Origin of the sequence: Modestobacter sp. NPDC049651, from assembly GCF_040659695.1 — a bacterium.
Taxonomy (GTDB): domain Bacteria; phylum Actinomycetota; class Actinomycetes; order Mycobacteriales; family Geodermatophilaceae; genus Modestobacter.
In genome coordinates this window covers 1-106,561 of the sequence record NZ_JBFAOG010000015.1, presented here as the reverse complement: position 1 = coordinate 106,561, position 106,561 = coordinate 1, and the positions used below count along the sequence as shown (strand labels likewise).

Below are 106,561 nucleotides of genomic sequence, written 5' to 3'. Positions count from 1 at the left end.
GCCCCGCCCCCCGCGCGCCCCCCGCCCGCCCCGCGCCCCCGCCCCCCGGCCCGCTTCCCCCCCTCTCTTGGTGTCGTTGGTCCCCCCCCCCCCCCCCCCCCCCCCCCCCACTCCACACCTCAGCGCTCGCGGCCGCGGGGCTTGAGCGGCAGCGCCGGGAGGGCGGGCGCGGGGATGCGCTCGTCCTCGAGCCCGACGACGGCGCCGAACCGGTCGCCGTCCTGCCACGCGGCGGCGTAGTCGGCGATCTCCTCACCGGACCGGCCGACGAAGTTCCACCACATCACGATCCGCTCCTCGAACGGCTCGCCGCCGAGCAGCATCAGCCTCGCCGGCGACTCGGTGCGCACCCGCACGGTGCGGCGGGCCGAGCCCAGGTAGAGCATCGCGCCGACGTCCAGCGGGGCCCCCTCGACGTCGGCGGTGCCGCCCACCGACAGCAGGGCGTGCTCGAACCCCGGCTCCAGCGGCAGCTCGACGTCCGCACCGGCGGCCAGCGCCAGGTCGACGCCGACCAGCGGGCTGTGCGCGGTGCCCGGCGAGGTGGCCCCGCCGAACGAGCCCATCACCACGGTGGCGGTCAGCCCGTCGGAGGTGAACCCGGGCAGCGTGCGGTGGTGCTCGAACGCCGGGGCCGTGTCCCGGACGGCGTCGGGCAGCGCCACCCACAGCTGCGCCCCGTGCAGGAACCGCGGGTGCACGGCCGGGGACTGCTCGGCGTGCGCGATGGCGTGCCCGGCGGTCATCAGCGCCAGCTCGCCGGGGTGGACGACCACGTCGCTGCCGAGTGAGTCGCGGTGGTGCACCTCGCCGTCCAGCAGCCAGGACACCGTCTGCAGGGGCAGGACCTGCATCCCGGCGCTGCCGGCGACGTCGTCGGGACCGTAGTGGTCGACGAACGCCCAGGCGCCCACCAGCCGCCGGCCGAGGGTGGGCAGCAGCCGGCGCACCGGCGTCCCCTCGCCGAGCAGCACCTCCTTGCCCGGCAGCAGGTCCAGCGCCGGCCGGGCCGAGGCGGCGGCGAGCCCACCGAGCTCGTGCGCGGCGGGCCGGGGCTCGAGGTTGCTCATGCACCCATCCTGCTCGCCGCGCGTCGTGGCGTACACGCCGGACCGCTCTTGCACGATCGCGTTCCGTAACCCACGATGTGAGCGCTCTCACGATGCGCTTGGCGCTCGTGCGAGGGCTCTCCCACCCGGTCGCCACCGGGCGGGCCCGACTCGACGAGGAGTTGCATGTCCCTCCCCCTCCGCCGGCGCACCGTCGCGCTGGCCGCCTGCGCCGCCGCGGTGCTCGGACCGGTCGCGCTGGCAGCCCCCGCCTCCGCCGCTCCGGCCGGTGCCCCGGTCCAGACGCCCACCCTGGCCCCCGGCACGCACTTCTTCACCCCGCCCCCGGACGAGGGTGGCGTCCGCCAGGTCCTCGACCTCAGCCACCAGCGCCGGTTCGCCGACGCCGCCGCGGTCGGCAAGGAACTCGCCACCCCGCAGGCCGTCTGGTTCACCGACGGCACCCCCCAGCAGCTCCAGGCCGACGTCCGGAAGACCGTGCTGGAGGCCAAGGCGTTCCGCGCCGTGCCGACGCTGGTCGTGTACAACGCCCCCGGCCGCGACTGCGCCCAGTACTCCGCCGGTGGCGCCGCCAGCTCGGCTGCTTACCAGGCCTGGGTCGACGGCTTCGCCCGCGGCCTGGTCGGCAACCAGCAGGTCGTGGTGGTCGTCGAGCCCGACGGCCTGGCCAACCTGCCCAGCGACTGCGGCCCGGCCTACACCAGCGACCCGGCGAACCCGACCGACGCGCAGCGGATCGCCGAGATCAGGTACGCCGGCGAGGCGATCGAGAAGGCCAACCGCAACGCGCTGGTCTACCTCGACGCCGGGCACAGCGGCTGGCACAGCGTCGCGGACACCACCGCGCGGCTGGACGCGGCGGGTGTGGCCGAGTTCGCCGGGTTCTCGCTCGACGTGTCCAACTACCAGTGGACGCAGAACCTGTCCCAGTACGGCACGTGGGTGTCGAACTGCCTGGCCCTGCACCCGGACGCCGAGACGACGACCCCCACCGACTGCGGCGACCAGTACTACAGCGGTGGCCCGGGGAACTGGGGCGCCGGCGCCCTGGACCCGGCCCAGAAGTGGAGCGACGGCGCCACCGCGGCCGGGGCCGACACGGCGTTCGTCAACGCCCGCTACGCCGACGAGCTGACGGCGGCCGGCGCCACCCCGACGGCCAGGTTCGTGCTGGACACCAGCCGCAACGGCCAGGGCCCGTGGGCGCCCGCCGCCGGCGTCACGTACCCGGACCCGCAGACCTGGTGCAACCCGCCGGGCCGGGGCCTGGGCCCGAACCCGCAGGCCCGGCCGAACGCCGCGTTCCCGCAGCTGGACGCCTACCTGTGGATCAAGACGCCCGGCCAGTCCGACGGCCAGTGCAACCGCGGCATCGCGGGCAGCACCACCGACCCGGAGTGGGGCGGCATCACCGACCCGGCGGCGGGCGCCTGGTTCCCGCAGCAGGCGCTCGAGCTGGCGCAGCTGGCGAACCCGAGGGGCTGAGCCCCGGCGCCGGCCGCACCCGACCCGGGGTGCCGCACCGAGCTGGTGCGGCACCCCGGTGTCGTTCCTGGGTCACCGGCTCGTCTCGCGCCACCGCCGGGCGGCCGCGTCGGCGAGCAGCAGGAAGGCCTGGGCCTCGGGGGAGTGCCCGGGCCGGTCGTAGGTGGGTGCGGCGCTCGCGCCGGTCACCCGGCCGAGCCCGTCGACGAACCCGGTGACCGTCGTCAGCAGGTCCGCGCCGACCTCGCCGTAGCGGGCCGGCAGCCAGCCCAGGGCGGCCCCGGTCAGCGCGGCCCAGGCGAGCATCGCGCCCACGGTGGTGTCGGCGGGGGAGCGCGGGTCGTCGAGGACGTCGCCGAACCGGCCGTCCGGACGGCGCAGCGCGAGGCAGGCGTCCAGCAGCGCCCGCACCTCCGCGGCGACCGGGGACCGCTGCGCCGCCGGCAGGTGCGGCACCGCACGGGCGAGGCCCGCGGCCACCCAGCCGTTGCCGGTGCCCCAGTGCCGCGGGTCGGCCGGCGCACCGCGGTCGTCGTCCCAGCGGGCGGCCCACAGCCCGGCGGCGTCGTCGCGCAGCCGGCGCCGGTGCCCGGTCAGCTGGGCCAGCGCGGCGTCCGGCTGCCCGGCCGCGGCCAGCGCCGGCACCGCCATGAAGACGGTGTCGGCCCACACCTGCGGCGTGCCGACCAGGTGGAACAGCGTGCCGTCGGCGGCCCGGGGCGCACCGTGCAGCAGCCAGCGCAGCTGCCGGTCGGCGGCGTCGCCCGGGGGCAGGAACGCCAGCAGCGCCGCGCCGTTCACCGCGCACGCCGGGTCGAGCTCGGCCAGCCGGCCGTCGGGCAGCTGCCGGGCGACCGCGTCGTCGACCAGCGCCCGCAGCAGCCCGGTCTCCCCGGCGTCGGCCAGCACGGCGGCGAGCAGGGCCTGGTCCCAGGAGTGCCGCTGGGTCACGAGCAGGCAGCCGAGCGCGCGCCGGCGGGTGCCGTCGTCGAGCACCACGTCGTCGAGCACCACGTCGTCGAGCACCACGTCGTCGAGCACCACGTCGTCGAGCACGGCATTGTCGGGCACGGCGTCGTCGGGCACGGCGGCCTCCCTGAACGGCTCGAGCCCTGACCCGGGGTGCGGGTCAGGGCTCGAGCGGGTGGTCAGTACGCGATCTCGCGGCCGTCCTTGAAGATCCGGCCGGTGACCTCGAACGGCTCGCGCACCAGCGCCAGCGCGCCCGCGGCGCCGTCGTCGGGCACGCCCGGGGCCTCCTCGCCGCCGAGATCGGTGCGCAGCCAGCCCGGGTCCAGGGCGTTGACCGCGACCTCCCCGGCCAGCTGGGCGGCCTGCATCTGCACCAGGCCGTTGAGCGCCCACTTGCTCACCCGGTAGCTGCCGATGCCGGCGTCCCGGATCAGCTCGGTGGTGCCCGCGCCGGAGCTGACGTGCACCACCCGCGGCTCGGTGCCGGCCCGCAGCGCCGGCAGCAGCGCCAGCACCAGCCGGTGCGGGACGACGGTATTGACCAGCAGGCTCTCCTCGAGCGTGCCGGCCGGCTCGTCCTCGAACCGGGCGTCGCGGGCGAGCATCACGCCGGCGTTGGACAGCAGCACGTCGAGCGCGCCCCAGCGCTGCGCGACCGCCTCGGCCAGCAGCTTCGGGGTGTCCGGGTCGGTCAGCTCGGCCACCACGGGGGTGAACGAGCCCGGCGCCCCCCGCAGCTCGTCGGCCAGCGAGGTGAGCAGCTCCGCGGCCCGCGCGGTGCCGATCACCTCGGCGCCCTCGGCCACCAGGGCCCGGGCGGTCGCCCGCCCGACGCCGCGGGACGCGCCGGTCAGCAGCACCCGGCGGCCGGTGAGCCCGCCGGGTGCGGCCGCCGCCGTCACTGCTGCGCCTGCCGGCGGATCACGTCGGCGTAGGCGCGGGCGCTGTCCTTGGGCGTGCGGACCTGGGTCTCGTAGTCGACGTGCACGATGCCGAACCGCTGCTCGTAGCCGAACGCCCACTCGAAGTTGTCCAGCAGCGACCACGCGAAGTAGCCGCGCAGCTCGGCGCCCTGCTCGATGGCGTCCAGGCCCGCCTGCAGGTGGGTGAGCAGGTAGTCGACGCGCTCGGGGTCGTGCACCTCGCCGTCCGCGGACACCTCGTCGGCCCAGGCCGAGCCGTTCTCGGTGATGACGACGGGGGTGCCCGGGTACTCGTCGTGCAGCCGCAGCAGCAGGTCGGTCATCCCCTCCGGGGCCAGGCCCCAGCCCATCGTGGTGACCGGACCCTCGGGGAGGAGCTGCTCGACGTCGTCGCAGCCGATGAACGGGTTGCCCGCGTCGTGGCCGCTGCTGCCCCCGCGCACGGTGTGCGCGAAGTAGTAGTTGACGCCCAGCCAGTCGATCGGGGCGGAGATGACCTCCAGGTCGCCCTCCTGCACCGGCAGCGGCGCGCCGGCCCGGGCCAGGTCCTCGGCGACGTCGGCCGGGTACTCACCGCGCAGCACCGGGTCCAGGAACAGGCGGTTCTGCTGGCCGTCGACCCGCCGGGCGGCGTCGACGTCCTCGGCGGAGCCGGTGGCCGGGGCGATCGGCGCCAGGTTCAGCGTGATGCCCAGGTCGGTGAGGCCCTTGTCCCGCATCACCCGGGTGCCCAGGCCGTGCGCGAGCAGCAGGTGGTGGACGGCGGCCGAGGCCTCCGCGGCGTCGGTGTGCCCCGGCGCGTGGTGGCCGGCCTTGTAGGACAGCAGCGAGCTGCACCACGGCTCGTTGAGCGTCGACCAGTGCTGCACGCGGTCGCCGAGCGCGTCGGCGACGACCGCGGTGTAGTCGGCGAACCGGTACGCGGTGTCCCGGTCGGCCCAGCCGCCCGCATCCTGCAGCGCCTGCGGCAGGTCCCAGTGGTACAGCGTCAGCCAGGGGGCGATGCCGGCCTCGAGCAGCTCGTCGACCAGCCGCCGGTAGAAGTCCACGCCGCGCTGCTCCACGGCGCCCCGGCCGTCGGGCACGATCCGCGGCCACGCGACGGAGAACCGGTAGGCCTGCAGGCCCAGGTCCTTCATCAGGGCCACGTCGTCGCGGTAGCGGGTGTAGTGCTCGACGGCCACGTCGCCGGTGTCGCCGTTCAGCGTCTTGCCGGGGGTGTGGCTGAAGGTGTCCCAGATCGAGGGGCCGCGGCCGTCGGCGGTGGCGGCGCCCTCGATCTGGTAGGCGGCGGTCGCGGCGCCGAGGACGAAGCCGGGCGGGAAGACGAGCCCGGTGGCGGCGTCCGAGCGCACGTCGGTGGTGGTCATGGGTGTGGTGCTCCTCAGGGTGTGCGACCGGCCGGGCGGTGCCGGCCGGGTGGATCGGGGTCTCGGGGCGGAGGGCCCCCCTCAGTCGACGCGCCGCTGCGTCGCCGGGTCGAAGACGTGCAGACCACCCTCCCGTACCCGCAAGTGAAGCGTCTGCCCCTCCGTCGGGGTGGATCGGGGCCCGGTGCGGACGACGACGTCGGAGGGGTGGAGCACGTCCTCGGTGGTCCCGCCGGCGAGCTTCGTGTACAGGTAGGCGTCCGCGCCCAGCTGCTCCACGACGCCGACGGTGACCGGGACGCCGTCGCCGGGGCCGACGAGCTCGACCGCCTCGGGGCGGAACCCGACGGTGACCGTGCCGCTGCTCGCGGACGCCGCGGCGAGCTGCGCGCGCGGCACCGGCAGCACCGCCCCGCCGAGCCGGACGCCGCCGTCGACGACCGGGCCGGTGACCAGGTTCATCGCCGGCGAGCCGATGAAGCCGGCGACGAACGCGTTGGCCGGCCGCTCGTAGAGGGTGCCGGGGGTGTCGCACTGCTGCAGCACGCCGTCCTTGAGCACCGCGACGCGGTCGCCCATCGTCATCGCCTCGACCTGGTCGTGGGTGACGTAGACGGTGGTGACGCCGAGCCGCCGCTGCAGCGAGGCGATCTGGGTGCGGGTCTGCACCCGCAGCTTCGCGTCGAGGTTGGACAGCGGCTCGTCCATCAGGAACACCTGCGGTTCCCGCACGATCGCCCGGCCCATCGCGACCCGCTGGCGCTGCCCACCGGACAGCGCCTTGGGCCGGCGGTCGAGGTAGTCGCCGAGGTCGAGGATCCGGGCGGCGTCCTCCACCCGCCGGCGGCGCTCCTCCTTGCCGACGCCGGCGAGCTTGAGCGCGAACGCCATGTTCTCCGCGACGCTCATGTGCGGGTAGAGCGCGTAGTTCTGGAACACCATCGCGATGTCCCGCTCCTTGGGCTGCGCCTCGCTGACGTCGCGGCCGCCGATGAGGATCTTCCCCTCGTCGATCTCCTCGAGCCCGGCGAGCATCCGCAGGGACGTCGACTTGCCGCAGCCCGACGGTCCGACGAGCACCAGGAACTCGCCGTCGGCGATGTCGAGCTGCAGGGCGTCGACCGCGGGCCGGTCGGCCTTCGGGTAGACCCGGGTGGCGTGGTCGAAGGTGACGGTGGCCATGGCTCAGGCGCCTCTCTGACGGAAGGGACGGACGGACGCGCGGGTCATCCCTTCACCGCGCCCTGCATGATGCCGCCGACGATCTGCTTGCCCAGGATCGTGAAGACGACGAGGACGGGCAGCGTGCCCAGCAGCGTGCCGGCCATGATCACGCCCTGCTGCGGGACGTAACCCGAGCCGAGGCCGGCCAGCGCCACCTGGACGGTGGGGTTCGCCGTGGTCAGCGCGATGATCGGCCAGAAGAACTCGTTCCAGGCGGTCAGGAACGTGAGCATCGCCAGCACCGCCATCGCCGGCCGGGCGACCGGGACGACGATCGACCAGAAGATCCGGAAGGTCGACGCGCCGTCGACCCGGCCGGCCTCGAGCAGCTCGTCGGGCAGCGACTGGACGAGGTACTGGCGCATGAAGAAGACGCCGAACGCGCTGACCAGGGTGGGCAGGATGACCGCCTGCAGCTGGTTCACCCACTGCAGCTCGGCGATCATCATGAACAGCGGGATCACCGCCAGCTGGGTGGGCACCATCATCGTGCCGATCACCAGGGACAGCAGCAGCCCCTTGCCGCGGAACTGCAGCTTGGCGAAGGCGAAGCCGGCGAGCGTGCAGAAGAACACGGTGCCGACGGTGATGGCGCCGGACACCAGCACCGAGTTGAGGATCGCCTTGCCGATCGGCGCCTGCTCCAGCGCGAGCCGGAAGTTGGTGAACAGGCTGGCGTCGGGCAGGAAGGGCGGCGGGGTGGCCGCGATCTCGCTGTTGGTGTGCGAGCCGGCGACGACCGTCCAGTACAGCGGGAAGACCGCGACCAGGGCCGTCAGCGTGAGCAGCACGTAGGTGACCGGGCCGGCCGTGGTGTTCTTGCCGCCGGCGCCCTTGCGCCGGCGGCCGCTGCCGTCGTCGCTCGGGGTGCTGAGGGGGGCGTTGTCGGCGCCCGGGAGGGCGAGGGTCGCCATGTCGGGCTCCTACCGGTTGCCCCGGGCGCGGAGCCGGCCGATCACGGCGTAGGCCCCCACGACCAGGAGGATGATCATGAACATCGCCCAGGCGGTCGTCGCGGCCTGGCCGATGTGGAAGTTGCTCCAGCCCTGCTGGTACATCAGCAGGCCGAGCGTCTGGTACTGCCCCGAGGAGCCACCGCTGGTGGTGCCGTTGCCGGCGAACAGCAGCGGCTCACCGAACAGCTGCACGGCACCGATGGTCGAGACGACGACGGTGAACAGGATCGTGGGGCGCAGCGACGGGATGGTGACGTGGACGAACTGCTGCCACTTGCTCGCGCCGTCGATCTCCGCGGCCTCGTAGAGCTCGCCGGGGATGGACTGCATCGCGGCCAGGTAGATCAGCGCGTTGTAGCCGGTCCACCGCCAGGTGACGATCGAGGCGATGGCGACCTGGCTGCTGAGGGTGCCGGCCTCCCAGTCGATCCGGTCCAGGCCGACCGCCTCGAGGGCGGTGTTGATCAGGCCGTAGTCGCGGCCGAAGAGCTGCGCGAACACGAGGGTGGCCGCCGCGATGCTGGTGGCGTAGGGCATCAGCATCACGGTGCGGAAGAAGGTCCGGCCGCGGAGCTTGTAGTTGAGCAGGTGCGCCAGCCCCAGGGCCATGCACAGCTGGGGCACCGTGGAGAGGACGCCGATCGTGAGGGTGTTGCGCGCGGCGTTCCAGAAGAACTCGCTCTGCAGCAGGTTGCGGTAGTTCTCCAGCCCGACCCAGGTGCCGCCGTTGATGTTCGACAGGCTGGTCTTGTGCAAGCTGATCCAGGCCGTGTACAGGAACGGGTAGAGGCTGAAGGCGCCGAAGACGAGGAAGAACGGGGCGACGTAGGCGTAGCCCCAGCGGTTGCGGGTGAGCCGGGTGCGGCGCCGCCTGGGGGCGGCGGCCGTCACCGGCGGCGGTGCGGCGATGAGCGCCTCGCGCGGGGCGTCGCTCGCGATGGTCATGGCGGGACCTCGGGGATCTCGGGGGCGGTGGGCCGGGGTGCCCCGGGGGCCGCAGCGGGCCGGGGCATCGGGTCGGGGCGAACGCGTCGGCCGGGGCCGGGCTGGTCGCCGGCCGGTGCAGGTGCCCGGGAGCGGGAGGCGCTCCCGGGCACCGCGTCCGGGGGGAGGCCGGCCCGGGAGCGGGCCGGCCTCCGGGGCGTCAGCCGCCGATCGCCTGCTGGGCCGCCTTGAGCGCGTTCTGGAAGCCCTTGTCCGGAGCCGTGCCCTTCGACGCGATGTCGGTGAGCGCGGTGGTGAACGCCTCCTGGATCTGGGTGTCGTACGGGCCGATCGGGGTGCGCCGGATCTTCGCCGCGGACTCACCGAAGACCTGGCCGGTGGGGGCGCTGCTGAAGTACTCGTTCACCGCGTCCTTGACCTGCGGGTCGTCGGCGGCCTTCGGGCTGGACGGGAAGTGCGCCGTCTCGGTGAACAGCTTGATCTGCTGCTCCGGGGCGGTCAGCCACTCGGCCAGGTCCTTGGCGGCCGCCACGTGCTTGCCGTTCTTCGGGACGCCGAGGAACGAGCCGCCCCAGTTGCTGGCGCTCTGGCCGGAACCGGGCAGCGGGGCGATGTCCCACTTGCCGGCCCCGGCGTCACCCATCTGCGACTTGATGTAGCCGAGCATCCAGGCGGGGCAGGAGATCGTGGCGAACGCGCCGTTGGAGAAGGCCGCGTTCCACTCGTCGCCGAACTGCGACAGGTTGGCGGTCAGGCCCTCCTGCGCGGCCTTGCTGGCGTTGCCCCAGGCGGTCTTCACCCCGTCGCTCTGCTCGAGCGCGGGCTCGCCCTTCTTGTCGTTGTAGGCCATGTCGCCCTGGTAGACCGACGAGGAGAAGATGCTCGCCGGGCTGTCGACGAAGGCGGCGTTGGTCTTGGTCCTGTACTGGCGCGCGGTGTCCAGGTAGGCGTCCCAGGTCGGCCAGAGCTTCGCGACCTCGGCCCGGTCGGTGGGCAGCCCGGCCTGCTGGAAGAGGTCCTTGCGGTAGCACATCGCCTGCGGGCCGGCGTCCGTGCCGAGGCCGACGGTGACGCCGTCCTCGTTCGAGGCCTGGCCCCACTTCCAGTCGTAGAAGTTGCCCTTGAGCTCGTCGGCGTTGTCCTCCTTGCTCCAGTCGACGAACGCGTCGGCGTGGTTGGTGACGACGTCGGCGATGAAGCCGATCTCGAGCGCCTGGACGTCGTCGAGCCCTGAGCCTGCGGCCAGCCGGGTCTGCAGCGACTTGTAGTACGCCGCCGACTGCGCCACGTTGTTCTGCTTGATCGTGACGTTGGGGTGGAGCTTCATGTACTCGTCGTAGAGACCGGCGTTGTCGAAGTCCATCGTCCCGAAGGTGCCGACCGTCAGCGTGACCTTGGCGTCGGGATCGGCCGCGGCGGAACCGCCGCCGCTGTCGTCCGACCCGCCGCAGCCCGCCGTCAGCAGGGCCACGGCGAGGGCCGCGCCGACGGCCGCCGTCGTCCGCGACCGGGTCCGGGCGCGCGTGTGCAGAAGCATCTGACCTCCTCGTCATCCGCCGGCACCCGCCTGCTCGACCTCGTCGTCGGCGGGGTGTGAGAACGCTCTCACGGCGTGCCGCAGAGAGTGGCGTGGGCCACAGCCGGCTGTCAAGTAACGGTCAGGTAACGCAGAAGGGCTGTGCGAGAGCGCTCCCACACGGCATCATGGCGGCAGCCACCCCCGAGCACAGGAGCCCGATGACCGAGACCGGCACGCGGCCGTCGTCACCGACGCTGGACGAGGTGGCCGTGCGGGCGGGGGTCTCGCGCGCCACCGTCAGCAGGGTCATCAACGACTCCCCGCGGGTCAGCCCCGAGGCCCGGGAGGCGGTGCTGTCGGCCGTCGCCCAGCTCCGCTACGTGCCGAACCGGATGGCCCGCAGCCTGGTGACCCGGCGCACCGACACGGTCGCCCTGGTGCTCTCCGAGCCCGACACCCGGCTGTTCTCCGACCCGTTCTTCGCCCGCATCGTCCGCGGGCTGTCCGCCTCGCTGGCGCAGACCGACATCAACCTCGTCCTGCTGACCGCCGGCGACGCCGGGGAGCAGGAGAAGGTCGGGCGGTTCGTGCGCCAGGGCCACGTCGACGGCGTCATCCTGATGTCGCTGCACAGCGACGACCTGCTGCCCGACGTGCTGGCCGAGGCCGGGGTGCCGCTGGTGCTGTGCGGCCGCCCGCTCGACGACCGGCCGGTCAGCTACGTCGACGCCGACAACCTCGGTGGCGCCCGGATGGCCACCGAGCACCTGCTCGGGCTCGGTCGCCGCCGCGTCGTCACCATCGCCGGGCGCGCCGACATGGTCGCCGGGCGCGACCGGCTGACCGGCTGGCGGGAGGTGCTCACCGGCGCGGGTCTGGAGGCCGGTGCCGAGCTGGTGGCCGAGGGGGACTTCACCGAGGCCGGCGGGGCCCGGGCGATGGAGCAGCTGCTCGCGCGGGTGCCCGACCTCGACGCGGTGTTCGCCGCGTCGGACCCCATGGCCGTGGGTGCGCTGCGGGTGCTGCGGGCCGCGGGGCGCCGGGTGCCCGAGGACGTCGCCGTCGTGGGCTTCGACGACGCGGACGTCGCGCAGACCTGCGACCCGCCGCTGACCACCGTGGCCCAGCCGCTGGCCGACATGACCCAGGAGATGACCGAGCTGCTGCTCCGCCAGGTCGACCAGACCACCGAGACGGTGGAGCGCCGGGTCTGCCCCACGCACCTGGTCCGCCGGGGCACCGCCTAGCCGTCTGACCTGCGGTTCCCACCTCGTGGGCGCCGATCCCGGCTCGAAACGCGCCGGACACACGCCGGCTCTAGGTTCGTCGCATGGCGGACCTGTTCGACGGCTACCCGCTCGGCCGGCAGTGGGACGAGATGTTCGCTGCCCCGGGCGAGGCGCGGCCGCCGTACACCGGGTTGTTCGGCTCGCTGCAGCCGATGTCGGGCGAGGAGCTCGCGGCCCGCGCCGACGTGCTCAGCCAGACCTACCGCGACGCCGGGGTGACCTTCGCGCACGCCGGTGAGGAGCAGCCGTTCCCGCTGGACATCGTGCCGCGGGTGATCGGCGCCGACGAGTGGTCGGTCATCGAGCGCGGCGTGGCCCAGCGGGTGCACGCGCTGGAGGCCTTCCTGGCCGACGTCTACGGCGCCGGGCAGGTGTTCGCCGACGGGGTGGTGCCGCGCAGCGTGGTCACCACCAGCGCGCACTTCCACCGGGCCGCGCACGGGGTGGTGCCGCCCAACGGCGTCCGGGTGCACGTCTCGGGCATCGACCTGGTGCGCGACGAGGCCGGCGACTTCCGGGTGCTCGAGGACAACCTGCGCTCGCCGTCCGGGGTCAGCTACGTGATCACCAACCGGGCGGCGATGAGCCAGGTGCTGCCTGAGCTGTTCGCCGACCACCGGGTCCAGCCGGTGAGCGACTACCCGAGCCGGCTGCTGGCCGCGCTCAAGGCCTCCGCCCCGGCGGGCGTCAGCGACCCGACGGTCGTGCTGCTCACCCCCGGCGTCTACAACTCGGCGTACTTCGAGCACGCGCTGCTCGCCCGGCAGATGGGCGTCGAGCTGGTCGAGGGCCGCGACCTGGTGTGCAGCGGTGGTCAGGTCAGCATGCGGACGACGGACGGCCAGCAGCGCGTCGACGTCATCTACCGCCGCATCGACGACGAGTTCCTCGACCCGGTGCACTTCCGGTCGGACTCGGTGATCGGCTGCGCCGGCGTGCTCAACGCCGCCCGTGCCGGCCGGGTCACGATCGCCAACGCGGTCGGCAACGGCGTCGCCGACGACAAGCTGCTCTACACCTGGGTGCCCGACCTGATCCGGTACTACCTCGCGGAGGAGCCGGTGCTGCAGAACGCCGAGACGCACCGGCTGGACGAGCCGGGCACCGTGGAGTGGGTGCTCGCCCACCTCGACGAGCTGGTGCTCAAGCCGGTCGACGGCTCCGGTGGCAAGGGGATCGTCATCGGCCCGCGCGCCGACGAGCGGACGCTCACCGAGCTCGCCGGGAAGGTCCGCGCCGCGCCGCGGGACTGGATCGCGCAGAAGCCGATCGGGCTGTCGACGTCGCCGACGCTGATCAACGGCCGCATCGCGCCGCGGCACGTCGACCTGCGGCCGTTCGCGGTCAACGACGGCTCCGACGTGTGGGTGCTGCCCGGCGGGCTGACCCGGGTCGCGCTGCCCGAGGGGGAGCTGGTGGTCAACTCCAGCCAGGGCGGCGGCTCCAAGGACACCTGGGTGATCACCCCGCCCCGGCCGGCCGCCGACGCCGAGCCCGCGCCCGACGTCACCCGGATCGAGTTCACCACCGCCGACCTGCCCGCCGAGGCCCCGGTGCAGGACCCCGGCCCGCCCAACGACGCGGCGCTCGCCCAGAGCCAGCAGCAGCAGCAAGCGGGTGCTCCGTGCTGAGCCGGATCGCGGAGTCGCTGTTCTGGATCGGGCGGTACGTCGAGCGCGCCGACGACACCGCCCGGATCCTCGACGTGCACACCCAGCGGCTGGTCGAGGACCCGTGGATCGACGAGCGCCGGGCCTGCGCGAACCTGCTGGCGCTGATGGGCATGCCCTGCCTGGACAGCGAGGCCGACACCGAGCGGGTGCTGGCCACGCTGGCGTTCGACCGCAGCAGCCCCAGCTCGATCGTCGGCGCGCTGTCGGCGGCCCGGGAGAACGCACGGGGCGCCCGCGAGGTGCTGTCGGCGGAGATCTGGGAGTCGCTCAACGTCACCCACAACGCGCTGCCGCAGCAGCGCACGATGGCCCGCCGGTACGGACCGCACTCGCTGTTCCGGTTCGTCCGCGAGCGGTCGGCGATGGTCTTCGGGCTGGCCGACGCCACGATGAGCCGCGACGAGAGCTGGCTGTTCCTCATCCTCGGCCGCTCGCTGGAGCGGGTGGACATGACCTCGCGGATGCTGTCGACCCGGGTGCTGGCGGGGGAGTCCGCGCCGTCCTGGACGCTGGTGCTCCGCTCCACCGGCGCCTACGAGCCCTACCTGCGCACCTACCGGGGCGCGGTGAACTCCAGCCGGGCCGCGGAGTTCCTGCTGCTGGACCGGCTGTTCCCGCGGTCGGTGTTCGCCGCGCTCGAGCAGGCCGAGGGGTGCCTGGCGGAGCTCGAGCGGGCGAACGTCCGCGAGGGGCACCGGATCGGCGTCGCCGGCGAGGCGCACCGCATCGTCGGGCGGGCCCGCACGATGCTGGAGTTCATGCAGACCGACGAGATCCTGGCCAAGCTGCCCGCGCGGCTCGACGAGCTGCAGCGCACCTGCTCGGCGGCCAGCGAGGCGGTCACCGACCGGTTCTTCACCGAGCAGGCGCCCCAGGTGTGGGCGTCCGAGAGCGTGGTGTGACCCGGTGCCCCAGTCGCAGACCCAGGTCCAGCTGACGCCCGCCCAGACCGCGCACCGCGACCGCTGGCGGCTGCAGGTCGTGCACCGCAGCGCCTTCCGCTACGGCGGCCCGGTGCGCTCGTCGTACAACGAGGCGCGGATGACGCCGGAGAACAGCTCCCGGCAGACGACGCTGCGCTCGCGGGTGGAGATCGAGCCGGCCGCGGCCGTGCTCGCCTACCGCGACTACTGGGGGTCGACGGTCACCGCGTTCGACCTGCAGAGCCCGCACACCGAGCTGGTGGTCACCGCGACCTCGGTGGTCGAGGCCGGCCCCGAGCAGCCCGCGGCCGACCCGGTCGGCTGGGCGGAGCTCGCCGGCCGCCCGGTGCTCGACCGGTTCGGCGAGCTGCTCACCGCGACCCGGCTCACCGCGCTGGACGACGCGGTGGTGGCCGAGGCCCGCGCGCTGGTCGCCGGCGCCGACCCGCGCGAGGCCGGGCACCGGGTGTGCCGGTTCGTGCACGAGCGGATGGAGTACCTGTCCGGCTCGACCACGGTGACGACGAACGCGATGGAGGCGTGGACCGCGGGCCGCGGCGTCTGCCAGGACATCTCGCACGTGTCGGTCGGGCTGCTGCGGGCGCTCGGCCTGCCCGCCCGGTACGTCTCCGGCTACCTGCACCCGCGGCCCGACGCGGCGATCGGGCAGACGGTCACCGGGGAGAGCCACGCCTGGGTGGAGTGGTGGGACGGCGCCTGGTCCGGCCACGACCCGACCAACGCGATCGGGATCGGCCCGCGGCACGTCACGCTCGGCCGCGGCCGCGACTACAAGGACGTCACCCCGCTCAAGGGGATCTTCTCCGGCCCGAGGAGCGAGGGGTCCACGGTCACCGTCGAGGTGACCCGGCTCGCCTAGTCGTCGCTACGCCTGGTCCGGCAGCAGGTTGCGGGCCGGGACGCCGGCCGCCTCGGCGGCGGGCGTCATCGGCGGCAGGTGCGCGGTGCGGGCCGGCACCCGCCCCCGCCACCACTCCGGCTGGCGGGTGAGCCAGGCGTCGCCGAGGTCGGTGAGCCGGCCGTCGCTGTGCAGCCACCCGCCGCCGGTCGTGCCCTGCACCGCGCCGGCCATCAGCAGGAGCTTGGTGGCCACCCGGTGCCGGCGGTGCGCCGGCGCCACGTAGACCTGCTCGACCAGCCCGCTGGACCGGGACCAGCGGACGGCACCGGACTGCGCACCCCACTCGACGCCCAGCGCCGGGACCGCGGCGGGCCCCACGACCGCGCCGTCGTCGAGGTCGGCGGTGGAGAACACCACCAGGTCGACCCGGTCGCCGTCCTGCAGGGGCGTCAGCACCGCCCACAGGTGCGGCGCCCCGGCCGTGACGTCCTGGCTCGTCACCACCCGGGACGGCGCGGCGCCCCAGGCGGGGGCGTGCGCCTCGAACTGCCAGCCGGCCGGCCGCGCGGGCGGCCCCGGCAGCTCGAGCACGGTGCCGTCGGGGAAGGCGTCGCCGGCGACCCCGACCAGGACCGCCGTGCCGTCCGGGCCGCGGTGGCGGGCGCACCAGAAGCCCGCCACCGCGGCTGGGGTGCCGGCCGTGCTCACGCCGCGCGGCGCCGGCGGACCCGCAGGAGGGCGCCGCCACCGGCGAGCACGAGCCCGCCGCCGACCGCGGCCACCGGGACGACGTCCGCGCCGGTGTAGGCCAGGCTGCGGGTGCTGCCGTCGGCGGTGGTCACGGTGAAGGCCGCCTGCGCGGTGACCCCGCTGGTCAGGCCGGTGAGCACGACCTCGTGGCTGCCCAGCTCCAGGCCGGCCGGCACGGTGAAGGTGAACGTGGCGACGCCGTTCGCGTCGGCCTCAACGGTGCCCAGGTCGACCGGGGTCGAGTGGAGCACGCCGTGCACCTGCTCGTGCGGCTGGAAGCCCGACAGCGAGATCGTCTGCGCCTTGCCGGCCACGACGGACGCCTTGCCGGCGCCCAGCGGAACGGCCGCCGCGGTCGGCGACGCCGGCGCGGGGGCGGACGTGGTGGGCGCGGCCGGGGTGGGCGCGGGAGCGGGCGTGGGTGCCGGCGTGGTGGGCGGCGGGGTGAGGACCGGGCCGGTCGCGCCGCCGACCTCCAGCGGGACCACCGCGTCGCGCTGGGCGAGGGTCGTGGCGGCAGCCACGGTCAGCGTCCGCGGCGCGGGGTCGAAGGCGGTGCCGCCCGGGCCGGAGGTCTGCACGACGGTGTAGTCGCCGGGCAGGTAGGTGCCCGGGAAGGGCGCCTTCCCCTGCGCGTCGGTGGTCGCGGTGACCGTGCGGTCGCCGTTGCTGCAGTCGCCCGCGCCGACCGGGACGGTGCACAGCGTGAACCCGGCGCCGCTCAGCGACCCGGTGCCGCTCAGCGCGACGCCCAGGGTGCGGTAGCCCCCGTGCACGGTCAGCGCGACCGTCGAGCTCGCCGTCCCGGCGGGCCCGCTGGCACCGGTCACGAGAGCGCCCGGAGCGACGAGGGCCCGGCCCGCGGGGACGCCGATGACCTGCAGGGTGACCGTCGCGTCGGCCGGCAGCGCCGCGAAGGCGCCCATCGGGGTGCTGGCCGTCGGCAGCGGCCAGCCGGCGTCGGGGAGGCACCCGAACATGGTCACGGCGCAGGTGCCGGCCTGGTCCCCGGACGCGGTGTGCGCGGTGACGCGCACGGTGACGCCGTCCGTGCTGACCGAGGCGCCGGCCGGGACGCCGTCGGCGGCCGTCACGGACAGCCCCAGCTTCCCGGTGCCGAAGTAGCCGCCCGACGCGGCGGCGGTGGTCGGCGACGTGGCGGCGTCGAGGGGCGTCGTCGGGGTCAGCTGCCCCGGTGCCGGCGTGAGCAGGGGCGGCGGTGCGGGGGTCGTCGTGGTCGGGCCCGCTGCCCCGGTCGGCGTCGGGTCCGGCGTCCCGTCCTCCACGGCCAGCGCCGCGGGGGCGAGCGCCCCGGCCGTCGCCAGCAGGCCGAGCGTGAGGGCGGCGGTGGAGACGGTGGGCCTGCCGAGGCCGGTCATCGTGGAGCGCGTCATCTCGAGACCCATTCGTGGAGATCCGCCGACGATCGGCGTGATTCGGTGCAGACAGTGACGTCGATGTCAGCTGCGAAGTCGCTGGTACTCAGCGTGTCGTGCCGAACGGAACGAGAAGGTCCACCTTCCGGGACGGCTGGGGCGGATGTGACGGGTGGGGCGCCGGGACGGTCAGTCGGGGGTGGGCACCAGCAGGCGGGCCGGGACGCCGACAGCGGCGGCCGGTGGGGTCATCGGGCGCACCCGCGCGGTGCGCTCGGCGACCCGGGCGCGCCGCCAGCCGGCGCCGGCGGCGTCCACCCAGGCCTGGCCGAGGTCGGTCCGCCGGCCGTCGCCGTGCAGCGCGGGCCAGCCCTGGCCGACCCGCACGCCGGCCGCGGTCAGCAGCAGCACGCCCGCGACGCCCCGGCGGCGGGCGGTCGGTGCCACGTACACCTGCTCGACCAGCCCGGTCGCCGGCCGCCAGCGCACCGCGGCCACCTGGTTCGACCAGGCCAGGCCCAGTGCGGCGAAGGCCGCGGGGTCCAGCACGTCCCCGTGCGCGCGGCCGGGTACCGAGAACGCGACCAGGTCGACCACGCCGGACGCGCCGGCGGGCAGCAGGACGGTCCACAGCAGCGGGACGTCCGGCGCCACCCGCCGGGCGACGACCACCCGGTGCGGAGGGCGGCCGGGTCCGGGTCCCGAGGCCTCGAGCAGCCAGCGGGCCGGCCGGGCGGGCGGCCCGGGGAGGTCGACCACCGCCGCGTCGGGGAAGTCGTCGCCGGAGACGCCGACGAGGACCTGCCCGCCCGGCGTCCGGTGCCGCGCGTACCAGATCGCGGCGTCGCCGGTGGGCCGTGCGGAGGTCACGCGTCGAGCTCGCGCCGCCGGCGGCGCAGCCAGAGCAGCAGCACGGCGAAGAGCGCGACCAGGCCGCCGAAGGCGTAGACCAGGCCGGGGTCGCCGAGGAGCCCGGCGGGTCCCTCGGCGGCGACCGGCCGCACCCGGGTGCCGGCGTCGTCACCTCCGGCGGCAGGTGCCGCGGCGACCGGCGACGGGGTGCCGGCCGTGGTCGCACCGGCGGCCGAGGTCGCACCGGCGGGCGAGGTGGCACCGGCAGGCGTGCCGGCCGTCCCGCCGGACCGCGGCGTCGACGCGCCGCCCGCAGCCGCCCGGGCGGGCGCGGGCGAGCCGGTCGCCGGGGCGGTGGACGGCGCGGGCGTGGCAGCGCCGGTGGGCGGTACCGGCGCCGTCGCGGCGGGCACGACGGCTCCCACCGGGACGGCCGGGCTGCCCCCGGTCGCCGGAGCCGGGGCGGACGCCGGCGGGCCGGCGGGGGGAGCGGAGGCGGTGCTGGCCGGCTCGACGTTGTGCGGGTCGCCGGTCGGCCAGTTGGTGAAGGCCACGCCCTGCAGTGCGCCCGGGGTGCCGTCGGACTCCGCGGGCGCCGCGACCACGGACACGGTCGCCGATCGCAGGGCGTGCGGCGGCAGGTCGTAGCCCGCGGGCGCGGTGAGCTGGGTGACCCGGTAGCGGTGCCCGTCCACCACGGTCACCGGTCCCTGGACGGTCATCGAGCCCGTCTCCTCCGGCTCGCCCCAGATCGGGAAGTGCACCTCGTGGTCGGCGGTGCAGGTGCCCCAGTCGTCGGTGGTGCAGATGCCGGCGGAGGAGCCGTCCGCCAGGTCGGTGACCTCGAACCGGGCGCCGGTCAGCTCGGGGTCCGCACCGTCGGGGGCCGGGACGCGCAGCCCGACGTCGAGCCCCGGGCCCTTCCCCATGCCGTAGTCGACGGCCGCGACGGCCTGCTCGCCGGTGCCGGGGACCGCGTACCGGGTGAACGCCTCCGGGAACCAGGCGTCCTGCCCGGTGCCGTCGTCGGCGGTGGCCGGGCTGCGGGGGCCGTCGTCGGCGGCGGACGCCGCCGGGACGGTGGCCCCACCGGCGGCCACCACCCCCAGGGCGACCACCGCGGTGCGGGGCGCGGTGCGCCGGGGGCGCGTGGGGCGGGAGCGGACGGACATCGCGGCCTCTTCGTCAACAGACGCCCGCAACCGGGCGTGATCGCCGCAGATGATGGGGTCCGCCCGGCCGCGGCCGGGCCGCCGACACGCACGCTGGGACGCTGGGGGAGGATGGGGCGCGATGGAACTCGCGAGTCGCCGATGAGCGCCCCGGTGAACCTGGTCAACCTCGAGCGGGTGTCCAAGGCGCACGGCACCACCGTCATCCTCGACGACGTCTCGCTCGGCATCGCCGCCGGCGAGCGGATCGGCGTCGTCGGGCGCAACGGCGGCGGGAAGTCGACGCTGCTGCGGGTGCTCACCGGCGCCGACGAGCCCGACTCCGGCCGGGTCACCCGCCGCGGCGACCTGGCGATGGGCGTGCTGGACCAGTCGGGCACGCTGCCGCCGGGCACCACGGTGCGCGACGTCGTCCTGCCCGCCTCGCGGTTCGCCCACGAGCACGAGTGGGCCGCCGACGCGGGAGTCCGCTCGGTGCTCACCGGCCTGGAGCTGGACCGGCTCGGGCTGGACTCGCCGGTCGCGCCGATGTCCGGCGGCGAGCGGCGCCGCGTCGCGCTGGCCGCGCAGCTGATCCGGCCGCTGGACCTGCTGGTGCTCGACGAGCCCACCAACCACCTCGACGTCGAGGGCGTCGCGTGGCTGGCCGGGTACGTGAAGGCGCGCACCGGCGGGCTGATCGTCGTCACCCACGACCGCTGGTTCCTCGACGAGGTCTCCACCACCACGTGGGAGGTCGCCGACGGCTCGGTGCACGCCTACGAGGGCGGCTACTCCGCGTACACGCTGGCGCGCGCCGAGCGCGCGCGGATCGCGAACGTCACCGAGGAGCGCCGGCTCAACCTGGTGCGCAAGGAGCTGGCCTGGCTGCGCCGTGGCCCGCCGGCCCGCACCAGCAAGCCCAAGTTCCGGATCGAGGCCGCGCAGGCGCTGATCGCCGACGAGCCCCCGGCCCGGGACACGATGGCGCTGGCCGGCTTCGCCGCCCGCCGGCTGGGCAAGACGGTCTACGACGTCGAGGACGTCACCTTCACCGTCAGCGGACGGGGCCCGGTCGACGACGCCGACGACCCGGCCGGTCCCGCCGACCCGTCGCTGACCGGTGAGCGGACGCTGTTCCGCGACCTCACCTGGCACGTCGGCCCGGGCGACCGGATCGGCATCGTCGGGGTCAACGGCGCGGGCAAGACGTCGCTGCTGAAGATGCTGGTCGGGGAGACCCCGCCGGACTCCGGCCGGATCGTGGTGGGGCAGACGGTGTCGGCGGCGTACCTGTCGCAGCACGTCACCGAGCTGGACTCGAAGCAGCGGGTGCTCGAGGCGGTGCAGGACGTCGCCCGCATCGCCCGGATCGGCAACCAGGAGATCTCGGCGTCCACGCTGGCCGAGCGCTTCGGCTTCGCCGCCAACCGCCAGTGGACGCCGGTCGGTGACCTGTCCGGCGGTGAGCGGCGGCGGCTGCAGCTGCTCCGGCTGCTGATGGGCGAGCCGAACGTGCTGATCCTCGACGAGCCGACCAACGACCTGGACATCGACACCCTCACCGCCCTGGAGGACCTGCTCGACGGGTTCGCCGGCACCGTGCTGGTGGTCAGCCACGACCGCTACTTCGTCGACCGGGTGTGCGACTCGGTGGTCGCGCTCATGGGCGACGGGTCGCTCGCCGCGCTGCCCGGCGGGGTGGAGGAGTACCTGGCCCGGCGGGCCGCCGGCGAGGCCGCGCTGCCCGGCGCCGGTGCGGTCGCGGCGCCCGGTTCCCCGGCGGCCCCCGCGGCGGCCGGCCCGAGCGCGGCGGAGGTGCGTGCGGCGCGCAAGGAGGTCTCGCGGCTGGAGCGGCGGATGCTGAAGCTCGACGCCGACGAGAAGCAGCTGCACGAGCAGCTGGCCGAGGCCGCGGCCGACTACACGAAGGCCGCCGAGCTCGACGCCCGGCTGCGCGCGGTGCAGGCGGAGAAGGAGCAGGTCGAGTCCGAGTGGCTCGAGGCGGCGGAGGTCGCCGAGGGCTGACGCCACGGTGCCCTGCCCACCGAGGGGTGGGCAGGGCACCGGCGTCCGGCGGGCAGGGGGTCAGGCTCCCCGGCGGGCGCGGCCGATCATCACCAGCCCGACGACGGCCGCCGGGACGGCGCCGAGCAGGGCGAACGCGGCGTGCGGCAGCGGTGCGAACGAGATCGCCGCGGACAGCCCGAGGGCGGCGACGGCGGGGGCGAGCAGCCACCAGCCGGTGACGCCGGCCCGGGCGAGGCCCGCGTAGCCGACCAGCGGACCCAGCAGCCCGAAGAGCGTCACCGTGCCCACGACCGCCATGCCGGCCGAGCCCTGCACCGCGCCGAACAGGTCGACGGCGTCCGCCAGCGGCAGCTCCCGGCCGATCGCGCCGGTCCAGAAGTCGCTCAGCACCAGCCCCGAGACGGTGACCAGGCCCAGCGCCGTGAGCAGCGTGCCGACGACCGTGGTGAGCCGGCCGCGGGCGCCGCGCAGCAGGACGGGGACGGCCAGCCAGGCCAGCGCGGTGAGCAGGTTGCCGTAGTGCAGCAGCAGCGCCGACAGCGCCGTCCGGCCCTCGTCGCGGGCCAGCGAGACGATGTAGTCGGCGTCCGCCATGGAGTCCTGCGGCGGGGAGGTGGCCATGCCGGCCACGTACAGCAGCTGGCCGGCGATCAGCGCGCCGCCGGCGATCGGCAACAGCAGCGACGCGGTGCTGCGGGCGGGGCGGGGATCGGTCGTCGGGTCAGGGACGAGCACGTCGGTGGTCATGGCGGCAACGCTAGGAACGGGCGGCTGACCTGGGCGTCCGTCGTGGCGCACCGACCTGGGTCCGCCGTGCGGGGGAGCCCGGGTCCGGTGCGGGTCCGTCGCGGGAGGGATGCCCGGCCGGTGCTGCGGCCCCTACCGTGCTCCGCATGCCCCGGTGGTCCGCCCCGCAGCTCGCCCGCCGCCTGTCCTGGCCGGCCGTCGGGGCGCTGCTGGGGACCATGTCGCTGCTCGAGTGGGTGATCGAGGGCGTCTCCCGCTACCAGGCGGCCATCGCGCTGCCCGGCGCCGTCATCGGCCTGCTGCTGGCCGCGTGCCCCCGGTGGCCCGCGGCCACCGCGCTGGTGGGCTCGCTGACCGTGCTCGGCAACCTGCTGGCCGGCGCGCCCGGCCCCGGCGGTGCGCAGCTGATCGGGATGGGGCTGCTGATCGGCCACGCGGTCGCCGTGCTGCCCCCGCGCCGCGGGCCGGCCGTCGCGGCGGCCGCCGCCGGGACGGCCACCGTGATCGGCGCGACGTTCGCGCCGTCGCCCTGGGAGTCGGTGTTCTACCTGCTCGTCTTCGGTGCGGCGAGCGGGGTGGGCGCGCTGGTGGCCCAGTCCCGCCGGCGGGCGCAGGAGCTGCAGGTGCTCGCCGCCCGGCTCGCCGAGCAGCAGGAGGCCGTCGCCGCCGCGGCGACCACGGCGGAGCGGGCCCGCATCGCCCGCGAGGTGCACGACTCGGTCGCCCACGCGGTGAGCGTGATGGTGCTGCAGATGGGCGGCCTGCGCCGGCTGCTGCCCGACCACCCCGAGGCGCAGGAGGTGCTCCGCGGCCTGGAGCGGCTGGGCCGCGACTCGGTCGACGAGATGCGCCGGGTGGTCGGCATCCTGCGCGAGCAGCCGGACGGCGAGCCCGCCCCGCTGCCGTCGCTGTCCCGGCTGGACGCCGTGCTCGGCGAGCTGCGCGCCGGCGGGATGCCGCTGGAGCTGGTGGTCACCGGGACGCCGGTCGTGCTGCCGCAGCTGCTGGACGTGTCCGCGGTGCGGGTGGTGCAGGAGGCGCTGTCCAACGTGGTCCGGCACGCCGGGGCGGCGGCCACCACCGTCGCGGTCGCCTACGGCCCGGGCCAGGTGGCGGTGACGGTGACCGACGACGGGCGGCCGCGGGTGAGCGTGTCCCCGTCGGCAGGTCCGGGCGGGCACGGCCAGCTGCACATGCGCGAGCGGGTGGCGGTGGTCGGCGGGCGGCTCGAGGTGGGGCCGGTCCGGGGCGGCGGCTACCGGGTGCGCGCGGTGTTCCCGCTGCCGGCCGGCGACCGGGTGCGGGCCGTGGAGGTGGCCTCGTGACCATCCGGGAGGTGCTGGTCGACGACCAGGCGATGGTGCGCACCGGGCTGCGGATGGTGCTCGCCGCCGAGCCCGACATCGAGGTGGTGGGGGAGGCCGCGGACGGGGCCGAGGGCGTGCGCGTGGTCACCGACCGCCGTCCGGACGTCGTCCTGCTCGACGTCCGCATGCCCGGGATGGACGGGCTGGAGGCGGCCCGCCGGGTCCTCGGCGCCGGGCTGCCGACGCGCGTGGTGGTGCTCACGACCTTCGACGAGGACGAGTACGTCGCCGCCGCCCTGCGGGCCGGGGTGAGCGGGTTCCTGCTGAAGGTCGCCCCGCCGGAGGACCTGGTGGCGGCGGTGCGGACGGTCGCGGCCGGGCAGGGCCTGCTGGACCCCGCGGTCACGCTGCGGGTGATCGAGCAGTTCGCCGCCGCCCCGGTTCCGGACCCGGGGCGGGCGGCCGCCCTGGCCGGGCTGACCGAGCGCGAGACCGACGTGCTGGCCCTGGTCGCGGCGGGGCTGTCGAACGCGGAGATCGCCGGCCGGCTGTACCTGGGGGAGGCCACCGTGAAGACCCACGTCAGCCGGGTGCTGCTCAAGCTCGGGCTGCGCGACCGGGTGCAGGCGGTGGCGTTCGCCTACGAGAGCGGGCTGGTCACCCCGGGAGGTCGCTGACCGCGCCGCCGACCCGGGCGGCGCGCTCGTCGTGGTGGATGCGCTGCTGGTAGGCGAGCAGGTCGGCCAGCTGCACCCGGCGGTGCCGGCGCGGCTGGTCGAACGGGATCACCCCGGAGTCCAGCAGCCGGACCAGCGTCGGCCGGCTGACCCCGAGCAGGTCGGCCGCCTCCTGGGTGGACAGCGTCGGCTCGTGGCAGGCGAGCGTCACCGGCCGGCCCTCCGCCAGCGCCGCCGCCGCCAGCCGCAGCACCTCGCCCAGCGGCTCCGGCAGGTCCGCGGGCAGCCCGCCCTCCCCGGCGGCCAGCGCCCGCAGCCGGGCGGCGTCGGCGGGGTCCGCCGGCGGGTGCACCGTGTGCTCTCCCGTGAGACCGTTCGGCATGCGCTGATGGTAGGCGCATCGGCCGCAAATCGAACAAATCGAAAATCCCGGGTAGAGTGGCACCACCGCCACGCCGCCCCGTCGATCCCCGGGAGACCCGTGACCGCACTGCTGCTCCTCCACCTGCTGGCCGCCGTCCTGGCGCCACTCCTCGTGCGGTGGTGGGGCAGGGCTGCGTTCGGCGTGCTGGCGCTCGTCCCGGCAGCGGCGTTCGCCTGGCTGGTCGGCCGGCTGGGCACCGTCACCGGCGGGGGCGAGGTGCGGGAGACCACCTCCTGGGTGCCCTCGCTCGACCTCACCCTCAGCTTCCGGCTGGACGCGCTCTCCCTCACGCTCGCCGCGCTGGTCACCGGCGTGGGCGCGCTGGTGCTGCTCTACTGCACCCGGTACGTCGAGCCCGGCGCCGAGGGCACCGGCCGGCTGGCCGGCAACCTCACCGGGTTCGCCGGCGCGATGCTCGGCCTGGTCGTGGCCGACGACCTGCTCCTGCTCTACGTGTTCTGGGAGCTCACCACCGTGCTGAGCTTCCTGCTCATCGGCGGGAACGGCAGCCGGCTCGCCGCCCGCCGGGCCGCCAGCCAGGCGCTGGTGCTCACCACCTCCGGCGGGCTGGCCATGTTCGCCGGGCTGCTGCTGCTCGGCAACGCCAGCGGCACCTGGCTGCTGTCGGAGCTGGTGGCCGACCCCGGCACCGGCCCCGCCGTCACCGCAGGCACGCTGCTGGTGCTCGCCGGCGCGGTGACCAAGTCCGCGCTCGTGCCGTTCCACTTCTGGCTGCCGGCCGCGATGGAGGCGCCCACGCCGGTCAGCGCCTACCTGCACGCCGCCGCCATGGTGAAGGCCGGCGTCTACCTGGTCGCCCGGCTGGCCCCCGGCCTGTCCGACGTGCCCGGCTGGCGGCCGCTGCTGCTCGGGCTGGGGCTGGCCACCATGCTCGTCGGCGGCTGGCGCGCCCTGCGGCAGACCGACCTCAAGCTGCTGCTGGCCTTCGGCACGGTCAGCCAGCTGGGCTTCCTGCTGGTGCTCGTCGGCGCGGGCAGCCGGGAGCTGGCCGCCGCGGGCCTGGCGATGACCGTGGCGCACGCGCTGTTCAAGTCCACCCTGTTCCTCAGCGTCGGGGTCGTCGACCACGCCACCGGCACCCGCGACCTCCGGCGGCTCTCCGGCCTCGGCCGGCAGCTGCCGGTGCTCGCCACCGCGGCCACCCTGGCCGCCGCGTCGATGGCCGGCCTGCCGCCGCTGCTGGGGTTCGTCGGCAAGGAGGCGGCGTTCACCGCGCTGTGGGAGGGCGGCCTGCCCGACCGCACCGCGGCCGCCCTGGAGCTCGCCGGGCTGGTGCTCGGCTCGGTGCTCACCGCGGCCTACAGCGCCCGGTTCCTGTGGGGGGCGTTCGCCCGCAAGCCCGGCGTCGAGCCGGTCGCCGACCTGCACCGCCCCGGCCCGCTGCTCCTCACCGCGCCGGTGCTGCTGGCGCTCACCGGGCTGGCCGCCGGGCCGCTCAGCCCGCAGCTGGACGAGCTGGTCACCCGGTACGCCGACACCCTGCCGCTGCGCGCCCCCGAGGCCGAGCACCTGGGGCTGTGGCACGGCTGGCAGCCGGCGCTGGCGCTGTCGGCGGTCAGCCTGCTCGGCGGCCTGGCGCTGTTCGCCGTCCGGGGGCCGTTCGGCCGGCTGCAGCAGCGGCTGGCCGTCGGGTCGTCGGCCGACGAGGGCTACTGGAACGTCGTCCAGGGGCTGGACCGGCTGGCCGTCGCGGTCACCGGGACCACCCAGCGCGGGTCGCTGCCGGCCTACCTCGGCACCATCCTCGTCGTCGTGCTCGCGCTGCCGGGCACCGTGCTGCTCACCCGCGCGCCCTGGCCCGACGAGTGGCGGGCCTGGGACACCCCGGTCCAGGCGCTGGTCGGCGCGGTCGTGGTCATCGCCGCGGTGCTCGCGCTGCGGATCCGGCAGCGGCTGTCGGCGGTGCTCGTCGTCGGCGTCACCGGCTACGGTGTCGCCGTCCTGTTCGCGCTGCAGGGGGCGCCGGACCTCGCGCTCACCCAGTTCCTGGTCGAGACGCTCACCCTGGTCACCTTCGTGCTGGTGCTGCGCAAGCTGCCCAAGGACATCGCCGAGCGGCACCGCCCCCGCGAGCGCGCCGCCCGCGGGGTGATCGCGGTGGCCGTCGGCGCGCTGATGGGCGCGGTCGGCGCGGTGGCCCTCGCCGCGCGGACGGCGACCCCCGTCTCCACCGGCTTCCCGGCCGAGGCCTACCGCTACGGCGGCGGGCAGAACGTCGTCAACGTGACCCTGGTCGACATCCGCGCCTGGGACACCATCGGCGAGATCTCCCTGCTGGTCGTCGCCGCCACCGGCGTGGCCAGCCTGGTCTTCCTCCGCCGCCGTCCCGGCGGGGTCGAGCGGGCCGACGCCGGCCGGCTGGCCGGCAGCGCGGCCCGCCGCGGCCGCCGGGCGCCGCGGCGGCGCTGGCTCAGCGCCAGCGCCACGCTGGACCCGCTGCGCCGGTCGGTGGTGCTCGAGGTGATCACCCGGCTGCTGTTCCACCCGATCCTGGTGTTCTCGGTGTTCCTGCTGTTCAGCGGGCACAACGAGCCCGGCGGCGGGTTCGCCGGCGGGCTGGTGGCCGGCCTCGCGCTGGTGCTGCGCTACCTCGCCGGCGGCCGGTACGAGCTCGGGGAGGCGGCCCGCGTCGACCCCGGCCTGCTGCTGGGTGCCGGGCTGCTGATCGCCGGCGGCACCGGGGTGGCCGGGCTGCTGGCCGGCGGCGACGTCCTGCAGTCGGCGATCTGGCGGGGCACGTTCCCGGTGCTGGGCGAGGTGAAGCTGGTGACCTCGCTGTTCTTCGACGTCGGCGTCTACCTCATCGTCGTCGGCCTGGTGCTCGACGTGCTGCGCAGCCTCGGCGCCGAGCTGGACCGCCAGGAGGAGCAGGACGCCGCCGACGGCGACGACGACACCGGCGACGAGACCGACCACGACACCGACGACGACACCGACCACGACGACCGCACGGACGACGACGCGACCGCGCCCGCGGAGGTGAGCGCCCGATGACCCCCACGATCGTGCTGCCGGTGCTGATCGGCGGGCTCTACGCCGCCGGCGTCTACCTGCTGCTGGACCGCAGCCTCACCCGGGTGCTGCTCGGGTTCCTGCTGCTGGGCAACGCCACCAACCTGCTGCTGCTGTCGACCGGCGGCGCCCGCGGCCTGGCCCCGATCCTCGGCTACGCCGAGCCCGACGAGATGAGCGACCCGCTGCCGCAGGCCCTGATCCTCACCGCCATCGTCATCACCTTCGGGATCACCGCGTTCGTGCTGGCGATGATCCACCGCTCGTGGCGGCTGTCCCGGCAGGAGAACGTGGGCACCGACGAGGAGGACCGCCGGGTCGCCGCCCGGTCGGGCACCGACGCCGACGAGCTCGACCCCGACGACCTCGCGCCGGAGGACCGGCCGGCCGGGCACGCCGACGGCCTCCGCGGGGAACCGCAGGCGCCGTCCGACGACGTCGAGCTGCCGCGGGCGGGGCTGCGGTGACCGGGGTCCTCGCCCCGCTGCCGGTCCTGCTCCCGCTGCTCGGCGCCGCGGGCACGCTGCTGGTCGGCCGGCACCCGGCCGTCCAGCGGGCGCTGTCGGTGACGGTGATCGTGGCGGTGCTCGGCGTCTCCGTCGCGCTGCTGGTGCGCGCCGACGACCTGGGCGCCACCGCGGTGTCGGTCGGCGGCTGGCCGGTGCCGCTGGGCGTGGTGCTCGTCGTCGACCGGCTGTCCGCGCTGATGCTGGTGGTCGCCTCGGCCGTCGCGCTCGGCGTGCTGCTGTTCGCCGTGGGGCAGGGCTCGGCCGATGGCTCCGAGCGGACGCCGCTGTCGGTGTTCCACCCGACCTTCCTGGTGCTGGTCGCGGGGGTGAGCAACGCCTTCCTGGCCGGCGACCTGTTCAACCTCTACGTCGGCTTCGAGATCCTGCTCATGGCCAGCTACGTGCTGCTCACCCTGGGCGGCACGGCACCGCGCATCCGCGGCGGCATCACCTACGTGGTGGTCAGCCTGACCAGCTCGCTGGTGTTCCTCGCCGGCATCGGGCTGGTCTACGCGGCCACCGGCACGGTGAACATGGCGCAGCTCGCCGTCCGGCTGGGGGAGCTGCCCGAGGGCACCCAGCTGCTGCTGCAGTCGGTGCTGCTGATCGCGTTCTGCATCAAGGCCGCGGTGTTCCCGCTGTCGGCCTGGCTGCCCGACAGCTACCCGACCGCGCCCGCCCCGGTCACCGCGGTGTTCGCCGGGCTGCTCACCAAGGTCGGCGTGTACGCGATCATCCGCACCCAGACGCTGCTGTTCCCCGGCGGCGCGCTGGACGGCGTGCTCATGTGGGCCGCGCTGGCCACGATGCTCATCGGCATCCTCGGCGCGGTCGCGCAGACCGACATCCGCCGGATCCTCTCGTTCACCCTGGTCAGCCACATCGGCTACATGGTCTTCGGCATCTCGCTGGGGACGACGGCCGGGCTGGCCGGTGCGATCTTCTACGTGGCCCACCACATCGCCATCCAGACGACGCTGTTCCTGGTCGCGGGGCTCGTCGAGCGGCAGGGCGGGTCGACCGCCGTCGACCGGCTGGGCGGCCTGGCCAAGGCGTCGCCCGTGCTGGCGGTGCTGTACTTCGTGCCGGCGATGAACCTGGCCGGCATCCCGCCGTTCTCCGGGTTCATCGGCAAGCTCGGGCTGCTGCGGGCCGGCGTCGAGGTCGGCACCGGCCCGGCGCTGGTGCTGGTGGCCGGCGGCGTGGTCACCAGCCTGCTCACCCTCCTCGCGGTCAGCCGGGTGTGGACCCGCGCCTTCTGGCGGCCCCGCTCCCAGGAGCCCGGGGCCGACACCGCGGACGCCGCGGCCGCCGACGCGGGCCCCGACGGGCCGGAGCCGGCCACCGTGCCCGCCGGGCGTGCGGCCGACGACGGGCCCACGGCCCGGCAGGCGGCGCGCAGCGCGGCGTGGGCCAGGCACACCGAGGTGGCCACCGCCGCGCACCCCGGCGCCGAGGCCGCCGAGGAGAGCGCGACCGGCACCGGCGGCCGGCCGCTGCCCCGGGTCATGGTGGCCACGACCGGGGCGATGGTCGCGCTCACCGTGGCGCTGACCGGCATCGCGGGGCCCCTCTACGGGCTGGCCACCCGGGCCGCGGCCGACCTGCAGGAGCGCACCTCCTACCTGGACGCCGTCCTCGGCGACGGGGAGCGGTCGTGAGCGCGGGCGCGCGGGCCCGGGCGGCACTGCCGCGGATCGCCTGGCCGGTGGCCATCTGGATGCTGCTGTGGGGCACCTGGTCGTGGGCCAACCTGCTGTCGGGGCTGCTGGTGGCGCTGCTGGTGATGACCGTGCTGCCGCTGCCGCCGGTGGTCGGGGGCACCCGCGTGCGGCCGCTGGCGGCGCAGCGCTTCCTCGGCCACTTCGTCACCGACCTGGTGGGCTCCGCCGCGCAGGTCGCGTGGGTGGCGGTGCGCCCGGGCGGCCCGCCGCGCGGGGCGATCCTGCGGGTGCGGCTGCGCACTGACTCCGACCTGCTGCAGACCATGGTCGCCGAGGCGACGGCGCTGGTGCCGGGCTCGCTGGTGATCGACCTGGACCGGGAGCGCTCGACGCTGTGGGTCCACCTGCTGCACGTGCGCGACGAGGACGACCTGGCCCGGCAGCGGGCCGCGGTGCTGACCACGGAGGAGCGGCTGGTGGACGCGTTCGGATCGGCCGAGGACCGGGCCGCGCTGCGGACCGAGGGGAGCCGGGCATGACCGTCGTGGGGGTGCTGGCCTACGCGATGCTGGGCGGGGGAGCGCTGCTGGCGCTGGTCCGGCTCGCGCTGGGGCCGTCGCTGCTGGACCGGGTGGTCGCGACCGACACGCTGCTGGTGGTCGTCGCGGCCGGCCTGGCGGTGCACGCGGCGTTGGCCGAGGACCCGACGGTGGTGCCGGTGCTCGTGGTGGTGTCGCTGCTGGCGTTCGTCGGCTCGGTGTCGGTGGCGCGGTACATCGGCGGCATGCCGGCCCGGCCGGACACCGTCGAGGAGGCGGGCCGGTGAGCACGGTCGCCGACGTCGTCGCCGCCGTCTTCCTGCTGGCCGGCGCGCTGCTGTGCCTGACGGCGGGGCTGGGCCTGGTGCGCTTCCCCGACGTGCTGTCGCGGATGCACGCGGGCACGAAGCCGCAGGTGCTCGGCGTGCTGCTGATCATGGTCGGTGGCGCGCTGCGGCTGCAGGGCTGGTCGAACACCTGGATGCTGCTGCTGGTCGCGGTCTTCCAGCTGCTCACCGCGCCGGTGAGCGCGCACATGGTCAGCCGGGTGGCGCACCGCCGCCGGCACGTGCGCCGCGACCTGCTGCTGGTCGACGAGGTGGGCACCGCCGACGAGCAGCCGGGCGAGGGGACGTCGGGCGACGCCCCGGCCCGCGGGTGAGGCAGAGCCGGCCCGCGGGTGAGGCAGGGCCGGCCCGCCGCACGGCGGGCCGGCCCCTCGCTCAGCCGCGCTCGGCGCGGTTGACCGCGGAGACGATCGCCCGCAGCGAGGCGGTGAGGATGTTCTCGTCGATCCCGACGCCCCACAGCACCCGCTCGCCCACGGCGCACTCGACGTAGGACGCCGCCCGGGCGTCGCCGCCGGCGGACAGCGCGTGCTCGGCGTAGTCCAGCACCCGGACGTCGACGTCCACCTGGCCCAGCGCGTCGACGAACGCCGCGATCGGGCCGTTGCCGCGGCCCTCGACGGTCACGGGTGCGCCGCGGTCGACCAGCTCGACCCTGATCTGGTCCGAGCCCCCGCCGGAGGCGTTGTGCTCGTGGCCGGTGAGCGCGAAGCGGCCCCACGGCGCGGCCGGGTCGGGCAGGTACTCGTTGGAGAACGCCGTCCACATCTGCGCGGCGGTGACCTCGCCGCCCTCGTCGTCGGTGTGCCGCTGGACGACCGCGCTGAACTCGATCTGCAGCCGCCGCGGCAGGTCCAGCTGGTTCTCGGTCTTCATGATGTAGGCGACGCCGCCCTTGCCGGACTGGCTGTTCACCCGGATCACGGCCTCGTAGCTGCGGCCGACGTCCTTGGGGTCGATCGGCAGGTAGGGCACGGCCCACGGGATCTCGTCGACGGTCTTCCCGGCGGCCGCGGCGTCGGCCTGCAGCGCCTTGAAGCCCTTGTTGATCGCGTCCTGGTGCGAGCCGGAGAAGGCGGTGTAGACCAGGTCGCCGCCGTAGGGGTGCCGCTCGTGCACGCCCAGCTGGTTGCAGTACTCGACGGTGCGGCGGATCTCGTCGATGTCGGAGAAGTCGATCTGCGGGTCGATGCCCTGGCTGAACAGGTTCAGGCCCAGGGTGACCAGGTCGACGTTGCCGGTGCGCTCGCCGTTGCCGAACAGGCAGCCCTCGATGCGGTCCGCGCCGGCGCGGTAGCCCAGCTCGGCGGCGGCGACGGCGGTACCGCGGTCGTTGTGCGGGTGCAGGCTGAGGACGACGGCGTCCCGGCGGGCCAGGTTCCGGTGCATCCACTCGATCTGGTCGGCGTAGACGGTCGGCTCGGCCATCTCGACGGTCGCCGGCAGGTTCAGGATCGTCGGCCGGTCGACGGTCGGCTCCCACACCTCGGTGACGGCGTTGCACACCTCGACGGCGAACTCCAGCTCGGTGCCGGTGAACGACTCGGGGGAGTACTCGAACCGGATGTCGGTCCCGGGCATCTGCTCGGCCATCTTGCGGACCAGCCGGGCGCCGTGGACGGCGATGTCGACGATGCCGGCGCGGTCGGAGCCGAACACCACCCGGCGCTGCAGCGTGGACGTCGAGTTGTACAGGTGGACGATCGCCTGCTTCGCCCCGCGCAGCGACTCGAAGGTGCGCTCGATCAGCTCGTCGCGCGACTGGGTCAGCACCTGGATGGTGACGTCGTCGGGGACCAGGTCGTCCTCGATCAGCTGGCGGACGAAGTCGTAGTCGGTCTGGCTGGCCGCCGGGAAGCCGACCTCGATCTCCTTGTAGCCCATCCGCACGAGCAGCTCGAACATGCGGCGCTTGCGCTCGGGGGTCATCGGGTCGATCAGCGCCTGGTTGCCGTCGCGCAGGTCGACCGCGCACCAGCGGGGGGCGACGGTGGTGACCCGCTCCGGCCACGTGCGGTCGGGCAGCGGGACCGGCGTGAAGGGGGCGTACTTGCCGATCGGCATCCCGGAGGGACGCTGCGGGTGGCGGGCGTGCGGGTGGTTCTCGCTCATGGGGAGGCTCTCCTGGGGCGGGCTGCCGTGCGCGGGCTGCACACAGCTCCGGTGTCGGTCAGCGGGCGCCGGGGACGCGCACGGCCACGGCAGGTCACCGCGGCGAGGGAGCCGACCTAGGAGAGGGCCTCGCCGCGGCTGATAAGCAGGAGGCTGCCGCGCACGCCGCCACCGTAGCAGCGGGACCCGCCGGGAGCAGCCCGGCCGGGCGCGTCGTCCCACGTCGTGGACGCCCGCCGGCGAGCCGCCGCGCGGCCGGCGCGTCAGAAGCCCCCGCTCCGCCGCAGCCGCAGCGGACGGCCGTCGGGGTCGTCGAACAGCCGGTAGACGGGCACGGCCCACAGCCGGGTGGCGGCCGACAGCGCCTCGGGCCGGTGCGGCCGGAGACGCCCCGGGGGGCGCGGCCCGACCTGCCCGCCGTCGTACCAGGCCTGCAGCGCCGCAGCCGACGCCTCGACGGCCGCGACGAAGTCGTCGGGGTCGAGCAGGTCGGCGTCCTCGGAGCCGTCGGGAGCCCGGTCCAGGTGCTCACGGGCCAGCTGCAGGCGCAGGTCACGGGCGAGCACCCGGGCGCCGTCGCCGTGCCCGGCCGGGTCGCGCGGCTCGCGTTCGTCGAGGGTGGTGTCCAGGACGGCGCTGGACAGCTCGCTGTCGTGGGTCCAGGACCGCCGGTTGAAGTTGTCGCTGCCCACGCTGACCCAGACGTCGTCGACCACGCAGACCTTGGCGTGCACGTAGACCGGCGTCCCCTCGTGGTTCTCCGGGTCGAACACGTGCACCCGCCCCGGGCCGGCGCGGTGCACGGTGTCCAGGGCCTGCTGGCGCCCCACGTACTGCGGCCGCTCGGAGACCGCGCCCTCCTGGTCGGGCACCCGCGGGACGACCACGACCAGGTGCAGTCCGGGGTGCTCCTGCAGCGCCGTGGCGAACAGGTCGGCCACCTCCTTCGACCACAGGTACTGGTCCTCGAGGTAGACCAGCCGGCGCGCGCGGCGGATCGCCTTGGAGTACCCGCGGGCCACCGACCGCTCGCCCTGCCGGGCGAAGTCGTAGGCCGGCGTCACCTTCGGGTAGGTGCGCAGCGTCTGCACCGTGTGCGGCCCGCACTCCGGTGGCGACGGCGGCTGCGCGGGCAGCGGGGTGGGGTCCATGTGCGACTTCCCGCGCAGGGCGAGCCACTTGTCGTGCACCCAGGCGACCGGGTTCTCCGAGTCGGGGCTGGTGGGGTCGTCCCAGCGCTCGCGGAACACGGTGTCCAGCACACCCACGGCCGGTCCGCGCAGCTGCAGCTGGACGTCGTGCCACGGCGGGGTCCTCCCGTAGGCCGAGGACATCGACTGCGGCTGCGGGTCGCCCCGGTGCCCGGCGTCGTCGCGGCGGGAGTGGCACAGGTCGATGCCGCCGGCGAAGGCGACGTCGTCCTCGGGCCGGCCGACGTGCCGCAGGACGACGAACTTCTGGTGGTGGCTGCCCATGCGGCGCACCCGCTCGTCCAGGACGACGACCCCGCCGGCCTCCTCGACCGCCTCGTCGAGGGAGGCGTTCTCCTCCTTGCTGAAGCTGAGCCCGTCCCAGTGCGACCGCCAGACGAGCCCGCGCACGACCACCCCGCGGCGGGCGGCGTCGGCGAACAGCTCGCCCACGGTCGGGCCGCCGTCCCGCAGCCGCTCGTCGGGGTCGCCGCGCCAGTCGGTGAAGAACAGGTGGTCGCCCGCCTGGAGACCCTGCACCGCCGTCACCAGCCGGTCGAAGTAGACCGCGCCGTGCACCAGCGGCTCGACCTGGTTGCCGGCCGTCCAGGCGGGGATCACGGTGTCCGGGTTGTCGCGCTCGGCGCCGGTGAGCAGCCAGTCCTCGGGGTCGGTCACGCCGTGATCCAACCGTGCCGGCGGCACCGGCGGGGCATCGGTCGCGCCGGGAACCGGGACGGGGCGTCCCACTGGGTGAGCCCGGGGGGCGGCGTGCGCGGGAGCCGCGCGGTCCCGCCGGTAACCTTGGCCCGTGGCCTTGATCGTGCAGAAGTACGGGGGTTCCTCCGTCGCGAACGCCGAGCGCGTCAAGCGCGTCGCCGAGCGGATCGTCGAGGCGAAGAAGAACGGCGACGACGTCGTGGTCGTGGTCTCCGCCATGGGCGACACCACCGACGAGCTGCTCGACCAGGCCCAGCAGATCACCGACGACCCGCCCGGCCGCGAGCTCGACATGCTGCTCACCGCCGGCGAGCGCATCTCGATGGCGCTGCTGGCGATCGCCATCTCCACGCACGGCTACGAGGCGCGGTCGTTCACCGGCTCGCAGGCCGGCGTGATCACCACGTCCAGCCACGGCAAGGCGCGGATCATCGACGTCACCCCGGGCCGGCTGCGCAGCGCGCTCGACGACGGCTCGATCGTCATCGTCGCCGGCTTCCAGGGCGTCAGCCAGGACACCAAGGACATCACCACGCTCGGCCGCGGCGGCTCCGACACCACCGCCGTCGCCGTCGCCGCGGCGCTCGACGCCGACGTCTGCGAGATCTACACCGACGTGGACGGCGTCTTCACCGCCGACCCGCGGATCGTGCCGAACGCCAAGCGGCTGGAGACGGTCACCTACGAGGAGATGCTCGAGCTGGCCGCGTCCGGCGCGAAGGTGCTCATGCTCCGCTGCGTCGAGTACGCCCGCCGCGAGGGCATCCCGGTGCACGTCCGCAGCTCCTACTCACAGCTCCCCGGCACGATCGTGGCCGGCTCGATGGAGGACCTCCCCGTGGAACAGGCGATCATCACCGGCGTCGCGCACGACCGCAGCGAGGGCAAGATCACCGTCTACGGGGTGCCCGACCGGCCGGGTGAGGCCGCGCAGCTCTTCCGCGTGCTCGCCGACGCCGAGATCAACATCGACATGATCGTGCAGAACGTCTCGGCCGAGCACAGCAAGCTCGCCGACATCTCGTTCACCCTGCCCAAGAGCGACGGCCCGACCGCGCTGGAGGCCCTCGAGCGGGTCAAGCACACCGTCGGCTACACCGACGTCAGCTTCGACCAGCACATCGGCAAGGTCTCGCTGGTCGGCGCTGGCATGCGCTCGCACCCGGGGGTCTCGGCCAAGTTCTTCGGCGCGCTCGCCGACGCCGGCGTCAACCTCGAGCTGATCAGCACCTCGGAGATCCGCATCTCCGTGGTCTGCCGCGACACCGACGTCGACCTCGCCGTCCGCGCGGTGCACGACGCGTTCGACCTCGGGTCCGACCAGGCCGAGGCAGTGGTCTACGGAGGTACCGGACGATGAGCCGCCCGCTGCACCTGGGCATCGTCGGCGCGACCGGTCAGGTCGGCGTCGCGATGCGGTCCATCCTGGCCGAGCGCGACTTCCCGCTCGCCTCGATCCGGTTCTTCGCCTCCGCGCGGTCCGCGGGCACCCGGCTGCCCTGGGGCGACGGCGAGGTCGTCGTCGAGGACGCCGCCACCGCCGACCCGACCGGGCTGGACGTCGCGCTGTTCTCCGCCGGCGCGACGACGTCGCGGGCCCAGGCCCCGCGCTTCGCGGCGGCCGGCGTCACGGTGATCGACAACAGCTCGGCGTTCCGCCGGGACCCGGCGATCCCGCTGGTCTGCAGCGAGGTGAACCCCGGCGACATCGCGCTGGCCGCCGAGGGCCGGATCATCGCCAACCCGAACTGCACCACGATGGCCGCGATGCCGGTGCTGAAGCCGCTGCACGACGAGGCCGTGCTGGTCCGGATCGTCGCGAGCACCTACCAGGCGGTCTCCGGCTCCGGTGTCGCCGGCGTGCGCGAGCTGCACGGGCAGGCGCTGGCCGTCGTGGAGAAGGCCGACGAGCTGGCCTACGACGGGTCGGCGGTGACCTACCCGGCGCCGGACGTCTACGTCGCACCGATCGCCTTCAACGTGCTGCCGATGGCCGGCTCGGTCGTCGACGACGGCAGCTTCGAGACCGACGAGGAGCAGAAGCTCCGCAACGAGAGCCGCAAGATCCTCGGCATCCCCGACCTGCGGGTCTCGGGCACCTGCGTGCGCGTGCCGGTGTTCACCGGTCACTCGCTGTCGCTGAACGTCGAGTTCGCCGAGCCGCTGTCGGTCGCGCGGGCCACGGAGCTGCTGTCGCACGCGCCCGGCGTGCAGCTGGCCGACGTCCCCACCCCGCTGCAGGCGGCCGGCAAGGACCCCTCCTACGTGGGCCGGATCCGGCAGGACGGCGACCGCGGGCTCGCGCTGTTCGTCTCCAACGACAACCTGCGCAAGGGGGCCGCCCTCAACACGGTGCAGATCGCGGAGCTGCTGGCGGCCGCCGCCGGCTGAGCCGCGGCCACGATGACGGGGTGACACGGGCGGAGCAGCGGCCACGGGCCGGGCGGGTCGCCGTCCGGCTGGCGGCGGTCGCCGCCGTCGCGGCGCTCGGCCTGTGCTGCGTGCTCGTCGTGGCCGTCCGGCCGTGGCACCACTGGTTCGACCTGAGGGTGTACCGCGAGTCGATCCGCTGGTGGCTGGACGGGCACCCGCTCTACGCCTTCCCCGGCGTGCACGGGCGGTACGGCTTCACCTACCCGCCCTTCGCCGCCGTGGTGCTGATGCCGCTGGCGCTGGTCGGCCGGCGGACGGCGGAGGCGCTGCAGCTGGGCCTGAGCGCGGCGGTCGTGCTGGTCGCCGTCGTCGCCCTGGTGCGGCCGGTGGCGCGGCGGGCCGGGTGGACGCCGTGGTCGGCCGTGGCGCTCGCCGTCCCGGTGGCCGTGGTGGCCAGCCCCGTGCGGGACACGCTGAGCTGGGGCCAGGTCAACCTGTACGTGCTGGGCCTGGTGCTGCTCGACCTCGCTGCGCTGCGGGCGGGCCGGCGCTGGGCCGGCGTCGGCATCGGCCTCGCGGCGGCGGTGAAGCTCACCCCCGCGCTGTTCGTGCTCCACCTCGTGGTCACCCGGCGCTGGCGGGCGGCCGCGGTCGCGACCGGGACGGCCGCGGCGGCGACGCTGCTGGGCGCCGTGGTGGCCCCGCACGCGTCGGCCGACTACTGGTCGTCGGTGCTCTGGGACACCTCGCGGGTCGGGCGGACGGCCAACCCGGCCAACCAGTCGGTGCTCGGCGTCCTGGCCCGCTGGGCCGCCCCCGAGCAGCCGAGCCGGGTGCTGTGGGCGCTGCTCGCGCTGCTGGTGCTGGCGGTGGCGCTCACCCGGGCCGCCCGCGCGGGCAGGCAGGGCGACGACCTGGTGGGGCTCACCCTCACCGGGCTCGCGGCCTCCCTGGTCAGCCCGATCAGCTGGCTGCACCACCTGGTGTGGGTGGTGCCGGCCGGGATCGTCCTGCTGGACCTCGCCGCCGGCACCCCGGCGGCGACCGGGCCCCGTGCGCGGCCCCGGACCACCCGGCTCGCCGCCGGCGTCGGGCTCGCCGTGCTGGTGGCCGTCTACTGGCCCGGCCTGGTCACCGTGGTGAGCGCGCACTGCGGGGAGACGGTGTGCGGCACCCTGCCCGGTGCCCTCGGGCAGAACTCCTACGCCCTGACCGTGCTCGCGCTGGTCCTGCTGCTGCCGGCCCGCGCCCTGGGCCCGGACCGGCAGCCGCCGCGGTCAGGGGGCGACGTGCCGCAGCGCGAACGACAGCGCGACCTCGACCTGCCGGATCGTCTCCTCGACCACGAGTGAGCCGTGGCCGGCGTCGAACCGGTACACCTCGTGCGGCTTGCCCAGCCGGCCCAGCTCGCCCAGGTAGTTGTCGATCTGCCGGATGGGGCAGCGCGGGTCGTTGGCGCCGGCCACCACCAGCACCGGCGCGGCCACCGCGTCGACGTAGGTGATCGGCGAGGAGCGCACGTACACGTCGCGGACCTCCTCGGGCGACCCGCCGAACAGCGCCCGGTCGTAGGCCCGCAGGCCCTCCATCTCGTCCTCGTAGGCGGCCAGGTAGTCGGCCACCGGCACCTCGGCGATGCCGGCTGCCCAGCGCTCGGGCTGAGTGCCCAGCCCCAGCAGCGTCAGGAACCCGCCCCACGAGCCGCCGGACAGGATCGCGCGGGCCGGGTCGACGACCCCCTCGGCCACCAGCGCGTCGTACACCGCGCCGACGTCCTCGAGCTCGGTGAGCCCGGGACGGCCGGTGAGCGCGTCCCGCCACTCGCTGCCGTAGCCGGTCGAGCCGCGGTAGTTCACGTGCACCACCGCGTAGCCGGCGTCCACGTAGGCAGCGCGGCGGGCGCGGTAGGAGTCGTCGTCCAGCGACTCGGGGCCGCCGTGCACCAGGAAGGCGGTCGGATGAGGCCCCTCCCCGGCCGGGCGGACCAGCAGCGCGTGCACGTCGCCGCCCGGGCCGGGCACCCAGCGGTCCTCGACCGGGTAGCCGGCCGGCGGCTCCGCGCCGGGGGCGGCGAGCACGACCGGGCCGTCGGCCCGGCGGATCACCGGCGGCCGCTCGGACGACGACCACGCCAGCTCCACCGTGCCGTCCGGCCGGGCCGTGGCGCCGCGGACGACGCCCGCCGGGGTCTCCACCTGCTCCAGCGCGCCGGTGGCCAGGTCGTAGCGGTACAGCTCGCTGCGGGCGGCGTGGTCGTGGCCGACCAGCAGCGCGGAGCCGTCGGGGTACCAGCCGGCGGTGACGTCGCCGGGCAGGTCCAGCCGCAGCTCGGTCTCGGTGCCGGCCTCGGCGTCCCAGATCAGCAGCTCCTCGCGGCCGCGGCGCTCGTGGCCGACCAGCAGCCGGGCGTCGCCGGCGACGGGGGAGAACTCCAGGGCGTGCAGCCCGCGGCCCTCGCCGTCCCACTTGTCCGCGACCAGCGACAGGTCGGCGGTGCGCAGCACCCGCAGCGCCGGGTAGCGGGGGTCGCCGTGCTCGGAGTGCGAGTAGACGAGCAGGGCGTCGTCGCGGCTGAGCGCGTCGACGGAGGCGGGCTCGGGGCTGGTGTAGAAGACCTGTGGGGTGCCGCCGCGCGGGGCGATCCACAGCTCGCTGCCGTCGTCGGTCGACCGGCCGACCAGCACGACGGTGCGCCCGATCTCCAGGCCGCCGGGGTAGGCCGGGCCCACCTCGGGGACGGCGACCTCGTCGGGGCCGCCGGCGAAGGGCTGGGTCATCCACACGCCGAACTCGTCGCCGTCGGTGTCGGCGAACCACCAGATGGTCTCGCCGTCCGGGCTGACGGTGGCCGCGAGCGTGCCGTTGGGCCGGTCGGTGACCTGGCGGTGGGTGTCGGTGGACCGGTCCCAGGCGTACTGCTCGACCACGCCGCTGGCGTCGGAGGCGTAGACGCTGCGGTGCGGCGCGTCCTCGGCCCAGTCGGGGAGGCTGATCCGCGGGGCCCGGAAGCGGGCCTGCCAGCGCTCGGTGACGTCGGCGGGGAGGGCGGTCTGCTCAGCGGTCACGCGCTCCATCTTCCCCGGGGATGCCCGCACCCACGACAGAGGCCCCACACGACAGAGGCCCTGGACGCTTCCGCGTCCAGGGCCTCTGGTGGAACTGGTCGGGGTGACAGGATTTGAACCTGCGGCCTCGTCGTCCCGAACGACGCGCGCTACCAAGCTGCGCCACACCCCGAGGTGCCTGGGCAACTGTACTTCATGCGCTTCGGCCCCCTTGCAGGGGCCCGGCTCCGAGCCTGCGAGGGGACGGGGGGCAAGGGGGTCCTTCAGCAGGCGGGTCGGGCGGTGAGGGTCAGCAGGGTCGCCTCCGGGGGGCAGGCGAACCGGGCCGGGGCGTACGGGCTGGTGCCCAGACCTGCGGAGACGTGCAGCCAGGTGCCGTTCGGGGCGGCCGGCGACGGTTCCGCCCAGCGGTGCAGCCAGCGCACCCGGTCGCGGTCGATGCCGCAGTTGGTGACGAGCGCGCCGTAGAACGGCACCCGCAGCTGCCCGCCGTGGGTGTGCCCGCACAGCAGCAGGTCGTAGCCGTCGGCGGCGAACCGGTCGAGCACCCGGGGCTCGGGGGAGTGGGCCAGCCCGATCCGCAGGTCGGCGGTGGCGTCGGCGGGCCCGGCCACCAGGTCGTACCGGTCGCGCTGCAGGTGCGAGTCGTCGACGCCGGCGAAGGAGATCCGACGGCCGGCGACGGTGAGCTCACCGGCCGCGTTGGTGAGGTCCAGCCAGCCGCGGCCGGTCATCCCGTCCCGCAGGTCCGCCCAGGGCAGCTCGTCGCCGTGCACCCGCTTGTGGTCGCGCTTGAAGTACTTCAGCGGGTTCTTCGGCCGCGGCGCGAAGTAGTCGTTGCTGGCCAGGCAGAACACGCCGGGGCGGTCCAGCAGCGGGTCCAGCGCGCGCAGCGTGCCGGGAACGGCGTCCATGCCGGCCAGGTTGTCGCCGGTGTCGACGACGAGGTCGGGCTCCAGCCCGGCCAGCCGGGCCACCCAGTCCTGCTTGCGCCGCTGGTCGGCGGTCATGTGCAGGTCGGACAGGTGCAGCACGGTCAGCGGCGCCTGGCCGGGCGGGAGGACGGGCACCTCGAACCGCCGGAGGGTGAAGTGGTTCCGCTCGTACAGGCTCGCGTAGGCGACGGTGGCCGCCCCGCTCGCCAGCAGGGCCGTCGGGACGGCGGTGGTCGCGCGCACCCGCCGAGCCTAGGTGCCGCGGGGGAACTCGGTCGTCCGGGACGGACCAGCAGTGGGAAACTGACGATCATGCCCGAGTTGAAGGACCGTCTCCGCGCCGACCTGACCACCGCCATGAAGGCCCGCGACGAGCTGCGCACCGCCACGCTGCGCATGGTGCTGTCCGCGGTGAGCGCGGAGGAGGTGTCGGGCAAGGAGGCCCGCGAGCTGTCCGACGACGAGGTCGAGGGCGTGCTGCGGCGCGAGGCGAAGAAGCGCCGGGAGGCCGCCGAGGCGTACGCCGGGGCCGGCCGCGCCGAGCAGGCCGAGCGGGAGAAGGCCGAGGGCGAGGTCGTCGCCGGCTACCTGCCCGCCCAGCTCGAGGACGCCGACCTCGCCGCGCTGGTCGCCGACGTGATCACCCGCACCGGCGCGAGCGGGATGAAGGACATGGGCAAGGTGATGGGCGCCGCGAACAAGGAGGTCGCCGGCCGGGCCGAGGGTGGCCGGGTCGCCGCCGAGGTGCGCCGCCAGCTCGGCTGACGCGTCCCAGCAACGACGAACGGCCCCGGCTGCTGCTGCAGCCGGGGCCGTTCCGTGTCGTGCGGTCGGGCTAGGGGTTGCCCTGGTTCTGGCCCGCGTTCGGGTCGGCCGGGGGGTTGGCCTGGCCCCCGGTGTCGGGCGCCGGGGCCTCGGTGGTGCCCTGCGCCGGCGGGTTGTCCCCGCCGCCGTTGGTGCCACCGCCGTTGTTGCCACCGCCGTTGTTGCCACCGCCGCCGTTGCCGCCCCGGGAGCGATCGCCGTCCGACGACGACGGCGGGGCCGGCCGCGAGCCGACCCACTTCGGGTCGGCCGGCGGGAACTCGGCGGTCTGCTGGGCCGACAGGATCGGCAGCATCGCGTCGTGCCAGATCGTGGCCGGCTTGTTGCCGCCGAAGCCGCCGACGCTGTCGGTGCCCAGCGGCCGGAAGACCATGACGGTGCCGGTGTACTCCGGGGTGGAGCCGACGAAGGTCACCGAGTCGTTGTTGTTGACCGTCCCGGTCTTGCCGGCGATCTGGTGGCCCGGGATGAAGGCGCGCTCGGCGGTCTGGAGCGGGTAGCTCGGCTCGACGTCCTTGCGCATCATCTGGTTGAGCGTGTTGGCGATGCCGGGCTCGATGACCTGCTGGCAGTCGTCGCCCTTGACCACCGGCTGGCCGTCGTCGCGGGTGAGCGGCTTGCCGTCCGGCGTGGTGATCGACACGACCGGGGTCGGGGCGCACTTGACGCCGCTGGCCGCGATCGTGGAGTAGGCCGAGGCGAGGTCCAGCGGGCTCACCGGCTCGGGGCTGTAGGGGAACGAGCCGAGGTTGCCGTCGATCCAGTAGTCGGCCGACTTCTGGTTGGGCGCGTCGAAGCTCATGCCCAGCCGCTGGGCCATCTCCACCGCCGGGCGCACGCTGCCGAGCTCGTCCTCCAGCGCCAGGAAGTAGGTGTTGGAGGACATGTAGAGCGCCTGCTCCATGGTCAGCGTGTTCGGGTAGCTGGTGCCCACGTTCGACACGCCGTAGGGGACCCGGCGGCCCTTGTCGTAGGTCTTGTAGATCCGCGACACGTACCGGTCGGGGGTGGTCAGCGTGAAGTTGGCGGTCTTGCCCGACTCCAGCGCCGCGGCGGCGACGAACATCTTGAACGTCGAACCCGAGCCCTTGCTGGGCGTGACGGCGAAGTTCACCGACTCGCAGCCGGCGTTCGGGTCGTCGCAGCCGTAGCGGCGGTTGACGCTCATCGCGAGCACGTGCCCGGTGCCCGGCTCGACGACGTCGTAGGCACCGATCAGCGGGTTGTCCAGGCCGACCGTGTTGAGCACGGCCTGGTCACCGGCCGTCTGCATGTCCGGGCGCAGGGTCGTCTGGATGACGTAGCCGCCGTTGGCGATGTCCTTGGTGGACAGCTTCAGGGTGTTCTGCAGGTAGCCGTAGAGGTAGTCGCAGAAGAACCCGCCGACGCTGGCGTTCGCGCAGCCGTTGGGCGGGTTGCCGCCGGCCGCGGTCTCCACCGGCTGCGCCTTGAGCTCGGCCAGCTGCTCGTCGCTCATCGGCTCGTCGCCGTTGGCGCCGCCGCCGTGGCCGAGCGTGTGCATCCGGTTGAGCACCTGGTTGCGCCGGGTCTGCGCGGCCTCGGGGTGCTCGAGCGGGTTGTCGTTGGTGGGGCTCTGCACCAGCCCGGCCAGCATCGCGGCCTGCGGGAGGCTCAGGTCCGCGGCGCGCACGCTGAAGTACTTCTGCGCCGCGGCCTCGACGCCGTAGGCGCCGCCGCCGAAGTACGCCATGTTCAGGTAGCGGGTGAGGATCTCGTCCTTGGAGTACTTCTTCTCCAGCGCCAGGGCGTACCGGGCCTCGCGCAGCTTGCGGCCGACCGTGTCGTCGGTGGCGGCCAGCCGGCCCTCGGCGTCGTCGGCCGACTGCAGCAGGGTCTGCTTGACCAGCTGCTGGGTGATCGTCGAGCCGCCCTCCTGGACGCCGCCGGCGGCCAGGTTCTTCGCCAGCGCGCGGGCCGTGCCCTCGACGTCCACGCCGTTGTGCTCGTAGAAGCGCGAGTCCTCGATGTCGACCTGCGCCTGCTTCATCACCGGTGCGATCTGGTCGGAGGTGACCAGGGTGCGGTTGTTCTCGTAGAACTCGGTGATCACCGAGCCGTCGGCGGCCTTCACGATCGTGTTGCCCGCCGGCATCTTGTCGGTCAGCTCATCGGGGATCTTGTTGACGATGTCCGCGGAGTTGCGGACGACGACGCCGGTGCCCCCCACGAACGGGAGGAACAGGGCGGCCACCAGCAGGCCGGCGACCACGAGACTCGCGGCCAGCTTGGCGAGGGTGACGATCTTGGAGGGCGACGACTCGGACATCGCCCGCCAAGGTACCGGGCCGGCGGGGTCCCGCGCCGGGCCTCGGGACGGCGACGCGCGGGCGACCTCCGCGACCTCAGCCGGCGCGCTGGCGCGGCGGCAGGACCCGGCTGCGCGGCGTCGTCCCGTCGTCCTCGTCGCCCAGCAGCGCCGCGCCCATCTCCTGCAGGCCCGCCAGGTCGTGGACGTCGCCGGCGGCCGCGGGCACCGTGCGCACCGGGACCTCGGGGTGGGCGCTGGTGAACCGGTCGGCCAGCCGCTGCTCCCGGGTGGCCTGGGCCATCCGCTCGGCGTGCACCCGCAGCGCCCCGGCGGCGAGCCCGGCGCCGTCGCCGTCGGCCTCGGTGACCGCCTCCGCGGCGGCCTCTGCCCGGGTCGCCGACAGCACCGTGGTCGCCGGTGGGTGGGTGCGGTTGAGCACCAGCCCGGCCAGCGGCATGCCCTCCGCGGAGAGCCGGTCGACGAAGTAGGAGGCCTCGCGCAGCGCGTCGGGCTCGGGGGCGGCGACCACCACGAACGACGTCCCCGGCTGGCGGAGCAGCTCGTAGGTGGCCGTCGCCCGCTCGCGGAACCCGCCGAACATGCTGTCCAGCGCAGTGATGAAGGTCGAGATGTCGGCCAGCAGCTGCCCGCCGAGGACCTTGCTGATGATGCGGCTGAAGATCATGAACCCCGCACCCACCAGCTTGACCCCGGCGCGGCCGCCGGCCCGGGCGGGCGCGGTGAGCAGCCGGATCATCGTGCCGTCGAGGAACCGGGAGAGCCGGTTGGGGGCGTCGAGGAAGTCCAGCGCCGACCGCGACGGCGGGGTGTCGACGATGATCAGGTCCCAGCGGTCGGTGGCCCGCAGCTGGCCCAGCTTCTCCATCGCCATGTACTCCTGCGTGCCGGCGAAGGAGGAGGACAGCGCCTGGTAGAAGGGGTTGGCGAAGATCGCCTCCGCCCGCTCGGGCGTCGAGTGCGCGGCGACGACGTCGTCGAACGTCCGCTTCATGTCCAGCATCATGGCGCTGAGCTGCCCGGACGCCCCCGGCGTCGCGACCTGGCGCGGCTCGTTGTCCAGCTCGGTGAGGCCCAGCGACTGGGCCAGCCGGCGGGCCGGGTCGATGGTCAGGACGACGACGTCCCGGCCGGCCTCGGCGGCGGCCACCGCGAGCGCGGCCGACGTCGTGGTCTTGCCGACCCCGCCCGATCCGCAGCACACGATGATCCGGGTGCCGCGGTCGGCGACCAGCGCCCGCAGGTCCATCGCCGGGGCGCTCACGCCGCCACCTCGTCGGTCAGGTGCCCGCCGAGCCGGTCGGCCAGCTCGTACAGGGTGCCCAGGTCGATCGGCCCCACCTGCAGCGGCAGCTCGACGACGGGCCGGCCCAGCGCCTCGACGTCCCCGCGCAGCGCGTCCTGCGCGACCCAGCGCTGCGCGTGCTCGACCGCCTCGGCGGCCAGCCCGTCGGCGACCACGGCGTCCCCGCGCAGCCCCGCCGCGGTGAGCGCCGGCAGCAGGTCGGCCCCGGTCAGCCCGCCCGCGGCGACCTTCCCGAGGTCCTCCTCCGGCAGCAGCGGCTCGGCGGCCATGTTCACCACGACCGAGCCGACCGGCAGCTTCGCCGCGGTGAGCTCACCGATCGCGTCCGCGGTCTCCTGCACCGGCATGTCCTCCAGCAGCGTGACCAGGTGGACGGCGGTCTGCGGCGACCGGAACACGGCCATCACCCCGTCGCTCTGCGTCTTGATCGGGCCGGACCGGGCCAGCCCCGCGACCTCGTTGGTGACGTTGAGGAAGCGGGTGATCCGGCCGGTCGGCGGGGCGTCGACGACGACCGCGTCGTAGACCGGCCGGCCGTCCTTGCCGCGGCGGGTGACCGCCTCCTTGATCTTCCCGGTGAGCAGCACATCGCGCAGGCCCGGGGCGATGGCGGTGGCGAAGTCGACCGCGCCCATCTTGCGCAGCGCCCGGCCGGCCCGCTTGAGGTTGTAGAACATGTCGAGGTACTCGAGGAAGGCCGCCTCGACGTCGATGGCCAGCGCTTTCACCTCGCCACCGCCGCGGGCGACGGCGACCCGGCGCTCGTCGTAGGGCAGCGGCGCGGTGTCGAACAGCTGGGCGATGCCCTGCCGTCCCTCGGTCTCGACGAGCAGCACGCGGCCGCCGTCCGCGGCCAGGGCGAGGGCGAGCGCGGCGGCGACCGTCGTCTTCCCCGTACCGCCCTTCCCGGTCACGATGTGGCACCGCACGGGGGAGGGCACTGGGCTCACCCCGCCCAGCCTACGAGTCAAAGGACCCCCCTGCCCCCCAGCGCTCGCAAGCTCGCGCCGGGCCCCTGCAGCGGGGCCGTTCCATCATGTCGCCAGCGCGGCTGCGCTAGCGTCGCGCCCATGAGCGAACCGGCCCGCCGCACCTGGGAGTACGCGACCATCCCGCTGCTGACCCACAACACCAAGGCGATCCTGGACTCCTGGGGCGTCGACGGGTGGGAGCTGGTCACCGTCGTGCCCGGCCCCGGTGGCGGCGAGCAGCTGGTGGCGTACCTGAAGCGGCCCACCAACTGATGACCGAGACCGCCCCGAGCTGGTCCGCCCGCCTCGCCGAGCTGGGCGTCCGGCTGCCCCCGGTGGCCGCGCCGGTCGCCGCGTACGTGCCGGCCATCCGCACCGGCAACCTGGTCTTCACCTCCGGGCAGCTGCCCTTCGTCGACGGCGGGCTGCGCCGCACCGGCAAGGTCGGCGGCGCGGTCGACATCGAGGACGCCGCCGCCGACGCCAAGGTCTGCGCGCTCAACGCCCTCGCCGCTGTCGACGACCTGGTCGGGCTGGACGCGATCGCCCGCGTCGTCCGGGTGGTCGGCTACGTGGCCAGCGCCGAGGGCTTCAGCGGCCAGCCGCGCGTGGTCAACGGGGCCAGCGAGTTCCTCGGCCGGGTCTTCGGGGCCGCCGGGCAGCACGCCCGCAGCGCCGTCGGCGTCGCCGAGCTGCCGATGAACGCCCCCGTCGAGGTCGAGCTCACCGTCGAGCTGAGGTGAGCACCCCGGCCCCGGTCCCGGTCCGCGCGGCAGCCACGGTGCTGCTGCTGCGGGACGGCGCCGCGGGCCTGGAGGTGCACCTGCTGCGCCGTACCAGGGGGATGCCCTTCGCCGGCGGGATGACCGCCTACCCCGGGGGCGGGGTCGACGAGCGCGACGGGGACACCGACGTCGCCTGGGTCGGGCCCCCGCCGGGGGAGTGGGCGCGGGCGTTCGGCTGCGACGACCGGCAGGCGCGCGAGCTGGTCTGCGCCGCCGTCCGGGAGACGTTCGAGGAGGCCGGCGTGCTGCTGGCCGGCCCGGACGCGGGCTCCGTCGTCCCGGACGTCACCGGCGACGAGTGGGAGGCGCAGCGCCGGGCGCTGCTGGCCCGCGAGCTCTCCCTCGCCGAGCTGCTCGCCGGTCGCGGGCTGGCGCTGCGGGCGGACCTGCTGCGGCCGTTCGCGCACTGGATCACCCCGCCCGGCGAGCGGCGGCGCTACGACACGAAGTTCTTCGCCGCCCTGCTGCCCACCGGGCAGGAGGCCCGTGACGTGTCGGGGGAGGCCGACGAGGCGGTCTGGACGACGCCCGCCGCCGCGCTGCAGGAGCACGCCGCCGGCACCCGGCCGATGCTGCCGCCGACGATCCACACCCTCGGCCAGCTGGCCCGGTTCCCCGATGCGGCGACCGCGCTGGCCGGCTCCCCGCCGGACCCGCTGCAGGCGATCATGCCCGAGTTCGTCGACGAGCCCGACGGCCGCTTCGCCGTCCTCCCCGACGGCACGAGGATCCGGATGGTCACGCCGCTCGCGCGGTGAGCGCTGGACGCCAGAGGCCCGGAACTCACCGAGTTCCGGGCCTCTGGCGTCCGTGCGTCAGCGCGCGCGGCGGCGCAGGCGCTCCTCGTCGAGGACGACGACCGACTTGCCCTGCAGCTGGATCCAGCCGCGGTGCACGAAGTCGGCCAGCGCCTTGTTCACCGTCTCGCGGGAGGCGCCGACCAGCTGGGCCAGCTCCTCCTGGGTGAGGTCGTGCTTGACCCGCAGGCCGTCGGTCTCCCGGCTGCCGAACCGGTCGGCCATCTGCAGCAGCGCCTTGGCCACCCGGCCGGGGACGTCGGTGAAGATGAGGTCGGCGACCGAGTCGTTGGTGCGCCGCAGCCGGCGCGCGAGCACCTGCAGCAGCCGCTCGCCCACCTCGGGGTGCGCCTCGATCCACGGCCGCAGCATCGCCTGCGGCATCTTGGCCAGCCGGACGTCGGTGACCGCGGTGGCGGTGGCCGTCCGCGGGCCCGGGTCGAAGACCGACAGCTCGCCGAACTGGTCCGAGGGACCCATCACGGCCAGCACGTTCTCGCGGCCGTCCGGGGCGCGGCGGGAGAGCTTGATCTTGCCGGAGAGGACGACGTAGAGGCTGTCACCAGACTCGCCCTCGTTGAAGACCACCCGGCCGCGGGGCAGCGTCACCGTCTCCAGGCCGCTGGCCACGGGCTCGACGGACTCCTCCGACAGCCCCTGGAAGAGACCGGACTGGGCAAGGACCTCGTCCACGTGCACCTCTCGAACGTCCTCGCGGGTGCGATGGCGACCCGCGTTCGCCAAGGAGTCTAGGGCCTGTGGCTCGTCTCACCACTGCGGAACGTCACCGGGGTGCCCACTCTGAGTGGGAGGGTGCGGAGGAGGTCACCTGACCGGGGGACGGTAGGTCTGGATCCGGGCGGTGTCGGCGGGGTCGTCGGAGCCGTAGCCACCCGGGAAGCCGGCCCCCTGACCCGCCGCGGGGCGGCCGGGACGCACGTCGTCGGCGGGGTCGACGGCCGGGTAGTGGGTGCCGGTGGACAGCACGGCCTGCTGGCCGGCGCGACCGCGGCTGCGCCGGCGGCGCCACCGGGCCATCGCCCGGCGGATGCCGGAGTGGGCGAGCGTCGACACCTCGCCGGGGCTGGCGGAGCCGAGGAACTCCTCGACCTCCCGCTGGGACGCCGGACGCCGCAGCGGCTCCTCGACCCGTTCCATGACGAGCAGGAAGGCGATGAGCAGCGGCGGGAACAGGATGACGATGAGGGCGACCACGAGCACCTCCTCGGCGGCGCCTTCCGGGCGGGGAGGCCCGGGTGGAGAGGCGACGTCGTCGTGCGGTCGGGGGCCCGCCCAGCGGTTGCTGAGCACGCGCACCGCGATCGAGTATGCCGGTCGCGCCCGGCCGGTGCCGCGCAGGTGGGTCCCCGGCGTGCTGCGTTCCTCGTCGCGGCGCCGCTGTCGGACCCCCGGCCTAGGCTCGCGGACGTGTCCCGGCCCGTCGCCTCCCCCGTGCCCGAAGCGGCCGCTGCGCCCCCCGAGTACGTCGTCCCGGTGCCGCCGCGGCGCCCCGGCCGGGTCGCCCGGCTCGGCGTCTCCCCGTTCGACCCCGACGAGACACCGCTGGGCCGCACCCGCCGGGCGCGCCGGACCAACCGCGAGCTGGCGCTGATCCACCCCGACGCGCACTGCGAGCTCGACTTCACCACGCCGCTGGAGCTGCTGGTCGCCACCGTGCTCTCGGCGCAGACCACCGACAAGACGGTCAACAAGGTGACGCCGACGCTGTTCGCCCGCTACCCCGACGCGCACGCCTACGCCGGCGCCGACCGCGACGAGCTCGAGACGATCCTCAAGCCCACCGGCTTCTTCCGCGCCAAGGCCAACTCCGTGATCGGGCTGGGCCAGGCGCTGGTCGAGCGGTTCGACGGTGAGGTGCCGGCCCGGCTGGAGGAGCTGGTCACCCTGCCGGGGGTCGGCCGCAAGACGGCGAACGTCGTCCTGGGGAACGCCTTCGGGGTGCCCGGGCTCACCGTCGACACCCACTTCGGCCGGCTGGTGCGCCGGTTCGGGTGGACGGCGGAGGAGGACCCGGTGAAGGTCGAGGCCGAGATCACCGAGCTGATCCCCAAGAAGGAGTGGACGATCTTCTCCCACCGGGTGATCTTCCACGGCCGCCGCGTCTGCCACGCCAAGAAGCCCGCGTGCGGCGCCTGCGGGCTGGCGTCGCTGTGCCCCTCCTACGGCATCGGCCCGATCGACCCGGAGGCCGCCGCGAAGCTGGTGAAGTCCCCGGCCGCCTCGGACACCCTGTGAGCCGCCGGCTGCTCGCCGCCCTGGGCGCCGGCCTGGTGCTGCTGGCCGGGTGCACCCCGGGCGGCGGGGCCGGCCCGGACGAGGCCGCGAGCTCGTCGTCCGCGTCCAGCCTGGGCTCGGCCGACACCGACCTGCTGCCCTGCCCGGAGCAGACCGGCACCCCGGCCGCCGACACCGACCTGCCGAAGGCGCAGCTGCCCTGCTTCAACGGCGGCACCCTCGACCTGGCGAAGGCGCCCGGGGTGCCGATGGTCGTCAACTTCTGGGCCAGCTGGTGCGGCCCCTGCCGCGAGGAGCTGCCGGAGATGCAGCAGCTCGCCGACGCGGCGGGCGACCGGGTGCGCGTGGTCGGCGTGGTGAGCAAGGACGGCGTCTCGCAGTCGTCGTCCTTCGTGTCCGACGCCGGCACCACCTTCCCCAGTGCGTTCGACGGCGAGGGCGACCTGCTGGCGCACTTCGGGGTGAAGGGCCTGCCCAACACGCTGTTCATCACCGCCGACGGGAAGCTGGCGTACACCAAGATCGGCAAGGTGGCATCGCTGGCCGACCTGGAGGCGCTGGTCGACGAGCACCTCGGCGTGCAGCTGTGACCGTCCCGGCCGGGCCGCTGGTCCCGCAGGCGGAGCTCGCCGGCCTGCCGGAGCACGTCCAGCGGCTCGTCGCGGCTGCCGGGGACCTGCCGCTGCGCCACCGCCGGGCCCAGGCCACCGGCACCGCCCGCCGCTCCGCCGTCCTCATCCTGTTCGGCGAGGCGCCGCACGGGCCGGACCTGCTGCTGATCCAGAAGTCCGCGCACCTGCGCAGCCACGCCGGGCAGCCGGCGTTCCCCGGCGGCGGGGTCGAGCCGGACGACGACTACCCGGTCGGCACGGCGCTGCGCGAGGCCCACGAGGAGGTCGGCGTCGACCCGGCCGCGGTGCGGGTGCTCGCCACGCTGCCCGAGCTGTTCCTCGGGCCGTCGGACAACCTGGTCGTACCCGTCGTCGGCTGGTGGGACGACCCGCGCGACATCGTCACCGGCGACCCGCGGGAGGTCGCCCGGGTGGCCCGGGTGCCGCTGGCCGACCTCGCCGACCCGGCCAACCGGTTCCGGGCGCGGCACCCGCTGGGCTACGTCGGGCCGGCGTTCGGGGTCGCCGGGATGGTCGTGTGGGGGTTCACCGCGGGGCTGCTCGACGCCGTCCTCACCGCGGCGGGGCTGGCCCGGCCGTGGGACCAGGGCGACGTCCGCCCGCTGCCGGACCCGCCGGCCGTCGTCGACCCGCCGGACGACGTCGACGGTGCTGCCGACGTCGATCCGACCGACGACCCGGTCGCCGACCGCGCCGCGCCGACCGTGGCCGACGACGGCGGGCGCCCAGCCGGGACGCGTACCTTTCCCGGACGATGAGCGAGCGACGGGCACCCGGGGTCGAGCGACGGCGCGTGCGGGCGGCGGTGCCGGCTGCGCTGCTGGTCGGCGCGGTCCTGCTGACGGGCTGCTCGAACCGCGACCCGGTGCTGCCGGAGGCCACCCGCACCGCCGGTGGGGACGTCGGGACGGTGACGACCGACGCGGCCGGTGTGCAGTCGATCACGCTGACCACCGGCGACGACTACGTCTTCACCCCCGACCACTTCACGGTCCGGCCGGGCGAGGTCCAGCTCACGGTGCGCAACACCGCGAAGCAGATGACGCACAACTTCGCCTGGACCGAGGGCGCGGGGCCGGCGGCGATCACCGAGCAGATCCCGGTGCTCGCGCCCGGGCAGAGCCAGACGATCACCTTCACCGTGACGACGCCCGGCGACTACCCCTTCGAGTGCAGCTTCCACGTCGCCCTGGGTCAGGTCGGCACCATGACCGTGAGCGGGTGACGGGGTGTCGCTGGTCGACATCGCCCTGATCCTGCTGGCGCTGCTGTTCGCGTTCTCCGGTTTCCGGCAGGGCCTCATCGTCTCCGCCACGTCGTTCGTGGGGTTCTTCGGCGGGGCCGTGGCCGGGGCGCAGCTGTCCGGGCCGATCTCGGAGGACCTCGCGGACTCCTCGGTCACCCGGGTGTTCGTCGCGCTGGTCGTCGTCCTGGCCGGGGCGCTGCTCGGGCAGCTCGTCGCCGGGTTCGTCGGCCGCGCGCTGCGCACCCGGATCACCTGGGAGCCGGCGAAGACCGTCGACTCGATCGCCGGTGCGGTGGTCTCGGCGGTCGCCGTCCTGCTGGTCGCCTGGATGGTCGCCACCCCGCTGGCCAGCTCGCCGTTCCCGGAGGTCGCCTCCCAGGTGCAGCGCTCCGCGCTGGTGCAGGCGGTCGACCAGACCCTGCCCGGGCAGGTGCGCACGCTCTACGACTCGCTGCGTGAGGCCATCGAGCGGCCCGGGCTGCCCGACGTGCTCGACCCGCTTACGCCGACCGAGGCCAAGGACGTCCCGGCGCCTGACCAGGCGCTGGTCGACAGCCCGGTGGTCCAGCGGGTCGAGGGCTCGGTGGTGCAGATCCGCGGGATCGCCAACTCCTGCTCCCGGCAGATCGACGGCTCCGGCTTCGTCTTCGCGCCGCAGCGGGTGATGACCAACGCGCACGTGCTGGCCGGGGTCAGCCAGCCGAAGGTCACCGCGGAGGGCAAGCAGTACACCGGCACCCCGGTCTACGTGGACGAGGAGACCGACGTCGCGGTGCTCGCGGTGCCCGGGCTGCCGCAGGTGCCGCTCGCGTTCGCCGCCGAGACCGTCGACACCGGCGCCGACGCGATCGTCATGGGCTACCCGGGCGGTGGCGGGCTGTACGTCGGCGCGGCGCGGGTGCGCGACCGCGGCGACATCCGCGGCCCCGACTTCCGCTCGGCGAAGACCGTCACCCGGGACGTCTACGCGCTCTACGGGCAGGTGCGGGCCGGCAACTCCGGCGGGCCGCTGCTCGCCTCGGACGGCACGGTGCTCGGCGTGGTCTTCGCCTCCGCGGTCGCCGACCCCGACACCGGCTACGCGCTCACCGACGCGGCCGTGCGCGAGGCGATCGAGCAGGGCCGGACGGCGACCGCCCAGGTCGACACCGGCCCCTGCGAGTAGCTCAGCGGGCCCACCCGGCGATCGCGGCGGTGACGTCGGCGGCGGCCTCCTCGTGGGGGAAGTGGCCGACGCCGGGGAGCTCGCGCCACTCGTAGGAGCCGGCGACGTAGCGGTCCGAGCCCAGGGCGGTGCGGGGGAGCACCGCGGGGTCCAGGGCGCCGTGCAGCTGCAGGGTGGGTGCGGTCACCGGCGCGGCCATCCGGCGGGCGAACCGCAGCCCGTCGGGGCGCAGCTGGGAGCGGCCGGCCCAGCGGAGGTACTCCATCGAGCCGTACGCGGCCTGCGGGATGCGCGCCGCCGACCGGTAGCGCGGCACCGCCTCGGCGAAGTCGGTGGTCTGCACCCAGCCGGGCCCGGCCCAGCGGCGCATCAGCTCGGCCACCGGGTCGTCGTCGGCGCGGGTGAGCCGGCGCTCGGGCAGCCGGGGCAGCTGGGCACGCAGCATCCAGCTCATCGCCCGGCGCTGGGCGGGATCGCCCAGGCCGGCGCGCAGCCGGCGGGGGTGGGCGCTGGAGACGACGACGAGCCTGCGCACCGTGCGCGGGTGCAGCGCGGCCATCGTCCAGGCCACCAGCCCGCCCCAGTCGTGGCCGACGACGACGGCCTCGGTCTCGCCGAGCGCGCGGACGACGGCTGCGGCGTCCGCGGCCGCGGTGGGCAGGTCGTAGCCGCGGGGCGGCTTGTCGCTGCCGCCGTACCCGCGCAGGTCGGGGGCGACGGCGCGCAGCCCGGCCGCGGCGAGGCCGGGCAGCTGGGCGCGCCAGGCCCACCAGAACTCGGGGAAGCCGTGCAGCAGCAGGACCAACGGACCGTCCCCGGCCTCGGCGGCGTGCAGCCGGACGCCGTTGGCGGAGACGTCGCGGTGGGTCCAGGGCCCGGGCAGCAGGACGCTGGTCGCGTCGGGCGGCTCGGGGCTCTCGTCCGGGTGTACGGGGACCCCCGGGTCAGCCGAGCCGGGCGTGCGGGTCGGCCCGCTCGACGTGCCCGTTGCGGACCGTCGGCAGGTCGTGCTCGCGCCGGCCGGGGGCCTGGCGGCGCATCACGTCGGGCAGGTCGTGCAGCGTCTCGATGGTCTTCTCCGGCTTCTCGATCCGCTTGAAGAAGCGGTAGCCGATCAGGCCGGCGACGGCCGCGATGAGCACGAGCAGGCCGGTGACGATGAGGAAGGCGGCCCAGCGGGGGAGCCACTCGGCGAGCAGCTCGGCGAGGAAGAAGAAGAAGAAGAACCCGGCGAACGCGAGCAGCACGCCGGCCGCGGCGAACGCCGCCGCGCCCACGCCACCGCGCTTGACCGAGGTGCCGACCTCCGCCTTGGCCAGCTCGATCTCACCGCGGATCAGCGTGGACAGGTCGGCGGTCGCGCTCTTGACGAGGTTCCCGACCGAGGTCCGGTCCGACCCCGCGGTCTCGACGAGCGGGTGCACCGGCGCACTGTGGGCCATGGGGGCTCCTCCCAGGTCGGCGCCGGTCGGGGGTCCGACGGCGTCACGGTCTTCGGTCATGATCGTGCCGCATGACCGGCCCGGTCGCCGGTCCGGGTCACCCCGCGGGGGCAGCGGTCAGCTGATGTCGCAGCCGCAGGGGCAGTCGTCGACGTGCAGGTGCGGGCGGTGCCACGGGTCGCCGGCCGGCAGGTCGGCGAGCAGCAGCGGGTCGCAGCCCGCCGGGCAGGTGCAGTCGAACTCGAGCGGGTCCGGTGGCTCGGGGAGGCCCAGCCGGGCGCGCTCGACCCGCTGGGCCCGGGCCCGCTCGGTCGCCCGTTCCCGGGCCTCCGCTGCCCGTGCCCGGGCGGCCGCCACGCGGGCGCGGGTCCGCTCACGAGGCGCGTCGCCCGGCTGCGGCTGCTGGTGGTCGCCGGGCGTGCCGGTCGCCCTGCGCCACCGGTCGCGCAGGTGGCGGGACCGGTCGAACGTGTACCAGGGCTGCTCCCGGTCGTACCGCTGGTCGCCGTGCCACCAGTCGACGTCGCCGTACCGGACGTCGAGGTGGGCCGGGAACCGCCGCCCCGCCCCGTCGCGCACGGCATCGTCGCGCATGCCGGCCACCACCTGCCCGTCGGCGTCGACCAGCCCCAGCCGCAGCCCCGCCAACCCGGCCGCCCGGGCGAGGACCGTGGCCGGGAGGTCCCGAGCGCCGGTTTCCGCGCGGGCGATGGCGCTCCGGCTCAGCCCGAGGGCGTCAGCCAGCTGTCGTTGCGACAGGTCGGCGGCCCGCCGGATCCTGCGGAGCAGAGGTGCTAGAACCGAGGGCGCCTGGTGGTCCGGGGCGTCCCGCGCCCCCTCGTCCTCCGGTTGCACGTGGTCGATCGTGTCGCGCGTGCCCCGCCGATGGGGACCGTCCGCGGAATCTGTGGACGAGGGGGCCGTGGCAGGGGTGTTGTCAGCGCGCTAGTGCTCTGCTGCCAGGGGGGCAGCAGAGCACTAGCGCGCGAAGGTGGACCCCTACCCCGGCCGGCCCGGCCTGCGGCGCCGCCGCCCGGGGCAGGCGGGTGGAGCGGCTCAGTCCTCGCTGGCGGAGGAGGGCAGCTTCGCGCTGATCAGCTCCATCACCGACGAGTCGGTGAGCGTGGTGACGTCGCCCAGCTCGCGGTTCTCGGCGACGTCCCGCAGCAGGCGGCGCATGATCTTGCCGGAGCGGGTCTTCGGCAGCTCGGCGACGACCATGATCTGCCGCGGCGACGCGATCGGGCCGATCTCCTTGCGCACGTGCAGCCGCAGCTCCTTGACGAGGTCCTCGCCGGAGTCGACGGCGTCCCCGCGCAGGATCACGAACGCGACGATGCCCTGCCCGGTGGTCGGGTCGGTCGCGCCCACCACCGCCGCCTCGGCCACGGTCGGGTGGCTGACCAGCGCCGACTCCACCTCGGTGGTCGAGATCCGGTGACCCGACACGTTCATCACGTCGTCGACCCGGCCGAGCAGCCAGATGTCGCCGTCCTCGTCGAGCTTGGCGCCGTCGCCGGCGAAGTAGACGCCCTGGCCGTACCGCGACCAGTAGGTGTCCTTGTACCGCTCGTCGTCGCCCCAGATCGTGCGCAGCATCGCCGGCCACGGCTCGGTGAGCACCAGGTAGCCGGTGGCGCCGGGCTCGATCGACTTGCCCTCCTCGTCGACCACCGAGGCGGCGATCCCCGGGAAGGGCCGCTGCGCGGAGCCGGCCTTGAGCGTGGTGACGCCCGGCAGCGGCGTGATCATGTGGCCGCCGGTCTCGGTCTGCCACCAGGTGTCCACGATCGGGCATCGGCCGCCGCCGATGTTCTTGTGGTACCAGAGCCACGCCTCGGGGTTGATCGGCTCACCGACCGAGCCCAGCACCCGCAGCGACGACAGGTCGGAGCCGGCCGGGACGTCCTCGCCCCACTTCATGAAGGTGCGGATCGTCGTCGGCGCGGTGTACAGGACGGTGACCCCGTACTCCTGGACGATCTCCCACCACCGGCCGCGGTGCGGCGTCTCCGGGGTGCCCTCGTACATGACCGAGGTGGCCCGGTTGGCCAGCGGGCCGTAGACGATGTAGCTGTGGCCGGTGACCCAGCCGACGTCGGCCGCCGTCCACACGATGTCGGTGTCGGGCTTGAGGTCGAACGTCGCCCAGTGCGTGTACGCGACCTGGGTCAGGTAGCCGCCCGAGGTGTGCAGGATGCCCTTCGGCTTCGCGGTCGTCCCGGACGTGTACATGATGTAGAGCGGGTGCTCGGCGTCGAACGCCTGCGCCTCGTGCTCCGGCGACTGCCGCGCCACCAGGTCGTGCCACCAGACGTCGCGGCCCTCGGTCCACTCGACGTCCTGCTCCGTCCGCTTGACCACCAGCACGCTGCGGACGCCGTCGACCTTCTGCAGCGCCTCGTCGACGTTCGGCTTCAGCGCGCTGGGCGCGCCGCGGCGGTAGCCGCCGTCGGCGGTGACGACGACCTTCGCGTCGGCGTCGGTGATCCGGCTGGCCAGCGCGTCGGGGGAGAAGCCGCCGAAGACGACCATGTGGACGGCGCCGATGCGGGCGCACGCCAGCATCGTCACCACCGTCTCCGGGATCATCGGCATGTAGACGGCCACCCGGTCACCGGCCTGCACGCCGAGCTCGGTGAGCGCGTTGGCGGCGCGGCAGACGTCGTCCTTGAGCTGGGCGTAGGTGATCGTGCGGGTGTCGCCCGGCTCGCCGATCCAGTGGTAGGCGACCTGCTCGCCGTGGCCGGCGTCGACGTGCCGGTCGACGCAGTTCACCGCCACGTTGAGCTTCCCGCCGACGAACCACTTCGCGAACGGCGGGTTGCTCCAGTCGAGCGCCTGCGACCAGGGCTCGGCCCAGTCGAGCCGGCGGGCGGCCTCCTCCCAGAAGCCCACCCGGTCGGCCGCCGCGCGCTCGTAGACGTCCGGCCCCACGTTCGCCTGGGCGGCGAGCTCGGCCGGCGGGGGGAACCCGCCCTCGGGCAGCTGGCTGGACAGGCCACCGGCGTCGGCCTGCTGGGTCTCGCTCATGCGCCACCTCCGGTATCGCGCGCGCCGCCGTCGGGATCGCGGCGCTGGACTCTCCTGCACAACCTATGGCCCCGCTCACGTCCCCGTCGCCCCGCGGGTCACCGGAGCGGGGCGCGCAGCAGCCGGCGGGTGGGCAGCTCGGTGGTCAGGAACGCGACCGCCGCGACGGTGAGCGCGGTGACCGGCAGCACCCACACCGGCCCGGCCGGCCACGGCCGGTCCTGGAACCCGATGCCCAGCAGCACCAGCGGGACGACGGCCAACGCCAGCCCGGCGGCCAGCGCGGCCGCGGTCATCAGCCCCGCCTCGCGCCGGACCATCGACCGGACCTGCCGCGGCGTGCTGCCGGTGAGCCGCAGCGTCGCCAGCTCACCGCGCCGGGCCAGGGTCGCCGCGACGAGCTGGTTGGCGATGCCCAGTAGCAGGTAGCCCAGCAGCACCGACACCGCGGCCAGGTTCACCCACACCTCCGGCGCGACGCCGCCGGTGCCCGGGGCGGGGGAGCCGGCCGGGCCGACGGCGAGCCCGGGGCGGTCCGCGGCGAGCGCGGCCAGCCCGTCCCGCGCCCGGTCGCTGCCGTCGGTGCGCACCAGCACCTGCTGGGCCAGCGGCGCGACGTGCCCGGCGGCCAGGTCGGGGGAGAGGACGACGCCGCCGAAGCCCAGCGTGCGGTCGTAGACGGCGACCACCCGCGCCTGCACCGGGGTGCCGTCGCCCAGCCGCAGCCGCACGGACGACCCGACGTCCGCCGACCGCGAGCGGGCCACGTCGCTGCCCACCGCGATCGCCGCGCCGCGGAGGTCGGCCAGCCGCCCGGCGCTGACGTCGAGGTCGACCACCTCCGCGGCGCCCGGGGTCAGCACCAGCGCGGACTCCGGCTCGACGGTCTCGGTGCCGAACTCGCGGTGCGTCCAGACGACCGCGGTGGAGCCGACCGGTTCGGCCGCGGTGACCCCGGGGACGGCGCGGACGGCGGGCAGCACGTCGCCCGGGACCCCGCCCAGCGCGTCGGCGGTGACCGCGGTGTCGGCGCGGGTGCCCGCGCGGACCTCGTCGGCGGTCGCGCCGATCACCGTCGTCTGGGCGAACGTGTAGGTGAGCACGAAGACGACGCCCATGGCGAGCGTGCTGACCGCGGCGGCGAACCGCAGCGCGTAGCCGTGCACGTTCGACACGGCCAGCCAGGTCGGCGCCGACGCGTGCCCCGGCACCCGGCGCAGCAGCCGGCCGGTGAGCGGCGGCAGCAGCCCGGGGCCGGCGAGGGTCAGCCCGATCGCGGCGACGATCCCGGCCAGCGACGTCGACGCCGCGCCCAGCTCGTCGCGCTGCAGCACCGGCAGCGCGCCGATCGGCAGCGCGGCGACCAGCAGGGCCAGGCCGGTGGACACGCGCACCCGGGACGGCGTCCGGGCGCCGGTGACCGACTCGCCCACGGCGGTGGTCGCCGGCAGCCGGGAGGTCCGCCAGGCCGCGCCGCGGGCGGCCACCTGCACCACCGCGAGCAGCAGCAGGGCGGTGGCCAGCGCGGGCAGCGGGGACAGGTGCAGCGGCAGACCCTCGGGCAGCAGGCCGATGTGCACCAGCAGCCGGCGGAACTGCCCGGCCAGCAGGTGGCCCAGCGCGATGCCCGGCACGAGCGCGACCGCGGAGACCAGGATGGCCTGGCCGGCGGCCAGCCCGCGGATCTGCCGCGGGGTGGCTCCGACGGCGCGCAGCAGGGCCAGGTCGCGGCGCTGCCCGGCGATCGACACCGACAGCGCGCCGGCCACGATGAACCCGACGACCAGCAGCACCGTCCCGCCGAGCGAGCCGGCGATCAGCAGCAGCATCGAGCCGGCGCCCGCCACGGCGGGGACGGCGGCGGCGCCGCGGTCCGCACCGGTGACGACGTCCGCCTCGTCGCCGAGCCGCTCCCGCACCGCGTCGGCCACCGACTCCGTGGCGCCCGGCGAGACGCGCAGGCCGACCAGGTCGACGGTGCCCGCCCGCGGTCCGGCGTCCCGGCCGGCGAGCTCGCGGGCGGTCGGGTCGGCGAACAGCACGCCGGTGCCGGCCGGGCCGACCACCGCCGACACCCGGTACTCCCCGCTGCGGCCGGCGGCGACGACCTGCACCCGGTCACCGGGGCGCACCCCGGCGGCCGTCGCCAGGTCCCGGTCCAGGGCCACCTCGCCGGCGCCGGTGGGGGCCACGCCGTCGACGGTGCGGCCGCTGGCCAGCCCGGACGACGCCCAGCCGTGCCCGGCGGTGGCGGCGTCCGTGCCGGTGGCCACCGGGCCGCGGGGGCCGACGACGGCGGCCGGGAAGCTCACGTCGGCGACGGCCGCGGTCACCCCCGGGACGCCGGCGAGCTCGTCGGCCAGCCCGGCCGGCAGCGTGCCCCGCTCGGGCAGCGCGACGTCCATGTCCTCGACGACGGGCACGCGCTGCACAGGGGTGACGACGACGTCGGCGCCGGCCAGCCGCCCGGCAGGCAGGTGCGACACCAGCCCCGTCTCGGCGAGCACCCCGGTGCCGGTGACCAGCGCAGCGCCGCCGAGCACGGCGAACGCGACGGCCAGCAGCCCGGCGATGCGGTACCGCGCGGTCTGCCGGGCGAGCCGCAGCATCCCGCCCATGTCAGCGCCGTCCCAGCGCGACGAGCCGCTCGGCGAGGGCCGCGGCGGTGGGCCGGTGCACGGTGTCGACGACCCGGCCGTCGGCCATCACCAGCGCGCGGTGCGCGCGGGCCGCGGCGGCGGGGTCGTGGGTCACCATGACCACCGTCTGCCCGAGCTCACCGACCAGGTCGGCCAGCAGGTCGAGCACCTCCTGCGCGGTGCGCAGGTCGAGCGCCCCGGTGGGCTCGTCGGCGAAGACGACCGCCGGCCGGGACACCAGCGCGCGGGCGATGGCCGCCCGCTGCTGCTGCCCGCCGGACAGCTCCGACGGCCGGTGCCCGAGCCGGTCGCCCAGCCCCACCCGGTCGACCAGGGTGCGCACCCAGGCGGGGTCGGCGGTCCGGCCGGCCAGCCGCAGCGGCAGGGTGATGTTGTCGGCGACGGTGAGCGCGGGCACCAGGTTGTAGGCCTGGAAGACGAAGCCGATGCGCTCGCGGCGCAGCTGCGTGCGGCGCGTCTCGTCGAGCCGGGAGATCTCCTGGCCGCCGACGACGACCTGCCCCTCGGTGGGGGTGTCGAGGCCGGCCGCGCAGTGCATCAGCGTGCTCTTGCCGGACCCGGACGGGCCCATCACGGCCAGGAACTCCCCGGCCGGCACGGTCAGCGAGACGCCGTCCAGCGCGCGCACGCCGCCGGGGTGCACCTTGGTGACCCCCGTCAGCGTGATCGCCGGCTCCGGCGGGGTCGAGGGACGTGCCACCAGGGGCACGGGGGCGGTGCTCACCGGCGGCGCAGGTGGCCGGCGACCAGCAGCACGACGCACACGCCGCACAGCAGGCTCAGGCCCAGGTGGACGGCGGTCGGCACCGACGCCACGGAGGCGACGCTGTTGCCGACGGCGCCTGCCACGAGCAGCAGCCAGACGCCGGTGCGCCAGGTGCGGCCGGGCGGCGGCGGTGCCTCGGGCGAGCGGTCGGTGCGGTCCTCGGACAGCGGGCGGGCGGTGGTCACGGCGGGCTCCTCGGGGGGAGGGGATCGGTCGTGGTCCACTCTGCGAACGCCGAGGTCAGCCGCCCATCCCCGCAGCTGGCCAGTCGTGGTGGTGCAGGCTGTACCCCTCCGCCGGACCGCTGTCCCCGGCGGCCCGCGACCTCTAGCGTCGGCAGCCGAGGAGGTGCGCGTGCAGATCGAGCGACCGCCGGCGCGGCGCGCCCGCCCGGCGCCGACCCGGGTGCTGGGCCGGGCGCTGCAGGCGATCGAGCAGCTGGCCGGTGGGCTGGGCACCGCGGCGCTGGCGCTGCTGGTGCTGCTGTGGACCGCGGTCGCCGGGCTGCTCTGCGCCGTCGGCGTCGGGCTGGCGCTGCTGCCCGGTGCGCTGCAGTCGGTGCGCTGGACCGCTGACCGCGAGCGCACCCGGCTGGGGCGCTGGGGCGAGCCGGTGGTGGTCAGCGGTCCGCTGCCGGCCGGTCTGCGGGCCGCGCTCGCCGACCCGGCGCTGCGGGCCGAGCTGCGCTGGCTGCCCGCGCACGCCACGGCCGGGCTGGTGCTCGGGCTGCTCGGCGTGGTGCTGCCGATCTACGCCGTGCAGTACCTGACCTACCCGCTGTGGTGGCAGGCGCTGCCCGAGGGCGACGCCAGCCCGTCGCCGGGGCTGTGGGCCGTCGACGGCTGGACCGACGCGATCGCGGTCATGCTGCTCGGCCTCGGCTGGGCGGTGATCACCCTCGGCGCCACGCCGGTGCTGGCCCGCTGGCAGGGCCGGCTCGGACGCCGTCTGCTGGCCCCGCCGCCGGGCACCGACCTCACCCTGCGGGTGGCGGAGCTGACCGCGACCCGGGCCGCGGCGCTGGACGCGCACGTCACCGAGCTGCGCCGGATCGAGCGGGCGCTGCACGACGGCACCCAGAACCGGCTGGTGGCGGTGTCCGTGCTGCTCGGCGCCGCCCGGCGCACCCTCGAGCGCGACCCGGCGGCGGCCGACGAGGTGCTGGAGCGGGCGCAGTCCGCAGCCGAGCAGGCGCTGGCCGAGCTGCGCGCCGTGGCCCGCGGCATCCTGCCCCCGGCGCTGGCCGACCGCGGGCTGGCCGGCGCGCTGGCCGGGCTCGCGGCCGGCAGCCCGGTGCCCTGCCGGGTCGACGTCGTGGCGCCGGTGCGCTGCGCGGCGTCGGTGGAGGCGACCGCCTGGTTCGTCGTCGCCGAGGCGCTGACCAACGTGGCCCGGCACAGCGGCGCGACCGCGGCCTCGGTGACCGTGCGCCAGGCCGGTGGCCGGCTGACCGTCGAGGTCGCCGACGACGGGCACGGCGGGGCCGACGAGACCGCGGGCTCGGGGATCTCCGGGATCCGCCGCCGGGTCGCCGCCCACGACGGCGACCTGACCCTGACCAGCCCGCCAGGCGGGCCGACGACGCTGCGGGTGGAGCTGCCGTGCGGATAGTCATCGCCGAGGACGACGCGCTGCTGCGCGAGGGCCTCTCCCTGCTGCTGCGCGCCGAGGGCATGGAGGTCGTGGCCGCCGTCGACGGCCCGGACGCCTTCCTGACCGCGGTGGAGGGGAAGGAGCCCGACGTCGCGATCGTCGACGTCCGGATGCCGCCGACCCACACCGACGAGGGCATCCGGGCCGCCGTCGAGGCGCGCCGCCGGCAGCCCGGGCTGGCGGTGCTGGTGCTCTCGGCGTGGGTGGAGCAGTCGTTCGCCACCGAGCTGCTGGCCGGCGGCGCGGCGGGGCTGGGTTACCTGCTCAAGGAGCGGGTGGGCCGGGTGCAGCAGTTCCTCGACGCGCTGCACCGGGTGGCCGGCGGGGGCACCGCGATCGACCCGGAGGTGGTGGCGCAGCTGTTCGCGCGCACCCGGACCGACGACCGGCTGGAGCGGCTCAGCCCCCGCGAGCGGGAGGTGCTGGAGCTGATGGCCGAGGGCCACGGCAACAGCGTCATCGCGGAGCGGCTCGTGGTCACCGACGGGGCGGTGCACAAGCACATCCGCAGCATCTTCGCCAAGCTCGACCTGCCGCCCAGCGACCGCACCGACCGCCGGGTGGCCGCCGTCCTGCGCTACCTCGACGACGTCCAGCGCCGCGGCTGAGTGGAGTCCCAGCGCTCGGGAAACGATGCGCTGGGACTCCACCCGGGTCAGGGCAGCGCGCAGAACGCGGCGTCGACGGCGTCCTCGAGGTGCTCGAACTGGTGCGCGTCCGCGGGGTCGGCGTTCGCCGGGTCACCGGTGACGACGATCGACACCCCGCGGCCGTCGGCGGTGACCGCCTCCCGGCTGTGGGTGCCGGGCAGGTCGCCGCCGTGGGTCCAGGCCCGGCCGCCGCAGCTCAGCTCGAAGCTGGCCAGCCCCAGGCCGTACCGGTCGCCGGCGTTGCGCAGCGAGATGTCGGTGGCCGGCACCGTCCGCTCCATCTCCTGCTGCTGCGCGGGCGGCAGCAGCTCCCCGCCGACGACGGCCGAGAAGAACCGCAGCAGGTCGCGCGGGGTGCTCACCACCTGACCGGCGGCCCAGCCCATCGACGGGTCCATCTCGGTGACGTCGGTCCACGGCCCGCCCGCGGTCTCCTGCAGGTAGTTGCGCGGGTGCGGGCCGCGGATGCCGCGGTCGCCGTCCGACGGCCAGTAGGTGTCCCGCAGGTGCAGCGGCTCGATGATGCGGTGCGTGATCTCGTCGCCGATCCGGTGACCGGTCACCCGCTCCACCAGCAGCCCGGCGATCGCGTAGTTGGTGTTGCTGTAGGAGAATGCGGCGCCCGGTGCGGCCAGTGCGGGCCGGCCCAGGCCAGCGGCGACCAGCTCCTGCCCGGTGTAGTGCCGGGTGAACCCGCTGGCCAGCCACTCCGGGTAGAGGACGTCGTCGTAGTCGGGGATGCCGCTGGTGTGCTGCAGCAGCTGGCGCACGGTGATCTGCCGGCCGTCGCCGCCCGGCCCGCGGACGAGGCCGGGCAGGTAGGTCTCCACCGGGCGGTCGAGCTGCACCTCCCGCTCCGCGACCAGCTGCAGGACGACGGTCGCGGTGAAGGTCTTGGTGTTGCTGGCGATGCGCACCGAGCCGTTGACCGGCACCGGGGCGCCGGTGGCGAGGTCGCCGACGCCGGCGACGTGGTCCCGGCCATGACCCGGACCCTGGCCGCGGCCGTCGCTGACCGCGGCCAGCACGCCGGGGAACCCCTCGTCGGCGAGCGCGTCGATGTCGTGCTGGACGACGCGGTCGGCGGCGAGCGGCGGGCGGTGCTGCGAGGGCGACGCGTCGGCGGCGGCCGGCGCGACCACCCCGGCGGTGAGCAGCCCGGCCAGCACGGTGCCGGTGGCGACCAGCGAGGCGCGGCGGGGGGTGGGGGAGGAACGACGGGGTCCGGTCACGGGTGGGCTCCCTGAGGTGTCGGTTGTGCGGACACCTGAGAGCCAACGCCCGCCGGGCGGGCCGATCGATCCCGCTGAGGGGCCGTTCCGCGGTGGTGCAGGCTGTACCCCGCTGGGTGGAGTGTGAGGGCGGAGGAGACCTGCGCCCTCACACTCCAGTCACGGCAGGAAGAGCATCGAGTCGCCGAACTCGTGCCAGCGGTAGCCCTCCGCCGCCGCGGCGGCGTACGCGGCGGTCACCAGCTCGTCGCCGGCCACCGCCTGCAGCAGCCGCAGGTGGCTGGACGCCGGCTCGTGCAGGCCGGTGACCAACCCGGTCACCGCCCGGGCGGGGCGGTCCGGGCCGAGCACCAGGTCGGTCCAGCCGGCCGCCGCCCGGGTCTCGCCGTCCTCGCCGGTCGCCGACTCCAGCGCCCGGGTGACCGTGGTGCCGACCGCCACCACCCGGTTGCCGGCCCGCCGGGCGGAGGTCACCAGCCGGGCGGTCGGCTCCGGGACGGCGAACCGCTCGGGGAACGGTGGCTCGTGCAGCTCGGGGCTGGCCACCCCGGCGTGCAGGGTCAGCGGGGCGAGGGTCACCCCGCGGGTCAGCAGCCGCACGACCAGGTCCGCGGTGAACGGCCGCCCGGCGCTGGCCATCTCGGCGCTGGCCAGCTCGCCGCCGGGGTCGGCGGCGTACACGTTCTGGTACGCGGCCAGCGGGAACCCCCGGTCCAGGTGCCCGTACCGGACCGGCTGCCCGTGGGCGGCCAGCTCGGTGGCGACCCGGGTGCCGGCCGGCACGCTCGCCCACCACAGCCGGCCGGGCCGCGCCGGGTCCGGGTAGGGGGCGCGCAGCACCAGCGGCGCCCCGCCGGGCAGCGTGCACACCGCGCCGGGCTCCGCGCCGAGGTCCGGTCCGGAGTTGTCCGGGCGGCGCAGCTCGACCACCCAGCTGCCGTCGTCCAGCTCGGTGGAGACGTGGAGCGGGACGACGCCGCCGTCGGCCCGCCGCACGTCCAGCCGGGCCGGCCAGGTGGGGGAGGTGTTGACCACGACCAGGTCGCCGGGCTCGAGCAGGTCGGGCAGGTCGCGGAACCGCCGGTGCCGCACCCCGGTGGCGTGCACCGCCATCAACCGCACCTCGTCGCGGGCCAGACCCGACTCCTCGGGCGGCTCCGTGGCCGGGCGGCCCTCCGGGGGCAGCCGCAGCGCGGTCACCGGCCGGCTCCGGCGGGCAGCAGGTCCGCGGCGCGGTGGCGGCCGCTGGGCAGGTCCTCGTCGAGCAGCCGGAGCAGCGCCGGGACGACGGACGCCGGGCTGGGCCGGTCGCTGACGTCCTCGTCCGGGTAGGCGGCCTGGTGCATCTCGGTGGCCATGTCGCCGGGGTCGACGGCGTGCACCCGCAGCCGGGGGTGCTCGACCGCCAGGACGGCGGTCAGCTGGTCCAGCGCCGCCTTGCTCGCGCCGTACCCGCCCCAGCAGGCGTAGGGCTCGACGGCGGCGTCCGAGCTGATCGACAGCACCCGGCCGGCGGCCCGGTCGAGGGCAGGCAGCACCAGCTGCGTGAGCGCCAGCGGCGCGACGGTGTTGACCGCGAGGACCCGCGTGAACCGGTCGGTCGGCAGCTCGGCCAGCGGCACCAGCGGGCTCGGCCCGAGGTCGCTGGCGTTGTGCACCAGCAGGTCCAGCCGGGGTCCGGCGGCGTCGGCCAGGGCGGCGCGGTGGGCGGGGTCGGCGACGTCGCCGGCGAGGGCGGTGACCAGCTCGGGGTGCGGCAGGGCGGCGACGGCGGAAGACAGCCGGCCGGCGTCCCGGCCGTCGAGGACCAGCCGCCAGCCGCGGGTGGACAGGGCGGAGGCGAGCGCGGCGCCGAGGCCGCGGGACCCGCCGGTGAGGAGTGCCACGGGGTTCTGCATGCGGCTACCGTCTTGGCTCAAGTCCACTTGAGGTCAAGAGGATGCCGGCATGGAGCTGCTGACGATCGGCGAGGTCTCGCGACGGGCCGGGGTGGCGCCGTCCGCGCTGCGCTACTACGAGCAGCAGGGGCTGGTCGCCGCGACGCGCACCGCCGGTGGGGCCCGGCGCTACCAGCGGTCGGTGCTGCGCCGGCTGGCGTTCGTGCGGGCGGCGCAGAACGTCGGGCTGTCGCTCGGCGAGATCCGTGCGGCGCTGGCCACGCTCCCCGACGAGCGACCACCCACGGCTCGCGACTGGGCACGGCTGTCGGCCGGCTGGCGGGACCGGCTGGACGAGCAGATCCGCGCGCTCACCCAGCTGCGGGACGGGCTGGACTCCTGCATCGGGTGCGGCTGCCTGTCGCTGGACCGCTGCGCGCTGAGCAACCCCGGTGACCTGGCCGCCCGCGACGGCGCCGGTGCCCGCTGGCTGTCGCCGCTGCTGCGCCGGGTGCCGCAGTAGGTGGGAGAGATCCGTCGAGCCGACGTGGACGGATGCACTCCGCCTCATCCGCGGGGCACCCGGAACCTCAGGCTGGTGCGCATCCCGAGGTCGTCGACGCGCAGCTTCTCCAGCTCCTGCGGAGGAGCGCCGTCGAAGAGCCGCCGGCCGCGGCCCAGGAGCACCGGCATGACGTCGATCCACAGCTCGTCGACCAGCCCGGCGGCGAGCAGCTGCTGGTTGAGGTCGGCGCCGCCGATCACGGTGACCGCCCGGTCGCCGGCCAGCTCGGCCGCGCAGGCCACGGCGGCCGCCACGCCCTCGGTGACGAACGTGAAGAACAGCCGCTCGTTCCGCCTGGGCGCTCGGTCCGGTGGGCGGTGCGTCAGCACGACGATCGGCACCTGGAACTCGTAGCCGTCCGCGTAGCCGTCGGGGTCGTCGGCACCGTCGAACGTGCGCCGGCCCATGAGCGCCGCGCCGGTCACCTCCTGGGCCTCGGTCAGCCAGGGCGAGCCCACCAGCTGCTCGAAGTCGGCGTAGAGCATCCCCGAGTCGCCGTGCTCGTCGGCGATGAAGCCGTCCAGCGACACCGTCATGCCGGCGATCACCTTCGCCATGGGTCCTCCCTCCGGGCACCGCCCCGGGCGGGGCGTCCTGGGAGCAGGGACCGGCCGGCGAGGCCGGGCTCATCGGTGCGGGCGGGTCAGCCCGGCGCGCCGAGGGCGACGACGTCGCCGACCACCCAGACCGCCGGCGGGCGGACGCCCTCCTCGGCGAGGGTGCGGCCGAGGTCGGCGAGGGTGGTGCGCAGCACCCGCTGGGCGGGGGTGGCGCCGTCGCTGACCACCGCGACCGGGGTGTCGGCCGGGCGCCCGTGCTCGACCAGCGTGGCGGCGATCGCCGGCGCGGTGTCGACGCCCATCAGCACCACGAGCGTGCCGCGCAGCCGGCCGAGCGCCGCCCAGTCGACCAGCGACTGCGGGTGGTCCGGCGGCACGTGCCCGGAGACGACGACGAACTCGTGGGTGAGCCCGCGGTGGGTGACCGGGATCCCGGCCAGCCCCGGGACGCCGATCGCGCTGGTGATGCCCGGCACCACCTCGACCGGGACGCCGGCCGCCGCGCAGGCCTCGAGCTCCTCCCAGCCGCGGCCGAACACGAACGGGTCGCCGCCCTTGAGCCGCACCACCCGCTTGCCCCGCCGCGCGCGGTCGACCAGCAGCGCGTTGATCTGCTCCTGCGCCATCGACCGGCCGCGGGGGAGCTTCGAGGCGTCGATGACCTCGACCTCCGGCGGCAGCGAGGCCAGCAGCGCCTGCGGGGCGAGGTGGTCGGCGACGACGACGTCCGCGGTGGCGACCGCCTGCCGGCCGCGCACGGTGACCAGCCCGGGGTCGCCGGGGCCCCCGCCGACCAGCACCACGCTGCCCGGCTGCCCGGCGGGGGTGCGGGCGGCGCGGTCGGAGATCGAGCCGTCGGTGAGCCCGGCGAGCACGGCGTCGCGGACCCCGACGGCGCGCTGCGGGTCGCCGCCGCCGTGCACGCCCACGACCAGGTCGCCCTGCCGGCCGACCGCGGGGGTCCAGACGCTGGACGCGCCGCGGTCGTCGGCGCGGGCGCAGAACACCCGGGCCTGCTCGGCCTCGGCGGCGACCGCGGCGTTGACCTCCGGGTCGTCGGTGGCGGCGACCGCGTACCAGGCGCCGGCCAGGTCGCCGCGGACGTACCGGCGCGGGTGCCAGGTGACCGAGCGGGGCGCGACCAGCGCCTCCAGCGCAGGGGTCACCTCGGGGCTCACCACGGTGACCAGCGCGCGGGCCTCGAGCAGGCCGGCCACCCGGCGGTGCGCCACCTGCCCGCCGCCCACGACCACGACCCGGCGCCCGGCCAGGCGCAGCCCGACCGGGTAGACGGCGGCCGGGGAGGGGGTGGGGTCGGTCATCAGCTCGTCTCGCTCGCGTGTTCTCGGGCCTCAAGGATCGCAGCCAGCGCCTGCCCGAACGCACGGGAGGTCGCCGGATCGCGCACGGCGACGCGGAAGTGGTCGCCGGACAGCCCCGGGAAGGTGTCGCCGCGGCGCACCGCCCACCCGCGGGCGCGCAGCTCGGCGCGCACCCGGACGCCGCCGGGCACGCGCAGCAGCACGAACGCGCTCGCCGGCTCCGCGACCACCTCCACCCCCGGTGGCAGCGCCTGCACGAGCGCCGCCCGGTGCCCGGCGAGCTCCCGTGCCCACGCGTCGGCCTCGGCGCGCGCGGCCGGGGTGGTGCAGGCGGCCAGCGCGGCCAGGGCCGGCGTCGACACCGGCCAGTGCGGCTGCTGCGCGGCCAGCGCCGCGACCAGGTCGGCGGGCCCCAGCGCGTAGCCGACCCGCAGCCCGGCCAGCCCCCAGGTCTTGGTCAGGCTGCGCACCACGAGCAGGCCGGGCAGGTCGCGGCGGCCGGCCAGCGACGCCGGCTCGCCGGGCACCGTGTCGGCGAACGCCTCGTCGACCAGCAGCACCCGGCCCGGGCGGGCCAGCGCCGCGACGTCGTCCGCGGGGTGCAGCACGGAGGTGGGGTTGGTCGGGTTGCCCAGCACCACCAGGTCGGCGTCCGCGGGCACGTCGCGCAGCCGGTAGGACGGCGGGTCGAGCAGCAGCCGCTCCACCGGGTGACCCGCGGCGCGCAGCGCGGCCTCCGGTTCGGTGAACGACGGGTGGACGACGACCGCCCGCCGGGGCCGCAGCGCCCGGGCGACCAGGGTGAACGTCTCGGCGGCGCCCGCGGTGAGCAGGACCTCGTCGTCCGGGCGGCCGTGCGCGGCGGCGACCGCGGCCCGTGCCGCGTGCCCGTCGGGGTAGGCGGCGCTGCCGTCGACCGCGGCGTGCAGCACCGCGCGGAGCCAGGCCGGCGGGGTGCCGGCGCGGACGTTGACGGCCAGGTCGACCAGCCCCGGGGCGGTCTCGGCGTCGCCGTGGTGGCGCAGGTCGACGTCCCGGGCGACGGCCACGGTCACCCGGCCGACCACGGTCTTGCCGACCAGCAGCTCCCCGCCGCCGAGCAGTGCCGCGGCCTCGGCGACCGACGGCGTGCCCACCGCCGCGGCCACCCGGCCGGACGGCGTGGGCACCGGCACCGCGGCGAGCTCGTCGGCCGGGTGCCCGGTCAGCGGCCAGCCGAGCCGGTCGGCGGCGGTGCGCAGCCCCGCCTCCGCCGCCCGCCGGTCGAGGGTGGCCAGCGTGACCGGCCCGGCGGGTGCGGGCAGCACCGCGTCGACGGCGGCGAGCACCTCCTCGGCGCTCACCCCCGCGGTGGCGCCGACGCCGATCCGGATCACGCCCGGACGCCGGGGGAGTCCGGCAGCGCGGCCAGCAGCGCGCCGGCGTCGCGGGGCAGCGCGCCGTCCGGGAGCAGGCCCAGCGCCCGCAGCCGGGCGCCGACGGTGAGCGCCCACGGCCGGTCCAGCCGGGCCCGGGCGAGCAGGTCGTCGTCGCCGAGGACGTCGTCCGGGGCGCCCTGCACGACCCGGCCGCCGACCACGACCGCCACCTCGTCGGCCCAGCGCAGCGCAAGGTCGACGTCGTGGGTGCTCATCACCACCGTCGAGTCGGCCGCCTGCAGCCGCTCCAGCGCGGCGAGCGCCTCGCCGACCGCCGACGGGTCGAGCCCCGCCGTCGGCTCGTCGAGCAGCAGCACGCACGGCCGCATCGCCACCGCGCCGGCGATCGCCACCCGCTTGCGCTCGCCGTAGGACAGCTGGTGGGTGGGCCGGCCGGCGAGCCGGGTGACGGCGAGCAGCTCCAGCGCCTCGGCGACCCGGGCCCGCACCTCCTCCTCGGGCAGGCCGAGGTTCACCGGCCCGAACGAGACGTCCTGCGCGACCGACGCGCTGAACAGCTGGTCGTCGGGGTCCTGCAGCACCAGCTGCACGGCCTGCCGGTGGGCGCGCAGGCCCGCCCGGGTGTGCCGGAGCTCTGCGCCGTCGAGGGTGACCCGGCCGCGGGCCGGCTGCAGCGCCCCGGACAGGCAGCGCAGCAGCGTGGTCTTGCCCGAGCCGTTCGCGCCGAGCACCGCCAGCCGGCGGCCGGGCGGCACGGTCAGCGCGGCGCCGTCCAGCACCGGTGCCCGGCGGTCGTAGCCGACGCTCAGGCCCTCCGCCGCCAGCGTCAGGTGACTCACGCCAGCACCCCGGCGGCCACCAGCGCGCCCAGGCCGACCACCGTCGCGGCCTCGAACCGGCGCGACGCCGGCAGCGTCTCCGGCAGCACCCGCAGCCCGGTCTCCATGCCCCGGCCGGCGAGCCCGTCCTGCAGCCGGCGGGCGCGGTCCCAGGAGCGGGTCAGCACCGCGGCGGCCAGCGCCCCCGACGACCGGTAGGAGGCGCGCACCGTGGCGTGCCCCATCCGCGCCGTCTGCGCCTCCCGGATCGTGGTCAGGCTGGTGAGCAGCACGAACAGCAGCCGGTAGGTGACCGAGGCGACCTCGAGCACGGCCGCCGGCACCCGCAGCCGGGCCAGCGCCGGCAGCAGGTCGGAGATCGGCGTCGTCGCGGCCAGCAGCAGGACGGCGGCGCTGCCCGCGACCGCGTGCCCGACCAGCGAGCCGGCCCGGGCCGCGGCGTCCGGCGCCCAGCCGATCCCGCCGCCGCCCACCTCGACGACGGTGGTCAGCGCTCCGACGGCGATGAACGCCAGCGGCAGCCGCACCGCGCGCAGGAAGGTGCGGGCCGGCACCCGCGCCGGGCCCAGCGCCAGCACGACGGCGGCGGCCGCCACCAGCACGCCGGCCGGCCACACCGGCAGCACCAGCGCGCACACCACCAGCCCGAGGCTGAGCAGCAGCTTGTCGGCGGGGGAGCGGCGGCGCCAGGCGCTGGCCCAGGCGGCGTCGTCGATCGCCAGACCGCTCACGGCTGCGGCGCCCCCGTGTCCGACTCCCGTGCCGCCAGCGCCTCCCGCAGGGCGCGCCGGCTGCGCAGCCGGCCCAGCACGTAGCCGAGCACCGCGCCGCCGAACGCCGCCTGCAGCGCGAACAGCCCCGACTCGACCTCGCTGGACCCCGGTGAGAAGACCGAGTCGAACCACGGCCGGTAGCCCGGGTCGGACTCCTCGATCAGCTCGGTGGCCTTGCTGTCGGTGCCGGCGAAGTCGGAGCTGCCGGCGTGCAGCGCCAGCGGGACCACGAACAGCACCACGATGCCCAGCACGAGCAGCACGGTGACCAGCCGCCGGCGGTTCACCGTTCACCCCTCTCCGCGCTTTCGGCGCCGAAGGCGGGACCACTTTCGGCGCCGAAAGCGGGTTGGGGGGTGGGTTCGGGTTCGGGTTCGGGGCGGAGGACGCCGAGGCGCTCGAGCTCGGGCCGGGCGTTCGTGGTGAGCACCCGGAACAGCAGCACCCCGAGCAGCCCCTCGGCCAGCGCCAGCGGGATCTGGGTGACCGAGAAGACGCCGAGGAACTTGGCCGCCGCGCCGGCGAAGCCGCTCTCGGCGTCCGGGTGGGCCCAGGCCAGCTGCAGCGCCGTCGTCACGTAGGTGGCGAGGTCCGACAGCGCCATGGCGACGAAGACCGCCGGCAGCAGCCCGCCGCCGAGCCGGCGGGTGAGCCGGTAGGCGCCGTACCCGGCCCACGGTCCGACGATCGCCATCGAGAACGCGTTCGCGCCGAGCGTGGTGAGCCCGCCGTGCGCGAGCAGCAGCGCCTGGAACAGCAGCACGATCGTGCCCAGCAGCGCCATCACCGGTGGCCGGAACAGCACCGCGCCCAGCCCGGTGCCGGTCGGGTGCGACGAGCTGCCGGTCACCGAGGGCAGCTTGATCGCGCTGAGCACGAAGGTGAACGCGCCCGCGGCGCCCAGCAGCAGCGTCGACTCGGGGTGCTCGCGCACCTCCTTGACCACGCACCGCGCACCGTGGACGACGAACGGCGCGGCGGCGATGGTCCAGCCGATCGCGTGCGCCGGCGGCAGGAAGCCCTCAGCGATGTGCACCGGGGACCACCTCCCGGACGCGGGCGGCCGCCGCGACGAAGCGGGAGGCCATCCCCGGGGAGCCGGCCCAGTTCAGGTGCAGGTAGGAGGCGTGGACGCTGCCGCTCACGAAGCCCTCCGGCCCGTCGGCGTTCCACTGCCACGCGGGCGTGGGCCCGGCGGCGGGGGTGGCGGCGGTGCGGTGGAACTCGTGGCCGCGCACCCGGGTGCCGGCCGGGGCCAGCACGCTGTCGCTGAGCGCGACCGCCGACCGGTAGCCCAGCGTGAGCCGGGGGTGCATGGCGGTGGTCGTGGGCAGGACGCCGCACATCGGCTCGCCGTCCAGCTCCCGGGAGAGGTACAGCAGCCCGGCGCACTCGGCGGCGATCGCACCGCCGCGGGCGGCCAGGTCGGCGATCGCCGTCCGCAGCCCGACGTTCGCGCTCAGCGCCGGCGCGTGCACCTCCGGGAAGCCGCCGCCGACGACCAGCGCCGACGTGCCCTCGGGCAGCGCGGAGTCGCGCAGCGGGTCGACGGTGACCACCTCCGCGCCGGCCGCGGCGAGCAGCTCCGCGGTCTCCGCGTAGCCGAAGGTGAAGGCCGGGCCACCGGCGACGGCGACCACCGGCCGGCCCGCGACCGGCGCCACCTCGGCGGCCGGGTCCCAGGGCTCGCCGGCCAGGTCGGGCGCGGTGCGGGCCAGCCGCAGGACGGCGTCCAGGTCGACCGACGACTCCACCACCGCGCCGAGCGCGCGCACGGTGCGCACCGCCTCGGCCGACCGCTCGGCCGCCGGCACCAGGCCCAGGTGCCGGGAGGGGGTGTGCAGCTCCTCGATGCGGCGGACCGCGCCGAGGACCGGCACGCCCGCGGCGTCCAGCGCCTCGCGGAGGATGGCCTCGTGCCGGTCGGTGCCCACCCGGTTGAGGACGACGCCGCCGATGCGCACCGTGGGGTCGAAGGTCGCAAAGCCGTGCACCAGCGCCGCGACGCTGCGGGCCTGCGAGGCGGCGTCGACGACCAGCACGACCGGGGCCCGCAGGTGGGTGGCGAGCTGGGCGGTGGAGCCGTAGCCGGGCGCGACGCTGGGGTGCGCCGCGCCGTCGAACAGGCCCATGACGCCCTCGACGACGGCGACGTCCGCGCCGCGCGAGCCGTGCAGGAACAGTGGGGTGATCCGCTCGTCGCCGACCAGCCACGGGTCGAGGTTGCGGCCGGGGCGGCCGGCGGCGAGCCCGTGGTAGCCGGGGTCGATGTAGTCCGGGCCGACCTTGTGCGGGCTCACCCGCAGCCCGCGGGCGGTGAGCGCCGCGACCAGGCCGGTGGTGATCGACGTCTTCCCGGCGTTGGACGACGGCGCGGCCACGACGATGCGCGGGATCCGGTGGGTGCTCACCACTCGATCCCCCGCTGGCCCTTCTGGCCGGCGTCCATCGGGTGCTTGACCTTGGTCATCTCCACGACCAGGTCCGCGGCCTCGACGAGTGCCGGGTGGGCGTCCCGCCCGGTGATGACCACGTGCTGGCTGCCCGGTCGGTCGACCAGGGTGCGCACCACGTCGTCGACGTCCACCCAGCCCCACTTCATGGGGTAGGTGAACTCGTCGAGCACGTAGAAGCGGTGCGCCTCGGCGGCGAGGTCGCGCTTGATCTGCGCCCAGCCCTCGGCGGCGTCCGCGGCGTGGTCGACCTCGGTGCCGGCCCGCCGCGACCAGCTCCAGCCGGAGCCCATCTTGTGCCAGACCACCGGGCCGCCCTGCCCGGTGGTGGCGTGCAGCTCGCCCAGCGCGGTCAGCGCGTTCTCCTCGCCGACCTTCCACTTGGCGCTCTTGACGAACTGGTAGACCGCGATCGACCAGCCCTGGTTCCACGCCCGCATGGCCATGCCGAAGGCGGCGGTGGACTTGCCCTTCATCTCGCCGGTGTGCACCGCCAGCAGCGGGCGGTTGCGGCGCTGCCGCGTCGTCAGCCCGTCCTGCGGGACGACGGCCACCTGCCCCTGCGGCATCAGGCGGCCTTCCGCACGTCGCGGACCGTGCTCGCGAGGGACTCCGCGCCGAGCTCCTCCAGCCGCAGCGTCTGCGCGCCGAGCGCCGTGCCGAGGGATGCCGCCAGGCCCAGCCGCACCGGCCCGGACTCGCAGTCGACGACGACGCCCGCCACGCCGGCGAGCAGCCCCGCCGCCCGGCGGGCCTCACCGAGGGAGTCGGTGCCGCGGGCACCGGTGGCCCGCCCGTCGGTGACCACGACCAGCAGCGGACGGCGCTGCGGGTCGCGCACCCGCTCCCGCGCCAGCGTCTCGTGCGCCTTCAGCAGCCCGGCGGCGAGCGGGGTGCGCCCGCCGGTGGGCAGGCTCGTCAGCCGGGCCGCGGCCGCCTCGACCGACCAGGTGGGCGGCAGCGCGAGCTCGGCCCCGCCGCCGCGGAAGGTGATCAGCCCGACCTTGTCGCGCCGCTGGTAGGCGTCCAGCAGCAGCGACAGGACGGCGCCCTTCACCGCGGCCATCCGCGACCGGGCGCCCATCGAGCCGCTGGCGTCGACGACGAACAGCACGAGGTTGCCCTCGCGGCCCTCCAGCGTGGCCTGGCGCAGGTCCTCGCGGGCGATGCGCAGCCCGGCGCCGGCGCGGCCGCGGGCCCGCTGGTGGGGCGCGGCGGCGAGCACGGTGTCGACCAGGTGCAGCTTGGTGACGGTGCCCTCGGGCCTCGTCGAGCCGACCACCCGGCCGCGCTCGCTGCGCGCCCGGGACCGGCGGCCGGCCGCGCCCGCGCCGATGCCGGGCACCTCCAGCCGGCGGGTGCGGAACGGGTCGGCCGGCGCGACGGCGGCCTTCTCCGGCGCCGGGGCCGCGTCGGTGTGCCCGCCGCCCTCACCCCGCGGCGCCGTCGTCGGCCCGCCGTCCTGATCCGGTTCCTCGCGGGAAACCGGATCGTCGGGGGCGGCGTCGGTGCCGGCGCTGGGTGGCGGGGGAGTGCCGCCGTCGCCGCCGTCCGGGCCGCCGCCGTCGGTGGGGGGCTCGGGCTCGGGGTCGTCGTCCGGCTCGTCGGGGCGGGAGTCCTCGAGCGCGCGGTCCAGCGTCTCCTCGTCGAGGCCCGGGGCGTCGAACGGGTTGCGCCGGCGGCGGTGCGGCAGGGCGAGCCGGGCGGCGACCCGGACGTCGTCCTCGGTGACCTCGGTGCGGCCGGCCCAGGCGGCGTGCGCGATGGCCGCGCGCGCGGTGACCAGGTCGGCGCGCAGCCCGTCGACGTCGAACGCGGCGCAGACGGCGGTCACCTGCTGCAGCGCGGCGTCGGAGAGCACCACCCGCGGCAGCAGCTCGCGGGCGGCGGCGATCCGCTCGGCCAGCCCGGTCTCCTCGGCGGCCCAGGTGGCGGCGAAGCCGGCCGGGTCGGCGTCGTAGGCGAACCGGCGGCGCACCACCTCCGCGCGCTCGGCCGGGTCGCGCGGGGCGGCGACCTCGACGGTGAGCCCGAACCGGTCCAGCAGCTGCGGGCGGAGCTCGCCCTCCTCGGGGTTCATCGTCCCGACCAGCAGGAAGCGGGCGGCGTGCCGCACCGAGACGCCCTCGCGCTCGACGTAGGCGCGGCCCATCGCGGCGGCGTCCAGCAGCAGGTCGACGAGGTGGTCGTGCAGCAGGTTGACCTCGTCGACGTACAGGACGCCGCGGTGGGCGGCGGCGAGCAGCCCGGGCTCGAACGCCTTCACGCCCTCGGTGAGCGCCCGCTCGAGGTCCAGCGCGCCGACGACGCGGTCCTCCGAGGCGCCGACCGGCAGCTCGACCAGCCGCGCCGGGCGGGTCTGGCCCGGGGCCGACCGGTCGTGCGGGCCGTCGGGGCACTCGGGGTCGGGAGCGGCGGGGTCGCAGGCGAACCGGCAGCCCGCGACGACGTCGACCGGGGGGAGGACGGCGGCCAGTGCCCGCACCGTCGTCGACTTCGCCGTCCCCTTCTCGCCGCGCACCAGCACGCCGCCGACGGCGGGGGAGACGGCGTTGAGCAGGAGGGCGAGCCGCATGTCGGCCATGCCGACGACGGCGCCGAAGGGGTAGGTCATGGGCAGACCACAGGTCCTCTCCCCGGGTGTCCACGCCCGGAGGTGGCAGGAGGCGACGGCGGGAGTTCCTGACTCACCGGCCCGGGGGCCGGCTCACAGTGGCGGGACCGCGCCGGAGTCGCACCGGGCTTCCTCCACTGCCGTCGCAGTTGGAGGCACATCAGACCACGGCGACCCGAGGGGGCGACAGGGGCGGGTCTCTTGACGAAGTGGAAAGTGAGCTCCACACTTTCCGACATGGAAACCCATGCCGCGCCGGACGCCGGGGGCGCCGCCGCCCAGCTCGCCGCCCTGCAGGCCGACCGCGCGGCGGTGGCCGACCGCGCCATGCAGCCCTGGTGGTACGACGCGGCGCTGGGCTTCCTGGTGTTCGTGCTGGTCGCCCAGTTCACGCTGGACAACCGGGTCGTCTCGGTGGTGGTGCCGCTGCTGGTGGTCGCGGGCTGCCTGGTGCTCACCCGGGTCTACCGGCGGATCACCGGGTTCTTCGTGAACGGGCTGCGCGGCGGGGCCACCCGGCGGGTCGTCTGGATCTGGCTGGCCGGCTACGCGGTGGTCGGCGGTGCCGGGGCCGTGCTGGAGGTGGGGCTCGGGCTGCGGGGCGCCCTGGTCGGCGCCGGGCTGCTGCTCGGGGTCGGCTTCGCCTTCCTGAGCCGCTGGTGGACCCGCATCTACATCGCCGAGCTGCGGGGCACGCTGTGACCGGCGACCACGACGGCGACCTCGACGTCGCGCAGGCGGCCGCGCAGCTCGCGGCGCTGGAGGGCGACCGGGCCGCCCTCGCCGACCGGCTGGTCCAGCCCTGGTGGTGGGACGCCTCCCTCGGCTTCCTGCTGTTCGCCGTGCTGGGCAGCTACTCGTTGCACAACAGCTGGGTGACCGTCGGGGTCGCCGTCGCCGCCGCCGCCGGGCTCGGCGGTCTGGTCGCCGCCTACCAGCGCATCACCGGCACCTGGTGGGACGCCCGGAAGGTCGGCCCGGTGCAGGCCCAGGTGCGCCGCGCGATGCGCTGGTGGCTCGCGGCCTACGCGGTGCTGCTCGTCCTCGGCTGCCTCGCCGAGTACCAGCTCGACTGGCGCGGCGCGATGGTCGGCGTGGGCGCGGTGCTCGGGACGGCGTGCGGGCTGCTCTCCCGCTGGGTCAGCCGGGCGTACGTCGCCGGGCTGCGGGCGGGCCTGTGACCGCGGTGGCGCCGCGGTTCGACGCGGTCATCCACCCGCCGCCGCGGCTGCAGATCTGCGGGCTGCTCGCCGCCGTCGACACGATGGAGTTCGCCGCGGTGCGCGACCAGGTCGGGGTCAGCGACTCTGTGCTGTCCAAGCACGTCAAGCAGCTGGAGGAGGCCGGGTACGTCGCGGTGCGGAAGGCGACGATCGCCTCCCGCCAGCGCACCAGCCTCGCGCTGACCAGGGCCGGCCGCGCCGCGTTCACCGCCCACGTCGCCGAGCTGCGCCGCATCACCGAGGGCCTCTGAGCGGTCCCGCCGGCCGCGGGGGCAGAGTGGAACCCGATGGACGGCGGACGGCGGCTGCTCGGCGACTGGCTCGTCGTCCTCGCCACCGGGGTGGCCGCCGGGCTGGTGCTCGACCTGCTGCAGGTGCCGTCGGCCCCGCTGTTCGGCGGGCTGGTCGCGGGGCTGGGCCGGGCGCTGCTGGGCCGCACCCGCCTCCGGCTGCCCCGGCCGGCGAACACCGGCGCGCAGGCGGTCATCGGCGTCTCGATCGGCGCGCTGGTCGAGACCGGCACGCTGCGGGCGCTCGGCGCGCACTGGCTGCCGGTCGTGCTGGTCACCCTGGCCACGCTCGCCGTCAGCCTGGTCGCCGGGCAGCTGATGCGGCTGCAGCGGGGGGTCAGCGCGGTCACCGGGGCCTTCGCGATGATCGCCGGCGGCGCGTCCGGGGTGACGGCGATGGCCCGCGACCTCGGTGCCGACGAGCAGGTCGTCGCCGTCCTCCAGTACCTGCGGGTGCTGATCATCGTGGTCGCGATGCCGGTGGTGGCCACCACCGTCTACGGCGCCACTGCGACCGGCACGGACCCGGCCGCCGGCAGCGGACCCGGGTGGCCGGCCGGGCTGCTGTTCACCGTGGTGAGCGTGGCGGCCGGGCTGGTGCTGGGCCGGGTGCTGCACGTGCCGGTCGGTGCGCTGCTCGCGCCGATGGCGGTGGCCGCCGCGCTGGACCTCACCGGGCTCTCGCACGGCGCCGACGTGCCCGGGCTGCTGGGCGCCGCCGCCTTCCTGGCCATCGGCCTGCAGGTGGGGCTCGGCTTCACCCGGGACAGCCTGCGGCTGGTCGGCCGGGCGCTGCCGCTGGCGCTCGCGCTGATCGTGGGCGCGGTGCTCGCCTGCGCCGGGCTCGGCGTCGTGCTCTCCCGCACGGCCGGGGTCGGCCTGCTCGAGGGCTACCTGGCGACGACGCCGGGCGGGCTGTACGCGGTGCTCGCGACAGCGACCGGCAGCGGCGCGGACGCGACGTTCGTGCTCGCCGTCCAGGTGCTGCGGCTGTTCGTGATGCTGTTCTCCGCGCCGCTGCTGGCCCGCGCCCTGCGGCCGGGTGGAAACCGGGCACGAGCGGTGGACGACGCCTGACGGCACGGCCCGACGCGCCTACCCTGGACCGGGTTGCCTGAGGGAGGGGTCGAGCTGTCCGAGGTGTCTGGGTCCGCGACGAGCGCGGACGACTGCGCGCGCGACGACGACGCGGTGCTGCTGTTCATCGGCGGGCCGCTCGACGGTCGCGTGCAGGTGCGCGAGGCCCGGCACGGCGACCCGCTGCCGACGATCACCCACGTGCACCTGCACGGGGGCCCGAAGGTCGTGCACCGCTACGACCTGCAGGAGCTCACCGACACCGCCGGCGTCTACCACCTGCGGCCCTCCGCCCGGCAGCCCGTGCGGGACGACGCCGGCGACTGAGGAAGCACCCCGTCGCCCCCCACCACTCGCTCGCTCGCGGTGGGACCCTGCGACGGGGCCGTCACCAGCCGTGGACCCGGCGCACCTCCGCCGCCACCTCGCGGAACCGCGCCCGGTCGAGCACCGCGCCCTCGCGCCGCACCGCGCCGGGGTCCAGCCGCAGCACGCGGTCGACCCGGACCTCGCTCGGGCGGCCCTGCCGGTCCCAGCCGCCGGTGCCGATGTCGATCCACGAGCGGCCGTGCCGGGCCTCGTCGGCGGCGTCCAGGTCGTGGTCCTTGCTGCTGAGCATCAGCGCCAGCAGCGTGGCGCCCTCCCGGCCGACCACGAGCACCGGGCGGTCCTTGCCGCGGCCGTCGCCCTCCTCGAACGGGACCCACGCCCACACGATCTCGCCCGGGTCGGGCCGGCCGTCGTCGCGCGGCGCGTAGTCGATCTCGACCGGTGCCGAGGCCGGCGTGGGAGCCGGGGCGCGGCGGGCCGCCCGCGTCGACCGGGGCGCCCGGTCCGGCCGGGCCTGCCGCGGCGTCGGGTCCGCCGGACGCCGTCCTGCCTCGATGACCACCCGGACCACCTGCCGGACCACCGACTGCCAGTTGCTGCGCGCCATCCCGGGCACGGTAGCGGTCACCGGGTGTGACTCGTGTGACAGGAGGTGCAACGCGCCGCGGATTCGGTCACACCGGTGTCATTTGCAGCTCCGCAGGGTGACACTTGCGGACGACGGCCTGCTATGGGCCGCCATGGGGGAAAGGGAGCTGTGATGACCACAGCCCAGCCGGTCGGACCCACCGTCCCGGTGCCGCCCGTGCGCGCGAGCGCGCTGGCCGCCTGGCAGCTGGTCGAGGACGCCCGGTACCGAACACCGGAGTGGCGCACCCACCGGGAGCGCACGCGGGCCCGGGCCCTCCGCGCGGTCGCCGACCGGAAGTTCGAGCGCAGCCTCGACGTCTGAGGCGTGACCCGCCGGCCGACGGCCGGTCACGCCACGCAGAACTCGTTGCCCTCGGGGTCGCTCATCGTGACCCAGCGGAACGGCCCCTGCGCGCCGTCGTGCAGCACGGTGGCGCCCCGGTCGACCAGCCGGGTGACCACGTCGGCGCGGTCCGCGTCGCCGACCCGCACGTCCAGGTGCAGGCGGTTCTTGACCGTCTTGCCCTCTGGCACGCGCTGGAACAGCACCCGGGGCGCCCCGCCGTCGGGGTGGTTGATCGCCGCGCCCTCGGCCCACACGAGCTCGCCACGGTGCACCGTCGTGTCGATCTCCTGCGCGTGCCCCTCCGCGACCATCCGGCGGATGAACGCCTCGTCGGTCGGCTCGCGCTGCCAGCCGAGCGTCTCGGCCCACCAGTCGGCGAGCGGGTGCGGGGCGGAGGAGTCGACCACGACCTGGAACGTGTACGCCATGGCGGGCACGCTAGGGCCACCCACCGACGAGATGGAGTGGATCCGTCGGCGTCAGCGCGACGGATCCACTCCGCTCACAGCTCCAGGGCGAGCTCGGCGCGGATCGTCGCGTCGTCGGGCAGCGGCGTCTCCAGCCGGCAGTGGTCCTTGAGCACCTGGCCGAACGGCGTCATCGTCGACCGGTCGACCTGCCGGGCCGGGTCCCACAGCCCCGAGCGCATGACGGCCTTGCCGCAGTGGAAGTAGGCCCGCTGCACCTCGACCACCAGCACCGACTTCGGCGGCCGGCCGAACTCGACCATGTCGAGGCCCAGATCCTCGGCGCTGCTGATCGTCGTCGTCCCGAAGACCTTGAGCGTCTCCTCGGCGCCGGGCACGAAGAACAGCAGCGCGACCCGGGGGTTCTCGGCGACCTTGCGCAGGCTGTCGAGCCGGTTGTTGCCCTGCCGGTCGGGCAGCGCCAGCCGGTGCTCGTCGAGCACGTGCACGAAGCCGGCGTCGCCGCCGCGCGGGGAGACCTCCGGCCAACCGTCGGCGCTCGCGGTCGACAGCACCGCGAACGGGGAGAGCTCGATGAAGGCCCGGCAGTGCCGGTCGATCAGGTCGATCTCCTTGTCCAGCACCAGCTGGGACGGCGGTCGGTAGGCGTCGAGCACGGGGTCCACACCGCGACGGTAGCGGTGCGCCGGGCGGGCCGGTTGCCGCGGCGGGGTGCGCGGGTAGGCGCGGGGCATGCAGATCAGCAAGCAGCGGGTCCTCGAGCTCCTCCTGGCCACCTCGCAGCAGACGGCGGTCGCCGACGCGGACCAGGAGCTGCCCGACCCGGTCGACACCGACGAGCACGCGGAGCTGCTCCGGCGGCTGGGCCTGGACCCGGGGGAGGTCGCGGCCGAGGTCGCCGACGGCCGCCCCGGCGCGGAGGTCGAGGGCCTGCTCGACTCGTGAGCTCTGCGTCCTCGTGGCGTCCCGGGCCGGGACGCCACGAGGACGCAGAGGTCAGCGGGCGGGGAGGCCGGCGGCGAGCGTGGGCAGGCCGGCCGGGACGCCGTCCTCGAGCAGCCGCCACAGCGCGCCGGTGTCCGCGTGCTCGGCCACCAGGTCGCCCAGCGCGTCCAGCCGGGCCTCGCGCACCGCGGCGAAGTCGGTGTCCGGCGCGACCGTGAACGCCCGCCCGGTCAGCGCCGCCACCTCGGTCAGGAAGGCCCGGCGGAACCCGTCGTTCTCCAGCGCCCCGTGCCAGGTCGTCCCGAACACCGAGCCCGCGCGGGCGCCGTCCAGGAACGGCTCGGCACCCTCGTCGAGGGTGACCACGCCGTGGTGGATCTCGTAGCCGCGCACCGGCTGGCCGAACGCCGACCCGGCCGGCCGGCCGAGGGTCTTGCCCGGCGCGAACCGCACCTCGGTGGGCAGCAGCCCGAGCCCGGGGACGACGCCGGCGCGCGACTCGACGTCGTCGGTGATGCTGCGGGCCAGCATCTGGTGCCCGCCGCAGATGCCGAGCACCGGACCGCCCGCGGCGGCCCGCCGGGACACGGCGTCGGCCAGGCCGGTCTCCCGCAGCCAGCGCAGGTCCGCGACGGTCGACCGGGTGCCGGGCAGCACGACCAGGTCGGCGTCGGCGAGCTCCTCCGGGCGGGTGGCGTACCGCAGCAGCACCCCGGGCTCGGCGGCCAGCGCGTCGAGGTCGGTGAAGTTCGACAGCCGCGGCAGCCGGGCCACCGACACCCGCAGCACGTCCGCGCCGCGCGGCGGCCCGGCCGGCTCGGCGACCCCGATGCCGAGGGAGTCCTCGACGTCCAGGTGCAGGCCGGTCTGCCAGGGCAGCACGCCCAGCGTGGGCCGGCCGGTGAGCGCGCGCAGCTGGTCCAGGCCGGGCGCGAGCAGCCGGGCGTCGCCGCGGAACTTGTTCACCAGGAAGCCCGCGACCAGCGCCTGGTCGGCCGGCGGCATGAGCGCGACGGTGCCGTACAGCGCGGCGAACACCCCGCCCCGGTCGATGTCGCCGACCACCACGACCGGCAGCCGTGCCGCGGTGGCCAGCCCCATGTTGGCGATGTCGTCGGCGCGCAGGTTGATCTCGGTGGGGGAGCCGGCGCCCTCGCACACCACGACGTCGAACCGGCGGCGCAGGTCGGCCAGGCAGGCCAGCGCCTGCTCCAGCAGCGCGGCCTTCATCGGCCGGTAGGACAGCGCGGTCACGTCGGCGACCGGCTTCCCCAGGACGACGACCTGGCTGGCGTTCTCCCCGCCCGGCTTGAGCAGCACCGGGTTCATCGCCGCCTCCGGCTCGACCCGGGCGGCCGCGGCCTGCATGACCTGCGCCCGGCCGATCTCCGCGCCGTCCGCGGTGACCATCGAGTTGTTGCTCATGTTCTGCGCCTTGAACGGCGCCACCGAGACGCCCTGGCGCACCAGCCAGCGGCAGATGCCCGCGGTGACCACGGACTTCCCGGCGTCCGACGTGGTGCCGGCGACGAGCAGCGAGCCTTTCACCAGCCGGACTTCTCCTGCCCCGACATCGTGTGGATCTGCTCCATCACCCGGTCGGTGACCTCGCGGCGTGCCTTGTTCTTGCCGGCCTGCCCGTGCTGCGCGGGGAAGGTCAGCGGCTCGCCGAAGGTCACCCGCACCCGGGCCGGCTTGGGCCAGCGGGCGCCGGGGGGCTGCACCCGGTCGGTGCCGTGCACGGCGACCGGGACGACGGGGCAGTCGGCGGTGAGCGCCAGCCAGGCCACCCCGGTCTTGCCGCGGTGCAGCTTGCCGTCGCGGGACCGGGTGCCCTCCGGGTAGATGCCGAACGCCCCGCCGTCCTTGAGCACGGTGAGCGCGGTGTCCAGCGCGACCTGGGCGCTGCGGTTCGCCGTCCGCTCGACCGGCAGCGCACCCAGCGCGGTGAACAGCGTGCGGCTGAACCAGCCCTTGAGGCCGGTGCCCTTCCAGTACTCGGCCTTGGCCAGGTAGCTCACCTTGCGCGGCGCCATGAGCGGGATGGCGACCGAGTCGATGAACGAGAGGTGGTTGCTGGCCAGGATCACCGGTCCGGTCGCGGGCACGTTGGCCCGGCCGCGGACCGTCGGCCGGAAGGCGATCCAGAACAGCGGCCGGATCACGAACCGAGCGAGCAGGTAGAACACGCCGCCCCCACCCCTTCCCTTCCCGACGGGACGTCCTCCGCCACCGCCGAGGGAGCGGGGGACCCCAGGATCTTCGTCCACGGCGGCCGGACGTGGACGGGCGGGGGCGCTGCGGTCCCGCGCAGGTCAGTGCGCGGGCTGCCCCGGCGGGCAGGCGTCGTGCAGGATCTCCTTCACGTCGGCCGGCAGCGGGGTGCGCCCGCTGGCCGAGGAGACGATCGAGGCGGCCACCTCGCGCACCTTCCGGTGCGTGTGGCTGGAGATGTGCGCCAGCAGGTCGAACGCGACCTGGTCCCCGCAGCCCATCAGCAGCATGAGCACGCCCTTGGCCTGCTCGATGCACGCCCGGCTGGCCATCGCGGTGCGCAGCTGCTCGACCTCGGTCTCCAGCGCGCGCACCTGGGAGTCGCCGCCGGCCGGCACGCGCCCGTCGGTGACGTCGATGACCAGCCCGCTGACCCCGCCCACGGTGCCGTCGGCGGTCAGCTCGGGCTCGCCGAACAGGACGGCGGTGCGCACCGAGCCGTCGCGGCGGACCACCCGGTGCTCGACGGCGAACGGCAGGCCGGCCTGCAGGCCGCGGTCGACGGCGGCCTGCACCCGGCGGCGGTCGTCGTGGTGGGTGTGGTCGAGCAGCAGCTCGATGCAGGGCAACCGGTCACCGGGGTGGACGCCGTGCAGCTGGTAGAGCTCCGGCGACCACCACCAGGAGCCGTTCGCCACGCCGCAGCGGAACCGGGCGGCGACCGCGACGGGCTGGGGCAGCACCTCGTTGGGCGGCAGGTCCACCGGGTGCCCGGTCACGGTGCGTGCGGCCACGGGAGGAGCGGTCGTGGTGTGGGTCATGCTGGTCACCCGCTTCCAGTCGCGCACCGGCGGTCGGCCGGTGGGGTGCCCGGTGCCGCGTTCTCGACACCGCGCGCCCGCCGACCCGCTGGCGCGGGCCGGTCGCTCCGTGGGGGGAAGGTAGCAACGCCGGGGCGCGGCCGCATCCGTTCCGCGGGGCAAGGACCTCCCCTCCGCAGCAGGGCTCTCTCACCTGCGGCGCAGCCCCCGGACCGCGACCGCGAGCACCGCGGCGGCGGTCCAGACGGCGCGGGACAGGCGCACCGCCCGGGCGATGTCCGGCCGCGCCGGCGCCGGCCCCTCGCCCAGGGTCGGGCGCTCCTCCACCCGCGTGCCGTACACGTTGCGTCCGCCCAGCCGCACCCCGAGTGCGCCCGCCAGCGCGGCCTCGCACCGGCCGGCGTTGGGGCTGGGGTGGGCCGCGCCGTCCCGCCGCCACGCGCGCAGCGCCCCGGCCGCCGAGCCGCCGGCCAGCGGGGCGGTGGCCACGGTGAGCGCCGCGGTCAGCCGGGCCGGCAGCCAGTTGAGGACGTCGTCCAGCCGGGCCGCCGCCCAGCCGAACCGGGCGTACCGCGGCGACCGGTACCCGACCATCGCGTCGAGGGTGTTCGCGGCGCGGTAGGCCAGCAGCCCCGGCAGCCCGGCGACCGCGCCCCAGAACAGCGGTGCGACCGCGGCGTCGGAGGTGTTCTCGGCGACCGACTCGACCGTGGCCCGCACCAGTTCCGGCTCGCCGAGGTCTCGCGGGTCCCGGCCGGCCAGCGAGGAGAGGTGGGCGCGGGCGGCGGGCAGGTCGCCGGCGGCCAGGTGCGCGTCCATGGTGGCCGCCGCCCGGCCCAGCGACGTCCCGCCGAGCACCGCCCAGGTGGCCAGCGCGGTCGCCGCCGTCCGGGCCAGCGGGGAGCGGGCGGTGCACCGGTGCACCGCCGTCCCCAGGGCGGCCGCCGTCCCGACGCCGGCCGCCGCGTAGCCGACGCCCGCCGCGCGGGAGTCGCGCCACAGCAGCGGCTCGAGGGCGGCGGCGGCCCGGCCGAAGCCCGCGACCGGGTGGAACCGGCGCGGGTCGGCCAGCAGCAGGTCGGCGGTCGCCCCGAGGGCGAGCCCGGCGGCGGTCGGCAGGCGGCTGGACATCGGCGGCCACTGTAGGGAAGGACGCCCGGCGGGCCGGTCCCTAGGATCGACGGTCATGCGCCTGCCCGGCCGTTACGACGGCGTCGCCCGTCCGATCGTCACCTACGGCAGCAACCCGGTGCTGCACCGCCGCTGCCAGGAGGTGACGGTGTTCGACCGGGAGCTCCGGCACCTCGTGCTGGACATGTTCGCCAGCATGGTCGCCGCCGACGGCGTGGGGCTGGCGGCGAACCAGATCGGCGTCGACGCCCGCGTCTTCGTCATGGACTGCCCGGACGCCGACGGCGAGGACGTCGCCGGCTACTGCGTCAACCCGGTGCTCACCGTCCTCGACCCGCACGAGGGCGAGCCGGCGACGGAGACCACCGAGGAGGGCTGCCTGTCGGTGCCCGGCCCGTACGCCGAGCTCGAGCGGGGGTTCCGGGCCCGGGTCGACGGCGTCGACGTGCACGGCCAGCCGGTGTCGATCGAGGCGACCGGGATGGCCGCGCGCTGCCTGCAGCACGAGGTCGACCACCTGGACGGCACCGTGTACGTCGACCTGCTGCCCGAGGAGCTCAAGGAGCAGCTGCTGGCCGAGGCCGCCGGGCCGGAGGGCGAGCTGCCCGCATGACCGCTCCGGAGGGGTGGCGGGTCACGGTCGTCGGCATCGGCGCCGACGGCTGGGACGGGTTGTCCCCGGCCGCCCGGCGGGCCATCACCGGCGCGGAGGTGCTGCGCGGCAGCGGCCGCCAGCTGGACCTGGTGCCGCCGGAGGCGACCGCCGAGCGGGTGCCGTGGCCCTCGCCGATGGCGCTGGCCGTGCGCGAGCTGCCCGCCGCCCATCCCGGCCGGCGGGTGGTGGTGCTGGCCAGCGGCGACCCGATGTCCTCGGGCATCGGCACCACGCTGGTGCGCTGGTTCGGCGCCGCGGCGGTCGACGTCGTCCCGCACCCGTCGTCGGTGACCCTGGCCTGCTCGCGGATGGGCTGGTCGGTGGAGGAGACGACGGTGGTCTCGGTGGTGTGGCGGCCGGTGGAGCTGGTCGCCGCGCAGCTGGGGCCGGGCCGGAAGCTGGTCGTGCTCGGCGCCGACGGCACCACCCCCGCGACGATCGCCGCGCGGCTGACCGAGTGGGGCTGGGGCGCCAGCCGGCTGACGGCGCTGGCCCAGCTGGGCGGCCCCGGCGAGCGCCGGTTCACCGGCACCGCCGCGGAGTGGGCGCACGCCGACACCGACCCGCTGGTGATCACCGCCGTCGAGCCGGTCGCCGACCCGGAGACGGTGCCGCGCTCGACCGCGCCCGGGCTGCCGGACGACGCCTACCTGAACGACGGTCAGCTCACCAAGCGCGACGTCCGAGCGGTGACGCTGGCCCGGCTGGGGCCGCTGCCCGGCCAGCTGCTCTGGGACGTCGGGGCCGGCGCCGGCTCGATCGGCATCGAGTGGATGCGGGTGCACCCCTCGTGCCGGGCGGTCGCGGTGGAACCCGATCCCGAGCGCGCGCACCGCATCGGCCGGAACGCCGGGCGGCTGGGCGTGCCGGACCTGCGGGTGGTGCGCGGCCGGGCGCCCGAGGCGCTGGGGGAGCTGCCCGACCCCGACGCGGTGTTCGTCGGCGGCGGCGGGACCGGGCCCGGCGTGCTGGAGACCTGCTGGGACGCGCTGCGCCCGGGCGGCCGGCTGGTGGTGAACGCGGTGACGCTGGAGAGCGAGGCACTGCTGGTGCGCTGGCGCGAGCGGGTGGGTGGCGAGCTGACCCGGCTGCAGGTGGCGCACGCCGCCCCGGTCGGCGGCTTCACCAGCTTCCGGCCCGCCCTCCCCGTCACCATCTGGAGCGTGACGCGGTGAACTGCGGATCTCCGCCCGGAGGGCGTCAGGGGGCGCGGCGCGGGGCCGGAGGCTCCCGCCGCGGACGCTGGGAACGGCTCAGCGCAACCGGGGGACGACACCTGGCCGCGGTGCCGTCCGGTAGGACGGCGGTGTCACGGTGACGGTGCACTTCATCGGGGCGGGGCCGGGGGCCGCCGACCTGGTCACCGTGCGGGCGGCGCGGATCATCGCGAGCGCGCCGGTGTGCCTCTACGCCGGGGCGCTGGTGCCGCGCGAGCTGCTGGACACCGCACCGGCCGGCGCCCGGCTGGTCGACACCGCCGACCTCGACCTCGACCAGATCACCGCCGAGCTGGTCGCCGCGCACCGGGCCGGGCTGGACGTCGCCCGGCTGCACTCCGGCGACCCGTCGGTGTACAGCGCGATGGCCGAGCAGATGCGCCGGCTGGACGCGGCGGGCGTGCCCTACGTCGTCGTCCCGGGGGTCCCGTCGTTCGCGGCCGCCGCGGCGTCGCTCAAGCGGGAGCTGACGGTGCCGGGGGTCGCGCAGACCGTCGTCCTCACCCGGACGTCGGCGCGCTCGACGCCGATGCCACCCGGCGAGCAGCTGGCGGCCTACGCGGCCACCGGCGCGACGCTGGTGCTGCACCTGGCCGTGCAGCGGCTGGACGAGCTGGCCCCGGAGCTGGCCGCGCACTACGGCGCCGACTGCCCGGTCGCGGTGGTGGCGAAGGCCAGCCGGGACGACGAGCTCACGCTGCGCGGCACCCTGGCCGACATCGCGCAGCAGGTCGCGGACGCCGGGGTGCGGCGGACCGCGGTGGTCATCGTCGGCCGGGTGCTGACCGCCGGGGAGTTCCCCGACAGCCACCTCTACTCGACCACCCGGGCCCGCTGATGGAGTCGCAGCGCATCACCTTCCGAGCGCTGGGACTCCACCTACGCGAGGCCGACGATCGTGCCGGCGCGGTCGATCACGACCACGTCGACGGCGACCGGTGCCTCGCGCAGCACGCCCTCCGCCGTCCGGCGGGCTCCCGCCGCGACCAGGTCGCCCAGCGGCAGCCCGGCGGCCTGGCACTGGCGCAGCGCGTCGAGCGCGGTGTTCGCCGTCCGCACGCCCTCGACCAGGTCGGGCGGGCCGCCGGCGCCGGCGACCAGGTCGGCCAGCGCGGCGAACGACACCTGCGAGCGGGCGGAGTGCAGGTCCAGGTGCCCCTCGGCGAGCTTGGCCAGCTTGCCGATCCCGCCGGCGACGGTCAGCCGGGGCACCGGGTGGCGGCGCAGGTACTTGAGCACCGCGCCGGCGAAGTCGCCCATGTCCAGCAGCGCGTCCTCGGGCAGGCCGTAGAGCGCCTGCACGGTCTGCTCGCTGGTCGACCCGGTGCAGCCGGCGACGTGCTCGTGCCCGGCGGCGCGGGCGACGTCGATGCCGCGGCGGATCGAGTCGATCCACGACGAGCACGAGTACGGGACGACGACGCCGGTGGTGCCCAGCACCGACAGGCCGCCGAGGATCCCCAGCCGCGGGTTCCAGGTCCGGCGCGCCAGCTCCGCGCCGTTCTCGATCGCGATCTCGACCACCACGTCGCCGGTGCCGCCGTGCGCCGCCGCGACCGCGGCCACGTGCGCGCGGACGAACTGCCGGGGCATCGGGTTGATCGCGGGTTCGCCGACGGCCAGCGGCAGGCCGGGCTTGGTCACCGTGCCCACGCCCTCGCCGGCGCGGAACGTGACGCCGCTGCCCGGCTCGCCGTGGGTCACCCGGGCGGAGACCAGCGCGCCGTGGGTGACGTCGGGGTCGTCGCCGGCGTCCTTGACCACCGCCGCCCAGGCGCTGCCGGCGTCCAGCCGCTCCTGGGCGAGCGCGAACGACGGGTGCTTGTCGTGGGGCAGGTCGATCGTCACCGGGTCGGGGAACTCGCCGGTGAGCAGCGCGGTGTACGCGGCGGTGGTGGCGGCGGTCGCGCACGCGCCCGTCGTCCAGCCGTGCCGCAACCCGCTGGCACCGTCCCTGCTCACGGCACCATTGTCAGGGGAGGTCGCAGATGAGCGGACAGGTGCTGGTCCTGGGGGGCACCGGGGAGGCGCGGCAGCTGGCGGCGGCGCTGGTGGCCGAGGGCGTGCCGGTGCTGTCGAGCCTGGCCGGCCGGGTGGCCGCCCCGGTGCTGCCGGAGGGCGACGTGCGGGTCGGGGGCTTCGGCGGGCCGGACGGGCTGGCGGCGTGGCTGGCCGAGCACGGGCCGGCGGCCGTCGTCGACGCCACCCACCCGTTCGCCGCGCAGATCACCGCGCACGCGGCGGCCGCGGCCGACACGCACGGCACGCCGCTGCTGCGGCTGCAGCGCCCCGGCTGGACGCCGCAGCCGGGCGACGACTGGCGGTTCGTCGACTCGCTGGCCGGCGCCGCGCGGGCGGTCGCCGGGTTCCGCTGCGTGTTCCTGACCACCGGCCGGCAGGGTGTCGGCGCGTTCGCCGCGCTGCCCGGCCGGGTGCTGGTGCGCTCGGTCGACCCGCCGGACGGGCCGCTGCCGGCCGGCGCGACGCTGCTGCTGGACCGCGGCCCGTTCAGCGTCGACGACGAGCTCGCCCTGATGCGCGAGCACGGGGTGGACGTCGTCGTCACCAAGGACTCCGGTGGCCACCTCACCGAGGCCAAGCTGACCGCGGCCCGGGCGCTCGGGATCCCGGTGGTGCTGGTGCGGCGCCCGCCGCTGCCCCCGGGCGTGGAGACCGTGGCGTCGGTCGCCGACGCGCTGGCCTGGCTGGCCGCGCGCGGCCTCGGCCGGGCGCAGGGGTGACCGGGCTCCGCGGCCGGCTCGTGCTGTTCGACCTCGACGGCACGCTGGTCGACTCGGTGCCCGGCATCTGGACGTCGATCCGGGTGGCCGCCGCCGAGCTCGGCCTGCCCGCACCCACGGAGGGCCAGCTGCGCTCGATGGTCGGCCCGCCGCTGGAGGAGGGCTTCGCCGGGGCCTTCGGCCTGACCGGGGACGACGTCACCCGCGCGGTCACCACCTACCGGGCGCACTACAGCGCCGGCGCGATGCTCGACGCGATGCCCTACGCCGGCGTCTCCGAGCTGCTGGCCGCCCTGGCCGACGGTGGGGCGGTGCTCGCCGTGGCCACCAGCAAGCCCGAGCCGTTCGCCGTCCGCATCCTGGACCACCTCGGCCTGCTGCCGCGGTTCGCGAGCGTGCACGGCGCCACGCTCGACGGGCGGGTGCGGCACAAGGACCAGGTGGTCGGCGCGGCGCTGGCCGCCCACCCGGACGGCGTCCGCCCGGTGCTGGTCGGCGACAGGTCGCACGACGTGCTCGGCGCGGCCGCGCACGGGCTGCCCTGCGTGGGTGCCGGCTGGGGCCCGGCGCCGGCCGGCGAGCTGGTCTCCGCCGGCGCCGCCGCGGTGGCCGCGCACCCGGCCGACGTCCTGGGCGCGCTCGCCCGCCTCTGACCGGGGTGGTTGGCTGGCACGCATCCCCAGCAGAGAGGACCCAGCATGGAACTGGCGCTGCACGTCGCCGACTTCCGGTTCCCCGGTGAGCAGGCGATCGCCCCCACGCTGTCGGCCGTCGCGCGAGCCGCCGACGACGGCGGGTTCGCCGCGGTGACCCTGATGGACCACTGGTTCCAGATGGAGCACGCGGGCGACGGCGCCACCGACCCCATGCTCGAGGGCTACACGGCGCTGGGGTTCCTCGCCGGGCAGACCCGGCGGGTCGAGCTCGGCCTGCTGGTCACCGGCGTCACCTACCGGCACCCCGGCCTGCTCGCGCAGACCGTCACCACCCTCGACGTCCTCTCCGGCGGGCGCGCGCTGCTGGGGCTGGGCGCCGCCTGGTACGAGCGCGAGCACCGCGCCCTGGGCGTGCCGTTCCCGCCGGTCGCCGAGCGGTTCGAGCGGCTGGAGGAGACGCTGCAGATCGTCCGGCAGATGTGGAGCGAGGACGACGGCCCGTACCAGGGGAAGCACTACGAGCTGGCCGAGACGCTCTGCGTGCCGCAGCCGGTGCACACCCCGCACCCGCGGGTCCTCATCGGCGGCAGCGGCGAGCGGAAGACGCTGCGCCTGGTCGCGCAGTACGCCGACGCCTGCAACCTCTTCGACGGCGGCACCGACCAGCTGCGGCACAAGCTGGAGGTGCTCGACCGGCACTGCGCGGACGTCGGCCGCGACCCGGCGGAGGTGCAGCGGACCGTCGTCACCGGCGACGACGCCCTCGCCGACCCGGACGCGTTCCTGCGCAAGGCGGAGGAGTACGGCCGGCTCGGCATCAGCCGGATCTGGGTGGGCGCGCACGGCCAGGACCCGGTCGGGTGGACGACGGAGGCCGCGCTCCGGCTCGTCCCGCCGCTGCGCGAGCTCGACCGCTGAGCCGCCGACGGGTAGGAACGCCCCCGCCTGGCTAGGTAGCAGCGGTGACCGAGCCGGTGCCCGTCGTCGACGCGCTGCAGATCCTGCGGGACCGGGTCGCGGCCGCCCCGCTCGGGCTGGCCACCGCCACCCGGGACGACGCCCGCCGGGTCGCCGCCGGCCTGGTCGACCAGGTCGACGACTACCTGCTGCCCCGGCTGCGCGACCTGGACGCCCCGCTGCTCACCGTGGTCGGCGGCTCCACCGGGGCGGGCAAGTCGACGCTGGTCAACAGCGTGCTCGGGGCGCAGGTCACCCGGGCCGGCGTGCTGCGGCCGACCACCCGCGCGCCGGTGCTGGTCTGCGCGCCCGCCGACCGGGCGCACTTCGCCGGCGACCGGGTGCTGCCCGGCCTGCCCCGCACGACGTCCGATCCCCCTTTCGGCGCCGAAAGCGCTCCTGCTCGCGGCGCCGAGAGCGGGCGCAGCGGGCTGGAGCTGGTGGTGCGCGACGACCTGCCGCCGGGGCTGGCGCTGCTGGACGCCCCGGACGTCGACTCGGTGGTCGAGGCCAACCGCGACCTCGCCGCCCAGCTGCTGGCCGCGGCCGACCTGTGGGTGTTCGTGACGACGGCCGCGCGCTACGCCGACGCCGTCCCCTGGGACCTGCTGCGGACGGCGCAGGAGCGCGGCACCGCGCTGGCCGTGGTCCTGGACCGGGTGCCACCGGAGGCCGCCGGCGAGGTGGCCGAGGACCTCGCCGGCATGCTCCAGCGGGCCGGGCTGGCCGCCGCGCGGCTGTTCGTGGTCGAGGAGCGGCCGCTGACCGACGGGTTCCTGCCCGAGGACCAGGTGGCGCCGCTGCGCGACTGGCTGCACGGCCTGGCCGCCGACGCCGGGGAGCGGGCGGCCGTCGTCCGCCAGACGCTGGCCGGCGCGCTGGACAGCCTGGCCGACCGGGTGGGCACCGTGGTCGACGCCGTCGCCGAGCAGACCGCCGCCGCCGACGCGCTGGAGACCGCCGCCGCGGCCGCCTACGCCCGGGCGCGGGCCGACGTCGCCGAGGGCGTGGGAAACGGCAGCCTGCTGCGCGGGGAGGTGCTGGCCCGCTGGCAGGAGTTCGTCGGCACCGGCGAGTGGATGCGCAGCCTGCAGGGCTCGGTGAGCCGGCTGCGCGACCGGGTCACCGCGGCGCTCAGCGGCCGCCTGACCCCGGCCGCCGACCTGCACGGCGCGCTGGAGTCCGGCGTCGAGACGCTGCTGCACGCCGAGGCCGACCGGGCCGCCGAGCGCACCGTCACCGCGTGGCGCACCCTGCCGGGCGGGCCCGGCCTGCTCGCCGGGTACGAGGGGCTGGACGGCATGTCGCCGGCGTTCCCCGGGGCGGCGGCCGACGCGGTGCGCGACTGGCAGGGAGCGGTGCTGGACCTGGTGCGCAGCGAGGGCGCGGGCAAGCGGTCCAGGGCCCGGGCGCTGTCGTGGGGCGTGAACGGTGCCGGCGCGGTGGTGATGATCGCGGTCTTCGCCTCGACCGCCGCCATCCCGACCGGAGCGGAGATCGCCGTGGCCGGCGGCACCACCGCGGTCGGCCAGCGGGTGCTCGAGGCGGTGTTCGGCGACTCCGCCGTCCGCGGGCTGGCGGCCCGGGCCCGCGACGACCTCGACGAGCGCACCGCCGCCCTGTTCGCGGCCGAGCAGGACCGGTTCGCCACGCTGCTCGCCGAGGTCGCTCCCGCCCCCGACGCGGCGGCCGGGCTGGCCGAGGCGGTCGCCGCGCTGGCCGCCGCCCGCCGGGTGGGCGCATGAGGCGCCGCGAGCTGTCGCTGACCGACCGGCTGGGTGCGCTGCGCGAGGCGGTCGAGGTCGGCGAGGCCCGGCTCGAGGTGCCCGAGGTGGCCCGCGCCCGGACGCTGCTGGGCAAGGCCGGCGCCCGGGAGGCGCTCGGCGACGCGACCGTCGTGGCGCTGGCCGGGTCGACCGGCAGCGGCAAGTCGACGCTGTTCAACGCGCTGAGCGGCAGCGAGGTGAGCACCCCCGGCGTCCGCCGGCCGACCACCGGCGTCGCGCACGCCAGCGTGTGGGGCGCCGACGGCGCCGACCGGCTGCTGGACTGGCTCGAGGTGCCCAAGCGGCACCGGGTCGCCGATGCCGACCCCGCACTCGACGGGCTGGTGCTGCTCGACCTGCCCGACCACGACTCGGTCCGGCTGGAGCACCGGCTGGAGGTCGACCGGCTGGTGCAGCTGGTCGACGTGCTGGTGTGGGTGCTCGATCCGCAGAAGTACGCCGACGCCGCCGTCCACTCCCGCTACCTGGCGCCGCTGGCGGGGCACGCCGGGGTCCTCGTCGTGGTGCTCAACCAGGTCGACCGGCTGGACGGCGACGCCGCCCGCGCCTGCCTCGCCGACCTGCGCGGCCTGCTCGACCGCGAGGGGCTCACCGCCACCCCGCTGCTGGCCACCGCCGCGCGCACCGGCGCGGGGCTGCCGGAGCTGCGCGCCGAGCTGGCCCGCCGGGTGTCGGCGCGCCGGGCGGCCAGCGACCGGCTCACCGCCGACGTCCGGTCCGCGGCGGCCGGGCTGGCCGCGCACTGCGGTCCGGCCGGCAGCGGTCCGGGGCGGGACGACGGGCTGACGACCGCGCTGGCCGACGCCGCCGGGGTGCCGGCCGTCGTCGCGGCGGTGGAGCGGTCCGCGCGGCGCCGCGGCACCGAGGCCACCGGCTGGCCGCCGGTGCGCTGGCTGACCAGGCTGCGGCCCGATCCGCTGCACCGGCTGCACCTGGGCGACGAGCGGGCCCGCAGCTCGCTGCCCGAGGCGGGTCCGGTGCAGCAGGCCGCGCTGGCCGGGGCGCTGCGCCGGACCCGGGACGACGTCGGCGAGGGCCTGCCGCAGGCGTGGCGGGACGAGCTGCGCCGCACCGCCGAGGTGTCGCAGGACCGGTTGGCCGACCGGCTCGACCGCGCGGTCACCGGCACCGACCTGGGGCCCGACCGGGTGCCGTGGTGGCAGCGCGCGGTCGGCGGCCTGCAGTGGCTGCTCGCCGCGGTCGCCCTGGTCGGCGCGCTGTGGTTGCTGCTGCTCGTCGTCCTCGGCTGGCTGCAGCTGGACGACGTGCTGCCGGTGCCGCACGTGGAGCGGCTGCCGGTGCCGACGGTGCTGCTGTCCGGCGGTCTGCTCGCCGGCCTGCTGCTGGCGGGGGTGGCGCGGCCGCTGGTGGCCGCGGGCGCCCGGCGGCGGGGGAGGGCCGCCCGCCGGCGGCTCACCGAACGGGTCGCGGAGGTCGCCGACGAGGAGGTGCTCGCCCCGCTCGCCGACGTCCGCGCCGACCACGACCGGTTCTGCGCCGCGGTCGGCCGGGCCGGGGGTTAGCCGGCGGCGAGCGCGTCGCGCGCGGTGCGCGGCTCCCGGCCGAGCAGCTCGCCCAGCAGCGGGTCGGTGCCGGCGAAGAAGCCCTGCTCCGCGGCCCGGTACATGCCCAGCGTGAAGCGCGCGATGAACTCGGTCTGCCCCGCGGCGAGCTGGCCGGCGATCCACTCCTCGGGGTCGACGACCACCCGCTGGACCGGCCGCCCGGTCAGCTCGGACGCGGTGGCCGCGAGCTCCTCGAACGTCGGTGCGGCGGCCGCGGTGAGGGTGACCGGCCCGTCGAAGCCGCCGTCCGAGGCGATCACGGCGGCCGCGGCCTCGGCGGCGTCCGAGCGCGCCGTCCACGAGACCGGACCGTCGGCCGGGACGACGACCCGGCCGGTCTCCCGCCACGGCCCCATCAGCCAGCCGAGGCTGTGCGCGTAGAAGCCGTTGCGCAGCGAGGTCCACGGGATGCCCGACGCGGCGAGCAGCTCCTCGGTGCCGGAGTGGTCGCGGCCCGGGCCGAACGGGGTGTCCGGCGAGGCGCCCTGGTGGCTGGTGTAGAGGATGCGGCCGACCCCGGCCGCCACGGCGGCGTCGATGGCCGCGCGGTGCAGACCGACCGCGTCGGCGCCCGGGTCGCTGGAGGAGACGAGCAGCAGCTGGTCGGCGCCGCCGAAAGCCGCCGGCAGCGAGCCGGGGTCGGCGTAGTCGGCGCGCCGCACCTGCACGCCGCGCTCCGCGAAGCGCCCGGCCCGGGCGGGGTCGCGGACGGCGACCGCGAGCTCGCCGGCGGGCAGCCGGTCGAGCAGGTGGTCGGCGGTCGCGCCGTTCAGCGCGCCGGTGGCCCCGGTGATCACTATCATGGTCGACTCCTCGTGTTAGCGGTGGTAACACTTTGACCGTATCCATGGAATCTCGGCGATAGCAACTCGTTGTTATCGTTGATCCGTGACTGCGCCCGCCGACCGCCGCACCGACGTCCGGACGAGGATCGTCGAGGTCGCTGCCCGGCTCCTCCGGGACGAGGGCCCGGCCGCCGTGACCACCCGCGGCGTGGCCGAGGCCGCGAGCGTGCAGGCGCCGACGATCTACCGGCTGTTCGGCGACAAGGACGGGCTGCTCGACGCCGTGGCCGAGCACGTCATGGCCACGTCGGTGGCCGCCAAGCGGGCGACCGTCGAGGCAGCCGCCGCCGGCGGCGTCGACCCCGTCGAGGAGCTGCGCGCCGGGTGGGTGGCGCAGGTCGAGTTCGGGCTCACCAACCCGGGTGTCTTCCGGCTGCTCAGCGACCCGGCCCGGGCGGCCGGCTCGCCCGCGGCGCAGGCCGGCCGCCAGGTGCTGGCGTCGCGGGTGCACCGCATCGCCGCGGCCGGGCGGTTGCGGGTCGGCGAGCGGCGGGCGGTCGACCTCGTGCAGGCCGCCGGGATCGGCGTCATCACCACCCTGCTCGCGACCGCGCCGGAGGACCGCGACCCCGGCCTGGCCGACGCGGTGCTCGACGGCCTGCTGCAGCAGCTGCTCACCGACGCGGCGCCGGAGCGCTCGGACGACGGCACGACGGCGGCCGCGGTCGCGCTGCGGGCCGCCGCGCCCGGGCTCGAGGCGCTGAGCGAGCCCGAGCGCCGGCTGCTGGCCGAGTGGCTCGACCGCGTGGTCGACCCCCGCTAGGCGCGCTTCCCCGCGTCCGGCGGCCGGTCCCCGACCTCGGCTGCCCAGGCACCGTGCTCCCGGCGGGCCCAGCCGGCGGGCACCCGGCCGGTGCGGATGCCGCGCAGCGCCACCGGGTCGCGCAGCGCGAACCAGACGTGCCCGAGCACCAGCAGCCCGAGCCCGAGCGCCGTCCAGTCGTGCACGAAGGTGGCACCGGTGCGGTAGGTCAGCGAGGCCAGGCCGGTCCAGTACATGAGCGTGCCGCTCAGCAGCAGCACCGCGATGCCGCCGGCGCTCAGCGCGCCGTTGAGCTTCTGGCCGGCGTTGAACTTGCCCACCGGGATGGTCCCGTCCCGCCGGCTCCGCGACCGCAGCCAGCGCCGGTCGGCGGTGGTGAAGCGGTCCAGCCGGCGCAGGTCGGCGCGGTACGACGGCGCGGCCAGGCCCGCCAGCAGCGGCACCGGCAGCGCGAAGCCGCACCAGACGTGCACCTGCTCCACCACCGCCCGGTGGCCGACGAGCACCGCCAGGCTGCTGGTGTAGAGCACCAGCGCGGTCGCCAGGCAGACCAGCACCAGCACGGCGGTGACGCCGTGCACCCAGCGCACCGCGCGGGTGAACCGGAGCAGCCCGGGGTCAGCTGGTCGGGTCATCGTCGCGCCCGTTGGACCGGCCCACCCAGCCGTCGACGTCGTAGCCCCGGTCCTCCCAGTACCCGGGCTGCACGTCGCGGGTGAGCTCGATGCCCGACAGCCACTTGAGGCTCTTGTAGCCGTACATCGGGGCCACGAACAGCCGCACCGGGCCGCCGTGGTCGTGGGTCACCGGTGCGCCGAGCATCCGCAGCGCCACCAGCACGTCGTCCCGCCGGGCCTGCTCCAGCGTCAGGCTCTCGGTGTAGCTGCCGTCGAACGACGTCAGCCGGACGGCGGTGGCCCCGCCGGTCGGCCCGGCCAGGTCGAGCAGGTGCGCCAGCCGGACGCCGGACCACCGCACCTGCGGCACCCGCCAGCCGGTGACGCACTGGAAGTCGCGGGTGAGCGTGGTCTGCGGCAGCTCCCGCAGGTCGGCCAGCGAGTACCGGCCGGGCTGCTGCACGAGGCCGCCCACGTCGAGCCGGTAGTCGGCGCCGTCGCGGCGCGGCACCCCGCCGGTGACCGAGTAGTAGCGGAACTGGTTGCCCAGCGGCAGCGAGGCGACCAGCCCGGTCGGGTCGTGCGTCTGGACCGTGGCCAGCGCCGAGCTCAGGCCGGCCGACAGCCGGTCGCCGACGGCGATGCCCAGCGCGCCGAGCCCGAGCACCCCGAGGAACACCCGCCGCCCGACGGGCCGCCCCTCGGGTTCGCTCACACCCCCACTGAACCACCCCGGCCGCAGGGGGTCCCTCAGTCGGTGCCGGACTCCATCGCGGCCCGGTCGAGCAGCTCGTCGTTGGGGGACACCTGGCCGCGAGAGGCGATCGCCTCGGCGCCGCCGGCCTCGGACGCGTCGATCAGGCCGGTCGACGCCGCCTGCGCCGCGCCGATGGCAGCGGGCGCGGAGCCCCCGACCATGCCGATCCGGGCGTACTGCTCCAGCTTGGCCCGGGAGTCGGCGATGTCGAGGTTGCGCATGGTCAGCTGGCCGATCCGGTCGACCGGCCCGAACGCGGAGTCGACGGTGCGCTCCATCGACAGCTTGTCCGGGTGGTAGCTGAACGCGGGGCCGGAGGTGTCGAGCACCGAGTAGTCCTCGCCGCGCCGCAGCCGCACGGTGACCTCACCGGTGACGGCCATCCCCACCCAGCGCTGCAGCGACTCGCGCAGCATCATCGCCTGGGGGTCCAGCCAGCGGCCCTCGTACATCAGCCGGCCCAGCCGCCGGCCCTCGTTGTGGTAGTTGGCCAGCGTGTCCTCGTTGTGGATCGCGTTGACCAGCCGCTCGTAGGCGATGTGCAGCAGCGCCATGCCCGGCGCCTCGTAGATGCCGCGGCTCTTGGCCTCGATGATCCGGTTCTCGATCTGGTCGGACATGCCCAGCCCGTGCCGCCCGCCGACGGCGTTGGCCTCCAGCACCAGGTCGACGGCGGAGTCGAACTCCTTGCCGTTGATCGTCACCGGCCGGCCGTACTCGAAACCGATGGTCACGTCCTCGGCCGGGATCTCGACCGCGGGGTCCCAGAACCGCACGCCCATGATCGGGTCGACGGTCTCGATGCCGGTGTCCAGGTGCTCGAGGGTCTTGGCCTCGTGGGTGGCGCCCCAGATGTTGGCGTCGGTGGAGTAGGCCTTCTCGGTGCTGTCCCGGTAGGGCAGGTCGTGCGCGACCAGCCACTCGGACATCTCCTTGCGGCCGCCGAGCTCGGTGACGAAGTCGGCGTCCAGCCACGGCTTGTAGATGCGCAGCGCCGGGTTGGCCAGCAGGCCGTAGCGGTAGAACCGCTCGATGTCGTTGCCCTTGTAGGTCGAGCCGTCGCCCCAGATCTGGACGCCGTCCTCGAGCATCGCCCGCACCAGCAGCGTGCCGGTGACGGCGCGGCCCAGCGGCGTGGTGTTGAAGTAGCTGCGGCCACCGGAGCGGATGTGGAACGCCCCGCAGGTCAGCGCGGCGAGCCCCTCCTCGACCAGCGCGGCCCGGCAGTCGACGAGCCGGGCGATCTCGGCGCCGTACTGGGTGGCCCGGCCGGGCACCGAGGCGATGTCGGGCTCGTCGTACTGGCCGATGTCCGCGGTGTAGGTGCAGGGCACCGCACCCTTGTCGCGCATCCACGCGACCGCCACGGAGGTGTCGAGACCGCCGGAGAAGGCGATGCCGACGCGGTCGCCGACGGGCAGGGACGTGAGCACCTTGGACACGGGGAACAGTATGCACGCCCCTGCATGACCATGCAGAGGCCGGGGTCAGTCGGTCGCCGGCACCCCGGCCGGACGGCGCTGCTGCAGCGCCAGCCCGCCCACCGCGAGCAGCGCCAGCACGATGACGCCGGCGCCGTAGACCTCCGCCGTCGCCCGCAGGCCGACGGGCTCGCTGGCCAGCCCCGCGGCGATCGCCGGCACGCTGAAGGCCAGGTAGCTGACGGTGAACACCGCCGACAGCAGGCCGGCCCGCTGCCCGGGGTCGACGCCGCGGGTGACGGTGGCCAGCGCGCCGAGGAACGCCGTCCCGAAGCCGAACCCGGAGACGACCGCGGCGACGAACAGCACCGCCAGCGAGCCGGTGGCCAGCGCGACGATCGTGGTGGCCACGCCGACGGAGAAGACCAGGCACCCGACCACCATCGACCGGGCGGCCGGCGCGGTGCGCATGAGCGTCGAGCCGATCACGCCGGTGCCGTTGAGCGCGAGGATGAGCAGGCTGCCGACGACGTGGTCCTGCACGCCGAAGACGCCGACCACCAGCGACGGCCCGAGCGACGCGTACAGCCCGCCGAGCGCCCAGGTGGCCACCAGGCAGGGCAGCACGACGAGGAACGCGCGCCGCTGCGAGGCCGGCACGTGCACGCTCGGCCGCAGCGACGCGGCGGCGCCGGGCAGCCGCGGTGAGGACTCCGGCAGCCAGCGCACCCCGACGGCCGCGACCAGGCAGAGCACGGTGAGCACGCCGAACACCCAGCCGGTGGGGGAGGGCACCCACTCCACGGCCATGCCGGCGGCGACCGCGCCCAGCGAGAGCCCGAGCCCGGGGCCCGCGGAGTTCACCACCGGGCCCAGCGGCCGCGTCGGCGACTGGGTGTCCAGCAGCGCGGCGCCGAACGTGCCGGTGAGCGCGCCGGTGGCGAAGCCCTGCACCACCCGCGCGGCGAGCAGCCAGGCCACCCCGTCGGCGGCCCAGAACAGCACCATCGACACGGCCTCGACCAGCAGCGCGACCGCGAGCACCGGGCGCCGTCCGACGTGGTCGGAGAGCGCGCCGACCACCAGCAGCGAGATCAGCAGCGCCAGCGCGTAGATCGCGAAGACGACGGTGATCATCCCCGAGCCGAAGCCGAACTCGGCCGCGTAGACCCGGTACAGCGGGGAGGGCACGCCGGAGGCGGCGAGCATGAGCACCAGCAGGACGGCGACGGTCCAGAAGGCGGCGGACCGGGAGAGCGTGCGGGCCACGGTCACGCGCCGGGGTAGCGGCGGCTGGTGAACACCTGACCGGACGGCGTCACCCGGGTCTGGCTGGAGCCGATGAGCACCAGGCAGCGCATGTCGACCGTCTCCGGGTCGAACCCGCCGAGCGTGGTCACCGTCAGGCTCTCCTCGGGGCCGCCGACGTCCCGGCCGACGACCACCACGGTCGCCGGGTCCTTGACCTCCAGCAGCACCTTCGTGGCCTCGGCCAGCTGGTGCGGGCGCGCCTTGGACCGCGGGTTGTACAGCGCGACCACCAGGTCGGCGGCGGCCGCGGCGCGCAGCCGGTCGAGCACGACGTCGAACGGCTTGAGGACGTCGGACAGGCTGATCACCGCGAAGTCGTGGCCCAGTGGCGCCCCCACCCGGGACGCCACGGCCTGCGCAGCGGTGATGCCGGGCAGCACCCGCACCCGCACGCCGGCGAACTCCGGCTGCGCGGCCACCTCGAGCACCGCGGCGGCCATCGCGAACACCCCCGGGTCGCCGCTGGAGACGACCGCGACCCGCCGTCCGTCGCGGGCCAGCTGCAGCGCGGCGGCGGCCCGCTCGGCCTCGACCCGGTTGTCGCTGGCGTGCCGCACCTGCCGCGGGTTCGCGGGCACCCGGTCCAGGTAGGGGCCGTAGCCGACCAGGTCGTCGGCTCCGGCGAGCGCCTCGGCGGTCTCCGGCGTCGTCCAGGCCCGCTTGCCCGGCCCGAGCCCGACGACGACCACCTCGCCCCCGTCCTCCTCCACTTTCGGCGCCGAAAGTGGGTCCACGTTCGGCGCCGAAAGTGGGGTGAGGGGGGAGGGCAGCAGGGCCAGGGAGAAGTAGGGCACCGTCTCCGGGTCGACCTCGGCGAGCGGGGCGACCCGCTCGCGGTCGGTGGTGGCCCGCTCCACGTACCAGGCGCGGTCGAGCACGCCAGCGGCGTCGAAGGCGTCACGGACGCCGGTGAACGTGCGGCCGAGCTTCATCACCGCGGCCGAGTCGGTGGTGGCCAGCCACTCGGCGAGCTCGTCCGACGGCAGCGTGCCGGGCAGCACGGTGAGCACCTCGTCGCGCTCCACCAGCGGCCGGCCGAGCACCGCGGCGGCGCCGCTGACGCTGGTCACGCCGGGCACCACCTCGGTCGGGTACCGGTGCGCCAGCCGCTTGTGCATGTGCATGTAGGAGCCGTAGAAGAACGGGTCGCCCTCGGCGAGGACGACGACGTCGCGGCCGGCGTCCAGGTGCGCGGCCAGCCGCGCCGCGGCGGACTCGTAGAACTCGTCGATCGCGCCCTGGTAGCCGCCGGGGTGGTCGGTGGTCCCGGTCGTGACCGGGTAGACCAGCAGCTCCTCGACCTGGTCGCCGCGCAGGTAGGGCGCGGCGAGCGCGCGCGCCACCGAGCGGCCGTGCTGGGCGGCGTGGAAGGCGACCACGTCGGCCGCGCCGATCAGCCGGGCGGCCTTGACGGTGACCAGCTCCGGGTCGCCGGGGCCGAGCCCGACCCCGTACAGGCGACCTGTGCTCATTCGACCGTGCTCGCGATCGCGTTCACCGCGGCCGCGGTGATGGCGCTGCCGCCCCGGCGGCCGCGGACCACCAGGAAGTCCAGGTCGGACGCCGCCAGCGCCTCCTTGGACTCCGCGGCGCCGATGAACCCGACCGGGATGCCGATGACCGCGGCCGGGCGGGGCGCGCCAGCGGCGACCATCTCGAGCAGGTGGAACAGCGCCGTGGGCGCGTTGCCGATCGCCACGACCGCGCCGTCCAGCCGGTCGCCCCACAGCTCCAGCGCCGCGGCGGTGCGGGTGGTGCCCAGCGAGGCCGCCAGCGCCGGGGTGCGCGGGTCGTTGAGCGTGCAGACCACGTCGTTGTCCTTGGGCAGCCGCTTGCGGGTCACACCGCTGGCCACCATCTGCGCGTCGCAGAGCACCGGCGCGCCTGCGTCCAGCGCCTCGCGGGCCCGGGAGACGACCGCGGGGGAGGAGGCGACGTCCGTGGTGAGGTCGACCTGCCCGCAGGCGTGGATCATCCGGACCACCACCTGCGCGACGTCCTCCGGGAACCCGGAGAGGTCGGACTCGGCGCGGATCGTGGCGAACGACTGCCGGTAGATCTCGGCGCCGTCGTGCTCGTACTCGTACATCAGCTCTCTTCGATCAGGTAGCCGGCCGGGGTGGCGACGACGTCGACCACCCCACCCTGCGGACGGCCGCAGCGGCGTGCGCAGCCGGCCCAGTGCTGTCGGGCGCCGCCGGCCGGCAGGGTGCCGGTGGCGATCGCGGTGGTGACGTCGGCCCGCACGTCGGCGAGAGACTTCGCGCAGCCGGGCCGGCCGGCGCAGGCGGTGACGACGGTCCACGGGCTGGCCTCGTCGAAGACCAGACCGCTGCGGAAGAGCTCGACCGCGGCGTCGTCGACGGCGTCCTCGGCGAGGTCGGGGACCACCACCGTGCGCCACGGGGTCACCTGCACCTCCGGCGCCAGGGCGGCGAGCAGGTCGAGCTGGTCGGCGGACAGCCGCCCGAGCCGGGTCGCACCGAGCAGCGCCGTGCGCCCGTCGCGCTGGGCCGCGGCCCCGACCCGGCCGAGCGGCAGGGCCGCGGGGACGGCGGTGCGACCGGTGCCGATGCGCTCGGCGTCCGCCGCGCCGAGCCGGGCAGCGACCCGGGCCGGGCCGTCGGTGAGCTCGGCCAGCCGCCACGCCGAGGAGCCCTGCGCGGCCCGCTCGGCCAGGAACGCGCGGGCGGCGGCCAGCGCCAGCGGCACCGCGCCGTCCGGGCCCGTGCGCAGGCCGGAGTCGGTGCCGCCGAGCAGCAGCGCCACCGTGCTCGGGTCGAGCGCGAGCAGGCCGACGTCGCCGGCCAGCCCGGCCACGTCGCCGCGGCCGTCGTCGAGGGTGGCCAGGAAGCGCCCGGGCAACCCGGCGAGCACGGGGTCCGCGCACAGCCCGGCGTCCAGCTGCGCGACCCAGGGGCGGACGTCGACGTGCCCGCCGTCGGTGCGGCCGGACAGCGTGCTCGCCACGACGTTGCGGGCCCGCTCGTGGGTGTCGCTGGGCAGCAGCCCGGCCGCGGCGAGCCGGCCGCCGAGCTGGTCCTGCGTGCCGGCGACCAGTCCGCGCAGCTGCAGGTTGCCCCGGCTGGTGAGCTCCACGGCGCCGTCGCCGAGCTCGCGGGCCGCGGCGGCGAGCACGCGCAGCTGGCCGGCGGTCAGCGTGCCGCCGGGCACCCGCACCCGGGCCAGCTCGCCGTCGGCGGCCGCGTGGGTCTGCAGGGCGCCCGGGCAGGCGTCGGCGCGCTCGCGCACCGGGGGGAGGGCAGTGGTCATGGCGTCGCTGAGGCTACTTCCCGCCAGGACGAGGGGTGGCCGCGTGCGGGCGACCACCCCTCGTCGCTCAGCGGCTGCCGGTCGCGGACCGCAGCCAGACCTCCCGCCGCTCGGCCCGGGTGCGGACCTGCGCCATGGCAGCGACCAGCCGCGCCTGCTCCGGGGTGGCGCGGTGCTCGACGACCGCGCGCTCGGCCTCGCGCATCGCCCGCTCGGCCGCGTACTCGGCCGGGGTGCTGGGCAGCTGCTGGCCGGTGTCGGCGTCGTCGGTGTCGTCCTCGGCGCGCGGCCGGTGGTACGGGCTGTCCTCGGGGAGGTTGCCGCTGAACCGCCCGTAGGAGCCGAGGGTGAGCAGCACCAGGCCGGCGCAGATGGAGAAGATGACGTTGGCCATCGAGAAGGCCAGCACGTTCCAGTCGGTCTCCAGCACGGCCAGGTTGACCATCGCCGAGAGCAGGAAGACGGCGCCGACCAGCACCATCACCGTCGACACGGTGCGGACGCTGCGGAGTGCCGCGACCACCAGCACCACGGCGGTGACCACGGAGACGGTCGACAGCAGGCCGTTCGAGGACAGGCCGGCGACCCGGCCGCCCTCGGTCGAGAAGTAGGCCAGGCCGTTGGCGAAGCCGAGGATGCCGAAGACCAGCAGGACGGCGGCGACGACGAGCGCGCCGCCGCGCTGGACGGCGACCACGACCCCGGTGGACGGGCCGTCGCCGTCGTCGCGCCGGGTCGGCGAGCCGGTGGCTGCGGGCGGGGCGGGTGCGGTGGTGGAGCTGGGTGCCGGGCGGTGCAACAGCTTCATCGCGTACTCCAGGTGACCGGATTGGTGACTACCCGTAGGAGCCGGGTGACTCCGACCGGTGACTACCCCGACTCTGCGGCGCCGTATCCAGTTGCGGGCAATCTTTTCCGTTCCGGCTGGTCGCCGGGAAGCTCCGGGCGACGGCCGGCGTTGCGGCGCGGTGGAAGGAGCACGATGACCAACCTCACGCCCCAGCACCCCGTCGACCTGCACTCCGAGTACCTGCGCGCCGACCTGTTCCTCAACATGGGCCAGCCCATCGAGGCCGCCAAGGTCCTCGCCCCGCTGGTCGAGGCCGAGCCGCAGAACGAGGCGGCCCTCGAGCTGCTGGCCCGCAGCTACTTCGGCTCCGCGCAGCTCGGCCGCGCCGAGGAGACGCTGACCCGGCTGGTCGAGCTGGCCCCGGCCAACGGCTGGGCGCGGCGCGCGCTGGCCCGCACCCTCGAGCGGCAGAGCCGCGGTGGCGAGGCCGTCGCCCACCACCGGGTCGCCGACGCCCTCGGCGTCGCCTGACCCGCAGCGGCCCGCCGTCCGTCCGACCTGACGTCGAGCCGTGCTCGCGTCGATGTCCGGGTTGGACTGCAGCAGCTGCTCGGCGACCTGCTGGCCCTTCGACCGGTCGAAGTCACCGGTCTGCTGGGCGACGACCTTG

General features: G+C 75.8%; 106 protein-coding genes, 1 tRNA gene, 1 pseudogene and 1 riboswitch. Of the genes and pseudogenes, 46 read left to right on the top strand and 62 right to left on the bottom strand.

What is annotated here, in order from left to right:
• Positions 1-119: 119 nt before the first annotated feature.
• Positions 120-1,070 carry a pirin family protein gene (locus AB0J00_RS18135; protein ID WP_357747336.1) on the bottom strand — a complete coding sequence of 317 codons (951 nt, stop codon included), beginning with the start codon at positions 1,068-1,070 and terminating at the stop codon, positions 120-122.
• A gap of 165 nt (positions 1,071-1,235) precedes the next feature.
• Between AB0J00_RS18135 and AB0J00_RS18130 the strand changes: the two genes are divergently transcribed.
• Positions 1,236-2,555 carry a glycoside hydrolase family 6 protein gene (locus tag AB0J00_RS18130; RefSeq protein WP_357747334.1) on the top strand — a complete coding sequence of 440 codons (1,320 nt, stop codon included), beginning with the start codon at positions 1,236-1,238 and terminating at the stop codon, positions 2,553-2,555.
• Positions 2,556-2,627: 72 nt separating this feature from the next.
• Here AB0J00_RS18130 and AB0J00_RS18125 read toward each other — a convergent pair whose 3' ends face one another.
• The 7 genes from AB0J00_RS18125 to AB0J00_RS18095 form a co-directional block, all read right to left on the bottom strand.
• Positions 2,628-3,641, bottom strand: a complete 1,014-nt coding sequence (locus tag AB0J00_RS18125; RefSeq protein ID WP_357747331.1) for a glycoside hydrolase family 88 protein — start codon at positions 3,639-3,641, stop codon at positions 2,628-2,630.
• 62 nt (positions 3,642-3,703) lie between these two features.
• Positions 3,704-4,429, bottom strand: coding sequence for an SDR family NAD(P)-dependent oxidoreductase (locus tag AB0J00_RS18120; protein WP_357747328.1), 726 nt, complete (start codon positions 4,427-4,429; stop codon positions 3,704-3,706).
• Complete coding sequence (locus AB0J00_RS18115; RefSeq protein ID WP_357747326.1) at positions 4,426-5,820, bottom strand: GH1 family beta-glucosidase; 1,395 nt, start codon at positions 5,818-5,820, stop codon at positions 4,426-4,428. The genes AB0J00_RS18120 and AB0J00_RS18115 overlap by 4 nt, the downstream gene beginning before the upstream one ends.
• Before the next feature lie 81 nt (positions 5,821-5,901).
• Positions 5,902-7,002, bottom strand: a complete 1,101-nt coding sequence (gene ugpC, locus AB0J00_RS18110) for a sn-glycerol-3-phosphate ABC transporter ATP-binding protein UgpC (protein WP_357747324.1) — start codon at positions 7,000-7,002, stop codon at positions 5,902-5,904.
• A 44-nt stretch (positions 7,003-7,046) separates the two neighbouring features.
• Complete coding sequence (locus AB0J00_RS18105; RefSeq protein ID WP_357747322.1) at positions 7,047-7,958, bottom strand: carbohydrate ABC transporter permease; 912 nt, start codon at positions 7,956-7,958, stop codon at positions 7,047-7,049.
• A gap of 9 nt (positions 7,959-7,967) precedes the next feature.
• The gene (locus AB0J00_RS18100) at positions 7,968-8,945 is read right to left on the bottom strand and encodes a sugar ABC transporter permease (protein ID WP_357747321.1); all 978 of its coding nucleotides are present in this window, start codon (positions 8,943-8,945) and stop codon (positions 7,968-7,970) included.
• A gap of 199 nt (positions 8,946-9,144) precedes the next feature.
• Positions 9,145-10,482: an extracellular solute-binding protein gene (locus AB0J00_RS18095; RefSeq protein WP_357747318.1), complete on the bottom strand. Its 1,338-nt coding sequence runs from the start codon at positions 10,480-10,482 to the stop codon at positions 9,145-9,147.
• A 200-nt stretch (positions 10,483-10,682) separates the two neighbouring features.
• On the opposite strand from AB0J00_RS18095, the gene AB0J00_RS18090 reads away from it, so the two are divergent.
• The 4 genes from AB0J00_RS18090 to AB0J00_RS18075 all read left to right on the top strand — a co-directional run bounded on the left by AB0J00_RS18090 (position 10,683) and on the right by AB0J00_RS18075 (position 15,229).
• Positions 10,683-11,711 (top strand): LacI family DNA-binding transcriptional regulator, encoded by a 1,029-nt coding sequence (locus tag AB0J00_RS18090; protein ID WP_357747316.1) that lies wholly within the window; start codon positions 10,683-10,685, stop codon positions 11,709-11,711.
• An 83-nt stretch (positions 11,712-11,794) separates the two neighbouring features.
• Positions 11,795-13,384: a circularly permuted type 2 ATP-grasp protein gene (locus tag AB0J00_RS18085; protein ID WP_357747313.1), complete on the top strand. Its 1,590-nt coding sequence runs from the start codon at positions 11,795-11,797 to the stop codon at positions 13,382-13,384.
• The gene (locus tag AB0J00_RS18080) at positions 13,378-14,328 is read left to right on the top strand and encodes an alpha-E domain-containing protein (RefSeq protein WP_357747310.1); all 951 of its coding nucleotides are present in this window, start codon (positions 13,378-13,380) and stop codon (positions 14,326-14,328) included. Before AB0J00_RS18085 ends, AB0J00_RS18080 begins: the two co-directional genes overlap by 7 nt.
• A gap of 4 nt (positions 14,329-14,332) precedes the next feature.
• Positions 14,333-15,229 (top strand): transglutaminase family protein, encoded by an 897-nt coding sequence (locus tag AB0J00_RS18075; RefSeq protein WP_357747308.1) that lies wholly within the window; start codon positions 14,333-14,335, stop codon positions 15,227-15,229.
• A 6-nt stretch (positions 15,230-15,235) separates the two neighbouring features.
• Here AB0J00_RS18075 and AB0J00_RS18070 read toward each other — a convergent pair whose 3' ends face one another.
• The 4 genes from AB0J00_RS18070 to AB0J00_RS18055 all read right to left on the bottom strand — a co-directional run bounded on the left by AB0J00_RS18070 (position 15,236) and on the right by AB0J00_RS18055 (position 19,361).
• The gene (locus AB0J00_RS18070) at positions 15,236-15,892 is read right to left on the bottom strand and encodes a hypothetical protein (protein WP_357747306.1); all 657 of its coding nucleotides are present in this window, start codon (positions 15,890-15,892) and stop codon (positions 15,236-15,238) included.
• A gap of 23 nt (positions 15,893-15,915) precedes the next feature.
• Positions 15,916-17,355 carry a prealbumin-like fold domain-containing protein gene (locus AB0J00_RS18065; RefSeq protein WP_357747303.1) on the bottom strand — a complete coding sequence of 480 codons (1,440 nt, stop codon included), beginning with the start codon at positions 17,353-17,355 and terminating at the stop codon, positions 15,916-15,918.
• Between the two features lie 171 nt (positions 17,356-17,526).
• Complete coding sequence (locus tag AB0J00_RS18060; protein ID WP_357747301.1) at positions 17,527-18,207, bottom strand: hypothetical protein; 681 nt, start codon at positions 18,205-18,207, stop codon at positions 17,527-17,529.
• A complete protein-coding gene (locus AB0J00_RS18055) occupies positions 18,204-19,361 on the bottom strand; it encodes a hypothetical protein (protein ID WP_357747299.1) in 1,158 nt (385 codons plus the stop codon). The genes AB0J00_RS18060 and AB0J00_RS18055 overlap by 4 nt, the downstream gene beginning before the upstream one ends.
• Positions 19,362-19,502: 141 nt before the next feature.
• On the opposite strand from AB0J00_RS18055, the gene AB0J00_RS18050 reads away from it, so the two are divergent.
• Positions 19,503-21,368 carry an ABC-F family ATP-binding cassette domain-containing protein gene (locus AB0J00_RS18050; protein ID WP_357747296.1) on the top strand — a complete coding sequence of 622 codons (1,866 nt, stop codon included), beginning with the start codon at positions 19,503-19,505 and terminating at the stop codon, positions 21,366-21,368.
• Positions 21,369-21,428: 60 nt separating this feature from the next.
• Here AB0J00_RS18050 and AB0J00_RS18045 read toward each other — a convergent pair whose 3' ends face one another.
• On the bottom strand, positions 21,429-22,118 hold the full coding sequence (locus tag AB0J00_RS18045; RefSeq protein WP_357747295.1) for a hypothetical protein: 690 nt from the start codon (positions 22,116-22,118) through the stop codon (positions 21,429-21,431).
• Between the two features lie 146 nt (positions 22,119-22,264).
• On the opposite strand from AB0J00_RS18045, the gene AB0J00_RS18040 reads away from it, so the two are divergent.
• Both AB0J00_RS18040 and AB0J00_RS18035 read left to right on the top strand, forming a co-directional pair.
• Positions 22,265-23,443, top strand: a complete 1,179-nt coding sequence (locus AB0J00_RS18040; protein WP_357747292.1) for a histidine kinase — start codon at positions 22,265-22,267, stop codon at positions 23,441-23,443.
• Positions 23,440-24,102 (top strand): response regulator transcription factor, encoded by a 663-nt coding sequence (locus AB0J00_RS18035; protein WP_357747289.1) that lies wholly within the window; start codon positions 23,440-23,442, stop codon positions 24,100-24,102. Before AB0J00_RS18040 ends, AB0J00_RS18035 begins: the two co-directional genes overlap by 4 nt.
• On the opposite strand, the gene AB0J00_RS18030 is transcribed toward AB0J00_RS18035, so the two are convergent.
• Positions 24,083-24,484 carry a helix-turn-helix domain-containing protein gene (locus tag AB0J00_RS18030; RefSeq protein WP_357747286.1) on the bottom strand — a complete coding sequence of 134 codons (402 nt, stop codon included), beginning with the start codon at positions 24,482-24,484 and terminating at the stop codon, positions 24,083-24,085. The genes AB0J00_RS18035 and AB0J00_RS18030 overlap by 20 nt on opposite strands.
• Before the next feature lie 99 nt (positions 24,485-24,583).
• On the opposite strand from AB0J00_RS18030, the gene AB0J00_RS18025 reads away from it, so the two are divergent.
• From AB0J00_RS18025 to mnhG, 6 genes are read left to right on the top strand one after another with little or no spacing between them, the layout of a single operon-like run.
• Positions 24,584-27,541, top strand: coding sequence for a Na+/H+ antiporter subunit A (locus AB0J00_RS18025; protein WP_357747283.1), 2,958 nt, complete (start codon positions 24,584-24,586; stop codon positions 27,539-27,541).
• Entirely contained in the window at positions 27,538-28,026 is a 489-nt protein-coding gene (locus tag AB0J00_RS18020; protein WP_357747282.1) for a Na(+)/H(+) antiporter subunit C, read from the top strand. Before AB0J00_RS18025 ends, AB0J00_RS18020 begins: the two co-directional genes overlap by 4 nt.
• Complete coding sequence (locus tag AB0J00_RS18015) at positions 28,023-29,729, top strand: Na+/H+ antiporter subunit D (protein ID WP_357747279.1); 1,707 nt, start codon at positions 28,023-28,025, stop codon at positions 29,727-29,729. Before AB0J00_RS18020 ends, AB0J00_RS18015 begins: the two co-directional genes overlap by 4 nt.
• Positions 29,726-30,271, top strand: coding sequence for a Na+/H+ antiporter subunit E (locus AB0J00_RS18010; RefSeq protein WP_357747277.1), 546 nt, complete (start codon positions 29,726-29,728; stop codon positions 30,269-30,271). Before AB0J00_RS18015 ends, AB0J00_RS18010 begins: the two co-directional genes overlap by 4 nt.
• Positions 30,268-30,558, top strand: a complete 291-nt coding sequence (locus tag AB0J00_RS18005; protein WP_357747274.1) for a monovalent cation/H+ antiporter complex subunit F — start codon at positions 30,268-30,270, stop codon at positions 30,556-30,558. Before AB0J00_RS18010 ends, AB0J00_RS18005 begins: the two co-directional genes overlap by 4 nt.
• Positions 30,555-30,932 carry a monovalent cation/H(+) antiporter subunit G gene (gene mnhG, locus AB0J00_RS18000; RefSeq protein ID WP_357747272.1) on the top strand — a complete coding sequence of 126 codons (378 nt, stop codon included), beginning with the start codon at positions 30,555-30,557 and terminating at the stop codon, positions 30,930-30,932. The genes AB0J00_RS18005 and mnhG overlap by 4 nt, the downstream gene beginning before the upstream one ends.
• Positions 30,933-30,993: 61 nt before the next feature.
• On the opposite strand, the gene leuA is transcribed toward mnhG, so the two are convergent.
• Both leuA and AB0J00_RS17990 read right to left on the bottom strand, forming a co-directional pair.
• Positions 30,994-32,682 carry a 2-isopropylmalate synthase gene (gene leuA, locus AB0J00_RS17995; protein WP_357747342.1) on the bottom strand — a complete coding sequence of 563 codons (1,689 nt, stop codon included), beginning with the start codon at positions 32,680-32,682 and terminating at the stop codon, positions 30,994-30,996.
• Between the two features lie 311 nt (positions 32,683-32,993).
• Positions 32,994-34,598 (bottom strand): phospholipase D family protein, encoded by a 1,605-nt coding sequence (locus AB0J00_RS17990; protein ID WP_357747269.1) that lies wholly within the window; start codon positions 34,596-34,598, stop codon positions 32,994-32,996.
• Between the two features lie 133 nt (positions 34,599-34,731).
• Here AB0J00_RS17990 and AB0J00_RS17985 point away from each other — a divergent pair, with 133 nt between their 5' ends.
• From AB0J00_RS17985 to AB0J00_RS17975, 3 genes are read left to right on the top strand one after another with little or no spacing between them, the layout of a single operon-like run.
• A complete protein-coding gene (locus AB0J00_RS17985; RefSeq protein ID WP_357747266.1) occupies positions 34,732-36,000 on the top strand; it encodes an aspartate kinase in 1,269 nt (422 codons plus the stop codon).
• Positions 35,997-37,031: an aspartate-semialdehyde dehydrogenase gene (locus tag AB0J00_RS17980; RefSeq protein ID WP_357747263.1), complete on the top strand. Its 1,035-nt coding sequence runs from the start codon at positions 35,997-35,999 to the stop codon at positions 37,029-37,031. Before AB0J00_RS17985 ends, AB0J00_RS17980 begins: the two co-directional genes overlap by 4 nt.
• Before the next feature lie 20 nt (positions 37,032-37,051).
• Positions 37,052-38,365 (top strand): glycosyltransferase 87 family protein, encoded by a 1,314-nt coding sequence (locus tag AB0J00_RS17975; RefSeq protein WP_357747261.1) that lies wholly within the window; start codon positions 37,052-37,054, stop codon positions 38,363-38,365.
• On the opposite strand, the gene AB0J00_RS17970 is transcribed toward AB0J00_RS17975, so the two are convergent.
• From AB0J00_RS17970 to AB0J00_RS17960, 3 genes are all read right to left on the bottom strand, one after another.
• Positions 38,291-40,087 (bottom strand): prolyl oligopeptidase family serine peptidase, encoded by a 1,797-nt coding sequence (locus tag AB0J00_RS17970; RefSeq protein ID WP_357747259.1) that lies wholly within the window; start codon positions 40,085-40,087, stop codon positions 38,291-38,293. The genes AB0J00_RS17975 and AB0J00_RS17970 overlap by 75 nt on opposite strands.
• Before the next feature lie 86 nt (positions 40,088-40,173).
• Positions 40,174-40,250: transfer RNA gene (locus tag AB0J00_RS17965), tRNA-Pro, on the bottom strand.
• 91 nt (positions 40,251-40,341) lie between these two features.
• A complete protein-coding gene (locus tag AB0J00_RS17960; RefSeq protein ID WP_357747257.1) occupies positions 40,342-41,256 on the bottom strand; it encodes a metallophosphoesterase in 915 nt (304 codons plus the stop codon).
• A gap of 69 nt (positions 41,257-41,325) precedes the next feature.
• Here AB0J00_RS17960 and AB0J00_RS17955 point away from each other — a divergent pair, with 69 nt between their 5' ends.
• Positions 41,326-41,778 carry a GatB/YqeY domain-containing protein gene (locus AB0J00_RS17955; protein WP_357747254.1) on the top strand — a complete coding sequence of 151 codons (453 nt, stop codon included), beginning with the start codon at positions 41,326-41,328 and terminating at the stop codon, positions 41,776-41,778.
• A 70-nt stretch (positions 41,779-41,848) separates the two neighbouring features.
• Here AB0J00_RS17955 and AB0J00_RS17950 read toward each other — a convergent pair whose 3' ends face one another.
• From AB0J00_RS17950 to AB0J00_RS17940, 3 genes are all read right to left on the bottom strand, one after another.
• Positions 41,849-44,125, bottom strand: a complete 2,277-nt coding sequence (locus AB0J00_RS17950) for a transglycosylase domain-containing protein (RefSeq protein ID WP_357747252.1) — start codon at positions 44,123-44,125, stop codon at positions 41,849-41,851.
• Positions 44,126-44,201: 76 nt separating this feature from the next.
• Entirely contained in the window at positions 44,202-45,389 is a 1,188-nt protein-coding gene (locus AB0J00_RS17945) for an ArsA family ATPase (protein ID WP_357747250.1), read from the bottom strand.
• Positions 45,386-46,381, bottom strand: a complete 996-nt coding sequence (locus AB0J00_RS17940; RefSeq protein WP_357747249.1) for an ArsA-related P-loop ATPase — start codon at positions 46,379-46,381, stop codon at positions 45,386-45,388. Before AB0J00_RS17940 ends, AB0J00_RS17945 begins: the two co-directional genes overlap by 4 nt.
• 120 nt (positions 46,382-46,501) lie before the next feature.
• Between AB0J00_RS17940 and AB0J00_RS17935 the strand changes: the two genes are divergently transcribed.
• The 3 genes from AB0J00_RS17935 to AB0J00_RS17925 are packed head-to-tail and all read left to right on the top strand — an operon-like array spanning position 46,502 to position 47,945.
• Complete coding sequence (locus AB0J00_RS17935; protein ID WP_357747246.1) at positions 46,502-46,675, top strand: hypothetical protein; 174 nt, start codon at positions 46,502-46,504, stop codon at positions 46,673-46,675.
• The gene (locus AB0J00_RS17930; protein ID WP_357747244.1) at positions 46,675-47,145 is read left to right on the top strand and encodes a RidA family protein; all 471 of its coding nucleotides are present in this window, start codon (positions 46,675-46,677) and stop codon (positions 47,143-47,145) included. Before AB0J00_RS17935 ends, AB0J00_RS17930 begins: the two co-directional genes overlap by 1 nt.
• Positions 47,142-47,945 (top strand): NUDIX hydrolase, encoded by an 804-nt coding sequence (locus AB0J00_RS17925; protein ID WP_357747242.1) that lies wholly within the window; start codon positions 47,142-47,144, stop codon positions 47,943-47,945. The genes AB0J00_RS17930 and AB0J00_RS17925 overlap by 4 nt, the downstream gene beginning before the upstream one ends.
• Before the next feature lie 57 nt (positions 47,946-48,002).
• Here AB0J00_RS17925 and AB0J00_RS17920 read toward each other — a convergent pair whose 3' ends face one another.
• Together AB0J00_RS17920 and AB0J00_RS17915 are read right to left on the bottom strand one after the other, a co-directional pair.
• A complete protein-coding gene (locus tag AB0J00_RS17920) occupies positions 48,003-48,677 on the bottom strand; it encodes a Crp/Fnr family transcriptional regulator (RefSeq protein ID WP_357747241.1) in 675 nt (224 codons plus the stop codon).
• Positions 48,678-48,809: 132 nt separating this feature from the next.
• Complete coding sequence (locus AB0J00_RS17915; RefSeq protein WP_357747238.1) at positions 48,810-49,301, bottom strand: hypothetical protein; 492 nt, start codon at positions 49,299-49,301, stop codon at positions 48,810-48,812.
• 111 nt (positions 49,302-49,412) lie between these two features.
• Here AB0J00_RS17915 and nth point away from each other — a divergent pair, with 111 nt between their 5' ends.
• Genes nth through AB0J00_RS17890 form a run of 5 tightly spaced genes read left to right on the top strand, consistent with a single transcriptional unit; the run spans position 49,413 to position 53,283 of the window.
• A complete protein-coding gene (gene nth / locus AB0J00_RS17910) occupies positions 49,413-50,240 on the top strand; it encodes an endonuclease III (protein WP_357747236.1) in 828 nt (275 codons plus the stop codon).
• Positions 50,237-50,830 (top strand): TlpA disulfide reductase family protein, encoded by a 594-nt coding sequence (locus tag AB0J00_RS17905; RefSeq protein ID WP_357747233.1) that lies wholly within the window; start codon positions 50,237-50,239, stop codon positions 50,828-50,830. Before nth ends, AB0J00_RS17905 begins: the two co-directional genes overlap by 4 nt.
• Entirely contained in the window at positions 50,827-51,630 is an 804-nt protein-coding gene (locus AB0J00_RS17900) for a CoA pyrophosphatase (RefSeq protein ID WP_357747231.1), read from the top strand. Before AB0J00_RS17905 ends, AB0J00_RS17900 begins: the two co-directional genes overlap by 4 nt.
• Entirely contained in the window at positions 51,627-52,097 is a 471-nt protein-coding gene (locus AB0J00_RS17895) for a plastocyanin/azurin family copper-binding protein (RefSeq protein WP_357747228.1), read from the top strand. The genes AB0J00_RS17900 and AB0J00_RS17895 overlap by 4 nt, the downstream gene beginning before the upstream one ends.
• A 4-nt stretch (positions 52,098-52,101) precedes the next feature.
• On the top strand, positions 52,102-53,283 hold the full coding sequence (locus AB0J00_RS17890; protein ID WP_357747225.1) for a MarP family serine protease: 1,182 nt from the start codon (positions 52,102-52,104) through the stop codon (positions 53,281-53,283).
• A gap of 1 nt (position 53,284) precedes the next feature.
• Here the strand turns inward: AB0J00_RS17890 and AB0J00_RS17885 are convergent, their stop codons facing one another.
• From AB0J00_RS17885 to AB0J00_RS17850, 8 genes and pseudogenes are all read right to left on the bottom strand, one after another.
• Positions 53,285-54,088 (bottom strand): alpha/beta hydrolase, encoded by an 804-nt coding sequence (locus AB0J00_RS17885; RefSeq protein WP_357747223.1) that lies wholly within the window; start codon positions 54,086-54,088, stop codon positions 53,285-53,287.
• 139 nt (positions 54,089-54,227) lie between these two features.
• Entirely contained in the window at positions 54,228-54,725 is a 498-nt protein-coding gene (locus AB0J00_RS17880) for a phage holin family protein (RefSeq protein ID WP_357747220.1), read from the bottom strand.
• Between the two features lie 117 nt (positions 54,726-54,842).
• On the bottom strand, positions 54,843-55,373 hold the full coding sequence (locus AB0J00_RS17875; protein ID WP_357747345.1) for a hypothetical protein: 531 nt from the start codon (positions 55,371-55,373) through the stop codon (positions 54,843-54,845).
• Positions 55,374-55,580: pseudogene (locus AB0J00_RS17870) on the bottom strand (helix-turn-helix transcriptional regulator); the annotation flags it as partial.
• A gap of 201 nt (positions 55,581-55,781) precedes the next feature.
• Positions 55,782-57,758: an acetate--CoA ligase gene (acs, locus tag AB0J00_RS17865; protein ID WP_357747218.1), complete on the bottom strand. Its 1,977-nt coding sequence runs from the start codon at positions 57,756-57,758 to the stop codon at positions 55,782-55,784.
• A gap of 98 nt (positions 57,759-57,856) precedes the next feature.
• Positions 57,857-60,376, bottom strand: a complete 2,520-nt coding sequence (locus AB0J00_RS17860) for an ABC transporter permease (RefSeq protein ID WP_357747216.1) — start codon at positions 60,374-60,376, stop codon at positions 57,857-57,859.
• 1 nt (position 60,377) lies between these two features.
• Entirely contained in the window at positions 60,378-61,085 is a 708-nt protein-coding gene (locus tag AB0J00_RS17855; protein ID WP_357747339.1) for an ABC transporter ATP-binding protein, read from the bottom strand.
• A 53-nt stretch (positions 61,086-61,138) separates the two neighbouring features.
• Positions 61,139-61,369 carry a hypothetical protein gene (locus AB0J00_RS17850; protein ID WP_357747214.1) on the bottom strand — a complete coding sequence of 77 codons (231 nt, stop codon included), beginning with the start codon at positions 61,367-61,369 and terminating at the stop codon, positions 61,139-61,141.
• 169 nt (positions 61,370-61,538) lie between these two features.
• Between AB0J00_RS17850 and AB0J00_RS17845 the strand changes: the two genes are divergently transcribed.
• Positions 61,539-62,795, top strand: coding sequence for a sensor domain-containing protein (locus AB0J00_RS17845; RefSeq protein WP_357747212.1), 1,257 nt, complete (start codon positions 61,539-61,541; stop codon positions 62,793-62,795).
• Positions 62,786-63,445, top strand: a complete 660-nt coding sequence (locus tag AB0J00_RS17840; RefSeq protein WP_357747209.1) for a response regulator transcription factor — start codon at positions 62,786-62,788, stop codon at positions 63,443-63,445. Before AB0J00_RS17845 ends, AB0J00_RS17840 begins: the two co-directional genes overlap by 10 nt.
• A 47-nt stretch (positions 63,446-63,492) precedes the next feature.
• On the opposite strand, the gene AB0J00_RS17835 is transcribed toward AB0J00_RS17840, so the two are convergent.
• The 3 genes from AB0J00_RS17835 to AB0J00_RS17825 form a co-directional block, all read right to left on the bottom strand.
• On the bottom strand, positions 63,493-64,719 hold the full coding sequence (locus tag AB0J00_RS17835; protein WP_357747206.1) for a serine hydrolase domain-containing protein: 1,227 nt from the start codon (positions 64,717-64,719) through the stop codon (positions 63,493-63,495).
• Positions 64,720-64,878: 159 nt separating this feature from the next.
• Positions 64,879-65,919 carry an S-adenosylmethionine:tRNA ribosyltransferase-isomerase gene (locus AB0J00_RS17830; protein ID WP_357747203.1) on the bottom strand — a complete coding sequence of 347 codons (1,041 nt, stop codon included), beginning with the start codon at positions 65,917-65,919 and terminating at the stop codon, positions 64,879-64,881.
• Positions 65,916-66,617, bottom strand: a complete 702-nt coding sequence (locus AB0J00_RS17825) for an SDR family oxidoreductase (protein ID WP_357747200.1) — start codon at positions 66,615-66,617, stop codon at positions 65,916-65,918. Before AB0J00_RS17825 ends, AB0J00_RS17830 begins: the two co-directional genes overlap by 4 nt.
• Positions 66,618-66,666: 49 nt before the next feature.
• On the opposite strand from AB0J00_RS17825, the gene soxR reads away from it, so the two are divergent.
• Positions 66,667-67,119 carry a redox-sensitive transcriptional activator SoxR gene (gene soxR / locus AB0J00_RS17820; RefSeq protein ID WP_357747198.1) on the top strand — a complete coding sequence of 151 codons (453 nt, stop codon included), beginning with the start codon at positions 66,667-66,669 and terminating at the stop codon, positions 67,117-67,119.
• 44 nt (positions 67,120-67,163) lie between these two features.
• Here the strand turns inward: soxR and AB0J00_RS17815 are convergent, their stop codons facing one another.
• The 10 genes from AB0J00_RS17815 to AB0J00_RS17770 all read right to left on the bottom strand — a co-directional run bounded on the left by AB0J00_RS17815 (position 67,164) and on the right by AB0J00_RS17770 (position 77,101).
• On the bottom strand, positions 67,164-67,718 hold the full coding sequence (locus AB0J00_RS17815; protein ID WP_357747196.1) for a dihydrofolate reductase family protein: 555 nt from the start codon (positions 67,716-67,718) through the stop codon (positions 67,164-67,166).
• A gap of 86 nt (positions 67,719-67,804) precedes the next feature.
• Positions 67,805-69,043: a uroporphyrinogen-III C-methyltransferase gene (gene cobA / locus AB0J00_RS17810; RefSeq protein ID WP_357747193.1), complete on the bottom strand. Its 1,239-nt coding sequence runs from the start codon at positions 69,041-69,043 to the stop codon at positions 67,805-67,807.
• Positions 69,043-70,419: an Rv2231c family pyridoxal phosphate-dependent protein CobC gene (gene cobC, locus AB0J00_RS17805; RefSeq protein WP_357747191.1), complete on the bottom strand. Its 1,377-nt coding sequence runs from the start codon at positions 70,417-70,419 to the stop codon at positions 69,043-69,045. The genes cobA and cobC overlap by 1 nt, the downstream gene beginning before the upstream one ends.
• The gene (locus tag AB0J00_RS17800; protein ID WP_357747188.1) at positions 70,416-71,261 is read right to left on the bottom strand and encodes an ATP-binding cassette domain-containing protein; all 846 of its coding nucleotides are present in this window, start codon (positions 71,259-71,261) and stop codon (positions 70,416-70,418) included. The genes cobC and AB0J00_RS17800 overlap by 4 nt, the downstream gene beginning before the upstream one ends.
• Positions 71,258-71,992, bottom strand: coding sequence for a cobalt ECF transporter T component CbiQ (gene cbiQ / locus AB0J00_RS17795; RefSeq protein WP_357747186.1), 735 nt, complete (start codon positions 71,990-71,992; stop codon positions 71,258-71,260). Before cbiQ ends, AB0J00_RS17800 begins: the two co-directional genes overlap by 4 nt.
• Positions 71,989-72,321, bottom strand: coding sequence for an energy-coupling factor ABC transporter substrate-binding protein (locus tag AB0J00_RS17790; protein ID WP_357747184.1), 333 nt, complete (start codon positions 72,319-72,321; stop codon positions 71,989-71,991). The genes cbiQ and AB0J00_RS17790 overlap by 4 nt, the downstream gene beginning before the upstream one ends.
• Positions 72,318-73,070, bottom strand: a complete 753-nt coding sequence (locus AB0J00_RS17785) for an energy-coupling factor ABC transporter permease (RefSeq protein WP_357747181.1) — start codon at positions 73,068-73,070, stop codon at positions 72,318-72,320. The genes AB0J00_RS17790 and AB0J00_RS17785 overlap by 4 nt, the downstream gene beginning before the upstream one ends.
• Entirely contained in the window at positions 73,057-74,445 is a 1,389-nt protein-coding gene (locus AB0J00_RS17780; protein WP_357747178.1) for a cobyrinate a,c-diamide synthase, read from the bottom strand. The genes AB0J00_RS17785 and AB0J00_RS17780 overlap by 14 nt, the downstream gene beginning before the upstream one ends.
• Positions 74,442-75,056 carry a cob(I)yrinic acid a,c-diamide adenosyltransferase gene (gene cobO, locus AB0J00_RS17775; protein ID WP_357747175.1) on the bottom strand — a complete coding sequence of 205 codons (615 nt, stop codon included), beginning with the start codon at positions 75,054-75,056 and terminating at the stop codon, positions 74,442-74,444. The genes AB0J00_RS17780 and cobO overlap by 4 nt, the downstream gene beginning before the upstream one ends.
• A complete protein-coding gene (locus tag AB0J00_RS17770) occupies positions 75,056-77,101 on the bottom strand; it encodes a putative cobaltochelatase (protein WP_357747172.1) in 2,046 nt (681 codons plus the stop codon). Before AB0J00_RS17770 ends, cobO begins: the two co-directional genes overlap by 1 nt.
• A gap of 62 nt (positions 77,102-77,163) precedes the next feature.
• Positions 77,164-77,236, bottom strand: a riboswitch (cobalamin riboswitch).
• A gap of 102 nt (positions 77,237-77,338) precedes the next feature.
• Between AB0J00_RS17770 and AB0J00_RS17765 the strand changes: the two genes are divergently transcribed.
• The 5 genes from AB0J00_RS17765 to AB0J00_RS17745 are packed head-to-tail and all read left to right on the top strand — an operon-like array spanning position 77,339 to position 80,018.
• Positions 77,339-77,803 carry a hypothetical protein gene (locus AB0J00_RS17765; RefSeq protein ID WP_357747169.1) on the top strand — a complete coding sequence of 155 codons (465 nt, stop codon included), beginning with the start codon at positions 77,339-77,341 and terminating at the stop codon, positions 77,801-77,803.
• Entirely contained in the window at positions 77,800-78,282 is a 483-nt protein-coding gene (locus tag AB0J00_RS17760; RefSeq protein ID WP_357747166.1) for a hypothetical protein, read from the top strand. The genes AB0J00_RS17765 and AB0J00_RS17760 overlap by 4 nt, the downstream gene beginning before the upstream one ends.
• Positions 78,279-78,575: a transcriptional regulator gene (locus tag AB0J00_RS17755; protein ID WP_357747163.1), complete on the top strand. Its 297-nt coding sequence runs from the start codon at positions 78,279-78,281 to the stop codon at positions 78,573-78,575. The genes AB0J00_RS17760 and AB0J00_RS17755 overlap by 4 nt, the downstream gene beginning before the upstream one ends.
• Before the next feature lie 36 nt (positions 78,576-78,611).
• A complete protein-coding gene (locus tag AB0J00_RS17750; protein WP_357747161.1) occupies positions 78,612-79,691 on the top strand; it encodes an AbrB family transcriptional regulator in 1,080 nt (359 codons plus the stop codon).
• Between the two features lie 33 nt (positions 79,692-79,724).
• The gene (locus AB0J00_RS17745; RefSeq protein ID WP_357747158.1) at positions 79,725-80,018 is read left to right on the top strand and encodes a hypothetical protein; all 294 of its coding nucleotides are present in this window, start codon (positions 79,725-79,727) and stop codon (positions 80,016-80,018) included.
• A gap of 61 nt (positions 80,019-80,079) precedes the next feature.
• Here the strand turns inward: AB0J00_RS17745 and AB0J00_RS17740 are convergent, their stop codons facing one another.
• Complete coding sequence (locus tag AB0J00_RS17740) at positions 80,080-80,628, bottom strand: type II toxin-antitoxin system PemK/MazF family toxin (RefSeq protein WP_357747156.1); 549 nt, start codon at positions 80,626-80,628, stop codon at positions 80,080-80,082.
• A gap of 153 nt (positions 80,629-80,781) precedes the next feature.
• Here AB0J00_RS17740 and AB0J00_RS17735 point away from each other — a divergent pair, with 153 nt between their 5' ends.
• A complete protein-coding gene (locus AB0J00_RS17735; protein ID WP_357747154.1) occupies positions 80,782-80,973 on the top strand; it encodes a hypothetical protein in 192 nt (63 codons plus the stop codon).
• 26 nt (positions 80,974-80,999) lie between these two features.
• Here the strand turns inward: AB0J00_RS17735 and AB0J00_RS17730 are convergent, their stop codons facing one another.
• The gene (locus tag AB0J00_RS17730; protein ID WP_357747151.1) at positions 81,000-81,425 is read right to left on the bottom strand and encodes a VOC family protein; all 426 of its coding nucleotides are present in this window, start codon (positions 81,423-81,425) and stop codon (positions 81,000-81,002) included.
• A gap of 74 nt (positions 81,426-81,499) precedes the next feature.
• Positions 81,500-82,090 (bottom strand): MSMEG_1061 family FMN-dependent PPOX-type flavoprotein, encoded by a 591-nt coding sequence (locus tag AB0J00_RS17725; RefSeq protein WP_357747148.1) that lies wholly within the window; start codon positions 82,088-82,090, stop codon positions 81,500-81,502.
• Between the two features lie 67 nt (positions 82,091-82,157).
• On the opposite strand from AB0J00_RS17725, the gene AB0J00_RS17720 reads away from it, so the two are divergent.
• The gene (locus tag AB0J00_RS17720) at positions 82,158-82,370 is read left to right on the top strand and encodes a hypothetical protein (RefSeq protein WP_357747145.1); all 213 of its coding nucleotides are present in this window, start codon (positions 82,158-82,160) and stop codon (positions 82,368-82,370) included.
• Positions 82,371-82,421: 51 nt separating this feature from the next.
• On the opposite strand, the gene AB0J00_RS17715 is transcribed toward AB0J00_RS17720, so the two are convergent.
• From AB0J00_RS17715 to AB0J00_RS17700, 4 genes are all read right to left on the bottom strand, one after another.
• Complete coding sequence (locus AB0J00_RS17715) at positions 82,422-83,918, bottom strand: cobyric acid synthase (RefSeq protein ID WP_357747143.1); 1,497 nt, start codon at positions 83,916-83,918, stop codon at positions 82,422-82,424.
• A complete protein-coding gene (locus AB0J00_RS17710) occupies positions 83,915-84,559 on the bottom strand; it encodes a lysophospholipid acyltransferase family protein (protein ID WP_357747141.1) in 645 nt (214 codons plus the stop codon). Before AB0J00_RS17710 ends, AB0J00_RS17715 begins: the two co-directional genes overlap by 4 nt.
• Before the next feature lie 126 nt (positions 84,560-84,685).
• The gene (locus AB0J00_RS17705) at positions 84,686-85,405 is read right to left on the bottom strand and encodes a PAS and ANTAR domain-containing protein (RefSeq protein ID WP_357747138.1); all 720 of its coding nucleotides are present in this window, start codon (positions 85,403-85,405) and stop codon (positions 84,686-84,688) included.
• Positions 85,406-85,594: 189 nt separating this feature from the next.
• Positions 85,595-86,536 carry a cobalamin biosynthesis protein gene (locus tag AB0J00_RS17700; RefSeq protein ID WP_357747136.1) on the bottom strand — a complete coding sequence of 314 codons (942 nt, stop codon included), beginning with the start codon at positions 86,534-86,536 and terminating at the stop codon, positions 85,595-85,597.
• 55 nt (positions 86,537-86,591) lie between these two features.
• Between AB0J00_RS17700 and def the strand changes: the two genes are divergently transcribed.
• From def to cobM, 3 genes are all read left to right on the top strand, one after another.
• Complete coding sequence (gene def, locus AB0J00_RS17695) at positions 86,592-87,149, top strand: peptide deformylase (protein ID WP_357747133.1); 558 nt, start codon at positions 86,592-86,594, stop codon at positions 87,147-87,149.
• Positions 87,146-88,366, top strand: a complete 1,221-nt coding sequence (gene cbiE / locus AB0J00_RS17690; RefSeq protein WP_357747130.1) for a precorrin-6y C5,15-methyltransferase (decarboxylating) subunit CbiE — start codon at positions 87,146-87,148, stop codon at positions 88,364-88,366. Before def ends, cbiE begins: the two co-directional genes overlap by 4 nt.
• 139 nt (positions 88,367-88,505) lie before the next feature.
• Positions 88,506-89,246, top strand: a complete 741-nt coding sequence (gene cobM / locus AB0J00_RS17685; protein ID WP_357747127.1) for a precorrin-4 C(11)-methyltransferase — start codon at positions 88,506-88,508, stop codon at positions 89,244-89,246.
• A 41-nt stretch (positions 89,247-89,287) separates the two neighbouring features.
• On the opposite strand, the gene AB0J00_RS17680 is transcribed toward cobM, so the two are convergent.
• On the bottom strand, positions 89,288-90,370 hold the full coding sequence (locus AB0J00_RS17680) for a cobalt-precorrin-5B (C(1))-methyltransferase (protein WP_357747125.1): 1,083 nt from the start codon (positions 90,368-90,370) through the stop codon (positions 89,288-89,290).
• 26 nt (positions 90,371-90,396) lie between these two features.
• Between AB0J00_RS17680 and AB0J00_RS17675 the strand changes: the two genes are divergently transcribed.
• From AB0J00_RS17675 to AB0J00_RS17655, 5 genes are read left to right on the top strand one after another with little or no spacing between them, the layout of a single operon-like run.
• Positions 90,397-91,149, top strand: coding sequence for a cobalt-precorrin-6A reductase (locus tag AB0J00_RS17675; RefSeq protein ID WP_357747123.1), 753 nt, complete (start codon positions 90,397-90,399; stop codon positions 91,147-91,149).
• Positions 91,146-91,802: an HAD hydrolase-like protein gene (locus tag AB0J00_RS17670; RefSeq protein WP_357747121.1), complete on the top strand. Its 657-nt coding sequence runs from the start codon at positions 91,146-91,148 to the stop codon at positions 91,800-91,802. Before AB0J00_RS17675 ends, AB0J00_RS17670 begins: the two co-directional genes overlap by 4 nt.
• 45 nt (positions 91,803-91,847) lie before the next feature.
• On the top strand, positions 91,848-92,723 hold the full coding sequence (locus AB0J00_RS17665; RefSeq protein WP_357747119.1) for an LLM class F420-dependent oxidoreductase: 876 nt from the start codon (positions 91,848-91,850) through the stop codon (positions 92,721-92,723).
• Between the two features lie 44 nt (positions 92,724-92,767).
• The gene (locus tag AB0J00_RS17660) at positions 92,768-94,507 is read left to right on the top strand and encodes a GTPase domain-containing protein (protein ID WP_357747117.1); all 1,740 of its coding nucleotides are present in this window, start codon (positions 92,768-92,770) and stop codon (positions 94,505-94,507) included.
• Entirely contained in the window at positions 94,504-96,072 is a 1,569-nt protein-coding gene (locus AB0J00_RS17655; protein ID WP_357747114.1) for a GTPase, read from the top strand. The genes AB0J00_RS17660 and AB0J00_RS17655 overlap by 4 nt, the downstream gene beginning before the upstream one ends.
• Here AB0J00_RS17655 and AB0J00_RS17650 read toward each other — a convergent pair.
• Positions 96,069-96,917 carry an NAD(P)H-binding protein gene (locus AB0J00_RS17650; protein WP_357747112.1) on the bottom strand — a complete coding sequence of 283 codons (849 nt, stop codon included), beginning with the start codon at positions 96,915-96,917 and terminating at the stop codon, positions 96,069-96,071. The genes AB0J00_RS17655 and AB0J00_RS17650 overlap by 4 nt on opposite strands.
• A gap of 85 nt (positions 96,918-97,002) precedes the next feature.
• On the opposite strand from AB0J00_RS17650, the gene AB0J00_RS17645 reads away from it, so the two are divergent.
• Positions 97,003-97,722: a TetR/AcrR family transcriptional regulator gene (locus AB0J00_RS17645; protein WP_357747109.1), complete on the top strand. Its 720-nt coding sequence runs from the start codon at positions 97,003-97,005 to the stop codon at positions 97,720-97,722.
• On the opposite strand, the gene AB0J00_RS17640 is transcribed toward AB0J00_RS17645, so the two are convergent.
• The 8 genes from AB0J00_RS17640 to AB0J00_RS17605 form a co-directional block, all read right to left on the bottom strand.
• Positions 97,719-98,357 carry a cytochrome b/b6 domain-containing protein gene (locus AB0J00_RS17640; protein WP_357747107.1) on the bottom strand — a complete coding sequence of 213 codons (639 nt, stop codon included), beginning with the start codon at positions 98,355-98,357 and terminating at the stop codon, positions 97,719-97,721. The two genes, AB0J00_RS17645 and AB0J00_RS17640, sit on opposite strands and share 4 nt — an antisense overlap.
• Positions 98,341-99,054 (bottom strand): molybdopterin-dependent oxidoreductase, encoded by a 714-nt coding sequence (locus tag AB0J00_RS17635; RefSeq protein WP_357747104.1) that lies wholly within the window; start codon positions 99,052-99,054, stop codon positions 98,341-98,343. Before AB0J00_RS17635 ends, AB0J00_RS17640 begins: the two co-directional genes overlap by 17 nt.
• A gap of 35 nt (positions 99,055-99,089) precedes the next feature.
• A complete protein-coding gene (argG, locus tag AB0J00_RS17630) occupies positions 99,090-100,538 on the bottom strand; it encodes an argininosuccinate synthase (protein ID WP_357747102.1) in 1,449 nt (482 codons plus the stop codon).
• A 45-nt stretch (positions 100,539-100,583) separates the two neighbouring features.
• Positions 100,584-101,792 carry an MFS transporter gene (locus AB0J00_RS17625; RefSeq protein ID WP_357747099.1) on the bottom strand — a complete coding sequence of 403 codons (1,209 nt, stop codon included), beginning with the start codon at positions 101,790-101,792 and terminating at the stop codon, positions 100,584-100,586.
• On the bottom strand, positions 101,789-103,300 hold the full coding sequence (locus tag AB0J00_RS17620; protein WP_357747097.1) for a precorrin-2 C(20)-methyltransferase: 1,512 nt from the start codon (positions 103,298-103,300) through the stop codon (positions 101,789-101,791). Before AB0J00_RS17620 ends, AB0J00_RS17625 begins: the two co-directional genes overlap by 4 nt.
• Positions 103,297-103,917 carry a precorrin-8X methylmutase gene (locus AB0J00_RS17615; protein ID WP_357747095.1) on the bottom strand — a complete coding sequence of 207 codons (621 nt, stop codon included), beginning with the start codon at positions 103,915-103,917 and terminating at the stop codon, positions 103,297-103,299. The genes AB0J00_RS17620 and AB0J00_RS17615 overlap by 4 nt, the downstream gene beginning before the upstream one ends.
• Complete coding sequence (locus AB0J00_RS17610; RefSeq protein ID WP_357747093.1) at positions 103,917-105,101, bottom strand: precorrin-3B synthase; 1,185 nt, start codon at positions 105,099-105,101, stop codon at positions 103,917-103,919. The genes AB0J00_RS17615 and AB0J00_RS17610 overlap by 1 nt, the downstream gene beginning before the upstream one ends.
• A gap of 67 nt (positions 105,102-105,168) precedes the next feature.
• A complete protein-coding gene (locus tag AB0J00_RS17605; protein ID WP_357747091.1) occupies positions 105,169-105,909 on the bottom strand; it encodes a DUF4383 domain-containing protein in 741 nt (246 codons plus the stop codon).
• A gap of 174 nt (positions 105,910-106,083) precedes the next feature.
• Here AB0J00_RS17605 and AB0J00_RS17600 point away from each other — a divergent pair, with 174 nt between their 5' ends.
• Positions 106,084-106,422, top strand: coding sequence for a tetratricopeptide repeat protein (locus AB0J00_RS17600; RefSeq protein WP_357747089.1), 339 nt, complete (start codon positions 106,084-106,086; stop codon positions 106,420-106,422).
• The last annotated feature ends 139 nt before the right edge of the window (positions 106,423-106,561 follow it).

Bases quoted from the DNA above. Each gene is read 5' to 3' on its own strand.
- AB0J00_RS17860 (WP_357747216.1), bottom strand. From the start codon at position 60,376: ATGGGCGGGATGCTGCGGCTCGCCCGGCAGACCGCGCGGTACCGCATC.
- AB0J00_RS17665 (WP_357747119.1), top strand. From the start codon at position 91,848: ATGGAACTGGCGCTGCACGTCGCCGACTTCCGGTTCCCCGGTGAGCAG.
- AB0J00_RS17600 (WP_357747089.1), top strand. From the start codon at position 106,084: ATGACCAACCTCACGCCCCAGCACCCCGTCGACCTGCACTCCGAGTAC.
- leuA (WP_357747342.1), bottom strand. From the start codon at position 32,682: ATGCCGATCGGCAAGTACGCCCCCTTCACGCCGGTCCCGCTGCCCGAC.
- AB0J00_RS18135 (WP_357747336.1), bottom strand. From the start codon at position 1,070: ATGAGCAACCTCGAGCCCCGGCCCGCCGCGCACGAGCTCGGTGGGCTC.
- AB0J00_RS18130 (WP_357747334.1), top strand. From the start codon at position 1,236: ATGTCCCTCCCCCTCCGCCGGCGCACCGTCGCGCTGGCCGCCTGCGCC.
- AB0J00_RS18105 (WP_357747322.1), bottom strand. From the start codon at position 7,958: ATGGCGACCCTCGCCCTCCCGGGCGCCGACAACGCCCCCCTCAGCACC.
- AB0J00_RS17705 (WP_357747138.1), bottom strand. From the start codon at position 85,405: ATGACCCACACCACGACCGCTCCTCCCGTGGCCGCACGCACCGTGACC.
- AB0J00_RS17740 (WP_357747156.1), bottom strand. From the start codon at position 80,628: ATGGCGCGCAGCAACTGGCAGTCGGTGGTCCGGCAGGTGGTCCGGGTG.
- AB0J00_RS17605 (WP_357747091.1), bottom strand. From the start codon at position 105,909: ATGAAGCTGTTGCACCGCCCGGCACCCAGCTCCACCACCGCACCCGCC.
- AB0J00_RS17895 (WP_357747228.1), top strand. From the start codon at position 51,627: ATGAGCGAGCGACGGGCACCCGGGGTCGAGCGACGGCGCGTGCGGGCG.
- AB0J00_RS18005 (WP_357747274.1), top strand. From the start codon at position 30,268: ATGACCGTCGTGGGGGTGCTGGCCTACGCGATGCTGGGCGGGGGAGCG.
- AB0J00_RS18055 (WP_357747299.1), bottom strand. From the start codon at position 19,361: ATGTCCGTCCGCTCCCGCCCCACGCGCCCCCGGCGCACCGCGCCCCGC.
- AB0J00_RS17970 (WP_357747259.1), bottom strand. From the start codon at position 40,087: ATGGAGCGCGTGACCGCTGAGCAGACCGCCCTCCCCGCCGACGTCACC.
- AB0J00_RS17700 (WP_357747136.1), bottom strand. From the start codon at position 86,536: ATGTCCAGCCGCCTGCCGACCGCCGCCGGGCTCGCCCTCGGGGCGACC.
- AB0J00_RS17655 (WP_357747114.1), top strand. From the start codon at position 94,504: ATGAGGCGCCGCGAGCTGTCGCTGACCGACCGGCTGGGTGCGCTGCGC.
- AB0J00_RS17770 (WP_357747172.1), bottom strand. From the start codon at position 77,101: ATGACCTACCCCTTCGGCGCCGTCGTCGGCATGGCCGACATGCGGCTC.
- cobA (WP_357747193.1), bottom strand. From the start codon at position 69,043: ATGACCGACCCCACCCCCTCCCCGGCCGCCGTCTACCCGGTCGGGCTG.
- AB0J00_RS17955 (WP_357747254.1), top strand. From the start codon at position 41,326: ATGCCCGAGTTGAAGGACCGTCTCCGCGCCGACCTGACCACCGCCATG.
- AB0J00_RS17750 (WP_357747161.1), top strand. From the start codon at position 78,612: ATGGACGGCGGACGGCGGCTGCTCGGCGACTGGCTCGTCGTCCTCGCC.
- AB0J00_RS17980 (WP_357747263.1), top strand. From the start codon at position 35,997: ATGAGCCGCCCGCTGCACCTGGGCATCGTCGGCGCGACCGGTCAGGTC.
- AB0J00_RS17935 (WP_357747246.1), top strand. From the start codon at position 46,502: ATGAGCGAACCGGCCCGCCGCACCTGGGAGTACGCGACCATCCCGCTG.
- cbiE (WP_357747130.1), top strand. From the start codon at position 87,146: ATGACCGCTCCGGAGGGGTGGCGGGTCACGGTCGTCGGCATCGGCGCC.
- soxR (WP_357747198.1), top strand. From the start codon at position 66,667: ATGGAGCTGCTGACGATCGGCGAGGTCTCGCGACGGGCCGGGGTGGCG.
- AB0J00_RS18045 (WP_357747295.1), bottom strand. From the start codon at position 22,118: ATGACCACCGACGTGCTCGTCCCTGACCCGACGACCGATCCCCGCCCC.
- AB0J00_RS18085 (WP_357747313.1), top strand. From the start codon at position 11,795: ATGGCGGACCTGTTCGACGGCTACCCGCTCGGCCGGCAGTGGGACGAG.
- AB0J00_RS17730 (WP_357747151.1), bottom strand. From the start codon at position 81,425: ATGGCGTACACGTTCCAGGTCGTGGTCGACTCCTCCGCCCCGCACCCG.
- AB0J00_RS18090 (WP_357747316.1), top strand. From the start codon at position 10,683: ATGACCGAGACCGGCACGCGGCCGTCGTCACCGACGCTGGACGAGGTG.
- AB0J00_RS18100 (WP_357747321.1), bottom strand. From the start codon at position 8,945: ATGACCATCGCGAGCGACGCCCCGCGCGAGGCGCTCATCGCCGCACCG.
- AB0J00_RS17610 (WP_357747093.1), bottom strand. From the start codon at position 105,101: ATGACCACTGCCCTCCCCCCGGTGCGCGAGCGCGCCGACGCCTGCCCG.
- AB0J00_RS18040 (WP_357747292.1), top strand. From the start codon at position 22,265: ATGCCCCGGTGGTCCGCCCCGCAGCTCGCCCGCCGCCTGTCCTGGCCG.
- AB0J00_RS17620 (WP_357747097.1), bottom strand. From the start codon at position 103,300: ATGAGCACAGGTCGCCTGTACGGGGTCGGGCTCGGCCCCGGCGACCCG.
- AB0J00_RS17615 (WP_357747095.1), bottom strand. From the start codon at position 103,917: ATGTACGAGTACGAGCACGACGGCGCCGAGATCTACCGGCAGTCGTTC.
- AB0J00_RS17880 (WP_357747220.1), bottom strand. From the start codon at position 54,725: ATGGCCCACAGTGCGCCGGTGCACCCGCTCGTCGAGACCGCGGGGTCG.
- ugpC (WP_357747324.1), bottom strand. From the start codon at position 7,002: ATGGCCACCGTCACCTTCGACCACGCCACCCGGGTCTACCCGAAGGCC.
- acs (WP_357747218.1), bottom strand. From the start codon at position 57,758: ATGAGCGAGACCCAGCAGGCCGACGCCGGTGGCCTGTCCAGCCAGCTG.
- AB0J00_RS17765 (WP_357747169.1), top strand. From the start codon at position 77,339: ATGGAAACCCATGCCGCGCCGGACGCCGGGGGCGCCGCCGCCCAGCTC.
- AB0J00_RS17675 (WP_357747123.1), top strand. From the start codon at position 90,397: ATGAGCGGACAGGTGCTGGTCCTGGGGGGCACCGGGGAGGCGCGGCAG.
- AB0J00_RS17825 (WP_357747200.1), bottom strand. From the start codon at position 66,617: ATGCAGAACCCCGTGGCACTCCTCACCGGCGGGTCCCGCGGCCTCGGC.
- AB0J00_RS18020 (WP_357747282.1), top strand. From the start codon at position 27,538: ATGACCCCCACGATCGTGCTGCCGGTGCTGATCGGCGGGCTCTACGCC.
- AB0J00_RS17720 (WP_357747145.1), top strand. From the start codon at position 82,158: ATGCAGATCAGCAAGCAGCGGGTCCTCGAGCTCCTCCTGGCCACCTCG.
- cobO (WP_357747175.1), bottom strand. From the start codon at position 75,056: ATGCCGCAGGGGCAGGTGGCCGTCGTCCCGCAGGACGGGCTGACGACG.
- AB0J00_RS18030 (WP_357747286.1), bottom strand. From the start codon at position 24,484: ATGCCGAACGGTCTCACGGGAGAGCACACGGTGCACCCGCCGGCGGAC.
- AB0J00_RS17930 (WP_357747244.1), top strand. From the start codon at position 46,675: ATGACCGAGACCGCCCCGAGCTGGTCCGCCCGCCTCGCCGAGCTGGGC.
- AB0J00_RS17735 (WP_357747154.1), top strand. From the start codon at position 80,782: ATGACCACAGCCCAGCCGGTCGGACCCACCGTCCCGGTGCCGCCCGTG.
- AB0J00_RS17815 (WP_357747196.1), bottom strand. From the start codon at position 67,718: ATGGCGAAGGTGATCGCCGGCATGACGGTGTCGCTGGACGGCTTCATC.
- AB0J00_RS17950 (WP_357747252.1), bottom strand. From the start codon at position 44,125: ATGTCCGAGTCGTCGCCCTCCAAGATCGTCACCCTCGCCAAGCTGGCC.
- AB0J00_RS18050 (WP_357747296.1), top strand. From the start codon at position 19,503: ATGAGCGCCCCGGTGAACCTGGTCAACCTCGAGCGGGTGTCCAAGGCG.
- AB0J00_RS18095 (WP_357747318.1), bottom strand. From the start codon at position 10,482: ATGCTTCTGCACACGCGCGCCCGGACCCGGTCGCGGACGACGGCGGCC.
- AB0J00_RS17640 (WP_357747107.1), bottom strand. From the start codon at position 98,357: ATGACCCGACCAGCTGACCCCGGGCTGCTCCGGTTCACCCGCGCGGTG.
- AB0J00_RS18115 (WP_357747326.1), bottom strand. From the start codon at position 5,820: ATGACCACCACCGACGTGCGCTCGGACGCCGCCACCGGGCTCGTCTTC.
- AB0J00_RS17650 (WP_357747112.1), bottom strand. From the start codon at position 96,917: ATGATAGTGATCACCGGGGCCACCGGCGCGCTGAACGGCGCGACCGCC.
- AB0J00_RS18065 (WP_357747303.1), bottom strand. From the start codon at position 17,355: ATGACGCGCTCCACGATGACCGGCCTCGGCAGGCCCACCGTCTCCACC.
- def (WP_357747133.1), top strand. From the start codon at position 86,592: ATGCGCCTGCCCGGCCGTTACGACGGCGTCGCCCGTCCGATCGTCACC.